This is a genomic window from Nocardia sp. NPDC004278, from assembly GCF_053602975.1.
Genome location: NZ_JBSGEQ010000011.1, coordinates 1 through 108,495, shown reverse-complemented (window position 1 = coordinate 108,495; position 108,495 = coordinate 1). Strand labels below are relative to the sequence as shown.

At 66.2% G+C, this 108,495-nt stretch carries 97 protein-coding genes and 2 pseudogenes; 59 read left to right on the top strand and 40 right to left on the bottom strand.

Features of this window, described 5'->3' with window-relative positions; translation table 11 throughout:
- Window positions 1-597, bottom strand: a pseudogene (locus ACWEO2_RS19070) (hypothetical protein); the annotation flags it as partial.
- Window positions 598-2,175: 1,578 nt separating this feature from the next.
- Here ACWEO2_RS19070 and infA point away from each other — a divergent pair.
- From infA to ACWEO2_RS19020, 10 genes are all read left to right on the top strand, one after another.
- Window positions 2,176-2,397, top strand: coding sequence for a translation initiation factor IF-1 (gene infA, locus ACWEO2_RS19065; protein WP_003418601.1), 222 nt, complete (start codon window positions 2,176-2,178; stop codon window positions 2,395-2,397).
- A gap of 132 nt (window positions 2,398-2,529) precedes the next feature.
- Window positions 2,530-2,643, top strand: a complete 114-nt coding sequence (rpmJ, locus tag ACWEO2_RS19060; RefSeq protein WP_040686659.1) for a 50S ribosomal protein L36 — start codon at window positions 2,530-2,532, stop codon at window positions 2,641-2,643.
- A gap of 219 nt (window positions 2,644-2,862) precedes the next feature.
- Window positions 2,863-3,234, top strand: coding sequence for a 30S ribosomal protein S13 (gene rpsM, locus ACWEO2_RS19055; RefSeq protein ID WP_355185512.1), 372 nt, complete (start codon window positions 2,863-2,865; stop codon window positions 3,232-3,234).
- A 10-nt stretch (window positions 3,235-3,244) separates the two neighbouring features.
- Window positions 3,245-3,658: a 30S ribosomal protein S11 gene (gene rpsK / locus ACWEO2_RS19050; RefSeq protein ID WP_014349147.1), complete on the top strand. Its 414-nt coding sequence runs from the start codon at window positions 3,245-3,247 to the stop codon at window positions 3,656-3,658.
- Window positions 3,659-3,678: 20 nt separating this feature from the next.
- Window positions 3,679-4,284, top strand: a complete 606-nt coding sequence (gene rpsD / locus ACWEO2_RS19045; RefSeq protein WP_063039138.1) for a 30S ribosomal protein S4 — start codon at window positions 3,679-3,681, stop codon at window positions 4,282-4,284.
- A 103-nt stretch (window positions 4,285-4,387) separates the two neighbouring features.
- A complete protein-coding gene (locus ACWEO2_RS19040; protein WP_067785162.1) occupies window positions 4,388-5,446 on the top strand; it encodes a DNA-directed RNA polymerase subunit alpha in 1,059 nt (352 codons plus the stop codon).
- Window positions 5,447-5,495: 49 nt separating this feature from the next.
- Entirely contained in the window at window positions 5,496-6,023 is a 528-nt protein-coding gene (rplQ, locus tag ACWEO2_RS19035; RefSeq protein ID WP_452406515.1) for a 50S ribosomal protein L17, read from the top strand.
- A 252-nt stretch (window positions 6,024-6,275) separates the two neighbouring features.
- Entirely contained in the window at window positions 6,276-7,088 is an 813-nt protein-coding gene (gene truA / locus ACWEO2_RS19030; protein WP_452406611.1) for a tRNA pseudouridine(38-40) synthase TruA, read from the top strand.
- Between the two features lie 543 nt (window positions 7,089-7,631).
- Window positions 7,632-8,507, top strand: coding sequence for a class I SAM-dependent methyltransferase (locus ACWEO2_RS19025; protein ID WP_452406514.1), 876 nt, complete (start codon window positions 7,632-7,634; stop codon window positions 8,505-8,507).
- Window positions 8,480-8,821 (top strand): hypothetical protein, encoded by a 342-nt coding sequence (locus ACWEO2_RS19020; RefSeq protein WP_452406513.1) that lies wholly within the window; start codon window positions 8,480-8,482, stop codon window positions 8,819-8,821. Before ACWEO2_RS19025 ends, ACWEO2_RS19020 begins: the two co-directional genes overlap by 28 nt.
- 278 nt (window positions 8,822-9,099) lie before the next feature.
- Here ACWEO2_RS19020 and ACWEO2_RS19015 read toward each other — a convergent pair whose 3' ends face one another.
- Window positions 9,100-9,543, bottom strand: coding sequence for an Hsp20/alpha crystallin family protein (locus tag ACWEO2_RS19015; protein ID WP_452406512.1), 444 nt, complete (start codon window positions 9,541-9,543; stop codon window positions 9,100-9,102).
- Window positions 9,544-9,727: 184 nt separating this feature from the next.
- Between ACWEO2_RS19015 and ACWEO2_RS19010 the strand changes: the two genes are divergently transcribed.
- From ACWEO2_RS19010 to ACWEO2_RS18990, 5 genes are all read left to right on the top strand, one after another.
- A complete protein-coding gene (locus ACWEO2_RS19010; RefSeq protein ID WP_452406511.1) occupies window positions 9,728-10,558 on the top strand; it encodes an LLM class F420-dependent oxidoreductase in 831 nt (276 codons plus the stop codon).
- 143 nt (window positions 10,559-10,701) lie between these two features.
- Window positions 10,702-12,102 carry an MFS transporter gene (locus ACWEO2_RS19005; protein ID WP_452406510.1) on the top strand — a complete coding sequence of 467 codons (1,401 nt, stop codon included), beginning with the start codon at window positions 10,702-10,704 and terminating at the stop codon, window positions 12,100-12,102.
- Between the two features lie 46 nt (window positions 12,103-12,148).
- Window positions 12,149-12,808 carry a response regulator transcription factor gene (locus ACWEO2_RS19000; RefSeq protein ID WP_354951792.1) on the top strand — a complete coding sequence of 220 codons (660 nt, stop codon included), beginning with the start codon at window positions 12,149-12,151 and terminating at the stop codon, window positions 12,806-12,808.
- 42 nt (window positions 12,809-12,850) lie between these two features.
- Window positions 12,851-14,275, top strand: coding sequence for a sensor histidine kinase (locus ACWEO2_RS18995; RefSeq protein WP_452406509.1), 1,425 nt, complete (start codon window positions 12,851-12,853; stop codon window positions 14,273-14,275).
- Window positions 14,272-15,180, top strand: a complete 909-nt coding sequence (locus ACWEO2_RS18990) for a TAXI family TRAP transporter solute-binding subunit (RefSeq protein WP_452406508.1) — start codon at window positions 14,272-14,274, stop codon at window positions 15,178-15,180. The genes ACWEO2_RS18995 and ACWEO2_RS18990 overlap by 4 nt, the downstream gene beginning before the upstream one ends.
- 7 nt (window positions 15,181-15,187) lie before the next feature.
- Here ACWEO2_RS18990 and ACWEO2_RS18985 read toward each other — a convergent pair whose 3' ends face one another.
- Window positions 15,188-15,505, bottom strand: coding sequence for a metal-sensitive transcriptional regulator (locus tag ACWEO2_RS18985; RefSeq protein WP_354951877.1), 318 nt, complete (start codon window positions 15,503-15,505; stop codon window positions 15,188-15,190).
- Between the two features lie 258 nt (window positions 15,506-15,763).
- Between ACWEO2_RS18985 and ACWEO2_RS18980 the strand changes: the two genes are divergently transcribed.
- Window positions 15,764-16,573, top strand: coding sequence for an S-methyl-5'-thioadenosine phosphorylase (locus tag ACWEO2_RS18980; RefSeq protein ID WP_452406507.1), 810 nt, complete (start codon window positions 15,764-15,766; stop codon window positions 16,571-16,573).
- Window positions 16,574-16,663: 90 nt separating this feature from the next.
- A pseudogene (locus ACWEO2_RS18975) lies at window positions 16,664-17,647 on the top strand (NAD-dependent epimerase/dehydratase family protein); the annotation flags it as partial.
- A gap of 460 nt (window positions 17,648-18,107) precedes the next feature.
- Here ACWEO2_RS18975 and ACWEO2_RS18970 read toward each other — a convergent pair.
- Complete coding sequence (locus tag ACWEO2_RS18970; protein WP_452406506.1) at window positions 18,108-18,950, bottom strand: NmrA family NAD(P)-binding protein; 843 nt, start codon at window positions 18,948-18,950, stop codon at window positions 18,108-18,110.
- A gap of 178 nt (window positions 18,951-19,128) precedes the next feature.
- Between ACWEO2_RS18970 and ACWEO2_RS18965 the strand changes: the two genes are divergently transcribed.
- Window positions 19,129-19,689, top strand: a complete 561-nt coding sequence (locus tag ACWEO2_RS18965; RefSeq protein ID WP_452406505.1) for an NADPH-dependent FMN reductase — start codon at window positions 19,129-19,131, stop codon at window positions 19,687-19,689.
- A gap of 210 nt (window positions 19,690-19,899) precedes the next feature.
- Here the strand turns inward: ACWEO2_RS18965 and eccE are convergent, their stop codons facing one another.
- Window positions 19,900-21,549, bottom strand: a complete 1,650-nt coding sequence (gene eccE, locus ACWEO2_RS18960) for a type VII secretion protein EccE (protein WP_452406504.1) — start codon at window positions 21,547-21,549, stop codon at window positions 19,900-19,902.
- 112 nt (window positions 21,550-21,661) lie between these two features.
- On the opposite strand from eccE, the gene eccB reads away from it, so the two are divergent.
- Window positions 21,662-23,149, top strand: a complete 1,488-nt coding sequence (gene eccB / locus ACWEO2_RS18955; protein ID WP_452406503.1) for a type VII secretion protein EccB — start codon at window positions 21,662-21,664, stop codon at window positions 23,147-23,149.
- A 4-nt stretch (window positions 23,150-23,153) separates the two neighbouring features.
- Here the strand turns inward: eccB and ACWEO2_RS18950 are convergent, their stop codons facing one another.
- From ACWEO2_RS18950 to eccD, 3 genes are read right to left on the bottom strand one after another with little or no spacing between them, the layout of a single operon-like run.
- Window positions 23,154-23,927 carry a potassium channel family protein gene (locus tag ACWEO2_RS18950; RefSeq protein WP_452406502.1) on the bottom strand — a complete coding sequence of 258 codons (774 nt, stop codon included), beginning with the start codon at window positions 23,925-23,927 and terminating at the stop codon, window positions 23,154-23,156.
- Between the two features lie 59 nt (window positions 23,928-23,986).
- Window positions 23,987-25,348: a type VII secretion-associated serine protease mycosin gene (mycP, locus tag ACWEO2_RS18945; protein WP_452406501.1), complete on the bottom strand. Its 1,362-nt coding sequence runs from the start codon at window positions 25,346-25,348 to the stop codon at window positions 23,987-23,989.
- Between the two features lie 41 nt (window positions 25,349-25,389).
- Window positions 25,390-26,856 carry a type VII secretion integral membrane protein EccD gene (gene eccD, locus ACWEO2_RS18940; RefSeq protein WP_452406500.1) on the bottom strand — a complete coding sequence of 489 codons (1,467 nt, stop codon included), beginning with the start codon at window positions 26,854-26,856 and terminating at the stop codon, window positions 25,390-25,392.
- Window positions 26,857-27,030: 174 nt separating this feature from the next.
- On the opposite strand from eccD, the gene eccCa reads away from it, so the two are divergent.
- Together eccCa and ACWEO2_RS18930 are read left to right on the top strand one after the other, a co-directional pair.
- Window positions 27,031-31,071, top strand: a complete 4,041-nt coding sequence (gene eccCa / locus ACWEO2_RS18935) for a type VII secretion protein EccCa (protein ID WP_452406499.1) — start codon at window positions 27,031-27,033, stop codon at window positions 31,069-31,071.
- A gap of 140 nt (window positions 31,072-31,211) precedes the next feature.
- Entirely contained in the window at window positions 31,212-32,525 is a 1,314-nt protein-coding gene (locus ACWEO2_RS18930) for a type VII secretion-associated protein (protein ID WP_452406498.1), read from the top strand.
- Between the two features lie 112 nt (window positions 32,526-32,637).
- Here the strand turns inward: ACWEO2_RS18930 and ACWEO2_RS18925 are convergent, their stop codons facing one another.
- From ACWEO2_RS18925 to ACWEO2_RS18870, 12 genes are all read right to left on the bottom strand, one after another.
- The gene (locus ACWEO2_RS18925; protein ID WP_354951764.1) at window positions 32,638-32,931 is read right to left on the bottom strand and encodes a WXG100 family type VII secretion target; all 294 of its coding nucleotides are present in this window, start codon (window positions 32,929-32,931) and stop codon (window positions 32,638-32,640) included.
- A 33-nt stretch (window positions 32,932-32,964) separates the two neighbouring features.
- Window positions 32,965-33,300: a WXG100 family type VII secretion target gene (locus ACWEO2_RS18920; RefSeq protein WP_354951762.1), complete on the bottom strand. Its 336-nt coding sequence runs from the start codon at window positions 33,298-33,300 to the stop codon at window positions 32,965-32,967.
- 373 nt (window positions 33,301-33,673) lie between these two features.
- On the bottom strand, window positions 33,674-35,275 hold the full coding sequence (locus tag ACWEO2_RS18915) for a serine/threonine-protein kinase (RefSeq protein ID WP_452406497.1): 1,602 nt from the start codon (window positions 35,273-35,275) through the stop codon (window positions 33,674-33,676).
- 98 nt (window positions 35,276-35,373) lie between these two features.
- Window positions 35,374-36,585, bottom strand: coding sequence for a DUF7373 family lipoprotein (locus ACWEO2_RS18910; protein ID WP_452406496.1), 1,212 nt, complete (start codon window positions 36,583-36,585; stop codon window positions 35,374-35,376).
- A gap of 7 nt (window positions 36,586-36,592) precedes the next feature.
- Complete coding sequence (locus tag ACWEO2_RS18905; protein WP_452406495.1) at window positions 36,593-37,780, bottom strand: DUF7373 family lipoprotein; 1,188 nt, start codon at window positions 37,778-37,780, stop codon at window positions 36,593-36,595.
- 2 nt (window positions 37,781-37,782) lie between these two features.
- Window positions 37,783-38,976 (bottom strand): DUF7373 family lipoprotein, encoded by a 1,194-nt coding sequence (locus ACWEO2_RS18900; RefSeq protein ID WP_452406494.1) that lies wholly within the window; start codon window positions 38,974-38,976, stop codon window positions 37,783-37,785.
- 107 nt (window positions 38,977-39,083) lie between these two features.
- The gene (locus ACWEO2_RS18895) at window positions 39,084-40,286 is read right to left on the bottom strand and encodes a DUF7373 family lipoprotein (protein ID WP_452406493.1); all 1,203 of its coding nucleotides are present in this window, start codon (window positions 40,284-40,286) and stop codon (window positions 39,084-39,086) included.
- An 8-nt stretch (window positions 40,287-40,294) separates the two neighbouring features.
- On the bottom strand, window positions 40,295-41,533 hold the full coding sequence (locus ACWEO2_RS18890; RefSeq protein ID WP_452406492.1) for a DUF7373 family lipoprotein: 1,239 nt from the start codon (window positions 41,531-41,533) through the stop codon (window positions 40,295-40,297).
- A gap of 41 nt (window positions 41,534-41,574) precedes the next feature.
- Complete coding sequence (locus ACWEO2_RS18885) at window positions 41,575-42,462, bottom strand: serine/threonine-protein kinase (RefSeq protein WP_452406491.1); 888 nt, start codon at window positions 42,460-42,462, stop codon at window positions 41,575-41,577.
- 12 nt (window positions 42,463-42,474) lie between these two features.
- Complete coding sequence (locus ACWEO2_RS18880; RefSeq protein WP_452406490.1) at window positions 42,475-43,716, bottom strand: DUF7373 family lipoprotein; 1,242 nt, start codon at window positions 43,714-43,716, stop codon at window positions 42,475-42,477.
- Complete coding sequence (locus tag ACWEO2_RS18875) at window positions 43,713-44,912, bottom strand: DUF7373 family lipoprotein (protein ID WP_452406489.1); 1,200 nt, start codon at window positions 44,910-44,912, stop codon at window positions 43,713-43,715. The genes ACWEO2_RS18880 and ACWEO2_RS18875 overlap by 4 nt, the downstream gene beginning before the upstream one ends.
- Before the next feature lie 82 nt (window positions 44,913-44,994).
- Window positions 44,995-46,200 carry a DUF7373 family lipoprotein gene (locus ACWEO2_RS18870; RefSeq protein ID WP_452406488.1) on the bottom strand — a complete coding sequence of 402 codons (1,206 nt, stop codon included), beginning with the start codon at window positions 46,198-46,200 and terminating at the stop codon, window positions 44,995-44,997.
- Window positions 46,201-46,342: 142 nt separating this feature from the next.
- On the opposite strand from ACWEO2_RS18870, the gene ACWEO2_RS18865 reads away from it, so the two are divergent.
- Window positions 46,343-47,623, top strand: a complete 1,281-nt coding sequence (locus ACWEO2_RS18865; protein ID WP_452406487.1) for an FHA domain-containing protein — start codon at window positions 46,343-46,345, stop codon at window positions 47,621-47,623.
- Here ACWEO2_RS18865 and ACWEO2_RS18860 read toward each other — a convergent pair.
- A complete protein-coding gene (locus ACWEO2_RS18860; protein WP_452406486.1) occupies window positions 47,620-49,011 on the bottom strand; it encodes a metallopeptidase in 1,392 nt (463 codons plus the stop codon). The genes ACWEO2_RS18865 and ACWEO2_RS18860 overlap by 4 nt on opposite strands.
- A gap of 161 nt (window positions 49,012-49,172) precedes the next feature.
- Here ACWEO2_RS18860 and ACWEO2_RS18855 point away from each other — a divergent pair, with 161 nt between their 5' ends.
- From ACWEO2_RS18855 to ACWEO2_RS18830, 6 genes are all read left to right on the top strand, one after another.
- The gene (locus ACWEO2_RS18855) at window positions 49,173-51,779 is read left to right on the top strand and encodes an FHA domain-containing protein (RefSeq protein WP_452406485.1); all 2,607 of its coding nucleotides are present in this window, start codon (window positions 49,173-49,175) and stop codon (window positions 51,777-51,779) included.
- A gap of 70 nt (window positions 51,780-51,849) precedes the next feature.
- Window positions 51,850-53,610: a hypothetical protein gene (locus ACWEO2_RS18850; RefSeq protein WP_452406484.1), complete on the top strand. Its 1,761-nt coding sequence runs from the start codon at window positions 51,850-51,852 to the stop codon at window positions 53,608-53,610.
- A 146-nt stretch (window positions 53,611-53,756) separates the two neighbouring features.
- Window positions 53,757-54,200, top strand: a complete 444-nt coding sequence (gene rplM / locus ACWEO2_RS18845; protein WP_354951732.1) for a 50S ribosomal protein L13 — start codon at window positions 53,757-53,759, stop codon at window positions 54,198-54,200.
- A complete protein-coding gene (rpsI, locus tag ACWEO2_RS18840) occupies window positions 54,197-54,712 on the top strand; it encodes a 30S ribosomal protein S9 (protein WP_452406483.1) in 516 nt (171 codons plus the stop codon). Before rplM ends, rpsI begins: the two co-directional genes overlap by 4 nt.
- Before the next feature lie 208 nt (window positions 54,713-54,920).
- The gene (gene glmM / locus ACWEO2_RS18835; protein WP_452406610.1) at window positions 54,921-56,297 is read left to right on the top strand and encodes a phosphoglucosamine mutase; all 1,377 of its coding nucleotides are present in this window, start codon (window positions 54,921-54,923) and stop codon (window positions 56,295-56,297) included.
- A gap of 208 nt (window positions 56,298-56,505) precedes the next feature.
- The gene (locus ACWEO2_RS18830; RefSeq protein ID WP_452406482.1) at window positions 56,506-57,171 is read left to right on the top strand and encodes a hypothetical protein; all 666 of its coding nucleotides are present in this window, start codon (window positions 56,506-56,508) and stop codon (window positions 57,169-57,171) included.
- Here the strand turns inward: ACWEO2_RS18830 and ACWEO2_RS18825 are convergent.
- Window positions 57,168-58,820 carry an ABC-F family ATP-binding cassette domain-containing protein gene (locus tag ACWEO2_RS18825; protein ID WP_452406481.1) on the bottom strand — a complete coding sequence of 551 codons (1,653 nt, stop codon included), beginning with the start codon at window positions 58,818-58,820 and terminating at the stop codon, window positions 57,168-57,170. The two genes, ACWEO2_RS18830 and ACWEO2_RS18825, sit on opposite strands and share 4 nt — an antisense overlap.
- A gap of 184 nt (window positions 58,821-59,004) precedes the next feature.
- Between ACWEO2_RS18825 and ACWEO2_RS18820 the strand changes: the two genes are divergently transcribed.
- The 5 genes from ACWEO2_RS18820 to ACWEO2_RS18800 all read left to right on the top strand — a co-directional run bounded on the left by ACWEO2_RS18820 (window position 59,005) and on the right by ACWEO2_RS18800 (window position 62,517).
- Window positions 59,005-59,202 (top strand): PspC domain-containing protein, encoded by a 198-nt coding sequence (locus tag ACWEO2_RS18820; RefSeq protein WP_354951724.1) that lies wholly within the window; start codon window positions 59,005-59,007, stop codon window positions 59,200-59,202.
- Between the two features lie 114 nt (window positions 59,203-59,316).
- Window positions 59,317-59,625: a DUF6802 family protein gene (locus tag ACWEO2_RS18815; protein ID WP_355185447.1), complete on the top strand. Its 309-nt coding sequence runs from the start codon at window positions 59,317-59,319 to the stop codon at window positions 59,623-59,625.
- A 435-nt stretch (window positions 59,626-60,060) separates the two neighbouring features.
- Window positions 60,061-60,387, top strand: a complete 327-nt coding sequence (locus ACWEO2_RS18810; RefSeq protein WP_452406480.1) for a hypothetical protein — start codon at window positions 60,061-60,063, stop codon at window positions 60,385-60,387.
- Between the two features lie 44 nt (window positions 60,388-60,431).
- Window positions 60,432-62,081 (top strand): hypothetical protein, encoded by a 1,650-nt coding sequence (locus tag ACWEO2_RS18805; RefSeq protein ID WP_452406479.1) that lies wholly within the window; start codon window positions 60,432-60,434, stop codon window positions 62,079-62,081.
- A gap of 52 nt (window positions 62,082-62,133) precedes the next feature.
- On the top strand, window positions 62,134-62,517 hold the full coding sequence (locus tag ACWEO2_RS18800; RefSeq protein WP_452406478.1) for a hypothetical protein: 384 nt from the start codon (window positions 62,134-62,136) through the stop codon (window positions 62,515-62,517).
- A 71-nt stretch (window positions 62,518-62,588) separates the two neighbouring features.
- Here ACWEO2_RS18800 and ACWEO2_RS18795 read toward each other — a convergent pair whose 3' ends face one another.
- Together ACWEO2_RS18795 and ACWEO2_RS18790 are read right to left on the bottom strand one after the other, a co-directional pair.
- Complete coding sequence (locus ACWEO2_RS18795; RefSeq protein ID WP_452406477.1) at window positions 62,589-63,359, bottom strand: ESX secretion-associated protein EspG; 771 nt, start codon at window positions 63,357-63,359, stop codon at window positions 62,589-62,591.
- Window positions 63,360-63,584: 225 nt separating this feature from the next.
- Entirely contained in the window at window positions 63,585-64,751 is a 1,167-nt protein-coding gene (locus tag ACWEO2_RS18790) for a WXG100 family type VII secretion target (RefSeq protein WP_452406476.1), read from the bottom strand.
- A 448-nt stretch (window positions 64,752-65,199) separates the two neighbouring features.
- On the opposite strand from ACWEO2_RS18790, the gene ACWEO2_RS18785 reads away from it, so the two are divergent.
- Together ACWEO2_RS18785 and ACWEO2_RS18780 are read left to right on the top strand one after the other, a co-directional pair.
- Complete coding sequence (locus ACWEO2_RS18785) at window positions 65,200-65,655, top strand: DUF6640 family protein (protein ID WP_452406475.1); 456 nt, start codon at window positions 65,200-65,202, stop codon at window positions 65,653-65,655.
- Window positions 65,656-65,685: 30 nt separating this feature from the next.
- On the top strand, window positions 65,686-66,246 hold the full coding sequence (locus tag ACWEO2_RS18780; protein ID WP_452406474.1) for a TetR/AcrR family transcriptional regulator: 561 nt from the start codon (window positions 65,686-65,688) through the stop codon (window positions 66,244-66,246).
- 11 nt (window positions 66,247-66,257) lie between these two features.
- Here the strand turns inward: ACWEO2_RS18780 and ACWEO2_RS18775 are convergent, their stop codons facing one another.
- The gene (locus tag ACWEO2_RS18775; RefSeq protein ID WP_452406473.1) at window positions 66,258-67,115 is read right to left on the bottom strand and encodes a dienelactone hydrolase family protein; all 858 of its coding nucleotides are present in this window, start codon (window positions 67,113-67,115) and stop codon (window positions 66,258-66,260) included.
- Between the two features lie 36 nt (window positions 67,116-67,151).
- Between ACWEO2_RS18775 and glmS the strand changes: the two genes are divergently transcribed.
- Window positions 67,152-69,032 (top strand): glutamine--fructose-6-phosphate transaminase (isomerizing), encoded by a 1,881-nt coding sequence (glmS, locus tag ACWEO2_RS18770; protein ID WP_452406472.1) that lies wholly within the window; start codon window positions 67,152-67,154, stop codon window positions 69,030-69,032.
- A gap of 244 nt (window positions 69,033-69,276) precedes the next feature.
- On the opposite strand, the gene ACWEO2_RS18765 is transcribed toward glmS, so the two are convergent.
- Window positions 69,277-70,470, bottom strand: coding sequence for an MFS transporter (locus ACWEO2_RS18765; RefSeq protein ID WP_452406609.1), 1,194 nt, complete (start codon window positions 70,468-70,470; stop codon window positions 69,277-69,279).
- Window positions 70,471-70,610: 140 nt separating this feature from the next.
- Between ACWEO2_RS18765 and ACWEO2_RS18760 the strand changes: the two genes are divergently transcribed.
- Window positions 70,611-71,117 carry a MarR family winged helix-turn-helix transcriptional regulator gene (locus ACWEO2_RS18760; protein WP_452406471.1) on the top strand — a complete coding sequence of 169 codons (507 nt, stop codon included), beginning with the start codon at window positions 70,611-70,613 and terminating at the stop codon, window positions 71,115-71,117.
- Here the strand turns inward: ACWEO2_RS18760 and ACWEO2_RS18755 are convergent.
- Entirely contained in the window at window positions 71,104-71,406 is a 303-nt protein-coding gene (locus tag ACWEO2_RS18755) for a cupredoxin domain-containing protein (protein ID WP_452406470.1), read from the bottom strand. The genes ACWEO2_RS18760 and ACWEO2_RS18755 overlap by 14 nt on opposite strands.
- Window positions 71,407-71,659: 253 nt before the next feature.
- Here ACWEO2_RS18755 and ACWEO2_RS18750 point away from each other — a divergent pair, with 253 nt between their 5' ends.
- The 7 genes from ACWEO2_RS18750 (at window position 71,660) to tsaD (ending at window position 78,448) form a co-directional block, all read left to right on the top strand.
- On the top strand, window positions 71,660-73,171 hold the full coding sequence (locus ACWEO2_RS18750; RefSeq protein WP_452406469.1) for an NAD(P)H-hydrate dehydratase: 1,512 nt from the start codon (window positions 71,660-71,662) through the stop codon (window positions 73,169-73,171).
- A 225-nt stretch (window positions 73,172-73,396) separates the two neighbouring features.
- Window positions 73,397-74,539: an alanine racemase gene (gene alr, locus ACWEO2_RS18745; RefSeq protein WP_452406468.1), complete on the top strand. Its 1,143-nt coding sequence runs from the start codon at window positions 73,397-73,399 to the stop codon at window positions 74,537-74,539.
- Window positions 74,536-75,612 (top strand): alpha/beta fold hydrolase, encoded by a 1,077-nt coding sequence (locus ACWEO2_RS18740; protein WP_452406467.1) that lies wholly within the window; start codon window positions 74,536-74,538, stop codon window positions 75,610-75,612. Before alr ends, ACWEO2_RS18740 begins: the two co-directional genes overlap by 4 nt.
- Window positions 75,605-76,057 carry a tRNA (adenosine(37)-N6)-threonylcarbamoyltransferase complex ATPase subunit type 1 TsaE gene (gene tsaE / locus ACWEO2_RS18735; RefSeq protein ID WP_355185416.1) on the top strand — a complete coding sequence of 151 codons (453 nt, stop codon included), beginning with the start codon at window positions 75,605-75,607 and terminating at the stop codon, window positions 76,055-76,057. Before ACWEO2_RS18740 ends, tsaE begins: the two co-directional genes overlap by 8 nt.
- A gap of 89 nt (window positions 76,058-76,146) precedes the next feature.
- Window positions 76,147-76,860, top strand: a complete 714-nt coding sequence (tsaB, locus tag ACWEO2_RS18730; RefSeq protein WP_452406466.1) for a tRNA (adenosine(37)-N6)-threonylcarbamoyltransferase complex dimerization subunit type 1 TsaB — start codon at window positions 76,147-76,149, stop codon at window positions 76,858-76,860.
- A gap of 23 nt (window positions 76,861-76,883) precedes the next feature.
- Window positions 76,884-77,408 (top strand): ribosomal protein S18-alanine N-acetyltransferase, encoded by a 525-nt coding sequence (gene rimI / locus ACWEO2_RS18725; RefSeq protein WP_452406608.1) that lies wholly within the window; start codon window positions 76,884-76,886, stop codon window positions 77,406-77,408.
- Window positions 77,405-78,448, top strand: coding sequence for a tRNA (adenosine(37)-N6)-threonylcarbamoyltransferase complex transferase subunit TsaD (tsaD, locus tag ACWEO2_RS18720; RefSeq protein ID WP_452406465.1), 1,044 nt, complete (start codon window positions 77,405-77,407; stop codon window positions 78,446-78,448). The genes rimI and tsaD overlap by 4 nt, the downstream gene beginning before the upstream one ends.
- A gap of 76 nt (window positions 78,449-78,524) precedes the next feature.
- On the opposite strand, the gene ACWEO2_RS18715 is transcribed toward tsaD, so the two are convergent.
- Complete coding sequence (locus tag ACWEO2_RS18715) at window positions 78,525-80,093, bottom strand: Hsp70 family protein (RefSeq protein WP_452406464.1); 1,569 nt, start codon at window positions 80,091-80,093, stop codon at window positions 78,525-78,527.
- Between the two features lie 745 nt (window positions 80,094-80,838).
- On the opposite strand from ACWEO2_RS18715, the gene groES reads away from it, so the two are divergent.
- Window positions 80,839-81,138 (top strand): co-chaperone GroES, encoded by a 300-nt coding sequence (gene groES, locus ACWEO2_RS18710; RefSeq protein ID WP_040686722.1) that lies wholly within the window; start codon window positions 80,839-80,841, stop codon window positions 81,136-81,138.
- A gap of 88 nt (window positions 81,139-81,226) precedes the next feature.
- On the top strand, window positions 81,227-82,837 hold the full coding sequence (groL, locus tag ACWEO2_RS18705) for a chaperonin GroEL (protein WP_452406463.1): 1,611 nt from the start codon (window positions 81,227-81,229) through the stop codon (window positions 82,835-82,837).
- 155 nt (window positions 82,838-82,992) lie between these two features.
- Here the strand turns inward: groL and ACWEO2_RS18700 are convergent, their stop codons facing one another.
- The 3 genes from ACWEO2_RS18700 to ACWEO2_RS18690 form a co-directional block, all read right to left on the bottom strand.
- Window positions 82,993-83,244 (bottom strand): RskA family anti-sigma factor, encoded by a 252-nt coding sequence (locus ACWEO2_RS18700; protein WP_452406462.1) that lies wholly within the window; start codon window positions 83,242-83,244, stop codon window positions 82,993-82,995.
- 1 nt (window position 83,245) lies between these two features.
- Window positions 83,246-83,821 (bottom strand): sigma-70 family RNA polymerase sigma factor, encoded by a 576-nt coding sequence (locus ACWEO2_RS18695; RefSeq protein ID WP_354951869.1) that lies wholly within the window; start codon window positions 83,819-83,821, stop codon window positions 83,246-83,248.
- A gap of 329 nt (window positions 83,822-84,150) precedes the next feature.
- The gene (locus ACWEO2_RS18690; protein ID WP_014981828.1) at window positions 84,151-84,444 is read right to left on the bottom strand and encodes a WhiB family transcriptional regulator; all 294 of its coding nucleotides are present in this window, start codon (window positions 84,442-84,444) and stop codon (window positions 84,151-84,153) included.
- A gap of 627 nt (window positions 84,445-85,071) precedes the next feature.
- Between ACWEO2_RS18690 and ACWEO2_RS18685 the strand changes: the two genes are divergently transcribed.
- The 3 genes from ACWEO2_RS18685 to ACWEO2_RS18675 all read left to right on the top strand — a co-directional run bounded on the left by ACWEO2_RS18685 (window position 85,072) and on the right by ACWEO2_RS18675 (window position 87,752).
- A complete protein-coding gene (locus tag ACWEO2_RS18685) occupies window positions 85,072-85,947 on the top strand; it encodes a hypothetical protein (protein ID WP_452406461.1) in 876 nt (291 codons plus the stop codon).
- Between the two features lie 127 nt (window positions 85,948-86,074).
- The gene (locus ACWEO2_RS18680) at window positions 86,075-86,653 is read left to right on the top strand and encodes a sigma-70 family RNA polymerase sigma factor (protein WP_354951867.1); all 579 of its coding nucleotides are present in this window, start codon (window positions 86,075-86,077) and stop codon (window positions 86,651-86,653) included.
- A complete protein-coding gene (locus ACWEO2_RS18675; RefSeq protein WP_452406460.1) occupies window positions 86,646-87,752 on the top strand; it encodes an anti-sigma-D factor RsdA in 1,107 nt (368 codons plus the stop codon). The genes ACWEO2_RS18680 and ACWEO2_RS18675 overlap by 8 nt, the downstream gene beginning before the upstream one ends.
- A gap of 216 nt (window positions 87,753-87,968) precedes the next feature.
- Here ACWEO2_RS18675 and ACWEO2_RS18670 read toward each other — a convergent pair whose 3' ends face one another.
- Window positions 87,969-88,382 carry a DUF5319 domain-containing protein gene (locus tag ACWEO2_RS18670; RefSeq protein ID WP_040686729.1) on the bottom strand — a complete coding sequence of 138 codons (414 nt, stop codon included), beginning with the start codon at window positions 88,380-88,382 and terminating at the stop codon, window positions 87,969-87,971.
- Between the two features lie 223 nt (window positions 88,383-88,605).
- Between ACWEO2_RS18670 and guaB the strand changes: the two genes are divergently transcribed.
- Both guaB and ACWEO2_RS18660 read left to right on the top strand, forming a co-directional pair.
- Window positions 88,606-90,150 carry an IMP dehydrogenase gene (guaB, locus tag ACWEO2_RS18665; protein WP_452406459.1) on the top strand — a complete coding sequence of 515 codons (1,545 nt, stop codon included), beginning with the start codon at window positions 88,606-88,608 and terminating at the stop codon, window positions 90,148-90,150.
- A 404-nt stretch (window positions 90,151-90,554) separates the two neighbouring features.
- The gene (locus ACWEO2_RS18660) at window positions 90,555-91,727 is read left to right on the top strand and encodes a GuaB3 family IMP dehydrogenase-related protein (RefSeq protein ID WP_452406458.1); all 1,173 of its coding nucleotides are present in this window, start codon (window positions 90,555-90,557) and stop codon (window positions 91,725-91,727) included.
- A 58-nt stretch (window positions 91,728-91,785) separates the two neighbouring features.
- On the opposite strand, the gene ACWEO2_RS18655 is transcribed toward ACWEO2_RS18660, so the two are convergent.
- On the bottom strand, window positions 91,786-92,586 hold the full coding sequence (locus tag ACWEO2_RS18655) for an alpha/beta fold hydrolase (protein WP_452406457.1): 801 nt from the start codon (window positions 92,584-92,586) through the stop codon (window positions 91,786-91,788).
- A gap of 133 nt (window positions 92,587-92,719) precedes the next feature.
- Here ACWEO2_RS18655 and guaA point away from each other — a divergent pair, with 133 nt between their 5' ends.
- Together guaA and ACWEO2_RS18645 are read left to right on the top strand one after the other, a co-directional pair.
- Window positions 92,720-94,294: a glutamine-hydrolyzing GMP synthase gene (gene guaA, locus ACWEO2_RS18650; RefSeq protein ID WP_452406456.1), complete on the top strand. Its 1,575-nt coding sequence runs from the start codon at window positions 92,720-92,722 to the stop codon at window positions 94,292-94,294.
- 73 nt (window positions 94,295-94,367) lie between these two features.
- Window positions 94,368-94,823 carry a hypothetical protein gene (locus ACWEO2_RS18645; protein ID WP_452406455.1) on the top strand — a complete coding sequence of 152 codons (456 nt, stop codon included), beginning with the start codon at window positions 94,368-94,370 and terminating at the stop codon, window positions 94,821-94,823.
- A 268-nt stretch (window positions 94,824-95,091) separates the two neighbouring features.
- Here ACWEO2_RS18645 and ACWEO2_RS18640 read toward each other — a convergent pair whose 3' ends face one another.
- The 3 genes from ACWEO2_RS18640 to ACWEO2_RS18630 form a co-directional block, all read right to left on the bottom strand.
- Window positions 95,092-95,301, bottom strand: a complete 210-nt coding sequence (locus ACWEO2_RS18640; protein ID WP_354951666.1) for a tetraspanin family protein — start codon at window positions 95,299-95,301, stop codon at window positions 95,092-95,094.
- A complete protein-coding gene (locus ACWEO2_RS18635) occupies window positions 95,294-97,024 on the bottom strand; it encodes a PspC domain-containing protein (protein ID WP_452406454.1) in 1,731 nt (576 codons plus the stop codon). Before ACWEO2_RS18635 ends, ACWEO2_RS18640 begins: the two co-directional genes overlap by 8 nt.
- Window positions 97,025-97,347: 323 nt before the next feature.
- Window positions 97,348-97,992, bottom strand: a complete 645-nt coding sequence (locus ACWEO2_RS18630) for an MspA family porin (RefSeq protein ID WP_452406453.1) — start codon at window positions 97,990-97,992, stop codon at window positions 97,348-97,350.
- 377 nt (window positions 97,993-98,369) lie between these two features.
- On the opposite strand from ACWEO2_RS18630, the gene ACWEO2_RS18625 reads away from it, so the two are divergent.
- The 3 genes from ACWEO2_RS18625 (at window position 98,370) to ACWEO2_RS18615 (ending at window position 101,981) form a co-directional block, all read left to right on the top strand.
- Window positions 98,370-99,518, top strand: a complete 1,149-nt coding sequence (locus ACWEO2_RS18625) for an FG-GAP repeat domain-containing protein (RefSeq protein ID WP_452406452.1) — start codon at window positions 98,370-98,372, stop codon at window positions 99,516-99,518.
- A 245-nt stretch (window positions 99,519-99,763) separates the two neighbouring features.
- Window positions 99,764-101,029: an ATP-binding protein gene (locus tag ACWEO2_RS18620; RefSeq protein ID WP_452406607.1), complete on the top strand. Its 1,266-nt coding sequence runs from the start codon at window positions 99,764-99,766 to the stop codon at window positions 101,027-101,029.
- A gap of 316 nt (window positions 101,030-101,345) precedes the next feature.
- The gene (locus tag ACWEO2_RS18615; RefSeq protein WP_354951859.1) at window positions 101,346-101,981 is read left to right on the top strand and encodes a response regulator transcription factor; all 636 of its coding nucleotides are present in this window, start codon (window positions 101,346-101,348) and stop codon (window positions 101,979-101,981) included.
- A gap of 96 nt (window positions 101,982-102,077) precedes the next feature.
- Here ACWEO2_RS18615 and ACWEO2_RS18610 read toward each other — a convergent pair whose 3' ends face one another.
- From ACWEO2_RS18610 to ACWEO2_RS18600, 3 genes are read right to left on the bottom strand one after another with little or no spacing between them, the layout of a single operon-like run.
- Entirely contained in the window at window positions 102,078-103,196 is a 1,119-nt protein-coding gene (locus ACWEO2_RS18610) for a serine/threonine-protein kinase (RefSeq protein WP_452406451.1), read from the bottom strand.
- Window positions 103,197-103,249: 53 nt separating this feature from the next.
- Window positions 103,250-104,101, bottom strand: a complete 852-nt coding sequence (locus tag ACWEO2_RS18605; protein ID WP_452406450.1) for a phytanoyl-CoA dioxygenase family protein — start codon at window positions 104,099-104,101, stop codon at window positions 103,250-103,252.
- Window positions 104,098-104,700 carry a TetR/AcrR family transcriptional regulator gene (locus tag ACWEO2_RS18600; protein ID WP_452406449.1) on the bottom strand — a complete coding sequence of 201 codons (603 nt, stop codon included), beginning with the start codon at window positions 104,698-104,700 and terminating at the stop codon, window positions 104,098-104,100. The genes ACWEO2_RS18605 and ACWEO2_RS18600 overlap by 4 nt, the downstream gene beginning before the upstream one ends.
- A 293-nt stretch (window positions 104,701-104,993) precedes the next feature.
- Here ACWEO2_RS18600 and ACWEO2_RS18595 point away from each other — a divergent pair, with 293 nt between their 5' ends.
- Window positions 104,994-105,773 carry a hypothetical protein gene (locus ACWEO2_RS18595; RefSeq protein ID WP_452406448.1) on the top strand — a complete coding sequence of 260 codons (780 nt, stop codon included), beginning with the start codon at window positions 104,994-104,996 and terminating at the stop codon, window positions 105,771-105,773.
- A 151-nt stretch (window positions 105,774-105,924) separates the two neighbouring features.
- A complete protein-coding gene (locus tag ACWEO2_RS18590) occupies window positions 105,925-107,505 on the top strand; it encodes a DNA polymerase Y family protein (RefSeq protein ID WP_452406606.1) in 1,581 nt (526 codons plus the stop codon).
- Between the two features lie 15 nt (window positions 107,506-107,520).
- Here ACWEO2_RS18590 and ACWEO2_RS18585 read toward each other — a convergent pair whose 3' ends face one another.
- Window positions 107,521-108,219: a class I SAM-dependent DNA methyltransferase gene (locus ACWEO2_RS18585; protein ID WP_452406447.1), complete on the bottom strand. Its 699-nt coding sequence runs from the start codon at window positions 108,217-108,219 to the stop codon at window positions 107,521-107,523.
- 84 nt (window positions 108,220-108,303) lie between these two features.
- On the opposite strand from ACWEO2_RS18585, the gene ACWEO2_RS18580 reads away from it, so the two are divergent.
- Window positions 108,304-108,495, top strand: a 192-nt coding sequence (locus tag ACWEO2_RS18580; protein ID WP_452406446.1) for a hypothetical protein, incomplete at its 3' end; no start/stop codon positions are given.

Here is a 108,495-nt window from a genome sequence, read left to right as displayed (position 1 = left end):
GGGTCCGCGGAAGGTGTCTGGTCCGCCATGTTGTTCGGGTCCGCGGAAGGTGTCTGGTCCGTTGTGTTGTTCGGGTCCGCGGAAGGTGTCTGGTCCGCCATGTTGTTCGGGTCCGCGGAAGGTGTCTGGTCCGTTGTGTTGTTCGGGTCCGCGGAAGGTGTCTGGTCCGTTGTGTTGTTCGGGTCCGCGGAAGGTGTCTGGTCCGCCATGTTGTTCCGGTCCCCGAAATGCGTCAGGTCCGTGCTGCTGCTCGGGTCCACGGAAGCTGTCCGGTCCGCGCTGTGCGTTCGGCGCGTTGTGCAGTTCGAAACCGGGCCCGGCCAATTCACGTGGCGACGGACTGCGGCGCTGCGGATCGGGCTGATCCTCGGACTGCTCGTCCTTACCCTTGCGTCGGCCGAAGCGGCGCTTGTCCCGGCGTCCGGTCTCGGGCCGCTCGGTTTCGGGGGCGCGCTTGGAACGTCCACGCCGAGAGGGCGCTTCATCGATGAGGTCGTCGTGTGGCAGGTTCTGAACGGGCGCTTCGTAGCCGCCGGTGACATCGCTCTCAGAGAGCCACGGAGGCAGCATGGGGAGGCCGTCATTATTACGGCTCACACGTCCCCCTCTGGATCTGCTCGACCTATACCTGGGCTGTGGTCAGTTTACGCGACGACTCTCGCCCATCATGGGTGGGGAGTGGGCCGAATGGCCGGTTTCTAAACACCCCATCTGCGGGTTCCATTGGCCCCCTGCGCACCTCGTCGGCAACGCCCAATTAGGTAAGTCGCGAAGTCGGCGGAGCTATTCGACGCCACCTCGCCCGGTGTATTGCGGCACAAGGGTTTCGCGGGGATGGTCGCGCTGAGCTCCCACGCCAGCGCACGTCTGGGCCATCCAGTCGGCTCGCTGTTCGCCTCCCGCTGGTAGAGCGCATCGCACACAAAATCTGACGATTGCCACCACGCAGCTCTGTTGGCGGCCTTCGGCCCGATCTTCGGCTGCACCGCCACCGTCCGTCCCCTCTTGATTTCCGGCGGCCTCCGCACCTCTTGCGAGCAACGCAATCGCCGACGCAATGCATATCTATATGCCGGAGCCCACCCGACCTATCTGGCGGAGGTACGTCCCGGCTACACATGCGCGACACCGCGCCGCGCGACTTGGCTCTCCACCGAGGGTGAGTCCCGCCGCGCTCCGCCGAGGGCGAGCGCCGCAGTGTTCTGTGGAGGGGTGAGCGCCGCGGTGTTCCGCCGAGGGTGACCCTCGCCGTGTTCCGCGAAAGGTGAGAACTGCAGTGTTCTGTGGAGGGGTGAGCGCCGCGGTGTTCCGCCGAGGGTGACCCTCGCCGTGTTCCGCGAAAGGTGAGAACTGCAGCGTTCTGTGGAGGGGTAAGTACCGCTGTGTTCTGTGGAGAGGTGAGCGCTGCTGTGTTCTGCGGAAGGTGAGTACTGCGGTGTGCTGTGGAGGGATAGGCCCCGCCGTGCTCCGCTGAGGGTGATCTCTGCCGTACTCCGCGGAAGGTGAGCCTCACCGTGTTCTGCGGAAGGTGAGCTATGCCGGGGGTGAGTACCGCTGTGTTCTGTGGAGGGGGAGCGCTGCTGTGTTCTGCGGAAGGTGAATACCGCGGTGTGCTTTGGAGGCCCCGCCGTGCTCCGGCGAGGATGAGCCCCCGTGCTCTGCGGAAGGTGAGCCCCGCGGTGTTCTGTGGAGGGTGAGTACCGCCGTGCTCCGCCGAGGGTGAGCTCTGCCGTGCTCTGCGGAAGGGGGAGTACCGCTTGTGTTCTCTGGAGAGGTGAGTGCTGCTGTGCTCTGCGGAGGGTGAGTGCCGCTGTGTTCTGTGGAGGGGGCAGCGCTGCTGTGCTCCGCGGAGGGGAGCCCCGCCGTGCGCCGTACGCTGTAGAAGACGACCCCGGCTCCGGCGCCCGAAACGCCGCGTCGGTCACCCTGGTTACGCGGGCCGCGGTCTGAGCCCGCGCACCGACCAGCGCGCATAAAATGCGAAATAATAGGTCCTCGAGACCGTGATGACCAGGGCGAATTGGTCTGCCCGCGAATAAACCGGTAAGCTTGGTCGGCGGTGCACCTACGCGCCGACTGTCTGCATGCCGCCGGTCCGGTCAACTGACCGGTTACATGCAAGCAGATACAAGGCAATCAAACCAGGTTTGAGCGTAAACCGGGATCGCGGAGGACATGGCGAAGAAAGACGGGGCCATCGAGGTCGAGGGTCGAGTTGTCGAGCCGCTGCCCAATGCGATGTTCCGGATCGAGCTCGAGAACGGGCACAAGGTTCTCGCGCACATCAGCGGGAAGATGCGGCAGCACTACATTCGCATCCTCCCCGAGGACCGTGTGGTCGTCGAGCTCTCGCCCTACGACCTGTCGCGCGGCCGCATCGTTTACCGCTACAAGTGATCGCGTGCGGTCCTCGGCTCCGAGGAACGGCGTGACCATCGAGCCGCCAGGCTCGCTACAAGGCTTCCCCAGTCCTCCGACTGGGGAAAAACTGTGTTCACACCTGTGTGAACCGAACAAGATTGGACGGACGTGAAGGTTCAGCCGAGCGTCAAGAAGATCTGCGAGAAGTGCAAGGTGATCCGCCGTCACGGTCGGGTCATGGTGATCTGCGAGAACCTGCGCCACAAGCAGCGCCAGGGCTGATTTTCGCCGCACCAGCCGGGCACCGATCACTGATCGGCTTGGCCAACTGAAAGAAGAACTCCCAGCTCCAGCCGCACACTGCGGAATTCGGGCCGCGCGGTTCCTCGGAATCGCAGAGCCCGAGGTGTGCGAGCCAACCACCGGTACGGAGGCCGGTGCCCCACCAGACGAGGGGACGGACAGGGAGCAGACCTCCGCAACGATTAAGGAACCTGCCACATGGCACGTCTCATGGGCGTTGATCTCCCGCGTGAAAAGCGCATGGAGATCGCGCTGACCTACATCTACGGCATCGGCCGTACCCGCGCCAAGGAGATCCTCGACGCGACGGGCGTCAGCCCCGACCTGCGCTCGAAGGACCTCAGCGACGAGCAGGTCACGCAGCTGCGTGACTACATCGAGGGTTCGGCCCTCAAGGTCGAGGGTGACCTGCGCCGCGAGGTGCAGGCCGACATTCGGCGCAAGATCGAGATCGGCTGCTACCAGGGTCTGCGCCACCGTCGTGGCCTGCCCGTGCGTGGCCAGCGCACCAAGACCAACGCGCGCACCCGCAAGGGCCCGAAGCGCACCGTCGCCGGCAAGAAGAAGTAGGGGATAAAGGATGCCTCCGAAGAGTCGGGCCTCCGGCCCCAAGAAGACCCAGAAGTCGCGTCGTCGGGAAAAGAAGAACGTCCCGCACGGCCACGCGCACATCAAGAGCACGTTCAACAACACCATCGTGTCGATCACCGACCCGTCCGGCAACGTCATCTCGTGGGCGTCCTCGGGTCACGTCGGCTTCAAGGGTTCGCGCAAGTCGACGCCGTTCGCCGCCCAGCTCGCCGCCGAGAACGCGGCCCGCAAGGCGCAGGAGAACGGCGTCAAGAAGGTCGACGTGTTCGTCAAGGGCCCGGGTTCGGGCCGCGAGACCGCGATCCGTTCGCTGCAGGCCGCTGGCCTGGAAGTCGGCACGATCTCCGATGTCACCCCGCAGCCGCACAACGGCTGCCGTCCGCCCAAGCGGCGTCGCGTCTAGCGGGAAAGGAATAACGAAAAATGGCTCGTTACACAGGCCCCATCACCCGCAAGTCGCGCCGTCTGCGGGTCGACCTCGTCGGAGGCGACCAGGCGTTCGAGCGTCGTCCGTACCCGCCCGGCCAGCACGGCCGCGCGCGGATCAAGGAGAGCGAGTACCTGCTCCAGCTGCAGGAGAAGCAGAAGGCGCGCTTCTCCTACGGTGTCATGGAGAAGCAGTTCCGCCGGTACTACGAAGAGGCCAACCGCCTCAAGGGCAAGACCGGTGACAACCTGCTCCGTCTGCTGGAGACCCGGCTCGACAACGTCGTGTACCGCGCCGGTCTGGCGCGTACCCGTCGGCAGGCGCGCCAGCTGGTCAGCCACGGTCACTTCCTGGTGAACAACCGGGCCGTGAACGTCCCCAGCTTCCAGGTGACGCAGTACGACATCATCGATGTCAAGGAGAAGTCGCTCGGCACGCTGCCGTTCCAGGTCGCGCGGGAGACCGTCGGCGACCGCCCGGTTCCGGGCTGGCTGCAGGTGCTCCCCGGCCGGCTGCGGATCCTGGTGCACCAGCTCCCCGAGCGCGCCCAGATCGATGTGCCGCTGCAGGAACAGCTGATCGTCGAGTACTACTCGAAGTAAACAGCTTTCGTGCTGGTGGGTGACCGCCTGAACCAGGCGGTCACCCACAACCCCCAAAACGTGGGCATCAAATAGTGGGTGCCCGTACAGGAGGATGATCCTAATGCTGATTTCACAGCGTCCGACGCTGACCGAAGAGGTCGTCGCCGAGAACCGTTCGAAGTTCACCATCGAACCGCTGGAGCCGGGCTTCGGCTACACCCTCGGCAATTCGCTGCGGCGTACCCTGCTGTCCTCGATTCCGGGGGCCGCGGTCACGAGCATCCGCATCGACGGCGTCCTGCACGAGTTCACCACCGTTCCCGGTGTGAAGGAGGATGTCACCGACATCATCCTGAACCTCAAGGGTCTGGTCGTGTCCTCGGAGGAGGACGAGCCGGTCACGATGTACGTGCGCAAGCAGGGCCCGGGCACCGTCACCGCCGGTGACATCGTGCCGCCCGCCGGAGTTGTCGTGCACAACCCGGATATGCACATCGCCACCCTGAACGACAAGGGCAAGCTGGAGATCGAGCTCGTCGTCGAGCGCGGTCGCGGTTACGTCCCGGCGGTGCAGAACAAGGCGTCCGGCGCGGAAATCGGCCGGATCCCGGTGGATTCGATCTACTCGCCGGTGCTCAAGGTGACCTACAAGGTCGAGGCCACCCGTGTCGAGCAGCGCACCGACTTCGACCGTCTGATCCTGGACGTGGAGACCAAGAACTCCATCAGCGCCAGGGACGCGCTCGCCTCGGCGGGTAAGACCCTGGTCGAGCTCTTCGGCCTGGCCCGTGAGCTCAACGTCGAAGCCGAAGGCATCGAGATCGGCCCGTCCCCGGCCGAGGCGGATCACATCGCCTCGTTCGGTCTGCCGATCGAGGATCTGGACCTCACCGTCCGGTCCTACAACTGCCTCAAGCGCGAGGGTGTGCACACGGTGGGCGAGCTGGTCGCCCGCACCGAGTCGGACCTGCTGGACATCCGCAACTTCGGCCAGAAGTCCATCGACGAGGTCAAGGTCAAGCTGCACGCGCTCGGCCTCTCGCTCAAGGACAGCCCGGCGTCGTTCGATCCCTCGTCCGTGGTGGGTTATGACGCGAGCACCGGAACGTGGAGCGACAGCGGCACGTTCAGTGACACCGATGGCGGCGAGCAGGACTACGCCGAGACCGAACAGCTCTAGGCCGTCGGGGTAGGCACCCCGGCTCGGCCTCACACAAGGAGAACAAACAATGCCCAAGCCCAAGAAGGGTGCCCGCTTCGGCGGGTCGGCGTCGCACCAGAAGGCGATCTTCGCCAATCTGGCCACGGCGCTCTTCGAGCACGGTCGTATCACGACCACCGAGGCCAAGGCCAAGGCGCTGCGCCCCTACGCCGAGAAGCTGGTCACCAAGGCGAAGGGCGGCACCCTGGCCGACCGTCGCGAGGTGCTCAAGGTGATCCGGAACAAGGATGTCGTCCACGAGCTCTTCGCCTCGATCGGGCCGTCGTTCGAGGGCCGCGAGGGTGGCTACACCCGCATCACCAAGACGCTGCCCCGCAAGGGTGACAACGCGCCGATGGCGGTCATCGAGCTGGTCCGGGAGAAGACCGTGACCAACGAGGCCGACCGCGCCCGCCGCGTTGCCGCGTCCAAGAAGGCCGAGGCGCCCGTCGCCGAGACCGTTGTCGAGGAGCAGGCCGAAGAGGCCGTCGCCGAGGCTGTCGAGGCCGAGGCCCCGGCTGCCGACGAGGCCGCTGAGGACAAGAAGGACGCCTGACGTTCGCTCGCAAGTCCGGAATGAGCCCGCCGCCCCCCGTGGGTCGGCGGGCTCATTCGCGTCCGACCGAGATCACCGCGCTGGCATCGGGTTTCGCGTGGTGAGCGGCCGGAGCCACCGGCGTTCGTATCGATTAGGAGATCGCCTGTGACCGAAAAGGAATCGGTGGATTCGACCGCGCAGTCGAGCGCGTTGGGTGCGCCCGCGGCGGATTTGCCGGAAGTGTGGGCCACGGCGGCCGACTCGGTTCGGGTGCGACTCGATATCAGTTACGACGGCACCGATTTCATCGGCTGGGCGCGCCAGCCCGGGCTGCGCACCGTGCAGGGCGTGCTCGAGGAAGCGCTGAGCAAGGTGTTGCGCGCGCCCATCCAATTGACCGTCGCGGGCCGCACCGACGCCGGGGTGCACGCCGAGGGGCAGGTTGCGCATTTCGATACCGGCGCCGAACCGGATGCGGCCAAGCTGCTCCACCGCATGGCGCGGTTTCTTCCGAAAGATGTGCGGATCACCGATATTCGCCTCGCCTCGCCCGAATTCGACGCACGCTTCTCGGCGATCCGCCGCCACTATGTGTACCGGCTGACCACGGCACCCTATGGTGCTGAACCACTGCAGGCCCGCAGCGTCGTCGCCTGTCGCCACGACGTGGATCTCGAAGCCATGCGCGCGGCCTCGCAAAAGCTATTGGGCCTGCACAATTTCGCCGCCTTCTGCCGCCGTCGCGATGGTGCGACCACCGTTCGCGAACTCCAGCGCTTCGACTGGGAGCGCGACGGCGACCTGCTCGCCGCCCATGTCAGCGCGGATGCCTTCTGCTGGTCCATGGTTCGCAGCCTCGTCGGCGCGGTTCTCGCGGTGGGGGAGGGCCGTCGCACTCCCGACTGGGTCGCCGGACTGTTGAATGAGACCGAACGCTCCAGCTCGGTGACCGTGGCCCCCGCACATGGCCTCAGCCTTATCGGCGTCGACTATCCGGACGATTCCGACCTGGCCGCCCGCAACGCCCAAACCCGCGAAATGCGTTCGGTGCCAACCGTGGACGACGGCTGCTGCGGCAGCTGAACCCGATCCGGTCCCCATCCAGATCGCTCTCGCGTACACGGGTCAGCTGCGGCGGCGATCCAGTGCAGCCGTGATCAGAGCGCGGGCCTGGTCACCCACTACCGCCTGCCTCGCGAGCACATCGAACGCTCGCCGTATATCGCGATTTCTCGCGGCTGCGTGATGGTCAGCTCCGTGGATACGCCCTCGACCAAAACCATTCCGTCGTACATGACGAAGTTCGTCGACGGGGCTGGACAGTACGCGTTCAGTGGGACGATGCCGAAGGCCACGCGAGGCAACCCCGTTGCCGCTAGCCGGTCGAGTTTGCCTTTCAGTGGGAACCCAACGCGTTTCGTGATCCGGCGCGCACGAGTGCGTCCGGTTCCCGTCGAACCCGGGCATCGGAACGACGGCTGGTGTCCTGTCTTGCTGATCATGAGGCAGACTGCCGGAATGTTAGGGACGAACGGTGATCGGCGATATGTTCGCGGCCTGCTCCGCGGTCTCCGATCCGGGGCAATTCGGTGGCTGTAGTCCGGCGCGGCAACTAGTTTCCTAGCCATGGCCTATGAACATCCGCTGGCATACGTGCTGGGGTTGGAAGGGATCGCGCTGCTGCGCGCATTCGCCGGGGAGCACAATCGGGAGTTCGTTGACGCGCGCATCGCCGAGATCCGGCGGATGCTGGCTGACCATGCGTTCGAGGGTGTGGACGTCGAACACCTGAGTACCGTCGACGGCTACGGGATTTGGTCCGCGACGTACGACGATCCGGATAACCCGGCGTTCGATTTCGACGAGGGGATCGTTCGCGCGGTCGCGGGCACCCAGCCGCCCGGCGTCGCGCTCGACGCCGCGTGCGGCACCGGTCGGGTCGCGGCAATGCTGGCCGGCTACGGGTACCGGGTCATCGGCGTCGACAGTTCGGCGGATATGCTCGCGCATGCACGAAAGCGCCTGCCGCAAGCCGAGTTTCGACTCGGCGAGCTGCAGCAGCTGCCCGTCGAGACGGACAGTGTCGACCTGGTGGTCTGCTCATTGGCGCTTACCCACGTGCCGGACCTGCCACCCGTCTTCGACGAATTCGCCCGGGTGCTGCGACCTGGTGGCCATCTGGTGATCGCGGACGTCCATCCCGAACAGGTCGCGCGCAGCCGAGTCCCTGCCATCCGCCGCGCCGACGGAACGGCCGGACGGGTGCGGTCGCACCACCACCGAACCGGCGACTACGTGCGAGCCGGTGTAGCTGCGGGCCTTACCATCCGACGCTGTGACGAGCCCGTCACTGCCGCACCCCTCCGCGACCGGACCGCCGACCCGGGCCCATGGGAGGTCTGGCCGTGGTCACTCGACCTCCTCGCACCGGAGGCGGCCCAGGCCGCGAACCGCGGCGTTCCGTCAATGATCCTATGGCACTGGCAGTCACCGGACCATTGATCCGAATAGTTGCCGGCGAAGCCCGCTGTCTGGCAATCGCCACGGTCCATGACCACGCTGCATGCCCGATGATCGCTCAGGTCGTCTGCGACCTCGCCGAAACCGCGACATTCGACGCCGCGGTCGATCACCCTGTCGGCCGCTTGGCAAACATTGTTCGGAGGCTTGATGTGGAGGCGGTGGTCGCGCCGTGCCTGTCGCACTTCGGCGACATGGTTCCGCACGAGCTCCTGCGGGTATCCGAGCTGAACACGGTGAACCCTGAGGCCACCTACACGCGACCGGATGACGTGTTCCACGCCGAAGGCGCGTAGTCCCGAACGTAGCGACGATGCTCGAAGGGAGGTGACGACATGGTGGATGTGTTGGGTCCTGGGCCGGACGGTGCGGCATGCGAAAACTGGAACCAAGCCCTGAACTGCGACGATGACGGCCAGGACGACTGAGTGGCAGCAGGTGCCGCAACACTCTGGTTCGCGAAATGTGCTCGGTGTCAATGACTACCGAGGTGGTCACGGCCGGGGTGGGTGAAGGCGGCGCTCCCGCACCGCGATTCGGCGGGCGCACTGCGGTGCGGAAGCATGACCGCCGGTCAGCCGGACGAGCCCGCCTCGATCGTCCGCGGTTGGCTGGAACCGGAGATTTCGATGCGGCGCGGCTTGGCCTTCTCGGCGATCGGAAGCGTCACCGAGAGCACGCCGTTGTTGTAGGTCGCGCTGATGTTGTCGGCATCGACATTGTCGCCGAGGCTGAGTTGGCGCATATACGTACCGGCGAAGCGCTCGGACGCAATCCATTGCACGCCTTCATCACTGGGCAGGCTGCGCTGCGCGCGCAGGGTGAGGGTGCCGTTGTCGACGCTCACATCCACCGTGCCGGGGTCGACGCCGGGCAGGTCGGCATTGAGTACGTAATGGTCGCCTGCCTTGAACAGATCCATCGGCATGAATCGCGGCGCACGAGATGTCCCGACGGATTCGCCGAGCAGTTGGCGGGCGACGGTGTCGATGTCATGGAATGGATCGAACCGGAGCACAGCAATCACCTCCATTTCACGAGCGGCGGCGCCTGCCACGGCGGCAAGCGCCGGAAGCTGTGCACTACCCAAGTTAGCACTCTCGAATTAAGAGTGCTAATAGGTTAATGGCGATTATCCGCCCGGCGTCGCGTGCGGATCTCGCGTCGGAATAGGAACGGCCGCAGGCTGGTTAGCTCCGGGCATGACTATCGAAGGCCTCGGACGGTTCGGTGTTTGGCGCGGTTATCTGGGGTTCACCCCGCAGGATGCGCGCGAGCTGGAGGAGCTCGGCTACGGCACGCTGTGGCTCGGTTCGTCCCCGCCCGCGGAGCTGCCGGAGATCGAGTCGCTGCTCGACGCGACCGAGTCGATCACGGTGGCGACCAGCATCGTCAACATCTGGACGGCGCCCGCGAAGCAGGTCGCGGAGTCGTTCCACCGCATCGATGCGCGGTTCCCCGGGCGGTTCCTGCTCGGTCTGGGCGCGGGTCATCCCGAGCACACCGGCGAGTACCGCAAGCCCTATGACGCGCTGGTCGAATACTTCGACGAGTTGGATGCGGCCGGAGTGCCCAAGGAGCGTCGCGCACTCGCGGCGCTGGGTCCGCGGGTGCTGAAACTGGCGGCGGAGCGGTCCGCTGGTGCGCTGCCCTACCTGGTCAGCACCGAGCACACCGCACGCGCTCGCGCCGTACTCGGCCCGGATGCGCTGCTGGCGACCGAACACAAGGTGGTCCTGGACGAGGATCCGGTGCGGGCCCGCGCCACCGCCCGCCCGCGCGTCGAGTTCTATCTGGACCTGCAGAACTACGTCGCCAACCTGCGCAGGCTCGGCTTCACCGAAGAGGATGTGACCAAGCCGGGCAGTGACCGCCTGGTCGACGCCCTGGTCGCGCACGGCAGCCCCGAGTCGGTCGTCGACCAACTCACCGCGCATCTGACCGCGGGTGCCGATCATGTGGTGATCCAAGTCCTCGACAACGAGCCCGCCGCCCTGCGCACGCTGGCTCCATTGCTGGCGAAGCATTCCTGAGGCCGTGGAGGCGATCGGCCTAAGTTACTGGCCGATCGCCCTAAGGGAACGTTAGAAACCGGCTCCACCGGTTCCGCCCGCGCTGTGACTGCGCACACACTGGTCTCCGACCGACGCAAGGCCGCGTCGAAGAAGGAGATCTTGTGACTACGACACAGCCCGTGGGCGAGCGCCGGGTGGTCGCCAACGTATTGCGCGGTTCCATCGGCAATCTTGTCGAGTGGTACGACTGGTATGTCTACGCCGCGTTCAGCGTGTACTTCGCGAAATCATTCTTCCCGAAGGGTGATTCCACCGCGCAATTGCTGTCCACCGCAGCGGTTTTCGCGGTCGGCTTCCTTATGCGGCCACTCGGTGGCTGGGCACTCGGACGCTATGCGGACAAGTTCGGACGCCGCTCGGCGCTGACCCTCTCGGTGACCGTGATGGCTGCGGGTTCGCTGCTGATCGCGGTGACGCCCGGATACCAGACCATCGGTATCGCGGCACCGGTGTTGCTGTTGCTCGCCCGCTTGTTGCAGGGCCTTTCGGTCGGCGGCGAATACGCGACCAGCGCAACGTATCTGTCCGAGGTGGCCTCCACAGGTAAGCGTGGGTTCTACTCGAGTTTCCAGTACGTCACGCTGGTCGCCGGTCAGCTGGTCGCGCTCGGTGTGCAGATCATCCTGCAGCAGTTCCTGAACAACGCCCAGATGAACAACTGGGGCTGGCGCATTCCGTTTGTCATCGGCGCGGCGGCCGCGCTCATTGTGATGTGGCTGCGGCGCAGCATGGACGAATCCGAGCACTTCGAGGCCGAGGTCGAGGCCGAGCGGGTGCCGCAGCAGGGGCGTGCAGCTCAGCAGCCCGCGCGCGGTTCGCTGCGGATGCTGTTGCAGTACCCCAGGGAATGCCTGCTGGTGATCGGTCTGACGCTCGGCGGCACCGTGGCGTTCTACACCTACACCACGTACATGCAGAAGTTCATGATCAATACCTCCGGTATTTCCAAGTCGACCGTCTCGTGGATCAACTTCATCGCGCTGCTGGTCTTCGTGATACTGCAGCCGCTGGCCGGGGCGCTGTCCGACCGCGTCGGGCGGCGCAAGCTGCTGATCTTCTTCGGTGTGGCTGGCACCCTGCTGACCGTGCCGATCATGACCGTGCTCGCGCACACCAAGAATCCGATCGCGGCGTGGGCGCTGATGATGGCCGCGCTGGTCATCATCACCGGCTACACCTCGATCAACGCGATCGTGAAGGCCGAACTGTTCCCGACCAAGATCCGCGCACTCGGCGTCGGCCTGCCGTACGCGCTGACCGTGGCGATCTTCGGCGGCACCGCGGAAACCATCGCACTGTCGCTGAAGCAGGCCCATCACGAATCGCTGTACTTCTGGTACGTCGCCGGATGCATCGGAATCTCGCTGCTCACCTACTGGTTCATGCGGGAGACCTCGAGCGGGTCGGCCATCGATGCCGATGCCGCCGCCGATATCTCGCTGACCAAGACGGATGCGCCAGTCGCCGAGCCGGACCGTGACCTCGCAGCCGTGCGGCCCTGATCGCCCATTCGCACACGCCGGTCATCCGCTATGGGAGGATCGGCGGGTGCGGCTTGCGGTGGTCGAAGATGATGACGGCGTTGGCGACGCGCTGGTCGAAGCCCTCAACGCCCGCGGTTATCAGGCCGAACGTAAGCGCCGCGGCGCGGATCTGCTCACCGCCCACCGCGGTTACGACGCGGTCATCCTGGACCTCGGACTGCCCGACGGCGATGGTCTGCATGTGCTGCGCCAACTGCGCGAGGTGAGTTCGGTGCCGGTGCTGATCCTGACCGCGCGCAGCGACGAACGCTCGATTGTGCGCGGGCTGCGCGGCGGTGCCGACGACTATCTGGTGAAGCCGCCGCGGATCGCGGAATTGATGGCCCGGCTGGAGAATGTCGTGCGGCGCGCGGCGGCCGGATCGCAACCGGAGCGGGCCGAGGTGGTCACCGGGGATGTGCGGGTCGATCTCGCGGCCCGGGTGGTCGAGGTCGCCGGTCAGCCGATCGCCTTGACCCAGAAGGAATTCGAGTTGGTCGAGGCATTGGTGGAGCGGCCCGGGGCCGCGGTCAGCCGCCAGCAACTGATGGATCGGATCTGGGGCGACGCATTCGTCGCGGTTTCGCGTTCGCTGGACGTTCATATGACCGGACTGCGTGCGAAATTGGACCGACCTGGGCTGATTACCACCATTCGCGGCTACGGTTACCGCTGGGGTCAGTGATCACATCGACCCGCGAGTCCAGGTAAGAGAAGCGGAGCCAGTATGCGCAGACGATTACTCGTCGCGCTGACGGTATTCGCGGCGATCGCGGTATTCGCCTTCGCGGTACCGCTGTCGCTGACCTTCGCGACCAGCCGGACCCAGGAATTCGTGGCCGATCGCTCCGGCGATGCCGACCGGTTCGCCGCCCTCGCCGATGCCGCGGTGGCCGAGGGGGACAGCCGGGCGCTGGCCGATGAGGTCGGCCGCTATCACGATCTGTATGCGGAGAACGTGCTGGTAGTCGATGCCCGCGGCGCCAGAGCAGTGAATGCGGGGGTGGATGTGGCGTCGGCTCCGGTCCAGGCCGCGGTCGCCGCCGCCCGCCGCAACCAGCGGCCGCAGCCGGTCAATCGACTGACACCGTGGAGTGGGCCGACGGTGCTGATCGCCCGGCCCGTCGGCACCGGGGTGCAGGTCAACGGTGCGGTGGTGATCGAGGCCTCCACCGCGCGCGCCCGCCGCGATATCGCCCGCGCGTGGACGGTGATCGCGGTCGGGGCGGTGCTGATGATGGTGGTGTTCACGATGCTGGCGCTGAGCCTGGGGCGCTGGGTGCTGCGCCCGCTGGCGGCGTTGTCCCAGGCGGTCGCCGAGTTGACCGCGACCCTGCCCAAGCCGCGCGCCCAGGCCGCCGCGCACGTGTCCATCGCCCGGCATCACGGCGGGCCGCCGGAGATGCGCGCGGTTGCGGAATCCTTCGATGCCATGGCGCTCGCCGTCGCCGATTCGGCGGACGCGCAACGCCAGCTGGTCGCCGATACCGCACATGCCATGCGAAATCCGCTCGCCGCCTTGACGATTCGTCTCGACTCCTTGGAATATGCGATCCCGGAGAGCGCGGTGGCGACCTTCCGCAGTGCGGGTGCCGAGGTCGACCGGCTGACCGCGCTGCTCGATGGTCTGCTGAGTCTGGCGGTCGCCGAGACGCCCGCCGCCTTCGAGGCCGCGCGCACCCCCACCGCTACCGACAACCACTGCGACGCGGTACAGCTGGTCGCGGACCGAGTCGACGCCTGGTACTCCGCATACGAGAATGCCGGACAGGAATTGTCCGCGGCGCCCATGGTGCCGGAGGCCGATACGGCGGTCTCCGGCGATGTGCTCGCCCAGATTCTCGATGTGCCGCTGAGCAATTCGTGCAGATACGCCGGATCCGGTGCGCAGACCGTCATGGTGGTCGATACCGAACCGGGCTGGGTCACGGTGACCGTGCGGGACAATGGCGCCGGTGTCGAACCCGTGGAGATCGATAAACTGACCACCCGCTTCTTCCGTGGCTCCGGCGCCGCCTCCGGCGGTTCCGGTCTCGGCCTCCCGATCGCAGCGGCGCTGGCCCAGGCACGCGGCGGCACGCTGAGCGTGCGACCGGTCCAACCGCACGGACTCGCCATCCAGATCCGCCTGCCGCAGGCGGTGCGGACGTGATCACACGGCGGACGTTCTTGGCGCTCACCGCCACTGGTATCGCGGCCGGTGCCGTCGGATGTGGCGGGGATGTGGCAATCGTGCGGCTGGCCTCCGGTGAGGTCGGCGGCTTCTATCACGCATTCGCGCGGCTGCTCGCGGCCGTCGCCGCGGAGGCGGGGACGGTGCGGATCGAGCCGGTGCCGACAACCGGGTCGCAGGAGAATCTGGCAATGCTGACCAGCGGACGGGTGGATGCGGCATTGGCACTCGCCGATTCGGTGCAGGGTGAGCGTCAGCCGGTCGTGGCGCTGGGCCGGGTGTACGAGAACTATCTGCAACTGGCCGTGCGGTCCGAAGGCGCGATCCAGCGGGTCACCGATCTGCGGGGCACCCGGATCAACCTCGGCGCCGCGGGATCCGGCGCCGCGGTCACCGGGGAGCGGCTGCTGTGGGCCGCGGGCGTGAATCCCGGTGTGGACGTGGATATTTCGCATCGACCGTTGCGCGATGCGGTGGCGGGCGTGGAATCCGGTGAGCTGGATGCGTTGCTGTGGGCCGGTGGCGTACCCACCGATGTGCTCGACGTACCGCAACGGCTGCGGCTCATCGAACTCGGTGAGCTGGCGGCGCCGATGCGGGAACGGTTCGGGCATCTGTACGACCTGGTCGAGATTCCCGCCGACGCCTATGACGGCGGCGCGGCGATCCGGACGGTCGGCGTCGCGAATCTGCTGCTCGCCGCCCCGACCATGTCGGACGCCGCGGCGGGAGCGATCGTCGAACTGCTGGTCTCCCGGGCGGATGCGCTGGTACCGGCCGAGGCGGCGGGCACCCAGTTCCTGGATACCCGATCACTCATCGGAACCGATTCCGTCCCGCTGCACCCGGGTGCGGCCGCGGTCTACCGACGACGGCACGGCTGATCCCCGGTCAGGAACGGACCAGGCGGGCGATGGCGTCGGTGGCCTCTTTGATCTTGGCATCGGCCTCCGGGCCGCCGGTGACCGCCGCATCCACCACGCAGTGGCTGATGTGGTCCTCCAGCAGACCCATCGCAACAGCCTGCAGTGCCTTTGTCATCGCGGAGACCTGGGTGAGGATATCGATGCAGTACTTTTCCTCCTCGACCATGCGCTGTAGGCCGCGGGCCTGGCCCTCGATCCGGCGCAGGCGCTTGAGGTAGTCGTCCTTGGCGGTGATGTAGCCGTGCGAGGCATGGTCGTGCGCGGCGTGGTCATGGGTGGTCACGCCCTCGGCCGCGCTGTCCCGGCCCGGCGCGGGCGTGGTGTCATGGTGCGACGGGGTGGGTGTCACCGACTGTCTCCTCGCTGCTCGCCGGATCTCCGGCCGGACCTGGATTAATACCCCCCTAGGGTACAGTGCCGTGGGGGAATTGTCAGGTCGGCACCGAGCGCACGTGGCGCAGGCCATCATGGACGAAGGTCCAGTTAGTCGGATCCGGACCCGGTCTGGTCGAGCGACGGGGGCTGGCGAGAGAATCGGTGCATGAGTTTGGATCTTCGGCCCGCGCTCGCCGTGATCGGCGGTAGTGGCTTCTATGATTTCTTCGATAACGAGGCGACCGCCGTCGAGGTCGATACGCCCTACGGCAAGCCGAGTGCGCCCATCGCGGTCGGTGAGGTGGAGGGTCGCCCGGTGGCCTTCCTGCCCCGGCACGGCAAGCAGCACGAATTCGCGCCGCATACGCTGCCGTACCAGGCCAATATGTGGGCGCTGCGCTCGATCGGGGTGCGGCGGATCTTCGCGCCGTGCGCGGTCGGCAGCCTGCGCGCGGACTGGGGGCCGGGCACCGTAGCGGTGCCGGATCAGCTGGTCGACCGGACCTCCGGCCGTCCGCAGACCTACTTCGACGGCGGTGGTGTGCACGTCTCCTTCGCCGATCCGTATTGCGACGAACTGCGTTCCGCGGCAACGAAATCCGCGACCGACGCGCTGCCGGTAAAAGCCTCGGGGACCATGGTCGTGGTGCAGGGCCCGCGCTTCTCCACCCGGGCCGAGAGCCGCTGGTTCGCCGCACAGGGCTGGGAACTGGTCAATATGACCGGGCATCCAGAGGCGGTGCTCGCCCGTGAGCTCGAAATGTGCTATGCCGCAGTCGCGTTGGTGACCGACCTGGATGCCGGTCTGGAGGAGGGCGACGGCGTGCACGCGGTCGACGTCTTCGCCGAATTCAAGAAGAACCTCGGCCCGTTCAAGGAGTTGATCCGGCGTTCGGTTTCGGCGGTCACCGGAACCGACACCTGCGACCGCTGCCGGGTGCACGCGGGAGTATCGCTGCCGTTCGAACTGCCGTGAGAAATGATGCTGGCTGTACCGAGTGACCGACAGGTACGGAAATACCCTTAGTCAGATTGGGTTCGGAGCCGAACGCGGGGTGTGGATGCGATGAGAGTGCTGGTCACCGGGGCAGCCGGGTTCATCGGGGCGCGATTGCGGCGAGCGTTGGCCGCGGCCGGGCACGAGGTGGTCGCGATCGATGTGCTGTACGAAGCGGTGCACGGGCCGGATGCGCAAGTGCCCGAAGGCGTTTCGCGGGTAGATGTGCGCGATGCCGATGCGCTCGAACCGTTGCTGCGCGGTATCGATACCGTATGCCATCTCGCGGCGGTCACCTCCGCGCCCGAATCGGCGGTGTTCGCCGCGCACAATGATGTGGGCACCGCGGTACTGCTCGACGTGATGGGACGGGCGAAGGTTCGTCATCTGGTGCTCGCCTCGTCCATCGTGGTGTACGGCGAGGGGCGCTATCGCGGAATGAACAGCGGGCCGTTCTATCCGGGGCTGCGGCGGCGGGCCGATCTGGATCGCGGCATGTTCGACCACCTGTCCCCGCGCACCGGAGAACTGCTCACCTGGGAGCCGCTCAACGAGGATGCGCCGCTGCGCCCGCGCGGATTCTACGGGGCGAGCAAGATGGCGCAGGAAAACTATGCGCTCGCTTGGGGTTTGGCGACCGGTGCGGCCGTTACGGCGCTGCGATACCACAATGGCTACGGCGCGGGTACCCGCTCCGGATTCATCGGAAAGTTCCTCGCCGCACTCGATCAGGGAAGACCGCCCCTGGTGGACGAGGACGGCGGACAGGTCCGCGACATCGTGCACGTAGACGACATGGTGACCGCCACCGTAGCCGCCGTCGACCGACGCCTCCCCGGCTTCGTACCCTTGAACATCGCCTCCGGCCACCCGATCACCATGTGGGAGGTCGCTTCGATCATGGCCAAATCCCGTGGCGGCCCCGACCCGGTGGTAACCGGCCGCTACCTGTTGGCCGATGCCCGCCACATCGTCGCCGACCCCGAACGAGCCAGGCGCGCACTGGGTTTCACCGCCCAAATCCGACCCACCCAGGGCCTGGCCGAACTCGCCGCCCCCGCAGTGGAAACCACCACACCCCGCCCGGAATCCGCGCCACTACATGTGCGGGTCGCGCAGGACACGCCTGGGCCGCAACGCCCCGAGTCGCACCCCGCCGCACCGATCACGAAGGCCGCGGACCTTCGCCAGGACCCACCCGTCACGAATGCGAATGTTGCGGTCTCGCGTCCGAATGCGCCCGTCACGAATGCAAACGTCGCGGTCTCGCGCCCCAACGCGCCTGCGCTGGATGCGAATGCCGCAGTCTCGCGCCCGAGCGAGCCCGCCCCGAACGTGAAAACCGTTGCGCCCACTCCGGAGTCAGCGACACCTGAGGTCGCCTCACCGAACATGAATGCTGTCGCCCCAACTCCCCAATCGGCTGCCCCGAGACCTGAGACCGGCATGTCGCAGCCGAGTGAGTCGGCGCTCCCTGGTCGAACGCCCGCACCGAAGCCAGAGGCTGGTTCGGCTACTGTGCCGGAGAAGTGAAGGCGTCGGCATGGGTGCGCGCCCATTGTTCGAAGGTGCGCGGTTCTCGGCCGGTTACCTCTCGCACCGTGGGGTGTATCTGGGATTCGTTCAAGGTGCCGTCGACGAAGAAGCTCCAGAATGCATCGACGTACTTCTGTGGCATGGTCGCTTCGAGTTCGGCGCGCGTCTGCTCGTTGGTCAAACCCGTGCAGACCAGCGGTCGGTCGAGCACCTGGGCGAGCACGGCGACCTGGTCGGCGGGCACCAGGGCTCGGGCACCGGTCAGCTCGAGGATTCGGCCCGCCAGTTCGCCGCCGGTCAGGGCGACCGCCGCGACGGCCGCGATATCGGCGGGATCGATGGCGGCGACGGGTACGTCGGGGAACTGGGCGCGGATCACATCACCCTGTGCGAGCTGCGGCAACCAGCGCAGCGCATTCGACATGAACGAGCGTGGGCGCAGGAACGTCCAGGCCAGACCGGATTCGCGCACGTCCCGCTCGGCCTGTGTCATATACGCGGAGACGGCGTTGTTCATATCCGCCAGCGCCGCCGAACCGCCGGAGAGCAGCACAATGTGCTGTACCCCTGCCTTTTTCGCGCGCGCGAGCAGGTCCGGAGTGTCCGCATAGCCCGGCAGCAGGAACATCCCGGTGACCGCGTCCAGGGCCTCGGTCAGGCTCTCCGGCCGATTCAGATCGCCCGTCACCGCCTCGACACCGGCGGGCAGCTGCGCGCGAGCGGGATCGCGGACCAGCGCCCGCACGGCATTGCCCGAATTGCTCAGCGTTGCAACTAGTTCCGTGCCGATATTGCCCGTCGCGCCGGTTACCAGGATCATGTTCGCTCCTCCGTGTCGCACTGAGTTCGGTCGACGAATCTACTCGTCCCATCATGCGAAATCGCCGTGTCGGCGTCTCCCCATCCCAGGTAAATATGCCGTCGGCCGAAGTCGACCGAATCGAGATCGCCGCGCCCGCTTCGACCGTACCGGCGGCCCGCGGCGTTAGGCTCGCGCAGTGGAAACTCCGCTACGGCTAGAGGTCATTGTGGCCAGCACGCGCCCGGAGCGATTCGCTCCCGTGGTCGCCGACTGGTTCCTGCGCACGGTCCGGGCGAGCCCCGAATTCGATACCGGCGTTATCGATCTCATGACCACCCCGCTACCGACGGATCTGGTCTCGACCGCCGAGGTGACGGCCTACCGCCAGCGCTTGGCCGCGGCCGACGCCTTCGTCGCGATCACCTCCGAGTACAACCACGGCTATCCGGCCTCCCTGAAAACCGCCTTCGACAACGCGAAACACGAATGGCGCGCCAAGCCCATCGGATTCGTCTCCTACGGCGGCCTCTCCGGCGGCCTGCGCGCGGTCGAACAACTGCGCCAGGTGGTCGCCGAAATCCACATGGTCTCGATCCGCGAAACCGTCAGCTTCCACCAGGCCAAGAAGCAATTCGACCGAGCAGGCAACACCCAGGACGGCGCCGCCATAGACGCCGCCCAACGCCTCATCCGCCAACTGGCCTGGTGGGCAAGAACTCTCCGCGAAGCCCGCACCACCAACCCCTACCCCGGCTGATACCTCTCAGCAGTTCAGCCTTGCACACTTCATGCGGGATATGGGGCCGCGGAAAGGGAATGCGCCCCCTTTGCCGGCCCCGCACCGCAAACTCGGCGGCCGGGCCGCTCGACTTCGCGCGGACGGACACCGGCAGGTGCACACCCTTACCTGCTCGGACCTCTGTGTCGAGCCGCCTTCGGTAGCTGTCCCGTCCGGCAACCGCGATGTCTACTGCGGGCTACCCGCCATTGCACGGCGGCCACGGGGGTGGCCGATGTAGGTGGCCTCGCGTGGAATGGAGACCAGCGTCAGGTCGACCTGGGCAGTGCCGGTGCGCAGCACGACATGGTTGCCGATGGCGCCGGGCTGGTGGATCGACAGGTCCGGGCGGGTGGCGGGCCAGCCCATCGGGTCGCCGGTTACGTAGATCGTGGTGACACCGGCGTGCGGCGCGGGAGCCAGCACACCATCGACCACGGTCGCGGTGAATCCGGCATCGGACTGATGTGTTTCGACCGCGATCTGCAGCCGTTCGGGATTCCCGATGGTGGTCACCAGGTTCTCCCAGGCGTGCGCCCGATCGGTGCGGATCAGGATGCGCTCGCCGACGGCCAGCGCGCGGAACACCAACTGCTGAGCCAGATACAGCTCACCGGCCAGGTAGACCGTCGAGATACCGGTACCGACGATGCGGACCGCGACGCCCTGCCCCTCATCATCGGAGCCGATGAGCTGACCGCAGCCCGAGGACGGCAGGTGCAGCGCACCGATCACATCGATCGGATACTCGGTCACCGGAACGGCATCGTCGAGATCCGGAATGGCCAGCGGCAGATGCGCGAGCAGTCCGTCGCGCTGCCGCCCGTTCATCGAGATCAGACCCCTGAGCTTGGTGCGCTCCGGCAGCTCCCGCGCGGTCAACCGCCAGGCCGCCCCGATGCTCACCGATTCGGCCGAACTACCGGGACGCAGCCGCACCGCGACCGTCGTGCCGCGCGACGGCGCGACCCACAGCTGCGAGAGCAGATCCGAGCCGAGCCGCTTCGGGTCGACGGCGCCGCCGATATTCACGCTGTTGCCGACCTCGGCATAGCGCCAGCGGTGGGTGAGCGTGCGCGGGTCGAAGCCCTGCGTGACCTGCAGGACCGCCTTGCGGATCTCCGGTGCGGTCAGAATGCGGGCGCTGCAGTCGGCGTCCTCGAGGGTGCGCATAATGCGTTGTGTCGCAATGGTTACCGCACGCGAGGCGCCCTCGGCGCCACCGCCGCGCCGGGCCGCGGCCTCCGGGCAGGCGATCGCGTCGAAGCTGATCGCGAGCCAGACATTGCGGTGCGCGGTGGCGGGCAGCGGGCCGAGCAGTGATTCGTAGATCTTGCCCGCCGGTGTACCGGAGCGGCTGCGGTGACCGTGGCTGATGATATCGATGCCGCTGAGCAGAATGTCGTGCTGGTTCAGGCATTTGGCCAGTTCGGGCAGCGGCAACAGATGCGAGGCGTGCACGGTGGTGCGGGCGATCCGGGTCAGCCCGCCCTTGGGGGCCAGCACCTCGACCACCGTGACGACCCGGGTACCGTCCCAGTACAACCCGAGCGAGCGTCCGTCGGGGCCGCGGAAGTCGACGGTGTCGCCCATCTGGTAGTCGCGGTGGGTCAGATAGCGCCACCAGGTCGCGATCCAGTCCAGGATGGTGCGCTTCGCGATCGGGATCAGCGGTAGCCCTCCCACAGCCACCGCGACGCCCAACGCGGGCCAGCCGCCCAGTCCGGCGAACAAGGCGAGCAATCCGGCCGCGAGTCCGATCACCTGCGCCAGCAGCAGGTTCCGCAGCGAGATGCGCCCGAGCAGCGGGCGTGGTCCCGCCCCGGCTTGTTCGGCCATCGTCATCCCCCAAGTACCCGGTATCGGCCGTTTCGGATCGGCCGAACTGAACAATAGTCCTCGGGAACTGTACTGTGTTCCGCGAACGCGAGCATTGTTCGGGGAGGGAAACATGCCTTCAAAACCCACTACACGCTGGCAGGTGAGCGGCTACCGCTTCCTGGTCCGCCGGATGGAACACGCACTGGTCCGCCGGGACGTGCGAATGTTGCACGATCCGATGCGCTCCCAGTCCCGCGCCTACGCGGCCGGACTGATCATGGCGATTGTGGTGCTGGCCGGTTGCGGCGTGCTCGCACTGCTGCGCCCGCAGGACAAGATCGGCAGCAGCAAGATTCTGATCGGCAAGGAATCCGGCGCGGTTTATGTGGTGATCAATGATGTGGTGCATCCGACGCTGAACCTCGCATCGGCCCGGCTGGCCGCGGGTTCGCCGGAAAAGGCCGTCATCGTCAAGGAATCCGAGATCGGCAAGAAGGCGCGCGGACAGCTGATCGGCATCCCGGGCGCCCCCTCCTCGCTGCGCTTCGACAAGGACGGCAAGGGCCGAATCTGGACCGTGTGCGACCAGCTGAAGGTCGACGGCAGTAAGGATTTCACCACCTCGGTGCTGGCCGGTGAGCTCTCGCTCGGCGAGAAGGCCTCGGTCATGGGCAGGGACCGGGCGCTGCTGGTGCAGGGCAAGGACGCGACGTACCTGGTGTACGACAACAAGCGCGCCCGCGTGGACCTCAAGGACCGCGCCGTCACCGACGCGCTGAAGATCACCGGCGCAACGGCCCGGCCGATCGGTGAGGGCCTGCTCAACACCATTCCCGAAGTGCTGGCGATCACGCCGCCCAAGATCGACAACCCGGGCGGTTCGGTCAGCTACTCGGTCGGCAACCACCGGATCGGCGATGTGGTGCACGTGCCAGCACAACCCAATACGGAATACGTTGTGCTGCAGGACGGTCTGCAGCCGATCTCGGCGGTGACCGCCGAGATCATCCGTAACCGGTATCGCTCGACATCGAGCAATGACGTCGTCGACCAGATCGACAAGACCTATGCCGACGTGTCGAGCGCACTGCAGGTGAGTACGTATCCGCAGATCGTGCCATCTATCGTCGACTACAAGGACCAGCCGGTCAGCTGCCTGTCCTGGAAGCCGTTGTCCGCGGCCGCGGACAGCAAGGACGGTGGCAATCGTGCCGAGCTGACGGTGCTGACCGGTGTGGCACTGCCGATTCCGGATAAGGCCAAACTGGTGCCGCTGGCTCAAGCGGACGGTTCCGGCGCCAATGCCGACTCGGTCTACGTTCCGCCGGGCACCGGCGCATTCGTCCAGACCACCGGTATCGAACCGGACAGCCGCCGCAAGGACAGCAAGTTCTATATCGCCGACACCGGTGTCCGCTACGGCGTCAAGGATGCCGATGCCGAGAAGGCACTCGGCATGGATACCGATTCGGGCACGAAGGCCGAGCCGGCACCGTGGCCGATCGTCGGACTGCTCGCGGCCGGTCCGAGCCTGGCCCGCGCCAATGCCATGGTCGCCCATGACGGTATCGCCGCGGACCCGTCACCCTCGAAATCGCCTGTCGCCTCGGCGAATTGAGCGACTAGTCGGAACTGTCCCGCATCGCAGTTGCACGCAATTCGGCGACTTCGGCTCGCAGCGAGCGGATTTCGTCGATCAGCACGGTGATCTCCCGGTCGGTGCGGTCGGCGGTCACCTCGACGTTCCGCAGCTGCTCCATTACCCAGCTGGTCGTGGTGCCGATGGCGAAGCTGATCAGGCCGATGCCGAGGGTCATCAGGATCAGCGCGATCAGGCGGCCGTGCACGGTCACCGGATACACATCGCCGTAGCCGACGGTGGTCACCGACACCATCGACCACCACAGCGCGTCACCGAAGTTGTGAATCTTGCTGTCGGGCGCGCCGTATTCGGCATCGAAGAACGCCAGACTGCACAGCACCAGCGTCAATGCCGAACTGGTGCCGACGAATATCGCCAGCCGAGCGCGGGTCACCCGATTGCGGTTGAGCGTATCGAGCACCAGCAGGGCGGCCCGCAGCAGCCGCACCGGCCGGAACGGCGGCAACAATACGATCAGCAGTTCCAGCGGGTGGGTGCGCACGAACCGCCAGCGATCGGTCGACAGCCATATCCGGATGCCGAAGTCCGCGGCGAAAACCGCCCAGATCAGGATGTCGACCCGTTCGAGCCAGGCATCCAATTGCGGTGAGGCACCGGTATCCAGCACATGCCAGGCGTAGACGCCGATGAACAGCACGGCCAGCACCACCATCGGGATACCGGTCGCGTGTTCCCAGACTTGTCTACGGCTCGGTTGTCCGTCGTCGTGTTCTGCTGCGCGCGTCAGGACCATGGGAACTACCTGTATCGATCGGGTGCGACACCTATGTGCCGCCGTTTGCCACGACGACGCTACATATCGTCGGACTTGACCCCGAACCGGCGTCGGATCGGGAACGAGGCGAGGTAGCCGAGAACCAGTGCGGCGCCGATGATCCCGGTACCGATCAGCGCGACATTGCGGGCCCGGTTGTCCGCTGGCGGCGCCGGTGCGGGCACCGCGAGCTGGGCGCTTCTGGCCGGGCTCGGCCGTTTGGGCGGCAGCGGCGCACTGCTCACCTCATCGGTCAGCGCCGCGACCGGATCGACCGCGCCATAGCCGATGTGCGGACTCCACCCCTCCGCGGGCGCGTGCGCGGTGGCCTGCATCCGCTTGATCACGTCCAGCGCACTCAGCTCCGGAAAGCGGGCACGCACGAGCGCGACCACACCGGACACCAGTGGCGTCGCGAAGCTGGTGCCGCTCATCGCCTGTTGCTGCCCTTGCTGATTCACCGTGCCGGTTGCGGTGCCGGTCCCGCGCGGGTCGAGCGAGACCATATTCTCGCCCGGCGCGGCCACACTCACCCACGGGCCGGGCACGGTGAACTTCGACGGCGCGCCATTGGCATCGATCGAGCCGACGGAGAGCACATAGTCGTCCCAGCGCGCCGGGCTCACATTGACCTTGACATTGCTCCACGGATCTGCGGACGGATTGAGCGGATCGATGATCTGCTGTTCGGTCTTGCAGGATCCGTCCTGGTTGCCGGCGGCGACGACCACGACCACGTTCTTCTCCAGCGTCGCGTATCGCACTGCCGCACCGATGGATCCGTCGACGTCATTGGACGAGCCGCACCACACCTCGGAAATATTGATGACGCTGACGTTCGCATCGGCCGCGCGCCGGATCGCCGAGGCCATGGTGGCCAGATTGCCGTAGCCCTCGGGCAGGTCGTCGGGATTGCGCTCCCTGGACCGGCCCTCCTTCTGATACATCTTGCTGGTCTGCCGGATCGTCATGATGCGCGCTTCCGGCGCGACACCCGAGAACCCCTGACCGTCCACCTTCGACGCGGCGATCAGGCCCGCGACGAAAGTGCCGTGCCCGTCGCAATCCTCGGTGCCATCGCCCGAATTCGCCACGAAGTCGCCACCGGCGATGAGTCCGGGCAATCGGGGATGGCGGGCCACACCGGTGTCGATGACCGCGATGGTCTGGCCCTCGCCCTTGGAGAACCGCCACGCGCTGTCCAGATCGAGTGAGCGCTGCGCGGTGGGGATCGTCGCGCCCTCACCGCCGGATACGGTGTTCGAACAATCGGAATTCGCTGGCCGCTCGGTCTTTTCGGGCGGCGCCGCCGGATCACCGGCGGGCAGCAGACCCGGGTTCACCGTGGGCGGGTGATCGGCGGACGCGGCGCCGGCGCCGAGCCCCAGCGACGCGCTCATGCCCAACGCCGCGACCGCAGCCGCGACGCGCAAATGCCGGTTCACAGCCCGCGAACGAGTGAGTAGAGCGAGGCCACCCAGAAAACCAGCGGCAGCACGGCGGCCACGAACGCGTACTCGAGCAGTTCCACGCCACGGCGCATCGGCGGTGTCGCGGACTGGTTCGGAATGATGATGCCGAGAATCAGCGCGGCGATCAGCACGACCATCGCCGCCCCGAAGACGGCCAGTGGCTGCTCCATACCGATGGCCACGCCGACCATCATGATCAGCACGATCGATGCGCCGCCCGCGATCAGCACCACCGCCTGCTCCGCGCCCGCGTAGGTGCGGCTGCGGAACATCAGCACCACCGCGGTCACCAGCGCAAGTGCGATACCGGGCCAATACGGATCGTCCGCACCGGGATCGGTGGCTGCCAGCGCACCCGCCACCGAGAGCAGCGTGGTAGCCGCGACCAGTCCGGCCAGGTACATCCGGGCCCGCTCCGATTTCGTCCGCAGCACATCCATGGTCGGCAGCGCGCGGTGATCGTCCGGATCGTCTTCGGTCGGATCGATCGGGGTGCCCGGGGACGGCACCGGCGGCAGCGGCAGGCTTGCCAGCAGCATCGAAACCCGTGGTGCGAGTGAAAGACCCGCGAGGCCGAGCGCGGCGACGGCCGCGCCGATGGCCTTCTCCGGCTGGTCGGTCAGCACGCCGACCAACGCGGACGGTACGGCGTACACCGCGAGCGTGGCAGCGCCGATGAACAGCGCGAGCCCGACTCCGGTGACCCGCCACGCGAGAATCGCGGTGGCACCGACCAATACCGAGCCGAGCAGCAGATGCGCCCAGCCGTAATCGTCTGGCACATAGAGCATTCCGGCGGTGAACGCGGCGGGCAGCGCACAGCCGCCGAGCACCAGCGCGGTCGAGGTTTCGCCGTACATTCTGCTGAGCACCATGCCCGCGACCACGAGCAGAATCGCCACGGTCAGCGCGAGCGAACCGCTCACCCAGCCCGGCAGCGCATCCTTGGACAGCAGCAGACCGAGGCAGCCCACGATCATGGTGAGCGCGGCGAGCACCGAACCGGTGATCCGCGCGACCTTCGGTGTCCAGCTGCGATAGTGATCGGCATCGGCGATCGCGACGTTGTACATGATGTCGTCGAACAGCGGCGTCGGCGCGGTGTGCGAAGCGCTTTCCAGCATCAGCAATTCGCCGTCGCGCACACCGTGCTCGCCCAGACTCAGCGAATTGGAGAACGGGGGATGGCCGATTCGGGCGAGCACCCATTCCGCGGGCTCGAAGCGCTCGCCCTCATTGTCGAAGTCATTGGTGCGGCTGTGTTGAGCGACCATATCGACGACACTCGGAATCACCAGCGCGACCGGCACATCGACCGGAATCGCCATATCCACCTGGGTGTGCTTCGCGAGAATCGTGACCCGCGCGAGGTCGGGTGCACGGACGATGCCGCGCGAGGATTCTTCGTCGATGTGGTCAAGTCGCGCGTGCGTCAAGCTTCCCCCAACTCGGTCTCTACCTCGTATTTCCGCGTCCCGTGAGCGAGGGGGCCGAGCTTGCGAACCCACCGTTCGGGCAGCAGAATGCTGGTCGAACTGTACGACATGTCAGCTGTGGCCTCTACACTGAGGCCGAAAAAGTGCAGCTTGCGAAGAGGGGGATCTCGTTCGATGAGTACCGTCCGGTTCCAGCGGCGTGCGCGTCGCGAGATGCCGCGCTCGCCCGGTGGCGAGGTCACGCTGCAGCCGCCGCCCGAAATCCCAAGGGTGACACCGGGCAGTCTGGTTTCGAAGCTGATGCCGGTCGTCATGGTCGTCGGCATGGTCGGCATGATGGCGCTGCTGTTCACTCAGGGCGGCAGCATCGCATCGAATCCGATGAGCATGATGTTCCCGATGATGATGGTCGTCTCCATGGTCGGCATGTTCGCCGGTCAGGGCGGCGGCAAGGGACAGAAGGCAGCCGAGGCGAACGAGGACCGCAAGGACTATCTGCGCTATCTCGACCAGGTCCGCAAGGATGTCGACCAGACCGCCGCCCAGCAGCGCGCCTCGGTCGAGTGGAGTCACCCGGAACCGGCCCTGATCTGGATGCTGGCGGGGACTTCCCGCATGTGGGAACGTCGGGCCGGGGACAAGGACTTCTGCCACGCCCGCATCGGCATCGGCGGACAGCGCCTGGCCACCCGTCTGGTCGCGCCGGAGACCGGTCCGGTCGAGGAATTGGAGCCGATCGCGGCGGTTTCGTTGCGCCGCTTCGTGCGCGCGCACTCCACGGTTCCAGATCTGCCGACCGCGATCGCGGTCAAGGGCTTCGCGACCATCGCACTCGACGGTGACCGCGCCGAGGCCCGCGATATGACCCGCGCAATGCTGTTGCAGCTGTGCATGTTCCAGGCGCCGGACCAGGTGCTCATCGCCGTCGTCTGCGGCCCGGACACCGCCCGCGAATGGGCGTGGACCAAGTGGCTGCCGCACACCCAGCATCCGGACGCGCAGGACGGTATCGGCACCCAGCGCATGTTCTACGGCTCGATCCGCGAGGCCACCGCCGGCCTGCATCCGTTGCTGGCCAACCGCGTTCGCTACTCCCGCAACCAGCCCGCCAATGCCAACCTGGTGCATATCGTCATTGTCGTCGATGGCGGCCTGCTGGAGGCCGAAGAAGACCAACTTCGCGAATCCGGCTACGAGGGCGTCACCATTATCGACTTGTGCGGTTACGCACCGCGTTTGGCGGTTTCCCGCGGCATCAAGATGGTCGTCGAGAACGGTGAATGCGTCGGTCGCGGCGCCACCGGCAATCAGGAGCGGTTCGCGCTCATCGACCGGATCAGCCCGCAGCAGGCCCAGCAGGTCGCGCGCCGCCTCGCCCCGTATCGCGCCGCGACCCAGCGCAGCAGCGATGTCGAACACGATGACGCCGAAGTGATCTCGACCTGGACCCAGCTGATGAAGCTCGGCGATATCGGTACGTTCAATCCCGAACACGCCTGGCGCCCGCGCTACGGCCGTGAGCGGCTGCGCGTGCCCTTCGGTGTCGGCGCGGACGGTGCGCCCATCGAACTCGATATCAAGGAAGCCGCCGAGAGCGGTATGGGCCCGCACGGATTGTGCATCGGCGCAACCGGTTCCGGTAAGTCGGAATTTCTCCGCACCCTGGTGCTCAGCCTCTTGGCCACGCACTCACCGGACCAGCTGAACCTGGTGCTCGTCGACTTCAAGGGTGGTGCGACCTTCCTCGGTCTGGATGGTGTGCCGCACGTCGCGGCCGTCATCACCAACCTCGAAGAGGAAGCCGACCTCGTCGACCGTATGCGTGACGCGCTGGCCGGTGAAATGAACCGCCGCCAGGAGGTACTGCGCCAGGCGGGCAACTTCGCCAATGTCTCCGAATACGAGAAGGCCCGCGCCGCCGGTGCCGACCTCGACCCGCTGCCCGCACTGTTCGTGGTGCTCGACGAGTTCTCCGAATTGCTCACCCAGCATCCGGATTTCGCCGAACTGTTCGTCATGATCGGCCGCCTCGGTCGCTCGCTGCACGTGCACCTGCTGCTCGCCTCGCAGCGCCTCGAAGAGGGAAAGCTGAAGGGCCTGGAGAGCCACCTCTCCTATCGCATCGGTCTGAAGACCTTCTCTGCCAATGAATCCCGCCAGGTCCTCGGCGTCCCCGACGCCTACAACCTGCCCGGCATCCCCGGCGGTGGCTATCTCAAGTCCGACTCCGGCGAGATCCAGCGCTTCCAGGCCGCCTACGTCTCCGGCCCCTACGTCGGCGGCGGCTCCCAGCGCGAGGTCACCCAGGCCGGTGTTGCTGGCGGTGAAATCGACATCAAGGCACGCCCTTTCACCGCCACCCATGTCGACTTCCGCGCCATCGACCGCGTCCCGCTGCCGTCCGAGCCGACGCACGATCCGGAACCGCAGTCCGAAGACGGCGAACAGATCTCCAACCTCAATATGCTGGCCTCCCGCATCCGCGGCCACGGCCGCCCGGCCCACGAGATCTGGCTCCCGCCCCTGGACGAGGCGCCCACCCTCGACCAGCTCATCCCGCGCAGCGTGTTGACCGGCGAATACTCCGCCGTCGCCACCCTGCGCGCCCCCATGGGCATTGTCGACCGCCCCTACGATCAGCGCCGCGACCCCTTCGTCGTCGACCTGTCGGGTTCGCGAGGCAATGTCGCCGTCGTCGGCGGTCCGCAGTCGGGTAAGTCGACCGCCCTGCGCACCATGATCATGGCGCTTTCCCTCACCCACACCGCCGAGCAGGTGCAGTTCTACTGCCTCGATTTCGGTGGTGGCACCCTGGCCAGCCTGGAAGGGCTGCCGCATGTCGGTTCGGTGGCCAGCCGCTTGGACGAGGACAAGGTCCGTCGCACCATCGCCGAAATGACCACCATCGTCCGCCAGCGCGAGGCCCGCTTCCGCCAACTCGGCATCGAATCGATGACCGAATTCCGCCGTCTGCGTGCCATGGACCCGGCCAGCAGCCCCGGCGCCACTGGCGCACACGAGGATCCGTTCGGCGACGTCTTCCTGGTGATCGACGGCTTCGGCTCCATCCGCCAGGACTTCGACCCCCTCGAACAGCCCATCATGAACCTCGCGGTCCAGGGCCTGTCCTACGGCGTGCACGTCGTCATCGCCCTGGCCCGCTGGGCCGAAGCCCGCCCCGCCCTCAAAGACCAGATCGGCACCCGCATCGAACTACGCCTCGGCGACCCGATGGACTCCGACCTGGGCCGCAAGTTCGCATCGCTGGTCCCGCAGGGCCGCCCCGGTCGCGGTATGACGCCGGAGTGCCTGCACATGTTGACGGGTCTGCCGCGCATCGATGGCAGTGCCGCCCAAGAGAATCTCGGCCAGGCCGTCGCGGACGCGGTGTCGACCATCGCTCGACTGACGCCGGGCCGTCCCGCGCCCGCGGCGAGGATGCTGCCGGAGATGTTGCCACGGGAACAGTTGCTGCAGTTGGCCGGCAATTGGCCCGCGCAGGTCAACCCGGAAGCCAAGTGCATGCGAATTCCACTCGGCATCAACGAATCCGAGCTGGCGCCGGTATACCTCGACTTCACCGAGAGCCCGCACTTCATCGTCATCGGTGACACCGAGAGCGGTAAGACCACCTTGCTGCGCTCGATCATCGAGGGCATCGCCGCCTCGAACACACCCGACCAGGCACGCTTCATCCTGGGCGACTACCGGCGCACCATGCTGGGATTGGTACCGGACGGATATCTGGCCGGATACGGTTCCACCGCACCGCAATTCACCCAGAACATGGCCGATCTCGCCGCCTACGTGGCCCAGCGAACGCCGGGTACCGATGTCACCCCGCAGCAGCTGCGCGATCGCTCCTGGTGGCGCGGTCCGGAGCTGTACGTCATCGTCGACGACTACGACCTGGTCGCCTCCTCCAGCGGTAACCCGGTATCGGCGCTGTTGGAGCACCTTCCGCACGCCCGAGATCTCGGTTTCCATGTGATCATCGCGCGACGCTCCGGTGGTGCGAGTCGCGCACTGTACGAAGCGACGGTCGCGCGTATGAAGGATCTCGGTTCGGCCGCTCTGGTCATGAGCTGCAATAAGGACGAGGGCGTGTTGTTCGGTAACACCCGCCCGGGTATCAAACCGCCCGGGCGCGGTACCTACGTCACGCGCAATAGCGAGGGCCTGATTCAGCTGGCGTGGATGCCTCCGGCGGAATGATGCCAAGTGTCGATCTGGTGGTGACGGACACCCGCGTTTGGGCGCGTGGCCCGGCCACACATTGGGATGCGCCGCCGTCGGTCGTGCTCGGTAGCAATGGGGATCTCGTTGTCGGAGAGCCTCTTACACCGCCAACACAGGTGAGTTCCGCGGTCCAGTACGTCGGCGCGGACCGGATAGCCCTGCTGCCGCGTATTCCGGCCATCGGCGAAGCGATGACCGCGGTGGTCGGCACGGTGCTGCAGAACCTCGGTGTTCCGATTCCGTGCGAACAGGTCACCGTCGTATGCCCGACCGAATGGGGCGTGCGACGACGCGCGGTCATCGACGATGCCCTGCGTCGCTTCGCCACCGATATCCTGTTCGAGGACATGGCAATACGTGCCGTGGTCGCCGATGCGGGTGCCGCGCGCAGCAGGCGCACGGTCGTGTTGGAGTTCGGGCCGCTCTCGATCACCGCCACCGCCGTTGTGCGGAGCCATCAAGGCATTCACATCGAATCATGTGAACATGAACCGAATCTCGCGATATCCGATATTGCACCGGAAAGCAGTGGGTTCGACGAGCTGTCCGCACTCTTCGATCGTCTGCTCGGCGGTCAGCCCGCCGAGATGGTTCAGGCGGTAGGTGTTTCGGATCCGACAAAACTCGACCTCATCAGGTCGGTGGCGCAGCAGTTCTGCGGACCGAGCGTGGAATTGCGCACGATCGGGGGAGCTGATCTGGTGCGCGGATCGCGACCGGAGCCGGAATACCAACCCGAGATCACGCCATTGCCGACGACGGAATGGATGCAGCCGCTGCGGCAGCGGGCCGCGGCCATGCAGCCCTCCGGTCGCAATACCAAAATGTATGTGCTGGTTGCCGTTGCCGCGGCCGCGGTGGTTGCCGCGGCCGCCATCGGCGCCGTGTTCGCATTCGGTGGCTCGGAAGACAAACCCACCGCGTCCGGACCGAGCGCATCTGTGCCTGCGGGTCCGACGTCGCAGTCGACCGGTGTGCGGCCAGCACCGACGACCACACCGAAGCCGGCATCGGAAACCGTTGGGCGCGTGGGCTTCCAGATACCGGCCGGGTGGCGATTCGCGCAGGCACCTGACCCGAGCAAGCCTCGGGTCGATCTCGTCCCCTCGGACGGAACTCGGATGCGCATCACCGTGATCCAGACCCCAGTCGCCGCGGGCACCGGATACGAGCAGGTCGCGGCGAATCTCGACGCCCAGATGAAGCAGCGCCCGGGCGGCTTGGTCAGCGAGCTGAAGCGCGACGTCGTATTCGGCGGCAAATCCGGCCTGGCCTACACCGAACAGCCCGGCGATGGCTCAACCGTGAACTGGCATGTGTTGGTGGAGCACGGACTTCAGGTCAGCACGGGATGTCAGTACATCGGCGACTGGCAGTCGCTCGCCCAGACCTGCGAGCAGTTCGCGGCATCCATCCAGACGACGCCGTAATTCTCTTCTCTCGGTGGGACATCGTGCCGCGTCCATACCTGTTCCGGTGTCCCACACAAACATTCGTGCCCCCGGCAGTTCGCCGGGGGCACGAATGATCTGAGGGCGTATCTCAGAAGAGGCCAGCGAGGGCGGTGTCCGTGCCCTGAAGCTCGGAATTACCCTTGTCGACGAGCTGGGCGGCGCCCTGCAGCGTCGTGTTCAGCTGAACGACGTGCTGGTTCCAGGTCGTCTGGTACTGGTCGAAGGCGTCCTTGGCCGCACCGCCCTGGGTGTCGAAGAAGGCCTTGACCTTCTTCTCGAACGCCTCGAGCTCGTTCCGGATGTTCTCGGCACGGTTGATGATCTGCCGGGCGCCGTCCGCAACGCCGTCGAAATTAGCGGAGATAGGCTTGCCGCTGCTCATTATTCAAGCTCCTATGCTGCGTAGTTCTGGAATTTAGACCGCAGGCAGGTCGAGGCTGGAAACCTGCGCCTGCACCTTGGAGGCGAAATCATCGGTCTGATCGGAGAACGAGTTGCTCATCTTGAGCAGCTTCTCGGAGGTCTCCATCAGCTGGTCGTTCATCTTGTCGGCCTGGAAGTAGTAGCGCTCCATGAAGGCGTTGAACGCGTCGCGGGCCGCACCCTGCCAGTTGGCGCCGTTCGTCACGTTGTCTTCATCGGTCTTCAACTGCCTGATGGCGAGCATCAGGCTGTTGTGCTGCTCCTGGAACTCCTTCGCCTTCGCATTGATACCCTCGGTATCCGCAGCGAAATTCCCTGGTGAAGTCATCGCTTCTGCTCCTGGTTCTGGTTCTGGTCAACGTCCCAAGTGCTGGTTGACCTCTTCATATGGTTGGACGCGTCCTGGGCCCGTTCGGTTCCATCCAGTTCGAAAGAATCTGGTAGATCCACCGCGTCGCACGGGCGCTGTAGCGTTGTCGACCGGCCACATCACGGTCGGAGGGCCTCAGAGATCCCCCCGGATGTCTCGGACCGCAATGTCGTCGTTTCGGTCGCCACCAGCACACCGATCCCCTCCTTCCCCCTTCGCGGCCACCTGAACTGGCGAGTGGGCTGGCTGCGAACACCCTACCGAACAGCGCAGTGTCGCGTCTATAAGACGGATCCCAGTTCGACAGGAGCCACGAGGCACGTCCGATGCGCTACTTGACGACCTTGGCGATCGTCGGAACCATCTTGTCTACCAACGTGTCCTGGGATTGCCCGGTCCACACCTGAAAGGCCTGCACGGTCGACGGATCATCGACCACAACGATTTTCGCGTTGCTGGACAGAATGCCGCCCGGCAATCCGCGCAGGCCACCGTTTCCGGCTTGACTGTCGGTCCGCAGCACGATCACGACCTCGGAATCGACGTCGGTCGAATAACTAGAGGCCGACAGCGCACGCGGTGACTTCTCATCGCCGACGGCCTTGTATTTGGGGCTGTAGACAAAGCCGACATTCTGCAGGAACTTGGATTGCTCGCTGGGATTGAGCACCACCGAGAGGGTGGAGTTGCCAAAATTGAACGCGGTGACCGTCTTCCCCGCGAATTGCGGATTGGCGTTGCGGGCTTCGGCCACCTTGTCGCCGCCACCGCCGGGATCCGATCCGCCCTTGGTCAATAGGAAGGTTCCGGCCGCGATGGCGGCGACCACCACCACGGCGAGTGCACCGGGTACCAGGAGGCGACGGGCGCGCGACCGTTCGGTGTGATTCCGCTTGGTCGCGATCAGGCTCTGGTCCGTATTCTCCCGCGGCATGAATCCGGTAGTGGGAGTGTGGGTTCGGGTGTTGTATCCGGCGCCGGAACGATATGGATCCCCGACGGGCGGCATTGGCATCGATGGATTCGAATAGCCCGCGACGGACATGCGGGCATCGGTCGCGTACCCGGCCTCCGGCGCGCGGAACTGCGTGCCATAGAGCGCTGCCTCTGCCGCTTGGGTGAACTCGCGGCAGGTCCCGTAGCGCTGCTCCGGGTCCTTGGCCATGACCTTTTCGATCACGGCGTCCAGTGCCGGCGGCAGACCGGGCCGGACCGCGCTCAGCTTCGGCGGCGGCTCGTGCAGATGCCCCATCATGACCACGGCGGGCATGGTCGACGGATACGGATTCTGACCGGTCAGCAGTTTGAAGAACGCGCAGCCGAGGCTGTAGATATCGGCGCGGTGATCCAGGCTGGTTCCGACCAGCTGCTCGGGCGGGGCATAGGCGACGGTGGCCATGAAATTGCCTGTCGCCGTGAGATCTTGACCGTCCTCCGCGGACTTGGCCACACCGAAGTCGGTGAGCAGTACCCGCTCCTCGTCTCCTTCCTCGGCGGCGGAGAGCAAGAAATTGGCTGGCTTCACGTCACGGTGCAGCAGCCCGCGCCGGTGCGCGTAGTCGAGTCCCTTGCCGACCTCGGACACGATGCGCAGTGCGCGCTGCGGCGTCATTACCGAGGGGCCCTTCTTGGCCTCGTCCGCGGCATCGACGCCGTCGATGTACTGCATGGCGATCCAGAGCTGGCCGTTCTCCTCGCCGCGGTTGTAGACGGCGACGATATTCGGGTGGTCCAGTCCGGCAGCCAGATTCGCTTCGCGCTCGAACCGGGCGCGGAACTCGTCATCGGTGGACAGATCGGCGCTGAGTACTTTCAGTGCGTCGCGGCGGGGCAGGATCGGGTTCTGGGCCAGATACACCGTGCCCATGCCGCCGCTGCCGAGAACCTGAAGTACCCGGTAGCCCCCGATGATTGCGCCGGGCCGCAACGCCATTCGGTCCTCCTCAATGATGTCGAATGCCCGGATACGCGAGCCTCCGCCAGAAATCTAGCAAGTCGTCGGTGGGTATTCGAGTCGCATCCGCACCGTTCTCAGCGACTCTGGAGCAGGGCATACTGTGCGGAGATCTTCTGGTGCAGATCCTGCAGCTGCTGGCCGAAGGCCTGCACGACGTACCGATCGACCTGGAACAGGCACCGATTTATCGCTCCCTTCGGATTCTGATCGGTCACTCCATCCGCGAAGCATTGGACATGGTCACCGAGCCCAGCGGGCGCGGCCGACGATTTCTGGTCGGACTTCGTCGGCTGCCATTTCATCCACAGCCCCAGCGCATCCTGGAGCGTCTTGGTCCGGAAGACGACGGCATCCCCGAAGGACACCAGATCGACGCCGTGCTGCTCCAACTCCGGCAGCGTCTCCGGGCTGGCATTCATCAACGACACCGTGCCGCGACCACTGAAGAAACCATCGGGTTCCGCACGAATCGGCCGCTCCGGATTGCTGGGGATGGTGCGACCGAGCAAACCCTGTGGGTCGAGCGGAATATGCGAGAGCTCGCCCGCCGGAGTCGGCTGAAATTTGTCGAGCAATGGAAGCTGCACATCGAGCATCTTCTCGACCTGCGATGTCAACGCGGGCAGGTTTGGTGCGGAGGTATCGTCCACGACTTTGATGTAGATGACATACCGGTCGTGCACGGTCCACGAGCCGACGGAGGAGATATCCGGCCGCCAATGCGCGTAGGTATCCGGCTTGGCGATCGACACCGGCTGGTTGTCGTGGTTATAGGTGAAGTCGTCGTGCTCCAGGGTCGGTCCGACGGTGGATGCGGTCTGCGCGTCCGGGAACATCAGCACCGCGATATTCAGAGTCCGCCGTTTGTCTTCCGGCGCGCCGCCGGTCTGCCATGCATTCACCCAGCCCGCCACGAGGTCTTTGGCGACTTCATCGAAGGTGTCGTTGATGACGAGACGACCGAGGGTCTTGCGGTTGAGCACGGTATGCGGCGCGGTACTCCACGCATCTTCGACGTAGGAAGGATCGGCTTCGTAAGGCAGCGCAACGTAATCGGCCAGCCGTTGTGCCTCGCGCGTCCGAGCTTGCTTATCGCTCTTGGCATTACCCACTTGGCGCGGCTTGGTCTGGTAGTTGCCGACATCGAGCTTCGATACGTCGGGTTGTACGCGGACCGGCTGGCCGGTCACCTGGGCGCCGCACCCCGACAACGCGGTCGTCAGCGCCGCGGCCGCGCACAGCGCCGCCACCCATCGAACGGCCGTCGGCTTCGTCGCGAGCTTCATGCCTCCCCTAACGCCCGTAAGCAAGTAACTTGTATTGCGCGGCGGCCTTTTGGTAAGCCTCCTGCACATTGGTTCCCTGGACCCGCGCAACGTATCTGTCGTATGCGAGATAGCACACGGGCGGATACGTAAGCGAAGAGCTCTTCTTATCCTTGACATCGAAACACTTGACGTCGGGCATATTCGGGGGTGCGTCGACCGGACGATATCCTTCGGCCCTCTGATCGATCATGGCAGCAATCAGACGGACGGTGCTGCTCGAATCCCGTGTGCGATAGACCTTCTCACCGGCGTATGCAACCAGATCGACGCCCGCATCGTCGTAAGCGGCCTTGGCCAGTGCTGGGAAGTTCTCCGAATGCAGCGCGACATGTCCGGGCATCAGCACGGTGCGATCGATTCCGGATACGCTCCTCTGCCGCTCTTCGAGCGGTAGGGTCCGGCCGAGTAGTCCGTCGACATCCATTGGGAGGGAGGGGAGTCGATCGATCGGTGTCGGCGAGTAGTCCTTCAGCATTTCGATCTGTTCGGTGAAGGCCGCCTGGGTGAAAGCGATCAGTGGTGTGGTGTCGACCGGTTCGCTGACCGGATCGTCGATATAGACGTACACCAGCACCGCGTCGTGCACGAGAAATGAGTCGAGAGTTCGTTTGCTGGGCGACCATTTCGCACGAGCAGTCGGATGCCCGGGGATCGTTACGGTTTCGCCGGGCAGTACCTCGGCCTGGCGGTCCGCAAGGCGATGAGCCGCGGTTTCCGCCTTGCCCTTGTCGGTGAACCGGAGCGTGTCCATGATCACCGAGCGGCCGAGCCAGAACGGGCTCCGGCGCTCACCCGTCGTCTCCCATCCGGCGACGAGTCCTTGGGCGAGATCGGGGAATTCCTTGTTATCGATCGACGAGATGGTCGCCGGGGATGTCAGGGTGGTGCGCCCATCGATGTTCGCCAGGCGTTGGAAAGCGAATTTCCCGTCTATATCGAAAGGTAGCGGTACGGAGTTTCCGAGCCGTACCGACTCCAGATAGCCCCCTGAGTCGGCATTGCGCGTTGTTTCCATATCGCGCGGTGTTGTCGGATAATTGCCGGAATCCAGTTTGGCAATGTCGATGGTCGGCGTGGTCGTGCCCTGGCTGTCGCCGCAGGCGGTGGTCGCCGCGATGGCCACAGCGAAAATGGCGTACAGACTGTGTCGCAAGCTCACTCACTCTTCGCCAGAATCGCGTACTGAGCGGCGGCACGCTGGTACAGCACCGGATCCACCGCCCCGGTGAACGTGCTCCCGACGACGACTGCCGCGTACCGCCCGTAGACCACAACGCAGTACTGGTCGAAACTTCGAGTGCCGTCCCGTTTATCCAGCTTGACGCACCGGATGTCGGACAGGCCCGGTGGCGACGCCAAGACCTCGTCGTTCTTACCGGTCTTGGCCAGCACGGATTGCAGGTGGAAGGCCCCGCGCAGATCGCGCGCACGGTAGATGACCGCGCCCCGGCGGCCGACCAGATCGACGCCGCTCTCGTCGAACGCCTTCTGCATTTCGATCGGATTGCGTTCGTAGTGCAGTTCTCCGGCCGGTTGGAAATAGCCGAAGTCGTCCTTGCCGATGAACGGGTCGGTGTGGTCCGGAGCCTCGGGCAGGGCTCGTCGCATGATGCTGTCCGGATCGGTCGGCAGGTCGAGCAGGTCGTCCATCGGTATCGGCTGCTGCTGATCCAATCGGGCGATCTGCAGGTCGATGACCTTTTCGATATTTTCCGCGACAGCGGCCTGGTTCGGTTGGGGCAGGGCGGTATTCACCAGGATGACGTACGGGCCGTGCGTTATGAACGAGGTGATGGTCTTGTCGTCGGTGGAAGAGGCTTTGGCATCCGGATGCCCAGGGATGGTCACCGGATGGCGGCCCCTATCGCTGATGGTGAGTTGATCGAACTGGTCGGCCGCGGCTCGGCCCGCTATGTCAGTCGGAAAGCGCAGCACCGCGATGATCAGCTTCTTGCGACTGCGGAGATTGTTGTTGGTGCCCGAAACATATACTCCGGCAAGGAGATTGTTGTCGGTCGCGACGGGACGATATTTCTCGGGCAGATAATTCTCGCCGACCATGGAATCGGCGTCGGACATGAGCCGTTGATTCCCGGTGTCGTAGATTTCGCTATCGATTTCGTATGGATGGACCAGGTAGTTGAGCATCCGACGCGCTTCGATCAGGCGCATCGCGGGAATGGTGCTGATGCCCGGGTCGTATGCCGTGGGCTCGGGGGTGTACGCCCCCATCTTCAACGTCGCCAGGTCCACCGGCGTCAGCCCCGGCCCCGGATGCCCCGTCACACTCCCAGCGCACCCCGCACTCACCACGGCCAGCAGCGCGACGAATCCGCCTCTGAACCTCATACCTCCCCCGTTCCCTCTCCCCGTTCGCATACTTCCCGCGGGATCCTACTCGACGCAAGCCGCCGGCACCGGGGGCTGGATTCGGGGCGGGGCCAGGGCATTGGCGATTACTTGCCGAACGCCAGCAGTTCATATTGTGCCGCGAGCTTTTGGTCGAGGTCTTGGCGCTGGTTGGCGGTGATGGCGGCGACGTAGCGGTCATACGTTAGGTAGCAGATGAATTCGACGAGGTTGCGGGATTTGGTCGCGTCGTTGTCGAGCTTTTTCGAGCATTTTGCGGTGGGGAGGCCGGGTGGGCTGTCGGTGGGTTCGAAGAGGCCGGTGAGTTGGTCGAGGAAGCTTGCGGTGAGTCTGCTTGCGGCGGCGGGGTCGGCGGTGCGGTAGATCGAGGAGTCGCTGTGGGCGATCAGGTCGACCTTGGCGTCGTCGAATGCGCGCTTGCTGATATCGGGGCGTTCCTCGAGATGCAGGGCGGCGTGGGGGGTGTAGGCGCCGGTGATGTCGGCGTACCCGTCGGTGGGCTGGTTCGGCAGCGTTCGGGCGACCAAGCCATCGATATCGGCGGGTTCCTGTGCGACCTTGTCCGACGGTGTCGGGGTGTACCCCTTCAGCAGTTCGAATTGTTTGTCGAGCAGCTTCTTGGTGAAGTCGATCAGCGGGGCCGGATCCGGCGGGGTCGCGAGGCCATTGCCGACGTAGGTGTAGAGCAGGTAGTCGTCGCTCGCGATCCAGGTGTGGACGGCATCATATTGGCTCAGTGCGGATTTGGCGTTCGGATAGCCCGGAATCGAGAGCGGCCCTTTTCGGGGGTAGGTGTCGTTCTTCGCGTCGGAGAACACGTCCATGGCGGTCTTCGCCTGCGCATTGTCAGAGAACCGCAGCAGGGTGAGGTCGATGTTCAGCCCGAGCGAATTGTCCTTCCTGCGATGCCCCGAAGTGGTCCAGCCCGCGACGAGACCGGGGGCCGCCGCGGCGAAATCATCGACGGATCCGCCCAGCCAGCCATCTTGCGGCGGATTCTGCGGGGTGAACGGATGCAGGTAGAACGGGCGCTGGTTGTAGACCAGGCGACTGTCCAGATCCATCATCAGCGGCACGAATTCGGCCAGCCGGATGGACTCCTGTACCGCACCGGTTTCCGCCGTTCGCTGCTTGTCGATATCGCGCGGCGTCGTCGGATAGTTTCCGGGCGCCAGCTTCGACACATCGACCGCGGGGGCGGGGTCGTCGGACCCGCCGCAGGCCGCGGTCATCGCGAGAACGGCCGCAATTGCGAGGCAGAGCAGGCCGTTTCGGTATCGATGGTGCATCGGTGCGCTCACTGGGTCTTGGCCAGGATCGAATACTGTGCGGCGGTCGCCTGGTACAGCGCCGGGTCGAAGTTCCCGAGACCCTGTCCCCGGGAACCGAGCACCGCGACGTAGCGGTCGTACACGAGGATGCACAGATATTTGCTGATGAAGATCGGCTCCAACTCGTCCAGCTTCAGGCAGCGCGCATCGGGCAGACCCGGCGGGCTGCTTATCGCTTCGTCATCGGTGCCCAAGTGCGCCAACGCGTTCTGGAGCCGAAATGCTGCCGCGAGGTCACGGGTTCGGTAAAGGGTCGACTGGTTCTGTGCGACGAGATCGGTACCGGCTTCCTGCAGCGTCCGCTTCAGATCGGGGCCGTTGCGCTCGAAGTGCAATTGCCCGATGCCGTCATAGATGCCGACGTAGTGGTCCCGCGAGTACTCCCGTGTCTCCTTGGTCGGCGGCAGTGTGCGCCGCATGATTCCGTCGGGGTTCAGCGGCAGGTCGAGGATATCGTCCACCGGTGTCGGTACGAGTCTGTCCAGCTCGGGAATTTGCAGGTCCAGCATTTTCTTGAATTGCGTCCCAAGGGCTTTCGGATCCGATTCCGGCATGGTGATCATGCTGAGCAGCACGAACGGACCACGTGCGAGGAAGATGTAGCCCTTCTTATCGTTGTCCGAGGAGGCCCGGATATCCGGATAGCCGTCGATCGCTACCGGGTGCCGCCCCGGTTTGAATTCATCGGTCGCCCGGTCGAATTCGGCGGCCGCGGTGCGTGCCGCCGCGTCGGACGGGAAGCGAAGTAGCGCGATGGCCAGATTCTTGATGCTGCGCAGACTGTCGTTGGACCGCTGCGTGTACACCCCGGCGATGAGGTTATTGCGCTCGACGACCGGCAGGTACTGACCGGGCAGTACACCGACGAACCCGTCGTCGAAGATCGTGGACGTCGCCTCCACCAGACGGGTATCGACGAGGTGGCCGATATCGCTGTCGACGTCATATGGCAGCACCAAATAGCCCAGCATACGCCGGGATTCGATGCGGAAGACATCGTCCTTCCCGAAACCGTCGGTGGTGTAGTCCCGCGGCGCGGACGGATAGGGCCCGACATTGAGGCTCTTCGGATCCACCGCGGTCATGCCGGGTCCGGCGTGACCGGGAACCTCGGTGGCGCAGCTCGCGACAACGCCGACGACGAGCATCGCCACCGTCGCGGCGATCGCCGCTGTTCGAAGTTTCGATATCGCGGCGAATCTCACATCCCACCCGTCCGTTCTCGTTCCTCCGGGCGGATCCTACTTCACCTGGGCCTCGAGCACCGGTACCAGTTTTTCCAGCAGAACTGCTTCTGAATCCGTTGTCCAGTCGCGGATGGCGCGCACGGTTCGGGGGTGCCGAACCGGTCTGCCGGATTCTTGGCCATGGCGATCGCGAGCACATCGTCGATGGCGGGCGGCAGGCCCGGTCGCGTATCGGTCGCGCGCGGCGGCGGCTGTTGCAGATGGCCCATCATCGCCACGGTCGGCTGATCGGACGGGAACGGATTCCGGCCGGTGAGCAGCTTATAGAACGAGCACGCCAGACTGTAGATATCCGAGCGCGGACCGAGGTGGTGGCCGGATAGCTGTTCGGGGGAGGCGTAGGCGATGGTGGCGACGAAGGTGCCGGCCTGGGTGAGTTCGCTTGCGTCGTCGGCGGATTTGGCGACGCCGAAGTCGGCAAGCAGAACCCGCTCCTCATCGGTGTCATCGGTGGTCAGCAGGAAGTTCGCCGGTTTGATATCGCGGTGCAGCAGCCCTTTGCGGTGCGCGTAGTCCAGGCCCTTGCCGACGTCGGTGATGATCCGCAGTGCGCGCAGCGGATGCATGCCGTGCGGGTCGCGGGCGATTTCGGCGGCCGCATCGATGCCGGGCACGTACTGCATGGCGATCCACAGCTGACCGTATTCCTCACCGCGGTTGTAGACCGCGACGATATTCGGATGGTCGAGTCCCGCGGCGACATTGGCCTCGCGTTCGAACCGGGTCCGGAACTCGTGGTCGGCCGTGTGCTGGGCGCCGAGCACTTTGATGGCATCCTTGCGCGGCAGGCTGGGGTGCCGAGCCAGGTAGACCGTCCCCATACCGCCTGCGCCGATCTGCTTTTCGATGCGATAGCCGCCGATAATGGTGCCGGGGCTCAGTGCCATGGCTGATCTCCTCTAACGGTTGTTCGCGAACAACGCGTACTGTGCGGCGGCCTGCTGCTGGGCGTCGCCGAGTTGATTCGCGCTGACGAAACCCACGTATCGGTGATAAGCGACGATGCAGGTGAATCGTTTGCTCTTGGTACCGGATTCCTGGTTTTCCACACACGCCGAATCGGGCAGGCCGGGCGGTGCGGCGGCGTCGCGGGCGACCGCGGTCATAGTGACCCGATCCCGCACGACGGCGCGGGCGGCGGCGTCATCGGCCAACTGGATCACCGGGGTGCGTCCGAGCGCGGCGAACCGGCCGATGTTCCGCGCACCGAAACGGGTATCGGCGAGTTCGCGGTCCTTGGCGAAATGCAGCATGCCGTGACTGCCGCTGACGAATCCGTCGTCATCGTCGTATCCCGGTTTCAGCTGCTTGCTGTCGGGATCGAGCACCCGGTCGAGTAGCCGATCCGGATCCCATGGCAGGTCGATCGTCTGGGCCGCGGTCAGCGCGGGTAGCTGGTCGAGCTGGGCGAGTTGCAGGTCGTAGGCCCGGTCGGCGAGTGTGGTGAGCGCGTTCAGATCGGTTTCGGGTGTGCTGACAAGGAAGGCGACCACATAGGACCCGTGCGCAAGGACGGTCCGCAGCACCGGCGCGTCCGGCCACCAATGTGATTGTGCCGCAGGATGTTTCGGTAACGACACGCGCTGATTGCTGTCCTTGGAGGTCGCGAAGTCGGCCTCGTGGAACTCGGTCGCGGCGGTTGTGGCCCGATCCGCATCGGGGAACTGCATGACCATGGTCGCCGCGTACCTGGATTTCGCCGGGGACGGAACCGGCCAGCCCGGGAAGGCCAGCGAGGTCGACGCGTTATCGGATCCCTGGGATTCGAAACCGAACAGCATCTTGTTGCGCTTGATGATCTGCTCGACCGCGGACCAGTCGCCGAGTTCGTCGGGTCGTCCGGGAATGGTGCCCGAGTGCATGCCGTACTTCATGGTCTTGTCGATCTCATATGCGGAGACGACATGGTCGGACAGCCGCATGGCGGCGACCTTGCCCATCTCGTAGAAGTTCGGGACGTAGGCGTCATCGTGTGCGTTGCGCGGCTCGGTCGGATATTTGCCGACATTGAGCTTGCGAACGTCGATTTCGGCGGGCAGTGCGGTCGGCGATACGGTCGTCCCGCACGCTCCGAGCAATATGGCGAGCGCGAGTGCGGCCGTGACCGCGAGGTAGCCGCGCAGCTTGCGAGTCGTGCTCATTTGGCGTTCACCAGCAATGCGTATTGGGCCGAAATCCGTTGCTGCACATCATTGAGCTGGTCGGACCAGGTGTATCCGGTGTAGCGGTCGAAGGCCACCGCGCAGTAGAAGCGGATCACCGACTTGTCCCGCCCGAGGTATTCCTGGCATCGGGCCTGCGGCAGATTCTTCGGCGCGGGCGCGGACCGGAACTTGCGGCTGGGGCCGACGAGCTCATCGCGCAATTGTCGGGCCCCAGCGGCATCGGCCGTGCGATATACCTCGGCGCTGTCGACGGCGAACCGGTCCACGCCGACGGCCTGGAATTTCGGAACGTCCTGCGCCGGTGCGGAACTGAAGTGTTCGGCGCCGCGAGCGCGGTAGGCACCGGGCGGATTCAGATTGAAATCCGCATCGAGTCGGGGCAGGGTGCGCCCCAGCATGCCGTCCAGGTCGAGCTGCGCGCTCATGAGCTGGGCGGGCGGGGTCGGGGCGAATTCGCCGAGCGCCGGAACCGCCTTGTCCAGGCTCTGTGTCACAAGGGCGACGAGCGCGGGCAGGTCCTGTTCGTCGAGGAAGATCTTGCGGTAGTCGTAGACCCAGGTGTAGACGACCATCTTGCCGGTGGCAAAGAACGATCCGATGGACTGCTGGGTCGGGCGCCAATGTGCCTTGGCGGCAGGATATCTCGGAATAGTGACCGGCTGGTTCGCGGCGGCGGCCGCCTCGAAGTCGGAGCGTTCCAACGCGATCGCCGCGTCTATGGCCTTCTGCTCGTCCGGGAACTCCATGACCACATTCATCAGATCGGTGCCGCGATTGTCCTCCGCAGACGAACCGAAGCTGACGAAGCCGGTGATGAAATCCGGTGCCACCGTCTCGAATTCGTCGAGCTTGATGGCCCAGTGCAGATCCGAGGTCTTCGGGTCGAAGAAGATCTTCGAGCTGAAGTGCGGCGCGTACGCGAACCGTGGGTCGATCTCCCGCGGTGTCGGCACGAAATTCGCCAGCCGTTCGGCCTCGACGATCCGAGCCTGGTCGAGGTTCTTGGCCGCGCCGTAGTCACGCGGTTCGGTCGGGTAGTTGCCGACCTCGAGTGTGTTCAGGTCTGCCGCGGGCTCCGCGGTCGTGGTCGCCGCACTCTCGGATCCACATCCACCGAGCGCCAATCCGACTGCGATCAGTGCGCAGGCAGCACGAACAGAATTCGGTCTCAAAGCGGTTTTCCCCCCCCGGGTCACAGTCTGACCGAATGCTACAACGGGGGGCCCGCCGATGCGTACCGCTGGGTCCGAGGACTCAGAGGCTGTTGGCGAACAGCGCGTACTGCGCGGTCACCTTCTGCCGCACATCCGGTTCCTTATCGCTGGTGACCACACCGACATACCGCTTGTACCCGACGTAGCAGCGGTACTTGTACTGCCGCTCGGGATCGCCTTTGCTATTGAGCTGCAAGCATTTCGCGCCCGGTACATCCTTGGGGGCGTCGATGGGGTCGAAGGTGTCGCGCACCTCGGCCATCAGGCCATCGATGAACTTCTGCCCGGCCGAATAGTCGCGGACGCGGGTGACCGAGCCGTTGTCGACGATGGCGAATTTCTCGACCCCGACCTCGTCCACCAGCTGCTGGGTCTTGGTCTCGTCTTCGGCCGATTGGACGAAGTAGCTGGGTCCGTAGACCGCGAAGTTATCGGCATTCGGGGTGTGGCCGCGCCGGTCGGCGACCACGGCGCGGGCGAGCATGCCCTCCGGATCGACCTTCAGGTTGTTGAACTGGTCCTTGGGTGTGGCCTGGAATGTGTCCAGCGTGCGAACCTGGGCGTCGAGCGTCTTCTCCACCCAGCTCAGCAGGTCCGGGCCGTCCGCGCGGGGGCGTCCGACGAACAGCGAGATGACGAATTCCTTGTGCGCCATGAAGGTTCCGATATTGGGAATACCAGGGCGCCAATGAATATAGGCATCCGGGTATTTGTTCGACGGCAGTTTGCGGTTGTCGGGGGAGATATTGATATCGGCGTCTTCGAGTTCGCGGGCGGCGATTTTCGCGGTGGACTCGTCCGGGAACCGGAAGACCACAGTGGTGATCGCGGTGGTGTCGGCCGAGGGCCGGGTCTGCCCGGGTGGATCGGGCTTATCCGATCCGCTGGTGGCATATCCGGTGAGGTAGTTGCGGTTCACCAGTACCGGCTTCGATGCCGAGGCGACGTGTTCGACGGCATCGTCGATGCTGCTCAGCACCTTGCCTTCACGGCCATAGGTGAGCGACGGGTCGATCTTCGTGGACGCGACAACGGCCTCCGACATCCGCATGCCCTCCAGCAGCGCCCCGTGCGAGCCCGCGTCCTGGTCGTACCTGTGCCGGTCGACCGGATACGCGCCTACCTCCAGTTTGCGTACGTCCTGTTCCGCCGCCAGCGGCGTGCCCTGGACGCCACTGCATCCGGCCAGCACCCCGGCCAGCGCGGTACAAGCTACGGCAAACGCGATTCGCGAAGTCCTGACCATGGCAGACCCCTTTGTTCCTCCCGTTGTGCATCTGAAGTTACCGGACGGACGCCGGGGAGGGGGGCCTATGAGGGGTCGGTTGCAATACCCTTGGGTGTGTGGCGAGAACCCTGCGATGCCTATACATAGGAGGCCGATACCGTTGAAGGATCGGCAGGTTGAGGTTGTCGCCGGAAATCACGCCGTCGCCCGGGTCGCGGGTGCGGTGGTGCTCGTCGCACATCGTGGGCATGCCCGACCGACATCGGACGCAACCGCCGTCATCGCACTGGAGTCACTGGCCGAACTCGTCCGCGAGGCGGCCGAACAGCATCCCGACGGCCCCGGCGCATTGGTCGCGCGCGCGGCAACCCGCTGGCTCATGAAATATGCCGAACAGATCAGTCCCGGTGCGCCAATCGATTTCGGCATCCTGTCCGCGGCCGAGACCGGCGGCGTGGCGGTCTTCCTGCACGGCGCGATCACGGCGGTGCTGGCCGGTGACGGGACAGTCGAGCGCTACCGCGGCAGCGACGCCGCCTTCACGGTGGATCGGGTCGCGATGGTGCCCGCGCAGGCAGTCGCGTTATTCGTCGACGACCCCAAGGGCCGCATTCCCGAACTGCCCGCCGAGCGCGGGATCGGCTGGCTGGTGGAGGGAATCGCACAGGCGGGCGGCGCGATCGTCTGGTCCGACGCGGTGCGCGGCAGGTCCGCATCGGTGCCATCCGAGGCCGCCCATCCACCACCGACCGCGCGCATCGATTCCGGCCCGACCCAAAGGCCGCACCCTGAACTACAGCTGACCGAAACCAGGGCCTCGACCGCGATGCTCGATTCGGTCCAGGACCAGCAACCGGTCGACCCGCATCACGCGCCGACCCAAATGGGCGGCACCAATCCGGCCCCGCGTCCGGATCCGGATCTGCAGCGCCGACTGGAGGCCACCGCCAAGTCCACCGCGCTCACGGTCAAGGTGATGGGATTCAAGTGCGCGCGAGCCCATCCCAGCGATCCGCGCTCGGCCTTCTGCACGGTCTGCGGGATGCCGGTGGATCAGACGCAGCAGCTGATCGAGGTGGTGCGTCCGCCGCTCGGCATGCTGGTCCTCGACGACGGCATGACCTACATGCTGGCCGCGGACGCGGTGCTCGGTCGCGATCCGGAGCATTCCGAACAGGCGCGCCGCGGCATGGTGCCATTGAAGGTCGAGGACTCCTCGGGCGGCATGTCCCGCGCGCACGCCGAGGTGCTGCTGGTGAATTGGGATGTGTCCCTGGTGGATCGGGGATCGACCAATGGCACTCGCACCCGACTGCCCGGCTACCGCGACTGGATCCGCCTGACACCGCATCAGCCGATGGTGCTGGTGCCGGGCACCGAAGTCATGATCGGCAACCGAGTGCTGCGCTACGAACCCGCCGCCCCGCCGCCGTTCGGCTAGGAATACCGCGACGTGCAGGTGTGCTCGCCATTGAGCACCCCGGCGCGGAACGCGTCCACTCGGGAAAACCCGCTCGGTACGGTCCTACCCTCGACATCGCTGGCCGCCAGCCCATCGGCCAGCAGTCCGGAGACCGCCTCGTCGAGATCGCCTGCGGCCAAGACGATATCGCCCTGCGTCTGGGTCCGCCCCGGTTGCGCGAGCTTGCCGGTGACCACACCCGACAGACAGGCCGCGCGCAGTCCGGCCTTGGCGCCCACGAGATCCTGGCCGTTGCTCTGCTGCACCGCGAGGGTATAGCGCGAGATGAAGACTATATAGCCGTTGTAGTCGCCGGTGACCTTGATCGGCAACGGATCCTTATCGTCGGCATTCGAGGTGCCGCGCTGGGCGAGCGCGGGCACATCGGTCGCGATGGTGTTCTTGGCGGGACAGTAGGAGACCGGCGGTGTCGTGACACCGTTCTTGCAGTCGATCTTGGCGCCGGAGTACTCATAGGTCGGCTCCGGCTTCAGCGGCAGGATCGTGGCGAGGGCCTTGCTGAGTTCGATCAGACTGTCCTTGTCGATCGGATTCTCACCGCGGCCCGGATCGTCCTTGAAGCTCTGCGGCAAATTGCCACGGCGGCGGGCGATCTCGTTCATATCAATGGCCTTGCAGGCCTTCGGACCGTCGGTGAAGCCGATCTGCACGGCCGTGACCCGCTCGAACGCCGAACCGTGCACGCTCTCGGGGTCATCGGGATTGGAATCGCGAATCGCGACCGTCGCGGCCAGCACCGAGTTCAGGCCATCGGAGGTGTTGATGGTGAAGTGCTTCGATTTGCCTTCGGCCACATGGCGAATGAACGCACCCGAGAAACAGTCCGCCTGCTGTTCCTTGACGATCACCGGATCCTTGGTCTGCACGATTTTGGCCAGCATCTGGATGGCGTGCCCATATTCATGGGCGAGCACCATGATGACCGCCATCTTGCCGAAGGTGTCCTCGATCGTCGGCAACAGCACCGAGCGGTCCCAGCCGATGGAGTTGTCCAATCGGCAGTAGGCGGCGTTCACCAGGTGATAGGTGGATTCCTTACAGAATTCCAGCGCCTGACTGCGCGGTGCCTTCGAGCTCCAGGAGATCAGCTTGTCGACCGGCTTGAACTCACCGTCGAAGTCCTTGCTGTATTCGGCGCGCCAATAGGTCTGAATATCCTCGATCGCGTTGAGTGCCAGCGCATCCACCTCACCGCTGTCGCCGTTGATCGCGGTGAGCGAGGTATCGGGGACGTTGGGGCGCGGTCCGTTCGGACCGCTCGTGGTGGGCAGTCCGGCGACCTTGAACGGATCGTCGTAGACCGAGACCGCACGACCGCTCACCGCACGAGTACAGCCCGCCAACATTGCGATTACGCAAAGCGCTGCGGTCAGGACTGCGGTCGCTCGGAGTTTCGGCAAGGCTCCCCCTAGTCGGCCGGTAGCGCGTTCATAACGGTCGCCGGATCGGGGTAAGAGGCGCATCGGGGGCACCGCCGAAGTCCGGGTGATGGAATAGTATCCGCTGCATGTCTTTACCGGGGGCGCAGACCATCACCGTGCGCCATGATGGAACCGAACGGGTCTTCGATTCGAATCAACAGGTCACGATGGGTCGCGCACCGGAAGTGACGCTCTTCGTGGACAGCCCGCTGGTCTCGCGAGTGCATGCGACGCTCGCCTGGCAGGGGAGCAGCTGGGTACTTACCGACAATGGCAGCACCAATGGCGTTTTCGTGGATGCGCGCCGGTTGAGTCAACCGGTCCCGATCACCCGGCCCACGCAGGTGCGCCTCGGTGATGCGATCAGTGGTCCGCTTTTGCATCTGCTGCCCGTGGCGCAGTCGTCGCGGCCGCGCGCTCCGATGGCCCAGCCGTCCGCACAGCCGCCCGCGGCACCGCAGCGGTCGTCGGTGCCGCCGGGTTATCAGCATCCGCGACGGACACCACCGGCGCAGCAGCGTCCGGAACAGCAACCCGCACAGCAGCAATCTCCGTACCCGTCTTCGCAGCCGCAGCCCCAACAGCAGCACCCGCAGCCGCCTTCGCAGCCGCAACCTCAGCAGGCACTGCCCGCCCAGTCGCAGCAGCCGAATGTCAATATGACCTTCAAGGCCGATAGCTCGATGCTGCCGCCGGTCCGCTCGCGCCCGTCGACCGCGCCGACCGCCCGGGCCGACCGGCTGCCGCCCGGCGGGCTCAATATCGGTCGTACCTCCGATAATCAGATCGTCGTCAACGATCCGCTGGCCTCGCGCAAGCACGCCCGCCTGGTCGCGGGCTCCGAGGGGCTGACCATCGAGGACCTCGGTTCAGCCAACGGCACCTTCGTCAATGGTCATCGCGAGCAGCGCACGGTGCTGCGCGAGCGCGACACCATCACCATCGGCAATATCGACTTCGTCGTCCAGCAGGGCACTTTGGTGCTTCGGCAGAAGCCGGTCGCCGAACAGGGCCTGCACGTGCACGGCGTCGGCTTCACCGTCGAGGGCAATAAGCAGCTGCTCATCGATGTCAATATGCAGGCGGGGCGTGGCACACTCACCGCGCTCATCGGTCCGTCGGGTGCGGGCAAGTCGACGCTGTCGAAATTGATCGCTGGCACCACCCATCCCTCCGGGGGTGTGGTCACCTTCGAGGGCCGCAACCTGCACGCCGAATACGAGGCGCTGCGCTCCCGCATCGGCATGGTGCCGCAGGACGATGTGCTGCACCGCCAGCTGACCGTGCGCCAGGCCCTCGGCTACGCCGCCGAACTGCGACTGCCGCCGGACAACTCGAAGGCGGACCGCCAACAGGTGATCGACGGTGTGCTGAAAGAACTTTCGCTCACCGAACACGCCGACACCAGGGTCGACCGGCTCTCCGGCGGTCAGCGCAAGCGCGCGTCGGTGGCGCTGGAGCTGCTCACCGGTCCGTCGCTGCTGATCCTGGACGAGCCGACCTCGGGCCTGGACCCGGCGCTGGATCGTCAGGTGATGGTGATGCTGCGCGAGCTGGCCGATGCCGGGCGCACGGTCATCGTGGTGACCCACTCGGTGGCCTGCCTCGACATGTGCGATCAGGTGCTGCTGCTCGCCCCCGGCGGCAAGACCGCCTTCTGCGGACATCCGGCCAGCGTCGGCGCGGCCATGGGCACCAGTGACTGGGCGGAGATCTTCGGGCGGGTGGCCGCGAACCCGGATCAGGCGTTCGCCGCGTACCGCTCCAGATTGGCGTTCGCGCCACCACCGCCACCGCCCGCGCCGCCGCGGCAGGGTTCGGCGGGCAGTCCACCGCAATCCGGGCGCGCCAAGCAGTTCTCCACGCTGGCCCGGCGGCAGGTGCGATTGATCTTCGCGGATCGGGGCTATCTCGCGTTCCTGGTGATTCTGCCGTTCATTCTCGGCGCGCTGTCGCTGGTGGTGCCGGGCAGTAACGGTTTCCAGTCGGGTCCGCTGGAGCAGGTGCAGAGCGGCAACGAGACACTTTTCGTCCCCTCCGGCGGCAGTGAGACCCAGCAATTGCTGGTGGTGTTGATTCTCGGCGCCTGCTTCATGGGGTCCACGCTCACCGTGCGCGATCTGGTCGGTGAGCGCACCATCTTCTATCGCGAGCGCGCGGTCGGGCTGCTGCCATCGGCCTATCTGCTCGCCAAGATCGCCATATTCAGCATTACCGCATTCCTGCAGTCCGCGGTGCTGGTCGGGATCACGCTGGTCGGCAAGAAGCCGCCGCTGGAGGGTTCGGTGATCCCGAACGGACCGGCCGAGCTGTATCTCGATATCGCACTGACCGCGGTCTGCTGCGTGGTCTTCGGTCTGCTGCTGTCCAGTCTGGCGAAGTCGAACGAGCAGGTGATGCCGATGCTCGTGGTGATGATCATGGTCCAGTTGGTGATGGCCGGCGGCCTGATCCCGGTGACCAACCGGGTCGTACTCGAGCAGGTCTCGTGGCTGTTCCCGTCGCGCTGGGGCTACGCGGCCGGGGCGTCGACGGTGGATATTCGGACACTGTTCGCCAACGCGCAAACCGATGAGTTGTGGAAGCACGAGGCGAATATCTGGTACCTCGATATCGCCCTGCTCGTCGCGATCACCGCGGTGCTCGCGATCATCACCTGGCGTCGCCTGCGGTTGCGAAAGTCGACCGCGTGAGCAGCCGGTCATCCGGGGTCTACCCGGATGCGGTGAGCATGTCGGTCGCGCAGCAGGCACACTTATGCCTGTGACGGTGCGAGTTGGGGCAGTACATCTCGGGTGGGATGTGGTGTCCGTTGCCGCAGGCGGCGGTGGGACACCGATCCGCCCGGTGCAGGTAGAAGGAACGTATACGCCGCCCGCATATTTGCTGGCGGATTCGTCGGGTCGGCTGCATACCGCTGGTGTGGAGCGGCAGCGGCCGGATCTGGGGATGGCGATCGCCGACGTGCGTGACATCCTCGGCCATCCGCAGATCGTGGTCGCCGGTGCGACGTGGCCCGCCGAACTGGTGTTCCGAGCCCGTATGTACAACCCGCTCGCGGCCATCGGCAAATATCTGCGCGGTAAACCGGACCTGGTGGCCCTGCCGTTCCCGGACGGCTGGCCCGATGCGAAGGTCGATGTGTACGTCGATCTGGTCGAGCGGCTCGACGTGACGGTGGAGCCGTTGCCGGAGAGTGTCGCGCTATCCGGATATGTACGCGCGCTCGGTCTGGTGCGCTCGCCGGATGAGCGCAATCCGCACGGCATCGGCGCGACCGGGGTGTACTCCGATGGGCGGACCATGCTGGTGGTCGCGGTGCACGGCGACGATGAGCAGCCGACCGAATCGGTCGATGTGCCGGTGACCGCCGAGGCCATGCGCGATGCGCGTTCGGCCGACAATGTGGTGATCGAGGTGATGGCCGCGGCGCGCTCGATCGGCGCAGACACCTCGACGGTGCTGCTGTCGGGCAATGTTTGCTTCAACGACGCGTTGCGGCTGGCCTTCCAGAACCACCTGGGGCACCGGTTGCATGTGGCCGATCATCCGATGCATGCGCTGGTGCTCGGTGCCTCGCATCTGCTGGTGACCGATAACGAGAACGGCGAGCCCGAGTCGGCGGGGCGGCATGCCGAGCCGACGCCGTCGCCGGTGTCGCGGGAGCGGCAGGCGGAGTCGGTGCAACAGGTCGAATCGGCCCAGCAGCAGGCACTTTCGGCGCAGCGGCAGGTCGAGGCCGCGCAGGCGCTATCGGCGCAGCGGCAGGCGGAGGTGTTGCAGGGGCGGCCGGATCTGCCGTCGCGGCCGGAGCAGCTGCCGGTTCGTCCGGAACCGTGGTCCGGGTATCCAGAGCCAGCGCAACCGCATGCGCCGGTGGTTCAGTACGGGCCCGGGTATCCGACCGTGCCGCCCGCCGAACCCACGGGTGAGGAGCCGACCACGCGGGTCGGCCGGGAATCCCTACCGCCGAACCTCGCCGAGTTGGGAAGTCGATTCACCCGGCCGCCCGGGCAGTACCCCGACGCCGCGATGGGGCGTCCGCAAGGAGCCGCACCCCAGAGCCCGCCGCCACAACCGCCGGCGCCTCCGCTCGGACCGCACGGTCCCTATCAACCGCAGCAACATCCTGGTGCCGAGGGCCAGTGGGGCGAGCGGCCACCCGAATCGGATGACGAGGACAAGCCGCGCAAGGGCAAGCGGTGGGGCAAGTTGTTCGGCGCCCAAGCGGTGGCCGGTGCCGCCGCCTTGGCCGCCATGGGCATGCCGTCCGGCGGTGACCGGGTCGAATTGGCCGCCTCGATCGCGCCGGTCTCCTGTCCATTGACCCCGTATGTCACCAATGAGCAGCGTGCGGGCATCGCCGCAGCGCGCGGATTCGACCAGGGCTTGGTCTTGGTACTGGAAGACTCCGGCTACGACGCGACCGGAGCCGAATGCGCGCAACCGAGCATCGACGTACCCCGCTATGTGGTGCCCGGGCCGCCCGGCGCCATCGATCACGGTCCGCCGATCGAGATCTGACCGGTTTCATACCGCTCGGGCATGGCTGGTATCGTTGCCCGTTGGCGTGTGGAAGGTACGTCGAGCCCCGGGTCTCCACCAGCCGCCGGGACCTCGCTCGACCGCGCGCCGTGGCTGGCAACACCGACTACAGACAGGGAACCACTGTGCCTACGTACAGCCCCAAGGCGGGTGACGTGACCCGGAAGTGGTACGTCATCGACGCCACTGACGTAGTGCTCGGCCGTCTCGCCGTCCAGGCAGCGAATCTGCTGCGCGGCAAGACCAAGCCGACCTACGCGCCGAACTTCGATGGCGGCGACTTCGTCATCATCATCAACGCCGACAAGGTTGCCATCTCCGGCAACAAGAAGTCGGACAAGCTGATCCACCACCACAGCGGACACCCGGGCGGCCTCAAGTCGCGCACTGTCGGTCAGGTGTTGGAGTCGCGCCCCGATCGTCTGGTGGAGAAGGCCGTCAAGGGCATGATCCCGAAGAACAAGCTCGGCAACGCCATCGCGGGCAAGCTGAAGGTCTACGCGGGCCCGACGCATCCGCACGCCGCCCAGCAGCCCATTCCGTTCGAGATCAAGCAGGTGGCCCAGTGACCGCTCCCGAGGAATACAACGAGGACTACGCCGACGACTCGGTCGTCGATGACGCCAACGTCGAGGTCGTCGAGGAGGAGTACGGCTACGAGGCCGAGCCCACCACCTTCGCCCCGATCGTGATCGACCGCCCGGTGCAGACCGTTGGTCGTCGCAAGGAGGCCGTCGTCCGCGTGCGCCTGCTGCCGGGTACCGGCAACTTCGTGCTGAACGGCCGCACCATCGAGGACTACTTCCCGAACAAGGTACACCAGCAGCTGGTCAAGTCCCCGCTGGTGACCGTCGAGCGGACCGAGTCCTTCGACATCCACGCGCGTCTCGTCGGCGGTGGCCCCTCGGGCCAGGCCGGTGCGCTGCGTCTGGCCATCGCCCGTGCGCTCATCGAGGTCACCCCGGATGACCGTCCCGCCCTGAAGCGGGCCGGATTCCTCACCCGTGACCCGCGCGCCACCGAGCGTAAGAAGTACGGCCTCAAGAAGGCCCGCAAGGCGCCTCAGTACTCGAAGCGCTGATTTTGGCTGCGTCGGCCGCCGTCTTCGGTCACCCTGGAGGTGTTGGAGACGGTACGGTCGGCGGGGCACCTGCCCGAGAGCAGGCTCCCAGTATCGCTGGGCGCCTGCTCTCGTGCTGTATGAACTCGAGGCATTCGCGGGGTACTTCCCGGTCGTACAGATCGCTGCCTTCGGGCACGCCGCGGATCCACCGATGATGGGCGAGGGTATGGGACGTTTGTTCGGCACCGACGGAGTCCGCGGGCTTGCCAACGGATCACTGAGTCCGGAACTGGCGCTGCAGGTTTCCGGAGCGGCGGCGCAGATTCTGAGCCGCGGCAAGAAGCGCGCGCTCGCCGTGGTCGGTCGCGATCCGCGCGCCAGCGGCGAAATGCTCGAGGCCGCGGTGACCGCCGGTCTGACCGCCGCGGGTGTGAATGTGCTTTCGGTAGGGGTACTTCCGACACCCGCCGTCGCATATCTGACCGGTCTGTACGACGCCTGCCTCGGCGTCATGATTTCGGCCTCACACAATCCCATGCCGGACAACGGGATCAAGATCTTCGCGGCGGGCGGGCGCAAACTCGATGACGCGATCGAGGACCGGATCGAGGCGCTGATCGCCGAGGGCGCGCCGCTGCGTCCGGTCGGCGCCGCCATCGGTCGGGTGGTGAACGCATCCGGTGCCCGGGACCACGGACTGGTCATACCCGACCAGTACAGCGTGGCAGGAACGCACGAGCGCTACGTCGAGCATCTGGTCGAGGCGACCGGGCAGGATCTGTCCGGGCTCACCGTCGTGGTCGACTGCGCACACGGCGCGGCCGCCGAGGTCGGTCCCGCCGCGTACCGCGAGGCCGGAGCCACGGTGTTCGCGATCAATGCCGAACCGGACGGCCTGAACATCAACGACGGTTGTGGCTCGACCCATCTCGACCAGATCCAGCGCGCGGTGCGTGAGCACGGCGCGGACCTGGGCATCGCACACGACGGCGATGCCGACCGCACCCTGGCCGTGGACGCCAATGGCGCGATCGTCGACGGCGACGCGATCCTGGCCATCCTCGCGCTGGCCATGAAAGAAACCGGCTCGCTCGCCCAGAACACCTTGGTCGCCACCGTAATGAGCAACCTCGGCCTGCACATCGCGATGCGCGAAGCCGGAATCACCTTGCGCACCACCGCCGTTGGCGACCGGTACGTCCTCGAGGAACTGCGCCGCGGCGGTTACAACCTCGGCGGCGAACAATCCGGCCACGTGGTGTTCCCCGACTACGGCACCACCGGCGACGGCATCCTCACCGGACTCAAACTCATGGCCCGCATGGCACAAACCCGCCGCACACTGGCCGATTTGGCATCGGTACTCCAGACCGTCCCCCAGGTCCTGGTGAACGTTCCGGTCACCGACAAGGCCGCGGTCGCCGCCGCCCCCGAAATCCAGGAGGCGGTGCAGGAAGCCGAACGAGCTCTCGGCGACTCGGGCCGAATCCTGCTGCGTCCCAGCGGAACCGAACAACTGGTCCGAGTAATGGTCGAGGCCACCGACCCGGTTCAGGCCCAACAACTGGCCGACGACCTGGCCAAGCGCGTCGCCGCGGTGTAGGCCGTTCCGGCGGCCGCCCCAGCACCGCACCCGTTGTGCGAGCTTCAATGTCCGGATGTGAAGCTGTCACGATGTGTGGACCGGTCCTCGCCGTTGTCGGGCGATCCCGAAGCGGCGAGTTGTCCACAGGAAACGGGTTATCCACAGACTTTCTGTTTGCGCTGGTCGGCGCACCGAGGACGAGGCGCCGTTCGCCGATAGTTGGCACATGCGACCAGGTCTGGAAGAAGTGCGCGATAAGCAATTCGGAGTGTTCACCTCATGGCAGGTGCTATGCGAATACACCCGCGCAGAGATGCGCGCACTCCTCGACCGAGGCGAATGGGTCCGGGTCTTCCGCGGCGTCTTCCGCGAGGCCACTACCGCACCCTCGGCCCACTTGCGCGTAGAGGCGGCCCGCCTATCGATGGGCGTGCCTTCCCTCGCCGCTGCCTACAACACTGCCGCCGAACTCCACGGCTTCGCGGTCCAGCACAACCACCCCACCCACGTCCTTGGTCAACAGGATTCCCGCATCGGCCGCCTCATCATCCACCGCGACCATGTGGACAGAGCCGAACTCGAACTGATCCGCGGCACCGTCAGCACCAACGCTGCCCGAACCGCAATCGACGTAGCACGAACCGTCAGCCGACCGGATGCCCTGGCGACCCTGAACGCCGCTCTGCGCCGGGGTGTCCCGCGTGCCGCGCTGACCCTCGAACTGCAACGCCACCACAGACGCCGTGGCCACACCCAAGCGGCCGAACTCTTGGAACTTGCCCGCGCACGCCCCAAGCCATCCTGTGCACCCGCCCGCACTGCCCCAACGCAGGTTTCCCAAGTTCCGTCAGGGTGGCCGGCTCGGGGTGATGAATGCGCAGGGGCCAGCTAGCTTTCGGTGAGGTGGCCGTTGTTCATGTGCCAGCGGCGGGTTGCGGTGACCGAGTCGAGCATGCGGCGGTCGTGGGTTACCAGAAGCATTGTGCCCTCGAAGGATTCGATGGCCTGCTCGAGTTGTTCGATGGCGGGCAGGTCGAGGTGGTTGGTCGGCTCGTCGAGGACGAGCAGGTTTACGCCGCGGGCTTGGAGGAGGGCGAGGGCGGCGCGGGTGCGTTCGCCAGGGGACAGGGTTTCGCACGGGCGCAGGACATGGGGGCCGCGCAGGCCGAATTTGGCCAGCAGGGTGCGGACATCGGCGTCGGGCCAGTCGGGCATTTCGGTGCTGAAAGTGTCCGCGAGGGCCGCACTTCCGCGGAACAGGCCGCGGGCCTGGTCGACCTCGCCGATTTCGACGCCGGAGCCGAGTGCGGCAGTTCCATTGTCCGGCTGGATCTTTCCGAGCAGCAGCGCGAGCAGCGTGGACTTCCCCGAACCATTGACTCCGGTAAGCACGATATGGTCGGCCCAGTCGACCTGGGTGGTGATCGGGCCGAGGACGAATTCTCCTCGGGTGACGGTGGCATTGGACAGGGTGGCGACCACCGAACCGCTGCGCGGGGCGGCGGCGATGCTCATGCGCAGCTCCCATTCCTTGCGCGGCTCGTCGACCACCTCCAGGCGTTCGATGCGTCGCTGTGTCTGACGGGCCTTGGCGGCCTGCTTCTCGGTGGATTCCGCGCGCATCTTGCGACCCGCCTTATCGGAATCGATCTTCTTGGGGTCGCGCGCCTTTCGGCGGGCATTGCGAACCCCGTGCTCGAGCCAGTTGCGTTGCATCTGGGCACGGGCTTCGAGTCCGGCCTTGGTGTCGGCGTACTCCGCATAGGCCTCGCGGGCATGCTCGCGGGCGATCTCGCGCTCCATCAGGTACGACTCGTAGCCGCCGTCATAGATCCCCACCTGCTGTTGCGCGAGATCGAGTTCGACGATGCGGTTTACCGTGCGCGCCAGGAACTCTCGGTCATGACTGATCACCATCAGCGGTACCCGAACGCCGGTCACGAACTGTTCGAGCCGGGCGAGGCCGTCGAGATCGAGGTCATTGGTCGGCTCATCGAGCAGCAGAATGTCGAAGCGGGACAACAGCACCGATGCGAGTCCGGCCCGTGCCGCCTGACCGCCGGAGAGTCCGATCATCGGCGTATCGAGGCCGTTCGGAAGGCCCTCCGTGAGCCCGAGATCCGCCGCGACCTCCTGGGCCCGCTGGTCCAGATCGGCACCGCCGAGTGCGAGCCAGCGCTCGAGGGCTGGCGAATATTCGTCCTCGCCGCCATCTGCCAAACGCTCTGCCGCGGCGTCCATGATCCGCTGCGCGTCGGCGACACCCGTGCGGCGGCCGAGGAATTCGAGCACCGTCTCCCCGGGGACCCGCTCGGGCTCCTGTGCCAGGTATCCGACGGTGGCGTCGGGTGGTGACAATGTGATGCTGCCGGTAGGCGTGGATCGGTTCGCGAGCATACGCAGCAGCGTCGACTTGCCCGCGCCGTTCATGCCGACCAGGCCGATCACATCACCCGCGGCAAGGGTGAAGTCCAGGTCGTCGAACAGGCTTCGTTCGCCGTGGCCCGCGGACAGTCCGCGGGCGTGCAGAGTGGTGCTCACCCGCACGAGTCTGCCGTGTTCGCCCGGCGCGTCCGCAGCGGGCCGGGTCATCGTGGGCTCGGGGTCGCACCCTGAGTTCCGACCTGCGGAAATCAGGGTCGGGATAGGTCATGCGACCGATGTCGGGCGCGGCTTTCCTCGGCAGAGTTGATGTCGTACCGAACATCACCAGAGAGGGAACGCCATGACCGCCCCCGCCCCCACCCGCCGCCTGAGCCGCTCCAACAACGACAAGTGGATCGCCGGTGTCTGCGGTGGCATCGCCGAATACTTCGGCTGGAACGCCAACGTTGTTCGCCTGCTCTTCGTCCTGTCCTGCCTGCTCCCCGGCCCGCAGTTCATCGTGTATCTGGTGCTGTGGCTGATCATTCCGAAAAAGTGATCGTCCCCAACAAATAGGGCAGCGGCTGCGCCCGGGACTCGCGGATGACACTATGGACCGGTACCCACCGATCGACCGCCGTGTCGCCCACGCGAGTCCCGACCAGGAGGAGTCATGATCACCTCAGGTGAATTCCCGGGCATGGATCTACCCGGCATCGACGCATCCTCTGCCCTGGACGGCCTCGGCGAAGTCGAACTGCACCACCCCACTCAGGACATCGACGGCGACGGCACCCTCGACACCATCACCACCACCGGCCCCGAGGCCATGCAGGTGTGGACCGACTGGGATCACGACGGCATCGCCGACCAGGTGACCGTGGTGGAGAAGGACGGCGACTACTCCGCATGGGAGTTCCACCGGCATCCCGATGGGTCGTCGGAGTGGGTGCGGACCGATAAGGGGAAGATCGGCAACTGACCGCGGATCTGGTCCGCGCATCAAACTGCTTGCAGCACTGGGGATCGCTACGTTCCCAGTGCTGCGACTGCCCGGGTGGACCCGTCGTCGGTCTATGTCTCGACGACGCTACCGCCCCCAATTACACTGTCCGACAACGGCCCCCACACCTCCGACCCTTCGTGGGTACCGTCGGCCGCAGGCTGCACTGATCCGCGCGACAGACGTGCGGATCAGTGGAACCTGCGGATCTGATCGACGCGGTGAGACCCGCTCGCTGGGCTGATGGTCGGTTGTAGCCGATAGACCCACCCAGTAGATTCCTGCTGATACGACCTGGGCAATCAATCCGATGGAACCGAATGCGAGTCGCATGCGTCGAAGGAAGTAGGGCGGCGTCAGTGTTTCGAGCTGAGGTCGATTGGTCGGCGACTCGGAGATGGAGGGGACTGGACAGTGAGTGATTCGAGCATGCTCGGTGTCAAGACAGGGGAGCTCGGGCGATTCGCGAATGACCTCGGGGGTTCGGGGCAGGCGGTGCGAAATCGTGCCAAGGATGTGGCCGATAATTTGTTCGGACCTGCCGATGCCGGTGAAAACTACCGCGACCGCGGAAAGAAGATCCAGGACGGACTGGAGAAGATCTACACCTGGTTGGGGAACTGGTCTGAGGCAACGTTGGCGACCTCGGATGTGATCGGGGCGTCTGTCGTCAAGTATTCGAATACCGACGACGAGAATTCTCGCGACATCGCAAAGATCGGCAATGACAAGAAATCATAGCTGTCGCTCGAGCAGTCGAGAAAAAACCCAAGGGGGTCGCTATCGTGACATTTGAGGTACCTGCGAACGGGTCGGTAAAACAATATCTCGATATTGGAAGCCGTAGTCTGCTCTACTTCGAATACTTCCAGCCGCGCTATAAGCGTGCATTTGGGGGCAACATGCCAGCGGGTCTTCCTGACTATACGCAACTCCATAAACGCTATTACGAGCAGAACGGGTTGAACGAAGACAAGCTGCTGAACACCTCGACTAAACTGCAGGTGGTGCTGCAGGAGTGTGACACCCAGTTGAATGCGCAGCGAGGGTATGTGCAGACACTGCGGTCGATCTGGTCTGGGGATGCGGCGAATGCCGCACTCGACATGTTGAACAAGCAGACAACGCAAGCGGATGCGAATTGGAAGTCGGCGGAGGATGCGCGGAAATCCATCGCGGGTTCGTTCGATGGTCTGCGGGCGGCGGCGAAGATCAAGGCCGAGGCGGTTCGGTATATCCTCGAGAACGGCGATGGTATTCGAATTGCAGAGAAGACGCCGGAAGATATCGACGACATCATCTCCGGCGCAAGTATTGCGGTGAGTAATGGTTGGCAGAGCAATAGTTTGCTGAGTAAACTGCGTAGAATCTTTCCTGACCTGCAAGGCGGATCCGATGCGTGGACAGCAGACAATATTGTCGGCATTTTGCCCGGATCTGATTACCAGCAGCATATTCAGGCGCGCTGCAGTCATTGGCTCGAGAATGTGTTCAAACCGGACTATGCAGCGAAGATCAAGATCTTCACCGATGCGTGCGACTCGGCTGATCGCGGCGTCAAACAGGTATACGACAAGATAATCCAGGATCTGGACAAGGTCTCGGACGCCCGGTATGACCGCCCGGCGGGCGTGCCGACCGAGACTCCGAGCACGCCGGGTACTCCCGGTACGCCGGGTACTCCCGGTACGCCGGGGACCCCTGGCACTCCGGGTACGCCGGGGACCCCTGGCACTCCCGGGACTCCTGGCACTCCCGGGACTCCGGGCACGCCTGGTACTCCAGGTACGACAACGAATCCGACGTCGACAAACACCACAGCAAGCAGCCTGCTGTCTGGCCTGTCTTCCCTGACCTCGGCTACGTCACAGTTGACCTCGCTCGGTGAATCCGTCACTTCAGGACTCACCTCGCTCGGCACCTCGATCAAGGACAGCGTCGACAATGCCATCGAGCAGCTGACAAAGACTTTCGAGACGAAGCAGACCGAGGACAAGGACGGCGACGGCAAGCCGGATGGCGATAAGGACAAGACTGCGGCCGAGTTCGATCTGGGTGGTAAGCACGTCAAGGTCGAGATCGGCGCGGATGGGCAGCCGAAACTTGTGATGACCGATGCGGACGGTAGTACGCACGAATACGGTGTGAAGCTGGATGAGAAGGGCATGCCGATCATCTCGATAGACGAGTCGAAGGAGGACGGGGCCACATCCGGCGACAAGCGAATGAAGGAGGGCGATCCCGAGAAGTCGACCGCGGGCACTCCGTCGACCGAGGAGGATTCGGCAGGCAGCCCGGGCGCCATTCCAGGAACTCCCACCGGCAAACGGGAAGAGGATGGCGAGCACACTCCGCAGCCGATGCCGAACGCGAATCCACAACCGGAGGAGCCTGCCGACAGTGGTGCCAAACTGGCCGAGGCAGGCCCATTGTGAGCTGGTCCTTATGGGCCAACGTGATCGGCAACCGTCGAGGAGGGGTGTCATCGTGAACTACTCGGACGATATGGAGAACATCGTCGACGAGATACGCCGACGTTCGACGATGCTGTTGGACGAGTTCGAGGAGATCAACAAGCGGACTGCGGACAAGGATCGCGAACTTGCCGAACAGTCCGCCATAGAAATGCGCCAGTTCTGGGAGGACCATGCCGAAGAGATAGCGAAGGCAAAGGCCGCGGCGGAGGAGAAGGAGCGGCTCGAGGTCGAGGCGCGGGCAGAGCAAGAGCGCGTGGCGGCGGAGGCGCGTGAGCAGCGGGAGGCGATTGCGCGGTCGATCGCGGCTCGAAAGGCGCAGGATGTTGTGATGCCGATCGATGACGAGGGCGATGAGGAGTCGGAGTACTACCGTCGCAAGAGTTGGTTGGTCTGAAGGCGGGCGATTGTTGCGGTTTACCCGAAGACGTGGTGCCGCAATAGATCCGGCCCGTCTAACCGCCCGGGTTACCAGCGGTCATCTTCCGCTTCTCGGAGGCGTTGGATTGTTTGGTCGATCCAATTGGTGAAGTGGGTGGTCAGGGCGGTGGGGGTGGTGGGGCGGATGGTTATGTGGGGGCCGCGGAGTTCGGTGTAGCGGCCGTCGTTGGCTATGTCGTGCCATTGGACGGTGGTGCGGGGGGTGGTGAGTTTATTGACGGAGCCGGTGTGTAGGAAGGCGGAGCCACCGCCGTCGGCCGGGCGGTTCAGCAGGCGTTGATAGCGCTCGCGAGGGGAGTTGCGGGTGATGCTTTCGAGGTGGCCGTTGGGTCGGCCGTAGATGTCGTCGGGGTGGAAAGTTGCGGCTGGGTGGGTGCCGGGTGTGCAGGGTGGGAGGGAAGTGGTCAGTTGGGCGGGGAGATGGTCCACCGGGAACAGGCGGCAGCGGATGGGGCCGTTGGTATCGCCGAAGGTGGCTTGGGCCAATGACATTGCGTGGTGGTCGGTGCGTGCGCCGACTATGCGGTAGACGCGGACGCCCCCGTTGGGGTTCTTGTGTTGAGTGGTGCCGCCGAGGATTTGGATGTGGATCGTCGAGGTGGACAGGGTGTGCAGGGCGAGCTCGATCTTTTCGAGTTCGTCGGGGGAGTAGCGCTCGCGCATGGTGACCCGGTGGGCGTCGAAGTCGTCGCGGTAGGCGAAGCGGCTGGTGAAGCGAAGTGGATTGGGGAAGCGGTCGTTCGCGGGGCTGAACCACAGTGCGGTGAAATCGTCCGGTTCCCAAGTCCATTCAGCCATCTAGAGGATCCAATCGATCGTGCGGTGTAGGTGTCCGGTCGGAATACGTATTCCTGTTGCTGCCAGTAGGTTTGTCGGCGATGCGGCGGAGGAGTCCGCGGGCGCTGCCCGAGTTCGAGCCGGAGTAGCCGCGGCCGGTGGCTGCCCCGAGTTGCGTGGGCCCGATGGCGCGCCGATACTCCGGCCGCACGATGTCGCGCGCAGCCGGAGCGGATGTCAGCCCGATCAGGGGCGTACTGGCGGAGGTGATTCGGGGTTCTCGCCGATCACACCACCTTCGACAGTCCTTGCGATTTCGCCGAGCAGTTCCTCGGTGTTGGCGGCGTTGATGAGGTAGTCCGGTATCTGGTGGGTGCTGTCTTCGTCGGACTTTCCTCGGCCGGCACCGGCACCCATACCGCCCATTCCCATTCCGCTACGTCCGGTCGTCGAGGTGGATGTAGTGGCCGCGGCCGCAGCGGGATTGGTGGTGGTCGTGCGTGGGGTGCCGGATACGGTGCGGCCAGGGCTCGGCGACGTCGAAGTGGAACTACCCGGGGAGCCCGGCGAGCCCGTGGTGATCGGAGTCGAGCTCGGGGTTGTTGCGGTGCTCGGCGTTGTTGTGGTCGGGATAGTGGGTGTTGTCGTTGTCGGTGTGGTCGACGTCGTGCTGCTCGGGTTGGTCGAGCTCGTGGTGGTATCGGTCGGGTTGGTGTCCGTGGAAGACGGCTCTTCGGTGGTCTTGCCGCCATCGGTCTTCTCGGGACTTTCGCCGCCCGGGCTGGACGGACCGCCGGTTGTACCGGGGCCTCCCGTTCCGCCGGGGCCGGACGAACCCGGCTCGTTCCCACCGGATTTGGTCGGTCCGGAGATATCGAGTGGATTGGTCGGGTCGAGCGCGGTGGGCAGCACCGGGACTCGGCCGTCGAATTCGGCGAATTTGTTCACGTAGTTCGTGAGCATGGCATTGCGGGCGCCAGCGGTGGCCTCGTTCTTGGTGGTCTCTTCCTCATGGGCGCGGGGCGGCCAGACATTTGCGGTCCAAGAGTGGTGGTTGGCTTCCGGAATTCCATTGGCGACCGCGCGGACTCCCTCGGCGGCGGACTGCATGTCGTTGGACATCTGCGTGATCAGTGGAGTCAGTTGGTGGGCGTCGGTGACGTATCGGTTGATCGCATCCTTGGCCTTGTCGGCGGCCGAACCTTCCCATGCCTCGGCGATGGAGCCCTGGACGGAACGGGCGAAAGTCTCTAGGCCCTGGTCCCATTGGGTGGCGACGTTGGAGTAGGTCATGGCCGCGTCGTGGGATGGTTTGGGATCCAGCGGTTTGAACGCGTCCTCGATTTCGCCACGCTCCCAATGGAATACGTTCTCCCCCTTCGGGGGGATCTGGGTGGATTCATTGCCGGACAACGGATCGCCCCTTTCTTACAGACCTGGCCGGGAGAAGATTTCCGGCGTGGCCGGATTCTGCTGAGGCAGGTTCGTTTCCAGGCTCTTCAAGACCCACACCCCGACAACACAGCGGCACCAACCGTGAACGCGGCACCAACCACGAGCTTCCCCCTGCTGACCATCTGGTCCTCCCCGTCGCCGGATGTCGATGACATCGAACAGGGCTGGACCGGCTCCCCGCCCCCTTTTTCAGCTGGATCGACCGTACCGAGCGGCCGATCACCGTGCAAGCGGTCCGCGAGCGAGTCCGTACAGGTCGTTCACGGTCGACAAATGCCGTCCCCGACCCGGACAACCGAGCGAACAACCGCGAAACCCACACGGCCCGTTGACAGTCCGCAGCCACCGACTTACGGTTAAAGCGGAATCGGATTCCGGTTCATCACTCCCGACCGATAGGCCACCCATGACCACCCACTGGACCCTCCCGCGCATCCTCGTCGGCGCCGTCCTCCTCAACACCCTCATCGGCCCCCTCCTCGCCGACCTGGTCATCCCCGATATCGCCGACCTCCACCTGCACAACCCGGCCTGGCCCCCACACGCCAAATTCCATGACGCCCAATACATCGGCATGGGCGTACTGATCGGCGCGATCGGCCTGGTCGTCCTGTGGCAGCGCACCGGAAACCTCCGCAACCAGTTCTTCCTGTCCGCCGCACTCGGATCCGCCACCTGGCTCGCCATGTACGGCGCGCTGCTCTTCCCGGGCACCGCCGCGCAAGATCCCGAGCATGCGGCCGACGCGACCAAGGTCATCGGAATGGATCCGCAACTGTTCATCGCCTTGGTGATGCTCATCTTCTTGACGGTCGCGATCGTGGTCGAACGCACCCGCGCACCGATCCCGAGCCCGGTCTAACCTACGACCGGCCAGCAGACAGGGAGATCGATGACCGACCGGAACATCCGCAAGCTCCGCACCGATGCTGCCCGCAACCGCGACCACGTGCTCGCAACCGCGACGGCGCTGTTCACCGAACGCGGTGACGAGGTGCAGATGGCCGATGTGGCGCGCGCCGCCGGGGTCGGGGTCGGCACCGTCTACCGCCATTTCCCGACCCGTCGTGCCTTGATCGAGGCGGCCGCGGAACAGCGCTTCGCCGGAATTCTCGAGTACGTGCGACGGACCTGCCTCCCGAATCCGGATACCAGGCAGGCGATGGCGGCCTTCCTCGGCCATGTCGCCGAAGTGCACGAGCAGGGGCGTGCGCTGTCGGGCACCATCGAATCGGTGCTAGGTAATACCGAACCGCGCGGTACGGTGCGCGACGATCTGGCCGAACTCGGTGCGGAACTACTGGCCAGAGGCCGGGCCGACGGCAGCATTCGCGCGGATGCCACCGTCGCCGACCTCTATATGCTCGTCGGCGCGGTCGCCACGATCAGCCGCGACGGGTTCGGCGATTGGCGGCGGTTCATCGAACTCGCGCTCGATGGACTACGTCCCTGACCACCAGCGCGCTATTTGCGCAATAGCTGCGCGATTTGCAGGACCGAGAGCTTCGGCTTCTCCTGCTCGGGCGGCGCTTCCGGATCGACCACCGTGGTGTGCGGGATGAGTGCCTCGGGATCGGAGAACGCCGCATATGTCTTGTCGCGCAACAGTTTGTGCAGCAGATAGCCGGTCAGGATGGCCCGGGTAGTCCGGGTGGTCTTGGCTTCATGCTTTCCGGCACCCAATGCCGCGAGCGCCCGACGCCCTTCGACAATGCCGTTGTGCGACGCCCCGTCGACCTCCCGCAACACCACCGATCCGGCCCACGCCGCGGCCAATGGAATCGCATTCGAGCTGACCGATTCGATATCGGTGGACCCCGCCAGCACCAATGCGGGCGCATCGATATCGGGCGCAATGGTCTCGGCGGACGGCGCGGTCGGCGCCGGGTAGAGGGCGGCGACCGCGGCGACGCGGCGTTGTCCGGCGGCGATGACCGCCGCACCCGCGCCCATCCCGTGACCGGCTAGGGCCAGGCGTTCCGGATGCACGCTGATCGCACCGTCACCCAACCGGACGCCGGTGCAGATATCCAGGGTGGTGAGCAGATCGGTGGCCAGCCCGAGATGTGACGGAATCGGTCCGCGCTCGGTATCGGGGGCCGCGACCACAAAACCCCAGGACGCCAGGTGTTCGAGGGTGGTGCGATAGTTGGCGGTGCCGGTCAGCCAGCCGTGGCCGAACGCGACCGCGGGCAGGCTCAGTCCGGACTCCGGGGTGAACACCACGCCGGGCTGACCGGCGATGGCGAGATTGCCGCGCAGTACGCGGTGGGGCCCCCGGCTGGTCAGGGTGCTCAGAAGTGATTTCACAGACGCCGACACGACGTGAACGTTATCCGATAAGTACTCTGGTGAGCCATGTGCGGAATCGTGGGGTACGTCGGGTACCGGGACGCCCTCGGCGTTGTCGTTGACGCTTTGCGCCGCATGGAATATCGCGGGTACGACTCCGCGGGCGTTGCGATCCTGGATGGCGCGGGCGTGTTGGCCGTGGAACGCAAGGCGGGCAAACTGGCCAATCTCGAGGCCGAACTCGCCGAAGTCGGGACCGACCACTTCGCGGGCACCACCGGGATGGGACATACCCGCTGGGCTACCCACGGCGCGCCGACCGACCGCAACGCCCATCCGCACCGCGACACCACCAACAAGGTGGCCGTGGTGCACAACGGCATCATCGAGAACTTCGCCCCGCTGCGCCGGGAACTCGAGGACGCCGGGGTGGAGCTGGGCAGCGATACCGATACCGAGGTCGCCGTGCACCTGGTGGCGCGCGCGTATGCCGAGGGCCCGACCGCCGGTGATTTCACCGCGAGCGCGCTGGCCGTGCTGTGTCGGCTCGAAGGCGCTTTCACCCTGGTCTTCACCCATGCCGACCACCCGGATGTCATTGTCGCCGCGCGCCGTTCGACGCCGTTGGTCGTCGGTGTCGGCAAGGGCGAGATGTTCATCGCCTCCGATGTCACCGCATTCATCGAGCACACCCGCGAGGCCGTCGAACTCGGCCAGGACCAGGCGGTCGTGATCACCGCCGACAGCTATACGGTCACCGATTTCGCGGGCAACGACGCGCTGGCGCGGACCCGTCCGTTCACCATCGACTGGGATCTGGCCGCCGCCGAGAAGGGCGGCCACGACTTCTTCATGCTGAAGGAGATCGAGGAGCAGCCAGCCGGTGTCGCCGACACGCTGATCGGGCACTTCACCCACGACGCGGCCGGTGGCCGGATCGTGCTGGACGAGCAGCGCCTCGCCGATCAGGAACTGCGCGACTTCGACAAGGTGTTCGTCGTCGCCTGCGGCAGCTCGTATCACGCCGGACTGCTGGCCAAGTACGCGATCGAGCACTGGACCCGGCTGCCCGTCGAGGTGGAGCTGGCCAGCGAATTCCGTTACCGCGATCCGGTGCTGGACCGTTCGACGCTGGTCGTGGCCATCTCGCAGTCGGGCGAGACCGCGGACACACTCGAGGCGGTGCGACACGCGAAGGAGCAGAAGGCGCGCGTGCTCGCCATCTGCAATACCAATGGCGCGCAGATTCCGCGCGAGTCCGATGCGGTGCTCTACACCAGGACCGGACCGGAGATCGGCGTCGCGTCAACCAAGGCGTTCCTCGCGCAGGTGGCGGCGAACTATCTGGTCGGACTGGCCTTGGCGCAGGCCCGCGGCACCAAGTATCCGGACGAGGTGGCGCGCGAATTCGCCGAACTCGAGGCGATGCCGCAGCTGGTGCAGCAGGTGCTGGAGACCGCACCGCAGGTGCGTGCCATCGCCCGCGAACTGGCGCACGTGCCGACCGTGCTGTTCCTGGGCCGCCACGTCGGCTACCCGGTGGCCTTGGAAGGTGCGCTCAAGCTCAAGGAGCTCGCCTACATGCACGCCGAGGGATTCGCGGCGGGTGAGCTCAAGCACGGTCCGATCGCGCTGATCGAGGAGGGGCTGCCGGTCATTGTGGTCATGCCCTCGCCCAAGGGGCGGGCGGTGCTGCACTCCAAGCTGCTGAGCAATATCCGCGAGATCCAGGCCCGCGGCGCCCGCACCATCGTGATCGCCGAGGAGGGCGATGACACGGTGCGTCCATTCGCCGACGACCTCATCGAAATCCCTTCGGCGCCAACGCTGTTCCAGCCGCTGCTGTCCACCGTGCCGCTGCAGATCTTCGCGGCGGAAGTGGCGCAGGCTCGCGGCTATGACATCGATAAGCCGCGCAACCTGGCCAAATCCGTCACGGTCGAATAGTGGTTCGCTGCTCAGCGCTGAAGACCACAGGCCTAACCAGAGCTCGACCCGAAGCAGCAACGGCTGCGGCCGCCGAATCGCGCCCTGAACGACGCGGCTGACCGACGTGTCGCGAGTGATTCGACCTGGACCGGGCGCGGATCAAGCGCGGCCCGATCGGGTCTCGTCGGACGCACCCGTAGCTGTGCGAAGGAAGCCGTCCCGCGCGGCTGAATTCCGATCGCCGCCAGTCGGTTCGGGGCGCTCAGAAGTGTGCGGCAACCAGCGGTTCGGTGGTTTCGCTCGCCCGTTCGGCGGTCCGGTGCTCCAGGATGCCGGACAGCACCGCGAGTCCGAGGGCGCTGACGACCAAGCCGACGCCGACCCAGTTCGGTGCGGTGTACCCGTACCCCGCGGCGATCACCACACCGCCGAGCCACGCGGAGACCGCATTGCCGAGGTTGAACGCGCCGATATTCAGCGCCGAGGCCAGCGTGGGTGCCGATCCCGCCTGGTCGAGAACGCGCTTCTGCAGCGGTGGGACGGTCGCGAAGCCCAGTGCGCCGATCAGTACGACGGTGATCGCGGCCGCGATTTTGTTGTGCGCCGTCAGTGTGAACAGTGCGAGCACCAGCGCTAGGCCGCCGAGTGTCGTGTAGAGCATCGGCATCAGGTGCTGGTCGGCGAATTTGCCGCCGATCAGATTGCCGAGGAAGAAGCCCATGCCGAACAGGACGAGCACCCAGGTGACCGAACTCTCCGCATAGCCGGTGACCTCGGTCATCATCGGCGCGAGGTAGGTGATCGCCGCGAAGACGCCGCCGAAGCCGAGCACCGTCATCGCCATGGCCAGCAGCACCTGCGGGTTGGTGAGTACGGCGAGTTCATGCCGCAGGCGGGCGTCGTGTGGTGCGGGCTGGTCGGGGACCAGCGCGGCGATGCCGAACAGCCCGGCCACGCCGACCAGCGCGACGAGCCCGAAGGTGAGCCGCCAGCCGAACTGCTGGCCGAGCAGGGTGCCGAGCGGTACGCCGACGATGGTCGCGACGGTGAGGCCGGTGAACATGATGGCGATCGCACCGGCCTTGCGATCCGGGCGCACCAGATTTCCGGCGACCACCGAGCCGATGCCGAAGAAGGCGCCGTGGGCCAGCGAGGCGACGATGCGCCCGGCCAGCATGAGGCCAAAAGTCGGTGCGAGCGCGGACAATACGTTGCCCGCGATCAACAGCAGCAGGCTGATCAGCAACATGCGCTTGCGTGATACCCGGGTGCCGAGTCCGGTCATGATCGGCGCCCCGACCAGTACGCCGAGCGCATACCCGGTGACCAGCAGACCCGCGGTGGGGATCGACACCGTGTAGGTGTCGGCGATGTCGGGGAGCAGTCCGACGACGACGAATTCGGTGGTGCCGATTCCGAAGGCCCCGAGTGTCAGGGCGAGTAGTGCGAGCGGCATGAGCATGAGCCTCCACGTGATGTTGCGCCTGAGCTTTACAGGCGACAACAATAATTGCAGACGCTTGATACTTGCAAGCGCGGGCTATTGCGGCAACCATCTATCCTGGAGGGGAAGAGCCCCGAAGCAGAAGGAATGCCATGACCGCGGATGCCGCCCTGACCGGCCTGGCCGATGGTTGGTACGCACTGTCACTGCTGCACGATCGGATCGAGGCGCATATCGAACGCGCCCTGCAATCCGGTCACGAACTGAGCGTGCGGGAGTACTCACTGCTGGTCGTGCTCAGTCGCCAGCACGACGGACCCGGCGGACATCTGCGCATGAACCAGGTCGCCGAAGCCGTCGTGCTGAGTCAGAGCGCGACGACCCGACTGGTCACCCGCCTCGAAGACCGCGGCCTACTGCAGCGTTATCTATGCCCGGACGACCGCCGCGGCATCTACACCGATGTCACCCCCGCGGGCCTGGAACTGTTGGCCCGAGCACGCCCCACCCACGACGAGGCCCTGTCGAGCGCCCTCGGCCAAGCCGCCGCCGACCCCGAATTGGCCCCATTGGTCGCGGCAGTGGAGGCGATGAACTCCAACACGGCACGCGGCGTGGGAGTCCCGCACGCTGCGGCCGGTGGGCCTATTCGACGGTGACGGTGCCGCGCATCTGAGGATGCAGCGAGCAGAGATAGCGATAGGTGCCGGGCGCGGTGAAGGTGTAGCTCCATTGGCCCCTATCGAAGATCGGGCTGTTGATGCCCATCGCCTTATCGCCGATGCCCTGCACGGTGTGCGGCACGCTGTCCTTGAACTTCCAGGTCACGGTTTCGCCGACTTTCACGGTGACGTCGGCGGGGGAGAACTTCATATCGGCGACGTCGACGGTGACGGCGGCGGTCTTCGTATCGTTGGCTTTGGCAGTGGGTGCCTGACTGCTCGACATCGCCGCGGTGGTCGGGGCGGGTGACTTCGTTTCACTAGAGCCGCAGCCCGATAGCAAGAGCGTCGTCGCCAGGACGAACCCGGCTGCGACCCGGGTGGATATCGCACGGCGCACCATCGGCATGCTGGCCAAGCGTAGTCTGCTGACCGTGCGGGTCTGCGCGGCGCCATGGCGGTGCCGGTTCGACCGCGATGGCGATGCCCCGCACCAGCGGAATCGCAGTGCCCGACCAATGCAGTGGAGGCGAGCGTTCATGTCCAGCCAGCGGGGCTATTTCACCGCCGATGAAGTGCGTACGGCCGAGGCCGAGCTGTTCGCTCGCGTCCCCGAGGGCATGCCGATGCACCGGGCGGCCTACGGATTGGCGACGGTGGTCGCGGGTGAATTGCGTGCGCGAACCAGCGGTATCGCGGGCCGGTCGGTGCTGCTGCTCGTCGGCTCGGGCGATAACGGCGGTGACGTGCTCTGGGCGGGTTCGATGCTGCGCCGCCGCGGCGTTGCCGTGACCGCGGTACTGCTGAATCCGGAACGTGCCCACCCGAAAGGCCTTGCCGCACTGCGTAAGGCGGGCGGTCGGATCCGAACCGCATCGGACGTGATACGCGATGGTGCGGCCGCGGGATCGAGGCGCGGTGCGGCAATTCTGGCCGAAACCGATTCGGCAGCACCTGATCTGGTGATCGATGGCATCGTCGGCATTTCCGGCCGTGGTCCACTGCGCCCCACGGCGGCGGAACTCGTTGCCGCTCTGAATGTTCCGATCATCGCGGCGGATCTGCCCAGCGGAGTGGATCCGGATACCGGTGCGGTCACCGGCCCCGCCGTTCGCGCCGCTGTCACCGTCACATTCGGCGCCTACAAGCCGGTGCATGCCCTGGCCGCGCCCTATTGTGGACGAATCGAGTTGGTGCCCATCGGTTTACGACTACCGGAACCGAATCTCGCGGCCCTGGCGCCAGCGGAGATCGGTGCGGGATGGCCGACCCCGGGCCCGACCGACGATAAGTACACCCAGGGAGTGACCGGTATCTGCGCTGGCAGTGACACCTACCCCGGAGCCGCGGTGCTTTGCACGGGTGCCGCCGTCGCGGCCACCTCGGGCATGGTCCGCTATGCCGGAACCGGTGCGGCCGCGGTGCTCGACCACTTCCCCGAAGTCATCGCCGCCCCGACCATCTCGTCCACCGGCCGAGTCCAGTCCTGGGTTTTCGGTCCCGGCGCTGGCACCGATGCCGACGCCAGCAAACGGCTCGCCGAAATCCTGTCCACCGACCTTCCCGTCGTCGTCGACGCCGACGGCCTCACCCTGGTCGCCGCCGATCCCGACCTGGTCCGCGGCCGCACCGCCCCCACCGTCCTCACCCCGCACGCCGGTGAATTCGCCCGCCTGACCGGACATGAGGTCGGCCATGACCGGGTATCCGCCGTGCGCGACCTCGCCGAATCCTGGCAACTCACCGTCCTGCTCAAAGGCCGCGCAACCCTGGTGGCCACCCCGGGCCGACCGGTACTCGTCAACGAGGCGGGCGGCTCCTGGGCCGCCACGGCGGGCGCGGGTGACGTCCTGTCCGGCATTATCGGCGCCCTCCTCGCCGCGGGCCGCGATCCGGCCTGGTCCGCGGCCGCCGCCGCTCGCGCCCACGCCCTGGCCGCCAACCTCGCCGCCCACGAAAACCACCCGTCAGCGGCCCCCACCTCCGCAACGCCCCTGCTCGACCACCTGCGCCCCGCCATCCGCATCCTGCGTGCTCTCGCCGCGCACTGACCAGCGCTGGCTTCCGCCCGCCCGTCCGGCTGCGCCGGGTGCCGGTGACCGTTCGCGACCCTCACTGGAATACTTCCGCACATCAAGACCATCTCTGCGCCGCCCCGACCTCGGTGCCGCCCCTGCTCGATCACCCCCGCCCCCGCCATTCTGCGTGCAGTTGCAGCCAGCTGACCCGGGGGTATGCCCGCGGTGACCGGCGCCCTCGCGCGAGCGTTACGGCGAATGGCAGGATCAGTAGCCGTGGAGGCGCAAGTGGAGACGGTTGTCGATCTGGATGCCATTGCCCACAACGTGCGGATTCTGCGGGAATACGCCGGTGATGCGGCGGTGATGGCGGTGGTCAAGGCCGACGGCTACAACCACGGCGCTGTCGAGGTCGGCCGGGCCGCACTGGCGGCCGGAGCCGTTGAACTCGGGGTCACCACGGTCGCCGAGGCGGTGCAATTGCGCGAGGCGGGCATTACCGCGCCGATTCTGTGCTGGCTGAACAATTCCGATGCCGACTTCGGCGCCGCGATCGAACACGATATCGAGATCGGCGTCTCATCCCTGGCCCATCTGCGGGCCATCGAGGCGGCGGCACGCGGCACCGGCCGGACCGCCATCGTCTCGCTCAAGGTCGACACCGGCCTCAATCGCAACGGCATCGCGACGCTCGAGTACCCGGCGGTGCTCGCGGCGCTGCGCGCGCTGGTGGACGAGCAGGTGGTGCGGTTGCGCGCGATCTTCTCCCATCTCGCACACGCCGACGAGCCGGAACACCCTTACCTCGACGTCCAGCGCGACCGGTTCGTCGATGCCATCGCCGCCGCCAAGGAATACGGTCTCGAACCGGAGCTGGTCCACCTCGCCAACTCGGCCGCCACCGTGACCCGCCCGGATCTCGCCTTCGATATGGTCCGCCCCGGCATTGCGATGTACGGACTCTCCCCCATACCCGAACTCGGCGACTTCGGCCTGCGGCCCGCGATGACCTTCCAGGCCCGCGTCGCATTGGTGAAGCCGGTCGCCGCCGGAGAAGGCGTCTCATACGGCCACCAGTGGATCGCACCGCGCGACACCACCGTCGCCCTCATTCCGGCCGGATACGCCGACGGCGTGTTCCGCCCGTTGAGCAACCGATTCTCGGTGTGGCTCGGCGGTGCGCTGCACCCCGGTGTCGGTCGCATCTGCATGGACCAATTCGTCGTCGACCTGGGCGATAATGCGGCGGGCGTCACCGAGGGCGACACCGCGATCCTGTTCGGCGCGGACCGACCGCGGGCCCAGGACTGGGCGGATCTGCTCGGCACCATCCACTATGAGGTCGTGTGCGCACCACACGGCCGAGTGGTCCGGCGCCATGTAGGAGGGGGAACCGGATGAGAAACCGCACCGTCGTCGGTGGAGTGGCCACCGCCGGTGTGGTCGGCGCGCTGGCGGGCGCACACACCTTGCGGCGCATCGGCGCCCGGGTGCTCTGGCCCGCCCGTGTCGATGAATACCGCGACGAGAACTTCAACCTGCTCGAGGAGGACCGCTCCGGCGCGGTGCTCACCGAAGACGGTGTGCGCCTGGCCACCAGGGAATGCGGTCCGCCCGACGCCCCGGTCACCGTGATCTTCGTACACGGCTTCTGCAACACCATGGAGACCTTCCACTTCCAGCGCCGCGATCTGGAAAAGCATTGGGGCCCAAGGGTTCGCCTGGTCTTCTTCGATCTGCGCGGGCACGGCCGCTCCGGCACGCCGACCACCAGGAGCTGTACCGTCGCCCAACTCGGCCGCGATCTGGCCGCCGTCATCGAGGCGACCGCGCCGACCGGTCCGGTCGCCCTGGTCGGTCATTCGCTCGGCGGTATGGCGGTGCTGGCCGCGGCCGCGCAGTTCCCGGAGTTGTTCGCGGCGCGGGTGATCGGGATCGGTCTACTCTCGACTGCGGCGGCCGAGGTCACTTCGGCGGGCATTACCCAGCTCTTGCGCAACCCCGCGATCGATGGGTTCCGTTTGGCCGTGCACACCGCGCCCACCCTGGTGCAGGCCGGGCGCAGCACCGTTCGGCATGTGATCACGCCGATACTGCATGTCAGCTCGTATCACGGGCCGGTGAGCCCCACCCTGTCGCGCTTCTCCACGCTGATGATCGATCGCACGCCCGTCGAGACGATCGTGAAATTTCTCAGGATCTTCGAACTGCACGACGAATCGGCGGCGCTGCCAACACTCGCGCATCTGCCGGTGCTGGTGCTCGGCGGCGCGCACGATGTCGTCATTCCGTTCCGCAATTCGCGGGCGCTGGCGCGCGAGTTGCCGCAAAGCGAACTCATCCGCCTCGATGACGCCGCGCATATGGCGCACCTGCAATTCCCGGATATCGTCAACGCCGCGCTCGACCGGCTACTGGTGCGCGCCGGTGGCATCGAACATATCCCGTCAACCTCGGAGGTCGCCGGTGGCTGAACGGCAGCAGCGGATCCTGCCCACGGTCGCCGACACCGAGGCCTTCGGTCGCGAACTCGCCGCCGGACTCGTCGCGGGTGACCTGGTGGTGCTCGACGGTCCCCTCGGCGCGGGCAAGACCGCGCTGACTCGCGGCATCGCCGAGGGACTCGGCGTGCAGGGCCGGGTCAGCTCACCGACATTCATCATCGCCCGCCAGCACCGCGCCGGCGCGCGCGTCGGCGCTGAGCCGGTGCCGCTGGTGCATGTGGACGCCTACCGACTCGGCGGCGACCTGGACGAGCTGGACGCGCTGGATCTCGATACCGATCTGCATCAGGCGGTCGTGGTGGTGGAGTGGGGCAAGGGTGTTGTGGAACACCTCGCCGAGCGCCATCTGTACGTGTTGCTCTCGCGCGAGCCGAATTCCGATGTCCGCACCGCGATCTGGGAATGGGTCGGGTAGCCCGCGATCGTCGCTGATCGTCGCGGTGGTGTAGCCACCGAGTAGCTCCGCACCGCGCGCAGGTACCACCCGGTATCGTTGGGTCAATCATGCTTGTACTAGCCGTCGACACCGCGACACCCGCCGTTACCGCGGGATTGGTGGAACTGGAGCAGGCCGCATCCGGCACCGGTGCCCCGGCGCGAGTGCGCACAGTCGCCTCGCGCGTCCGGGTCGACGCCCGCGCCCATGCCGAGGTGCTCACCCCGCAAATCCTCGAATGCCTCTCGGAGGCAGGTCGTTCCAGGGCCGATATCGATGCCGTCGTGGTCGGCATCGGGCCCGGTCCGTTCACCGGACTCCGGGTCGGCATGGCGACCGCCGCCGCCTTCGGTGACGCGCTCGGCCTGCCGGTCTATGGGGTCTGCAGCCTCGACGCGATCGCCTCCGACGCCGTGCTCGAACCCACGGTGGTGCCGGACATCACAGCCGAGAGCGAGCTCCTGGTGGTCACCGATGCGCGCCGTCGCGAGGTGTACTGGGCGCGCTACCGTGACGGACGTCGCATCGAGGGCCCGGATGTGAACAAGCCCGGTGATCTGGATCCCGTGCACGCCAGCATGATCGCCGGATCCGCCTCGCACGTCGATCTGTTCGACCTGCCCGTGCTTCCGGCCGAGACGCCATCGCCCGCCGGGCTGGTGCGCGTCGCGGCCGCCGAACTACTGGCGCGCACCGTCCCGGAACCGTTGGTCCCGCTGTACCTGCGCAGGCCGGACGCGGTCGAACGCAGTTACCACACGCTCGATCGGACGGGGGCGTGACGGCAGTGGAGACCGGTAGATCCATGATTCGCATCGAGCCCATGGCCGGCGCGGATATCGAACGCTGCGTCGAACTCGAACAACTGCTGTTCCCGGAGGACGATCCGTGGCAGGCGGTGTCCTTCCGCTCCGAACTGGCCGGGCCGCACAACCGCTATATCGTCGCCCGCGACGACGCCGGGCGGATGGTCGGCTATGCGGGCATCGCACTGCTCGGCGATGCCGAACACCCCGAGGCCGAGGTGCACACCATCGGCGTCGATCCCGGCTGCCACCGCTGCGGCATCGGCACCATGTTGCTGGAGGCGCTGCTCACGGAGGCGGGCAAGCGCGGCGGACCGGTCTTCCTCGAGGTGCGTACCGACAATGCCCCGGCCATCGCGATGTACGCCAAACACGGCTTCCACATCATCGGCCTGCGCAAGAACTACTACCACCCGAGCGGTGCCGACGCCTACACCATGCGCAGGCCCGAGCTGACCACCGCGAACCAGGCCTGGGGCCCGCAGCCGAGCGAAACGGCACAACCGAACGAGGTGCTCTCGTGATCGTCATGGGTATCGAAAGTTCCTGCGACGAAACCGGAGTCGGTATCGTGCGCCGCCACGCCGACGGAACCTGCGAACTGCTCGCCGACGAGGTCGCCTCCAGCGTCGAACAGCACGCCCGCTTCGGCGGTGTGGTGCCGGAGATCGCCTCGCGCGCACATCTCGAGGCCATCGTGCCCGCGATGCGCCGGGCGCTGGCGGCGGCGGGCATCAGCAAGCCCGACGCGCTCGCGGTGACCATCGGCCCCGGACTGGCCGGTGCGCTGCTGGTCGGTGTCGCGGCCGCGAAAGCCTATGCGGCAGCGTGGGATGTGCCCTTCTACGCCCTGAACCATCTCGGCGGACATGTCGCCGTCGATACCCTCGAGCACGGTCCGATGCCGTCGTGCGTTGCGCTGCTGGTCTCCGGCGGGCATACGCATCTGCTGCACGTCACCGATCTGTCCGAGCCGATCGTCGAACTGGGCAGCACCGTCGACGATGCCGCGGGCGAGGCCTTCGACAAGGTGGCCAGGCTGCTCGGCCTCGGCTTCCCGGGCGGGCCCGCGCTGGATGCCGCTGCCGCGCACGGCGATCCGAAGGCGATCGCCTTTCCGCGCGGTATGACCGGACCGCGCGATCCGCGCTACGACTTCTCCTTCTCCGGTCTGAAGACCGCCGTCGCCCGCTACGTCGAGGCGGCCCAGCGCAATGGCTTCACCGCCGAGGAGCTGCCGATTCCGGATATCGCGGCGTCCTTCCAGGAATCGGTCGCCGATGTGCTCACCATGAAGGCGGTGCGCGCGGCCCAGGACGTCGGGGTCGACACCCTGGTGCTCGGTGGTGGCGCCACCGCCAATTCCCGAATCCGCTCCATGGCCGAAGAACGTTGTGCGGCGGCCGGATTGCGCCTGCGTGTCCCCAAACCCCGCCTGTGCACCGACAATGGCGTAATGATCGCGGCCCTTGGCGCCCACGTGATCGCGGGCGGCGCAACACCATCGCCCTTGACGGTCGCCACCGACCCCGGCCTCCCGGTCTCGGTCAGTCGAGTCGGCTGACTCCCCATAGGGTTCGGATCGCGACCGAGCGCGCGGCTGCCCAGGGCAGCGCTGTCCGGCACCGAGCGCGCACTGGTCAGCCGTTCGGCCCAACCCTCACCACGGCTCCCGACTGCCCGGAAGATGATCCCGAATTCGCCCTGGGCGGAAGGGGAATTCGCGATTGCGCGGGCGCCTGCGTCGTACCGATCGGCGGCACCGTCGACGAGCCCTGGGCCGGAGTGTGTTCCGGCCCAGATGAGCCCACACCCGGCGCATTCGAATTGCCGAACAGCGGACCGAGCAACTCCGGGAAAGGAATCGGCGGCAGATTCGGATCCGGACGCAGCGTCGGCGCGTTCGGAATGGTGGTCGCGGCCGGTGTCGAGGTGGTCGAGGTCGGCGGCTGACTCCGATCCGGGGTGAGCGAGGGGATATTTGCGCCGGAGGGCCGGTTCGGGCTCTCCCGGTTCGGGCCGGTGGTCGAGGTACCCGCGCCGGTCGCCGGCACCGCCGACACCGGCGGCGTCGGTAGTTGCGCGCTGCTGGTAGTGCCCGCAGGAGAGATCTCATCGTCGCCGGTCGGTGCGAATGTCTTCACGCCGTAGCCGACGACCAGCCCGACCACCACGATCGCACCCGCCAGCGTGCCGACGACCTTGGTGAAGGTGCCGACCGGTGCGTCGGCCGCGCCGAGCGCGACCACCGGGAATACCGACGGCTGCATCGAATCCGCCACCAGTGCCGCGCCTTTGGCGATCACCGCCTCCGGATCGTCGACGGTGTGCACCGGCAGATTCAGCTCACGGGCGAGGGTGGAGATCACCGCGGGGATATTGGCGCCGCCGCCGATCACGATCACGGCCTGCGGGAACTTCGGCGACCGCGCGAATGCCGCGGCGGCGAAGACGGCCGTATTGCGCAGCAGATCCGAGATCAGTTCCTCGAAGTCGGCCCGGGTCAGCTTCAGCGGCTGCCCGGCGACATGGTCGATGGTCACCGCGGGCGCGATCGACAGATGTTCCTTGGCGGCGCGACCGCGGTTGGTCAACATGCCCCGGTTGGGTCGGGTGCCGCGGCGGGCGTAGTGCAGATCGACGAGGTGGTGATAGATCAGCTCATCGATGGCGTTGCCGCTGATAGCACCGGTGCGTTCGGTGCGAAGGATGTTGGCGTCCGCCTGGTCGGCGACGGTGATGCTGAGGCCGGTCGCACCGAGATCGACAATGGCGACGGTGTCGTAGCGGTCGACCAGTCCGGTGTGGCGCAGATAGGTGAGCGCCGCGGTGCCTTCCGGAACCAGCCGCAGATCGCGCTGTTTGCCAGTGGCCGAACGGATTACCTGCGCCTGCTCCTTGCTGCGGTAGGCCACGGCGACAGTGGTCGGTGGGCGACCGGCGGCGGAGTCGACACCGATCGGTTTGCCGCCCGCGAAGCGCGCGCCGACCGGCTGCGCGGGGAAGGCCACGTCATAGGAGAGCTGCGTAGTCGGGAGCTGGGTCGTCATCAACTCGATCGAGGACGCGACGAGATCGCCGAGATCGGAGTGGGCCGCGTCCGCAGAGACCACCCGATAGTCGAAACTCTGCGCGCCATTGGGCGCGGTTGCGACCAGCGCCGAGCACACGACCTCGTTACCGGCCGATATGCCGAGGGATGTTCGCATGTCACCTCCCTTCGAGCGGATGGTCATGGTGGTGCCGACCATCTCGAATGGACAGCCGAAACGCCCGCGTGGATGGCGAACGATTCGGACGCGGGACCCGGCCGACCCGTTGTCCGGATGGGTCGCTGGGACGGCCATGGATCACGTGTGGTCTTGCCCTCTGGTGAAGCTTCTTCTGAAGAATGTTTGTACTGTGACGTTGGTTCGGACTGGTGCTGACGCTGACATTGCTCTGGCGAAACAGGGTATTGCTGTATGCCGCAGGGTATTTCCTGACGTTCTGTGCTCCCCCCACAACGCCGGTTCATGACGAACACGGCAAGCGAAGCACGATCGTCGTCAATACTGTCACAATCCGTTATCCGAACGTTACAGATTTGACGAAGTCTTGGGAAGCCCTCAGACCCCTGGGCGTGGCGTGGTCTGTGACACGCGCGGCGCGGTCGACGACACGGCCACGGCGCTGTCGGCGACGCCGACACGGCGCGACCAACGGTTTGGCACAGTCCAACCTTGAGCGCTGGCACTCTCATGTATAGAGTGCTAGTCGGCACTGTGTGATGTGCGTGTGCCAGTTCGACTACTGAGCAGGGTCCCGGCACCCGCGACGACGGGGCTGATGCGCAGGGTCGAGTCCGGGTGGCCAGTGGTGACTGTTGCGGGCCGCTCGAAACAACACCGATACCGATGGTCCGGGACAACAGTTCCGGACGACCGCAAATCCCCTGAAAGTGGAGGGCTCAACGTGGCGAGCGTGAACATCAAGCCGCTCGAGGACAAGATCCTCGTCCAGGCCAACGAGGCCGAGACGACGACGGCCTCCGGCCTGGTCATCCCCGACACGGCAAAGGAGAAGCCGCAGGAGGGCACCGTCATCGCCGTCGGCGAGGGCCGCGTCACCGACAAGGGTGACCGCATCCCGGTCGACGTCAAGGAAGGCGACGTCGTCATCTACAGCAAGTACGGCGGCACCGAGATCAAGTACCAGGGCGAGGAGTACCTCATCCTGTCGGCGCGCGACATCCTGGCCGTCGTCACCAAGTAGCCGATAAGGCACATGCGTTCCGCCCCGGTGTCTTTCGCGACCCGGGGCGGAGTGCGTTCGGCCCAGAACACACAGGAGCTGACAACACATGGCAAAGCAGATCGAGTTCGACGAGAAGGCTCGTCGTGCTCTCGAGCGCGGCGTCGACAAGCTCGCCGACGCGGTGAAGGTCACCCTCGGGCCGCGTGGTCGCCACGTCGTGCTCGCGAAGGCCTTCGGTGGCCCCACCGTCACCAATGACGGTGTCACCATCGCGCGCGATATCGACCTCGACGACCCCTTCGAGAACCTCGGCGCCCAGCTCGTCAAGAGCGTCGCCACCAAGACCAACGACGTTGCGGGTGACGGCACCACCACCGCCACCGTGCTGGCCCAGGCGCTGGTGCGCACCGGCCTGAAGAACGTTGCCGCCGGCGCGAACCCGATCTCGGTCGGTTCGGGCATCGCCAAGGCCGCGGACCTGGTGTCCGAGGCGCTGTTGGCGCAGGCCACCCCGGTCTCCGGCGAGCAGGCCATCGCGCAGGTCGCCACCGTCTCCTCGCGCGATGAGGAGATCGGCGAGATGGTCGGCAAGGCGCTGACCACCGTCGGCAAGGACGGCGTTGTCACCGTCGAGGAGTCCTCGACGCTGCAGACCGAACTCGTCGTCACCGAGGGCGTGCAGTTCGACAAGGGCTACCTCTCGCCCTACTTCGTCACCGATGCCGACAGCCAGCAGGCCGTCCTCGAGGACGCCTACATCCTGCTGAACCGGGAGAAGATCAGCTCGCTGCCCGATCTGCTCCCGCTGCTGGAGAAGATCGCCGAATCCGGTAAGCCGGTGCTGATCATCGCCGAGGACGTCGAGGGTGAGGCGCTGTCCACCCTGGTCGTCAACTCGATCCGCAAGACCCTCAAGGCCGTTGCGGTGAAGGCCCCGTTCTTCGGTGACCGTCGCAAGGCGTTCCTCGACGATCTGGCCGTCGTCACCGCGGGCACCGTGGTCAACCCGGATCTGGGTATCTCGCTGCGCGAGGCGGGCATCGAGGTGCTCGGCAAGGCGCGTCGCATCGTCGTCACCAAGGACGACACCACGATCATCGACGGTGCCGGCACCGCCGAGGACATCGCGGCCCGTGGCGCGCAGCTGCGTCGCGAGATCGAGGCGACCGATTCGGATTGGGATCGGGAGAAGCTCGAGGAGCGACTGGCCAAGCTGGCCGGTGGCGTCGCGGTGATCAAGGTCGGCGCGGCCACCGAGACCGCCCTCAAGGAGCGCAAGTACCGGGTCGAGGACGCGGTGAGCGCGGCCAAGGCCGCCGTTGACGAGGGCATCGTGCCCGGTGGTGGTACCGCCCTGGTGCAGGCCGCCGCCAAGCTCGTCGAACTGCGCGACTCGCTGTCCGGCGATGAGGCCGTCGGTGTCGAGGTGGTGCGCACCGCACTGCGGGCGCCGCTGTTCTGGATCGCCACCAATGCGGGTGTCGACGGCTCCGTGGTGGTCAGCAAGGTCGCCGACGGTAAGGAAGGCTTCAATGCCGCCACCCTCACCTACGGTGATCTGCTCACCGACGGTGTGGTGGACCCGGTGAAGGTGACCCGCTCGGCCGTCGTCAACGCGGCGTCGGTGGCTCGGATGATCCTGACCACCGAAAGCGCCGTGGTCGACAAGCCCGAGGAACAGGAGCACGACCACAGCCACCACGGCCACGCGCACTGAGTTCACCCCTCAGCTGACGGCCCAGTGGCAAAGGCCCCCGGGACCATCCGGTCCCGGGGGCCTTCGTTCTGAACAATATGAACGCAACTACCGCACAACAAGTCGAAAAATATCAATCGCGGTAACGGGTTTCGCCTCGACGAGGCGGCGCTGACTCAGGATGCGACGGGCGGTTGTTCCGCGGCGATGGCGGCGAGCAACCGGCCACGCAGGGCGGCGGGCGGCTGGGCCGCCGTCGCCACTGCGAGGGCGGAGAGGGCTTCCTTGGTCTGCTGCACTTCGGTCATGAATTCCGTGCGTAGCGCTGGGTCCTCACCGTCGAGCACTTCCTGTATCGCATTGTGGTCTTCGTCGTCGATCGATCCGAGCGCGACGGCGTGCGCGAGATCGATCTGCGCTTCGTTCATCTCACGGCACCCCCAAACTTTTCTTCAGTCGTGTCAATCCGTCCCGTATGCGGGACTTAACGGTCGGTAACCCTACGCCGAGGTGGGTCGCGACTTCCGCGTAGGTTCGCCCGCCGTAGTAGGCGAGCGATATGGCCTCCCGTTGGGTGTCTGTCAATGTCCCTAGACCTTCCAGGACGGCCTGCTGTTCGAGTCGTCGCTCCACTTCTTCGGTGACCTCATCGAATTCGTTGCCGAGAACCCTTATCCCGTAAGCAACTTCACGCAGGGTATGGGCCTGTTCGGCGCGGACCCGGTCGACGGCTCGTCGGTGGGCGAGAGTCATCAACCACGTCACCGCGGATCCTTTGGCGGCGTCGAAACTTGCCGCGGTCCGCCAGATCTGCAGAAAGACCTCCTGTGTGGTCTCCTCCGCGTATCCGGGGTCGTGCAGTACGCGTAGCACCAGACCGAAGACGCGCGCGCACGTTCGGTCGTACAGCTCAGCGAATGCCTCCTGGTCGGACCGGCCGCAGCGTTCGAGAAGTGCGGCGAGCTCAATACTTTCGGCGGCGCGTGCCGTAACCGCAGAATCCACCCGGATGCCGGGTGGGATGGCTTCTCTTCGGAACGAGTCGCCCTCTGCGGCCGGCGGCCGCGTTGTCACAACGCTCCATTCTGTGTCATCGGTCACTACCGTAGCGGGTCGCTATGGCACCCGATTCGGTGGGGTGCAGGCAAACCGCCTGTTGCCTGGCAACTTTCTGGAAAACTTCAACACGCCAGGTGTTTCCAGAAGGGACACGCCGTGACGCGCCGATAGTTATCGCGAAACGCCGGATGTGCAACCGACTTCAGCTTGTGGCCATCGCCGGTTGTTTGCTAGGGATTCGGCGCGCCGCGCCGCACGGATGGGAAGAAGTTCGTTTATACGGCCATACGACGGCGGTTGCGCCGGGCGTGCATCTCGCGCTCGGTTTCGGACATACCGCCCCAGATGCCATACGGCTCGCTGACTTTGAGGGCGTGGCTGCGGCACTGCATGAGCACCGGGCAGGCCCGGCAGATCTCCTTGGCGCGCATCTCACGTGCGGTGCGGGCGCGACCGCGTTCACCGTCCGGGTGGAAAAACACCGCGGAGTCCTGGCCTCGGCAGGATCCTCGCATCTGCCAATCCCAGACGTCCGCGTTCGGTCCGGGGAGGTGGGTAGGCATGGGCATGGTGAACTCCTCGTGGTGCGAGCTCGTCAGCGTTGTCGAGCAGTTGTTCTGCAACAGTTGTGGCCACGGCGCTGGATCGGCGCGGCGTGCCCTGGGCTCGCCTATTGCGGTCGCTGCAATTTCGCGCGGCGCCGACCATGGCGATGAGCTACGTTAGGTCCAGCCGCGAAATTCCGTCAATAGTTCGATGCAGCAGTTTTCGAAATCTTTAGCTGCGAAATTTAACCTCCGAGCTGTTTACTTTTAACGCCTTTCCAGTAATACTGATCGGTTGACCAGTGACGGGGATCTCTTGGCATGATGTCAGTATTCCGCATTCCCGCAGGTGGGAAAGGGTTTGGTGGTTGCGTCCCGATGATCGGGCGGTCCTCGTAGACGTGGGTCCTGTCACAGTGTCGGTCGGCGGCTCCGGCGTACGGTCGATCGGAGATGGCAGAAACGGGACGCTGAGGTTAATTGCGCGAAACGCATGTGAATTCCAGTCACACGCGCTACGGGATTGCCGGGACACTTTTACTTGATGGAAACACGACATCGGCGACAGAAATGCTGAATAGTAGCCGGATCGACCCCGCTGGCGGCTTCTCGGCGCGCCGCTGGTCGCGCCGGGCGCGATAGAGTTCGGCCGTGCTCGCGTCAGCTTCCCCTATATATATCGAGTCCGCCATGCTTGCCGATGCGGCCTTCGGCACCTGCCCCGAACGTGCCGCTACCGAGTTGCCAGCTGCCGCGCACCCCCTCGATTCCTGGTATCGGGCGGTGATTCTGGGGGGCCAGGGTCGCTACGCCGCGGCACGCGAGGAGTTGCGCTCGTTATCGGCCAGCACCACCGATCCGGTATTGCTCTCGCTGGCCGCGAGCACCGCGGGTTCGCTGCTGCGCCAGCTCGGCTGGCATGCCCGCGCCGCGACCTTGGACGGTCGTGCGGCCGCGTTGAGCCTGCCGACCGGATCCGCCGATCGCGACGAGTTCGGGCCGAATCGCGTCGACGCGATATGCGATGCGCTGACCGGTCTCGCGGCCGATGCGCTCGGCACCGGCCGTCTCGCGCTGGCCACCCGGCTACTGCGGCGCAGTCATGACGAACTGACCCGTGCGGGGTCGTCGGCGGGCTGGCGGGCGCTGATCCGCTGGCATTGGGTCTGTGCGGAGACCGCACTCGCCTCCGGGGCCGCCGATACCGCGGCGCCGCACGCCGCGACGGCCCTCGCGCTCGCCGAGCAGGGACCCTCGGTTCGGCACCGCGTGAAATCCAGCCTTCTGGTCGCCGCGACCGCGGCTGCCTCCGGCGACAGTGAGCGCGCGCGCGTGCTCGCCGATGAGGTCGCCGAACAGTGCCGCGAGCACGAATTGCTGCCATTGCGTTGGGCCAGTTCGATGTTGCGCGCCGGGGTGTCCGCCGGGACGCGCGCGAGTGCGGCCGAGGCCGACGCGCGGCGGTGCGCCGAGACCATCGGCCGTCGTGGCGGGCGCTTTCGTCCCATGAGTGATTCCCGAGTCTGATCTAGAGACGACCGTGTTGCCCGTACCCGCGGGTTGTATCGCTATTGTTAGATCCGTTCCGCCCCTTCGGCGGAAGCACTGTTCATCACCGACGGTGCCACTTGTAACGCCAGGAAATTCTCTGACGATGACGAACACGGGCGAAGAGTTGGACCTCGCCGTCGCTGCCGCTGCGCAGGGCGACAGATCCGCTTTAGCCCAGGTACTCGAAATGGTCCGCCCGTTGGTGGTGCGCTATTGCCGCGCGCGGATCGGCGCTGCGGAGCGTGGACAGCTCTCCGCGGACGACGTCGCGCAGGAGGTATGTCTGGCTGTGATGACAGCCTTGCCCCGGTATCAGGACCAGGGCAGGCCCTTCATGGCCTTTGTATACGGAATCGCTTCGCACAAGGTCGCCGACGCACATCGCAACGCCGCCCGTAACAAGGCGGAGGCAATGGCCGAAGTACCAGATGTCATATCCACCGACCAAGGTCCGGAACAGCGAGCACTGGAATCCGAAACGAGCAGGCAGATGAACAGCCTGCTCGCGACGCTTCCGGAGAAGCATCGCGAGATTCTGATCCTGCGTTTGGTCATGGGTTTGTCAGCAGAAGAAACCGCAGTCGCCGTGGGCAGTACGGCGGGTGCGATACGCGTCGCTCAACACCGGGCGCTCGCGAAACTGAAGTCACAAGTGGCGAGGGCAGGTGAAATGTATGGCTAGGGATGGCGAGCGCGGTCGGGGCGACTGGAAGGCGCGACGTGGATCGCGGAACAGCGGTCCCTACGCCGGGAGCGGTGACACCGGACCGGTGGACATCGCGGCGGTGCGCCGAGACGATGCGCTGATCGATGCCATTGCTAGCAACGGGCCGGTGCAGACCGACTCCGCGGAGGAGTATCAGCTCGCGACACTGCTGGCGGACTGGCGGGCGGAGCTGATTTCCCCACCGCTACCCAGCGAACCGAGTCTCGATGAGATCGTTGCTGCGGTCAACCAGGAGATCGGTGCCCGGCAGGTTCGCATCGGTGCGCAGTCGGGTACGCGATTACGGCTTGTTCGTCCGATCCTCGGGACAGCGGCCGCGCTGGCTCTGGTCATCGGCGGACTTTCGGCGTTTTCCTATGGTGCCGCCCCGGGTGATCCGCTGTGGCGGGTCAAGGAAGTCGTGTTCAGCGAGCAGGCGCAGAGCACCGTGGTGCAACGTGCCGACAATGATCTGGCGAACGCGAAAGTGCTGCTCGATCAGGGCAATCCGGATATGGCCAGGCAAAAGCTGGAGGGCGCCAAGGCAAATGCGGAGCTGATCGACGATCCGGCCAAGCGCGACAAGCGGATCAGTGAATTCGATGCATTGCTCGCGCAGTTGAGCAAGATCGCCCCGGAGATCGCGAGGTCGCTCGCGCCGAGTACGTCCTCGACGACGCCGAGTTCGGTGACCGATGGCAGCACCATCACCGCACCGACCACCAAGCCGTCCGGCGATGGTGGGTCGACTTCCGCGGTGGTGCCACCGGTCGATACGAAGACGCCGACGACGGCCGAGCCGACGGTGCCGGGTACAACGGGTACGCCTGGTAAGCCGACTGTGCCGACGACGCCGGTGACCACTGAACCGCCGACGCAGCCACAGCAGCCGAGTCAGACGCACCCGCCCCAGGGACCGCCGTCCACCGTCGTGGGAACTCAGCCCCCGCCGGTCCAGCCGACTGTGGACACGGGCGTGCCCGCGCAGCCGCCGACCGTTGGTGGCAACACCTTTGTGATTCCCAGTGGTTTTCCTACTCTGCCCGGCTTGCCCGGATCGAGACCCGCCACATAATCGGAGTTGGTACTCCGCAAGCGCTTTGGCTTCTAGGAAAGCGCTGAACCCGCAGCCGCGCTGGGGCGTACGCATATTCGGACGCCCCAGCGTGTGCGTGGCTCGATCTCCGAATTGCTGTGCATGAACCGATTGCCGACCGGCGGTCGGCTTTTGTCTGTTAGCTATTTCACATCGCGCCCGCGTGTCGCCGCGCCTGTTACTCAGCGCGCGATATCAGCTGTCGAACCCGTCGAACCCATCGCCGTGGAAGGCCTCGTTCATCGAGGCGTCTGCGTATCCCCGGCAGTAGTCCCAGGTGACATACGCCTCCGGCATCGGATCGTAGGCGGGCTCGTGCGGGCGCACCGTGCCGTCGACCAGCAGCTGAAGCAGGTTGGCGCGCAGCATGTCCCAGTCGTGGTAGTGGTCTTGTCTGCAGTCCTCGCAGCTGACCACAAGTCCGCGGATGCCACGATGCGCTAGTAGCGCCTCATACACCGCAAGGTCGGCGAGATCCTCCTCGACCGCAAGGCGCTCGTGGGGATCCAGCGGCTCGCCGGGCTCGATTGCGTCGAGCGCGGCGGACGGGTCGGAGGGGTCTCCGGCGAACGGATCCGGCGGCAAGCCAGGTGGTAGATGGTCACGCACACCCCCACGGTACGCAGAACAGGGTGCTCTTCGCCAGCTATGCGGCGCGCCAGTTTCGGCGGTGGGCTCAGTTCATCGGTGTGTTTGCGGGGCAGATACCATGGTTTGCAGGCCCGGCCGGCACCCGACATTGCTGGCGGAGCCGCCACCGTCCATTCCACCAGTCCACGACGCCGGTCATCCGGCGTTCGTTGCTTTCGACGTCCAGGAGGGGTCGATCCGAATGAGTAATCCCGTATCGGGCGAACGAATCGCGGTCCGCCCTCCTACGGGTGGTGACGATCCGAACAAGATCGCCATGCTCGGCCTTACGTTCGACGATGTGCTGTTGCTGCCGGCCGCTTCGGATCTCATCCCCAGCTCGGTGGAGACCTCCAGCCAGCTGACCCGTGAGATCCGGCTGCGCACCCCGCTGTGCAGTTCCGCGATGGACACCGTGACCGAGGCGCGGATGGCCATCTCCATGGCGCGCGCCGGTGGTATGGGTGTGCTGCACCGCAATCTGGCCGTCGCCGATCAGGCCGCGCAGGTCGAGACCGTCAAGCGGTCCGAGGCGGGCATGGTCACCGATCCGGTGACCTGTCGTCCCACCGACACCCTGGCCGAGGTCGACGCCATGTGTGCGCGCTTCCGCATCTCCGGTCTGCCGGTGGTGGACGAGACCGGAGCGCTTGTGGGCATTATCACCAACCGCGATATGCGCTTCGAAGTGGATCAGAACCGCCGGGTCGCCGATGTGATGACCAGGGCGCCGCTGATCACCGCGCAGGAGGGCGTCACCGCCGAGGCCGCGCTCGGCCTGCTGCGCCGCCACAAGATCGAGAAGCTGCCGATCGTCGACGGCAACGGCCGCCTGCGCGGACTCATCACCGTCAAGGACTTCGTCAAGACCGATCAGTACCCGAACGCCACCAAGGACCGCGACGGTCGCCTGCTCGTCGGCGCCGCGATCGGCGTCGGTGAGGACTCCTGGTCGCGCGCGATGACCCTGTCCGACGCCGGGGTGGACGTGCTCATCGTCGATACCGCGCACGGCCACCAGGCCGGTGTGCTGCAGATGGTGACCAAGGTCAAGGCCGAGGTCGGCGATCGCATCCAGATCGTCGGCGGCAATGTGGCCACCCGGGCCGGTGCGGCCGCACTGGTCGAGGCGGGCGCGGACGCGGTGAAGGTCGGTGTCGGCCCCGGCTCCATCTGCACCACCCGCGTGGTCGCCGGTGTCGGCGCGCCGCAGATCACCGCGATCCTCGAGGCCGTCGCCGCATGCAAGCCGCACGGCGTTCCGGTGATCGCCGACGGCGGCATCCAGTTCTCCGGTGATATCGCCAAGGCCATCGCGGCGGGCGCGTCCACGGTAATGCTCGGCTCGCTGCTGGCCGGTACCGCCGAATCGCCGGGTGAGCTGATCCTGGTGGGCGGCAAGCAGTTCAAGAGCTACCGCGGTATGGGCTCGCTGGGCGCGATGCAGGGCCGCGGCCAGGCCAAGTCCTACTCCAAGGACCGCTACTTCCAGGACGATGTGCTCGCCGAGGACAAGCTGGTGCCCGAGGGCATCGAGGGCCGGGTGCCGTTCCGCGGACCGGTCAACCAGGTGATCCACCAGCTCGTCGGCGGGCTGCGGGCGGCCATGGGCTACACCGGATCGCAGTCCATCGCCGATCTGCAAGAGGCGCAGTTCGTGCAGATCACGGCGGCGGGGCTCAAGGAGAGCCACCCGCACGACATCACGATGACCGTCGAGGCGCCCAACTACACTGGTCGCGGCTAGCCTGCTCGACGGGTTGTGTACTGGACGGAATGGTCGGTGCATGATTGACCGTGTTCGCGGTAATTAGAGGTACATAGCCAACGGCCTCACAAGGCGAAGGGGCAGGATCACGAGTCCTGACCTGCCGCCCCGGACGTAGTCGCCTGTTCACGATGGACGGCTCCACATGGACCGCGACGGAGCGAGTCTTACGAGCGACGTTCGCGGCCCGTCTCGCGTCCGAGCCGAAGGCTCGGCCATCGAACTCAGCCGAGTCGTCGAAGCGCATGCGACGAAGTCGCGAGTCTCGACGGCTCGGACGCGAGACATCAGGGGGCCGCGGACACACAGCGCCGCAGGCGCTGCATATCCAACAGAGCCGTGAACACGCCGCGCCTGCGCGGCCGAAATGAAGGAGAAGACGCGTGCGCGACATGGTCGAGATCGGCATGGGCCGGACCGCCCGGCGTACCTATGAACTGGACGATGTCGATATCGTCCCGTCGCGGCGGACCCGTTCGTCGAAGCAGGTATCGCTGGCGTGGCAGCTGGACGCCTACCGGTTCGAGATCCCGTTCCTGGCGCACCCGACCGACGCGCTGGTTTCGCCGGAATTCGCCATCGAACTGGGCAGGCTCGGCGGACTCGGTGTCATCAATGGTGAGGGGCTGTGGGCCCGGCACGCCGATGTCGCCGCGAAGATCGATCAGCTGCTCGAGCTCGTCGCCAAGGGCGGGTACGAGCGTGCGGTCGGGCTGTTGCAGGAGCTGCACGCCGCACCGATGCAGCCGGATCTGCTGGCCGCCGCGGTCGCGCAGGTGCGCGCCGCCGGTGTGACGGTCGCGGTGCGGGTCAGCCCGCAGAACGCGCGCGCGCTGACCCCCGCGCTGGTGCAGGCCGGTATCGACCTGCTTGTGGTGCACGGCACCATCATCTCCGCCGAACATGTCGGCGACGGTGAGCCGTTGAACCTCAAGACCTTCATCGCCGAACTCGATGTGCCGGTGGTCGCCGGTGGTGTCAGCGATCACAAGACCGCGCTGCATCTGATGCGCACCGGCGCCGCGGGCGTGATCGTGGGCTACGGCTCCTACCCGGGCGCCACCACCACCGGCGAGGTGCTCGGCATCGGGGTTCCGATGGCGACCGCGATCGCCGACGCCGCCGCCGCGCGCCGCGACTACCTGGATGAGACCGGTGGACGCTATGTGCACGTGATCGCCGACGGTGATATCGCGACCTCGGGTCAGCTGGCCAAGGCCATTGCCTGCGGTGCCGATGCGGCCATGCTCGGCGTGCCGCTGGCCCTGGCCGCCGAGGCGCCCGGTCGCGGCTGGTACTGGCCGTCCTCGGCCGCGCACCCCTCGGTGCCGCGCGGTTCGCTGCTGCACGTGGAGGATCCATGGGATCTGGGCGGCGAACTGTCCGGCGATACCGGTGAAACCGTGCGCCCGAGTCTGGAACGAGTGCTGTTCGGGCCCTCCGACGATCCGTTCGGCTCGCTGAATCTCGTTGGCGGCCTACGCCGTTCGATGGCCAAGGCGGGCTACTGCGACCTCAAGGAATTCCAGCGGGTCGGGCTGAGCGTGCGCGCCTGACCACACCGTTTTCGCGCAGCACGGTATTCGGTGAGCCGAGCCGATGCCGGGGCGGCGTTCAGCGAACGCGGGTCGGCACGGTGTGTTCGCGCAGGAACTGCTGGATGACGGCGTTGACGGGTTCGGGGTGCGTCATCGTGACGGCCAGGCGCGCGCCCGCGATCTCGACGTAGGTGGATACGGTCAGCCCCCTGGCCAGTTGTTTGGCGCGGTCGCGGGTGATGCCGCTGTCGGTGGCGTGAATCACCAAGGCGGGGCAGGTGATTTCGGATAAGCGGTCCAGCACCGAGTCGCGGCCGAGCAGACAGCCCGCGGCGACCTCGATACCGCGGCGGTCGCGGGCCAGCCAGCGTTTGGTCCAGATCGAGCGGTACCACTCGTCATCGCCGATCAGCCAGTACGCGAGTTGTTCGACGGCCTCCTGCCGGGAGCAGTCGTCGTACCACTCATCCAGGAATTTCTGGGTCGCGGTGGACTGTTCGGGTGTCGGGCCGTGTGCCTCGGTGCTGATCAAGATCAGCGCGGAAACCCGCTCGGGTGCGATGAGCGCGGTGCGCAGCGCGGTGAACCCCCCTTGCGCGGTACCGCCGAACACCGCGCGTTCGGCGCCGAGATGGTCCAGCACGGTGAGGGCGTCGCGCGCAGCGGTCCAATAGGTGAACGGCAGCCCCTCGTCCCTGGTGCGGCCATGTCCACGCGCATCCCAGGACACAATGCGGAATTCCGGTGCGAGCGCGGCCATCTGGGATGCGAACATCGTTCGGTCCATGAAGAATTCGTGTGCGAGCAAGACCACCGGACCGTCGCCGCCGCTGTCCTCGTAGTGGATGTTGGCATCTATCGCGCGGGCGAAGGGCACGGCATGAGGATAACGAGCGGTGCGGGGGTGCGCGGGATGATTCAGCCGCTGACATCTACGCCTCGCTGGCACTCGGCTGCGATGCTGCTGTGCCGATGGTTCGCTCGCGACGCACCCTCACTAAACTGAATGGGTGGCAGAAACCCAGAGACCGGTCCTCGTCGTCGACTTCGGCGCCCAGTACGCCCAGCTGATCGCCCGTCGGGTCCGTGAATCGAGTGTGTTCTCGGAGGTGATCCCGCATAGCACCACGGTGGACGAGATCGCCGAGAAGCAGCCGCTCGCGGTGATTCTGTCCGGCGGACCGTCCAGCGTGTATGCCGAGGGCGCGCCGCAATTGGATGCGCGGCTGTTCGATCTGGGCATTCCGGTATTCGGCATCTGCTACGGCTTCCAGGCCATGGCGCAGGCGCTCGGCGGCACCGTCGCGCACACCGGCACCCGCGAATACGGCCGCACCGAGCTCAGTATCGACGGCGGTGTGCTGCACGGTGGCCTGCCGACCAAACAGCCGGTGTGGATGAGCCACGGCGACGCGGTCACCGATGCGCCCGAGGGCTTCGAGGTCACCGGTACCAGCGCGGGTGCACCGGTCGCCGCGTTCGAGGATCGGGCCCGCAAGCTGGCCGGCGTGCAGTACCACCCCGAGGTGCTGCACTCGCCGCACGGCCAGCAGGTGCTCAGCCGCTTCCTGCACGACCTCGCCGGAATCCCGGCCACCTGGACCCCGGCCAATATCGCCGATTCGCTGATCGCCACGGTGCGCGAGCAGATCGGCGATGGTCATGCGATCTGCGGGTTGTCGGGCGGTGTGGACAGCGCGGTCGCCGCCGCGCTGGTGCAGCGTGCCATCGGGGACCGGTTGACCTGTGTGTTCGTCGATCACGGCCTGTTGCGCGCCGGGGAGCGCGAGCAGGTGCAGCAGGACTTCGTCGCCGCGACCGGCGCCAAACTGGTGACTGTCGACGCGGTGGACAAATTCCTTGGTGAGCTGAAGGGCGTCACCGATCCGGAGGAGAAGCGCAAGATCATCGGGCGGGAGTTCATCCGGTCGTTCGAGGATGCGGTCTCCGAGGTCGCCGCCGCCGACGGCGCGGCATCGGATTCGGGTCCGGCCGTCGAGTTCCTCGTACAGGGCACCCTGTACCCGGATGTCGTCGAGTCCGGCGGCGGCTCGGGTACTGCGAATATCAAGAGCCACCACAATGTCGGCGGTCTGCCCGACGATCTGGAGTTCGAACTCGTCGAGCCGCTGCGGCTGTTGTTCAAGGACGAGGTGCGCGCGGTCGGTCGCGAGCTCGGGCTGCCCGAGGAAATCGTTGCCCGCCAGCCGTTCCCGGGCCCCGGCCTGGCCATCCGCATTGTCGGCGAGGTCACCGCGGACCGGCTGGACACGCTGCGGCAGGCCGATGCCATCGCGCGCGAGGAACTGACCGCCGCCGGTCTGGACCGTCAGATCTGGCAGTGCCCGGTGGTGTTGCTCGCGGAGGTGCGCAGCGTCGGCGTGCAGGGTGACGGCCGCACTTACGGTCATCCGATCGTGCTGCGGCCGGTCTCCAGCGAGGACGCCATGACCGCGGACTGGACCCGTCTGCCCTACGACGTGCTCGAGCGGATCTCCACCCGCATCACCAATGAGGTGGCGGAGGTCAACCGGGTGGTCCTGGACGTGACGAGCAAGCCGCCGGGCACCATCGAATGGGAGTGACCCGCGATCGGGGCTGATCGAGGGGATTTCGGGAGTACCGTCAGCCGGGTAGACCAGTTTTCAGGGGGTCCGGATGGCAGCGAAGAAGCCGCTCTGCACACTCAACGCGGTCGTCGAGGCCCCGTGCGGGGTGGTGGCCGCGCTGCTCACCTCGGTCAGCGCGGGTCCGGTCGGTCCGGACAACGCCTTCTTCCTCGCCGACGGTCCGGATCCCGAGATGCGGCTGCGCGGCGGCCCGAACGAATTCCGGGCCGCGATCGCGGGTGATCCCAATGGGATTCGGGTCGAGGTGGATCGGGCACAGGCCATGCTCGCGGTCGAGGGGCAGTGGTGGTTTCGCGCCGAATGCCGAGTGTTGCCGCATCCGAAGGGATCTCGGATGATCCAGCAGGTGTTCAATGTCGCCACCACTGGGCGATGGATGGTGCCGATGATCGCGCGCGGTGTCGAGGGGAAGCAGCGGCTGAGTATGCAGCGGTTGCTGGATCGGATCAGCGAACATCTGGGCTGCTCGGCCTATTTGGAGTAGGCGCGTCGCTGGCGTCGCGCCACGCAGCGCTGTTCGGTCCCGGTCGGCTGGCGGTGCCGCCGAGGATGAACTGCCCGAGTAGCAAACCGCCGCCGAGGTAACTGCGGCTCGGTGTCAGTGGCATGAACCGGCCCAGCGGAATTCCGAGAAGATCGGTCGGTTGATCGTCGATGTCGAACTGTTCCATGGGCATTGGTGTGCTCCTGCGCCGGAAAGAAAATGGCCCGTCGGGAGACGGGCCATTTGTGTCGGTTCATTCGGTTGTCGATCAGCGCGGTTTGCGTGGGGAGATGACCAGCAGGATGCCGACCACGATGGCGGAGATCACGACGACCCAGCCGAGCGAGACGACGCCGCTGGCGGTCGTGGTCGGGCCGGTGAAGGCCCAGATGCTGACGCCGAGCGCGAGCAGGCCGACGATCAGCAGCGAGACCGACGGCCCACGCTTGGTCGTGTTGTTATCGGTCGGGTCAGCCACGGTGCACCTCCGCATTGCCGGTCCGGACATGGACTTTCAGGTCGAGCACCGGTGTGCCGTCGGCGTGCGGGCCGGTGATCCCGGTCGGGCAGTGGACATCTCCCAGATTGACGGTGCAGTCGGTGCGCACCGCCATACCCTCGGGCAGCAGGATCTTGGCATCGCCGAGCTGGACCGCGACCTCGACGGCGCGGTTCTCGGTCAGCTTCAGCGATCGCAGATCCAAAACGCCTGTCCCCACGGTCAACTCGTACCTCGGGGCCAGGTCGGTCATCGAGGTCGGCGTCCAGGTGCGATCGCCGACGGTGGCGCTGTCGAATTCGATCGGGCCGATCATCGAGGCCAGCACCACGAATCCGGCGAGCGGCGCGGTCAGTACCAGCAGGCCGTAACCGCGGCGCAGGAAGGCGCCGACCACCAGACCGAGGCCGATCACCGCCAGCGCCACCGCGCCGATGCGCCCCGGTGTCATCCAGTCCGCACCCGAGGCGGCCAGTGCGCCCGCACCTGCGGCGGCCAGGATGGCCAGGCCGAGCACCACCGCGGTCAGTCGGGAGCGGGGGCGCTTGGGCGGGGGTGCGACGACGGTGGTGGTCGGGGTGGGTTCGGGGAGGTCCCAGGCGAGTGGGGCGACGCCGAGCGGATCCCAGGAGGGCGGGGTTACGGCGGTCGTTGTCGGCTTCGCGACAGCCGCGAGCGGGGGCCGGGGTGCGCTTGTGCCGGAAGCGGATTCGGATTGCGACGAGCCGCCGCCGGTACTCATGGTGGGGGTGTCGGTATTGCTCGCGCTCGGCGTGGCGGCGGCCTTATCGAGAGGCAGGCTGCCTCCTGGCGCGTTGGACGTCGTGCCCGGCGCTGCGGAGGCGGCGGTTCCGATCGGTGTTGTGCCGTTGTCGGGCCGAGTGGTCTCGATGTCGCCCCGGGACGTGGTTTCCGTGTCGCCGCTATCGAATAACACCGCGTCTTTGCTCAGCAACACGGTCTCGGCATCAGCTGGCGCAGCGCCAGCATCGGTCGGCGTACTGCCCTTTTCGATCAGTTCGGTTACGGCATCATCTTCATCGGCGTCGTGCAATAGGACCGTGTCCGGATCTGCCTGCTGCGGTGGTGCCTCCTGGACCGGATGGTCCGGAACATAGGCGTCCGGCAACTTCGTGTACGGCGTGTACATGCTGGTCGGCGGGACATCGGGCGAGTAGAAGTCGCCGGGCCCCGTGCGCTGCGGGAATACGGCCCCGGGATAACCGGTCGCGGTTAGACCGCCATCGAAGGCGCCGAGCGAACTGGTGCCGGGCGGTGGCTGCGGATTGCGCATATGCAGCATCCACCAACCGGCCAGCATCAGCGCCATGCTGATCAGGCCCGAGCCCGCGAGTCCGACGCCGACCGGTCCCATGGTGCTGACCGCGATGGCGAGCGCCACGATCAAGACGATGGTCTTGGTCTGCGACTGGGAGCTGTGCCCCTTGCCGAACAGCGATTCGGCCGCGGACGACTGATCACCCGCCTCGCTCAGCAGCAGCCAGGCGAGCAGGTACAACACGATGCCCGCACCGCCGAAGATCGTCGACACCACCAGCGCGACCCGGATGAGCACCGGATCGATGCCGTACCGCTGCCCGAATCCGGCCGCGACGCCTGCGATCGGACCTTGCCGCGGCAACCGGACGGGCCGCGTCTGCCACATCTGGTGAAGCTGATCGCCGAAGGTCGTTTTCGTCATGGTTCCCATGGTGGGCGTGACCAGCGCTTCGGCGCATCGGGGGGAACCCTGAGAAAAACTCTGATCTCTTTGTACCAAGCGGTCTGTTGTTCAGTTGCAGGGTGGGCGATAGGGGAGTTGGGGGAGGTGCCTGCGCCAGACGTCGGGGGTCATCAGACCATGGGGGGCGCGGCAGATACGGTCGGCCGCAGGTGGCGGCCATGACGTTGGAGAGCAACGGGAGGGCGCCGGGATCGTAGCTCTGTCTGGTCGCGTGGTCACCGAGACCGCAAAGCTCGGTGAGCGGCGATGCGAAACCGCATCGCCGCTCGAGTCTTGCCGGGTTACAGGAAGATTCGGTCTCCTGTCACCGCGTCGGCGGCGGTGACGTCGGGCGATACTCCTGTCAGGGTCACGTAGGACTGGATGGTGAGCGGTCCGCCGCAGTTCTTCACGATCAGGTGGTAGTCGTGGCTGACCAGATAGCCGGTGCCACCGAGGGGCAGTTCCTTCGTGCCCACTTCAAACGGCTTGATCTCGCCGGGCGCGATCGACATGTCGAGGCTGACCCCGGCGTAGATCTTCGGGCCGATGCTGGCATCGAAATTCGGTGACATCGAGTCTCCGCTACCGCTGACACCGATGCTGAACCCGGCGTCGAAGCCGATTCCGGCCTTGATGCCGATGGTGAGATCGACATTCACGGCGCAGGCGACGAGGTAGCCCACCTTCATGGTGCCCGTCGCATTCGCGGGAATCGTGCCGTAGAAGGTGTTGTCCAGGAACACCTCTCGGTTGGTCGGCATGCCGTTGAGCGGGGGTACCGGGCGGAATTGCTCGTCCATGTGGCCGACGGTCATCTCGAATCCCGCTGGGCCCGAATAGTTCTTCTCATGCGGTGCCATGCCCTGGGCATTGGCGATCGGTGCACCCGCCAAGGCGATCCCGACCAAGGTGGCTGCGGTGACCAGTACCGACTTGATGTTCATGGTTCCTCCCCCGAATCTGTGCTCCGACCCCTGCGGAGCGAGTGCCGCCGTCTCCGGCCGCGGTGTTGAGTGGGACGTTTTCCGGCCCGGAAGAAACGTATGGCGCTGGGCTGTGCGCTGCCGCGGCCATTGATCGGTGGGCGAACCCAAAAGCGCTGGTAGACATGCCTGGTGGCAATTCTCCGGTCCGGCGGTGCATGGGTCGGCGGCGGATCCGTCGGGTTGTCGGCCCAGCGCGTCGCAAGATGCCTGAGCTCTACATAAGAACGGCAGTTCAGCGTGGCTTTCCTGTCCGGACCGGACAGGAATCGGGCGGCCTCACCACGTCTGAGAACGCCGTAGCGTTCTGCTGACATCGAACAAATCGGGAGAAACAAGTGTCACGCACCAGGTTCGTCCTCAGCGCTTGCGTCACCACGGCATTGGCGAGTACCGCCTTCACCAGCACTTCGGCATCCGCTGATGTGCTGCCCAACCTGGCCGGCCCCGCGGTTCCAGCGATTGCCGACCTCAACGGCGACGGCTACACCGATGTCGTATTCAGCGATTTCGTGCTCGGGTTCGGAGTGTCTGTTTTCCTGGGAAGGCCCGGCGGAGGCTTCGAGCCCGCCGTCCGCTACGCCACCGGCGGTCAGGCGGACTACGTCGCCATCGCGGACTTCGACCACGACGGCAAGCTCGATATGGCCGTCACCAACTTCACCACCAGCGACGTGTCCATACTGATGGGCAATGGCGACGGCACTTTCGCCAAGGCCGTCAACTATGCGACGGACCTGGCTCCCGGGGCGGTCGTCGTCGGCGACTTCGACCACGACGGCAACCCGGACTTGGCCACCTCCAACCAGGCCCCGTCATGGTCGGTGCTCATGGGCAATGGCGATGGCACTTTCCGTGCGGCATACACCCTCTCCAGCAACCTGGGCGTCGGCTCCGGGTCCGCCGACGTCGCGGACTTCGATGGGGATGGCAACCTCGACCTGCTGCGCGGCAACTACGTCAACAGCACCATCCAGATCTACCGCGGCCGCGGTGACGGCACCTTCGCCGCCCCGACCACGTTCAGCGAGGGTGCCCTGACCGCCTGGTACGGCATGACGCGCGACATCAACGCCGACGGCAAGCCCGACATCCTTTTCTCCAACCTGGTCTCAGGCACCGTATCCACGCTGTTCAACAATGGTGACGGCACCTTCGGCGCGCCCACGGCATATCAAACCGGCGGTCTGCTCCCGCAGTGCTTCGACCTCGCCGACCTCAACGGCGACGGCATGCTCGACATGGTGGTTGCCAACGGCGGCACCTCCAGCATCAGCGTGCTGCTCGGGACCGGCAACGGCACCTTCGGTCCGCCGCACACGTACCCCTCCGGCGGGCTGGTGCCCCTGTCCACCCCGATCCTCGCCGACTTCAACGGCGACGGAAAGATCGACACGGTCATCGGCAACACCGGCACGGGCAACATCACCCTGCGCTACGGCAACGGCGACGGCACTTTCGGCCCCGCTATCGACTACTCGGCCTGATCGACCGCTACGGTCCACCGATAGATCAGGGTGATTCCTGATGGTCGGGTGTCGGTGGCCGTGCCAGTATCGAAGACATGTACCCGTCCATGCCCGCGTTCGATGCTGCCCGAGGGGATGACCCCCGCAGTGCCGCGTGGGGCGGTGGGCCGGGTTCGGGCGTCGCGCCCGGGTTTGCCCCGGGGCCCGGGCGCGGCTTCGGCCCCGCGCCGGTGCTGTTGTACACCGAGCCGCCGTATCCCAGGATGGTGCGGCGCTCGGGTGGCCGGATCGTCGGCGGTGTGGCCGGTGGTATCGCCGATCACCTCGGGCTCGACGTCTTCAAGGTGCGGATAGCGTTCGTCTTGCTGTCCGCGCTGGCGGGGGCCGGGATCGTCGGCTACGGGATGCTGTGGATCTTCACCCCGGGCGGCCACGATGCGGTGAAGCCGACCGGTCGGGAGCGCCGGCAGGCGATCGGGCTGGCCCTGCTCGGCATCGGGCTCGCGGTCGGGGTGTCGTGGTTGCTGAGCGGAACCGCGGCGAAGGTGATCGTGCCGATCGTCGTGGTTGCGGTCGGTGCGGCGCTGGTGTGGCGCGAGTACGACACCGACGGCCCGCGGTCGCTGCTCGGGCTGCCCGCGCGTCCCTCGGTGGTGACCTGGTCGCGCATCGTCGCCGGTATCACGATGATCGTGCTCGGCCTCGGTGTGGTCGTGCTGGCCAGGATCGATCTGAGCGCACTCGGTTCCGCGCTGCTCGCGGTGGCGGTCACCTTGATCGGTGCCGGTCTGTTGACGGTGCCGCTGTGGCTGCGCATGATGCGGGCGCTGAACGCCGAGCGCTCCGCCCGCATCCGCAATGAGGAACGCGAGGAAATCGCGTCCCACCTGCATGATTCGGTATTGCAGACGCTGGCGCTGATCCAGCGTCAGGCCGACGACCCGCAAGAGGTGGCCCGGCTGGCGCGCAGTCAGGAGCGGGAACTGCGCCGCTGGCTCTTCGAGGATTCCGGTCCGGCACAGTCGAGTCTGGCCGCCGCGCTGCGCACGATCGCGGGCGAGGTGGAGGACCAACACGGCGTGAAGGTGACCCCGGTGACCGTCGGTGATGTCACGATGGACGGTGACGACAGCGGATCCGGTCTACCGAAGGAGCATTTCACCGCACTGCTCGGCGCGAGCCGGGAGGCGCTGGTGAATGCCGCCAAACACGCCGGCGTTCCGGAGATCGATCTGTTCGCCGAGGCGGAACCGCATCAGGTGAGCGTCTTCGTGCGCGATCGCGGGGCCGGATTCGATATCGCGGCAGTGCCGCAGGATCGGCAGGGCGTCGCAAAATCCATCCGCGCGAGGATAGAGCGCCGCGGCGGTTCGGTGGAAATTCTTTCCACGCCGGGCCGGGGCACCGAGGTGCGGATCATCATGCCGCGCACCGATTCCGGTGATCAGGATCGGATCGACGATGCGCAGGAGCCGGTCGGCGACGAACAGCGTGACGGGGCACGACAGACGGTTCGCAACGGTCGATGATCGTGGCTGTCGAACGGCGCTGCGTACTGACGGCGTTCGGGTGCTGCGCGGGTTTCAGATCTGTTGTGAGCCGATGATGTCGCATCGGCGGAACTCGGGACCGGTGGCGATTCGGATATTCGGGTGCCGCCACAGCGCGTCCGGTCCGGTTGGCGGGCAGCGCATTCGAGGCATTGCATGCGGGCGCTGGGGTGGTAGTGGCCCGGATGGCGACAGATGTGACGGCAGTTGTGGTACCGATGAAGTGCGGACGGCCTGCGGGCGGTCCGCGCGTCAGGGTGGTCGATCCACCGAGGATGAGGAGAAGTAGGTGGCCGTGCGGGTCTTTCTCGTCGATGATCACGCCGTATTCCGCTCGGGTGTGCGGGCGGAGCTGAGCCGGGAAACCGATATGGAGGTGGTCGGGGAGGCCGGTGGTGTGGCCGAGGCGGTCGCCGGGATCAATGCGGCGCGGCCGGATGTGGTGCTGCTCGATGTGCACATGCCCGACGGTGGTGGGGTCGCGGTGCTGTCCGGTATCGATGACGGTCCGGTGTGCTTGGCATTGAGTGTCTCCGACGCCGCCGAGGATGTGATCGCGGTGATCCGGGCGGGCGCGCGCGGCTATGTCACCAAGACCATCTCGGGATCCGAACTGGCCGATGGCATTCGGCGGGTTGCGGGTGGCGATGCCGTCTTCAGCCCGCGGCTGGCCGGATTCGTGCTGGACTCGTTCACCGGAAAGTCACCGGTGCCGGAGCCGCCGCTGGATCCCGAATTGGATTCGCTCACCCCACGCGAGCTGGAGGTGCTGCGCCTGCTGGCCCGCGGCTACACCTACCGGGAAATCGCCGAAAACCTCTACATCTCGGTGAAAACCGTGGAAACCCACGCCTCAAACGTCCTGCGCAAAACCCAGCAGTCCAACCGCAACGCCCTGACCCGCTGGGCCCACCGCCGCCGCATCGACTGACCAGCCCTGCTTCTCGGACAAGCGACACCATGCGCTCACCCCGGTGACATCTGCACCAGCGCATTCTCAGCCGCGTCACGCACGGGGCGGGGGCGGTTACATCAGGGCGATGATGACGGCGATGATGAGGACCAAGCCGATCAGGAGGCCGATGGCGATGGCCAGAGGGGCGTTGCTCGGCTCTTTTGGTTTGGCGCGCTGGGGGGTGGGCGCGGTGGGGGCGGCGGTGTTGCGGTGGGGGCGGGGGAGGGGGGTCGAGTGGGGGCTGCGGAGGCCCGAGGCCGAATTGCGGGCGGCCCAGGCCGGGATGGTGCCGTCCTCGGTGCGTACGGGGGCGCCGAGGATATAGGGGCCGGTGCCGGGACCGAATGCGGCGGTGAGGATTTCGTCGCGCGCCTCGGCCATTGTCGGCCTGCGCTGCGGTGCGGGTTCCATCATGTGCAGCAGCGCATTGGTGAGCATGCCACTGCGGCTGGGCGGGATGATCTGGGCCATGGCCGCGCGGTAGACCACGGCATCGGTGTCATCGTCCATACCGAATGGCGGTTGCCCCTCGATCGCGGTGTACAGCGTCGCGCCGAGGGAGAACACATCGCTCGCCGTGGTCGGCTGCGCCCCGCGCGCCACCTCGGGAGGCAGGTAGGCGGGTGTGCCGGTGATCATGCCGTCCGGTTCATCGGAGTTGTCGGTCGCACCGCGGGAGATGCCGAAGTCGCTGAGCTTGGCCAAGCCGACGCCGGGGCCGCGGTCGGCGACGAGAATATTGCCCGGTTTGATATCGCGGTGCACGATGCCCGCGGCGTGCGCGGCCGCCAACGCATCGGCGACCTGCGCCCCGATCTGTGCGACCTCGACCGGCGGCAGGGTGCCCGCCAGCGCCAATGCCCTTGCGACACTTCGTGATGGCAGATGTTCCATCACCAGCCACGGCTCGCCCGCCTCCAGCACCACGTCGTACACCGCGATGGCGTGCTCATGTGAGAGCTTGGCCGCGACCCGGCCCTCGTGCATGATCCGATTGCGGATCTCGGTGGCCTCGGCCTCGGGGAGTTCGGCGGTGGAGAGCACCTGTTTGATCGCGACGTCCCGGTTGAGCAGGCGATCGTGTGCGAGCCAGACCGCACCCATGCCGCCGCCACCCAGCTTCGACTGCAGACGGTAGCGGCCAGCGACAAGATATTCGGGGCCGACTATGGGACGAGCGCGTTCGGTCACGGGTGCAGGGTATCGGAAAATGGGGTTAACTGGCCTGATTCGAGACCGACACCCTATTGCGCCAGCAGCCGATCCGGGTGCATGCCGTCCACCATGCCGATGAAGGGTGGGTGGATGCTGTAGCCGAGCATGCGCCGGATTTCCGGGGATACCGCGCGCACCGTATCGCGACTCGTCGAGAGGGTGAACGCCTCCTGCGTGCGCAACCACGGCTCGCAGTACTGCGCGGTGGCGGCCAGGCGCGAGCGCGCCGAGCGGTTCGCGCCACCGCCGTGCCAGAGGGTGCCGAGGAAGAAGACGCACGATCCGGCGGGCATGACGCCGGGCACGCGCAGGTCGTCCTGCTGCGGTGTCCGACCGTCCGGCCAGCGGTGGCTGCCCGGGATCAGCATGGTCGCGCCGTTCTCGGCGGTGAATTCATCGATCGCCCAGATGGTGGCCGCCGACAATGCCTTTCGCGGTCGCGGCACCGGGTAGAAGCCGTCGTCGGGATGCAGGAGTTGGGCATTCTCGCCGGGGGCGATATTGATGATTTGCAACTGCGACAGCAGGTAATTGGGCAGTAGGAGTCGATCCAGCAGCGCCAGTACGCGGGGATGGTCGACCAGCCGATCGATCATGCGCGTCTTGCCGAGCACGCTGTAGAGCCGCTGAGTGTGGTGTCCCTCGAACGCATTTCGCCCGTTCGGGCCCAGGAGGGGCAGCAGTTCGGTCCGCAGGGCGGCACATTGCGCCGGGTCGAGCAGTCCCTCGAGGATGACGTAGCCGTCACGGTCGAGGGCGGCGAGATCGGCGTCCACCTGTGCGGCGGGGATATCGCGCGGCGCATGCACCGCGCGATGGGTTCGGGATAGGTCGCCGGTCAGATCCTCGAGTCGTTCGACCTCGGGCTGGATATTGCTCATTGCTGTTCTTCCCTTCCTGCGCCGGTTGCTCCGGCCACGAATTCCCAGACTTGATCGGCGACGACGGCACGGTCCGGTCGCGGGCTGCGGGTGAGCGCCACCGCCACGGCCATGTGCACGCCGCCGAGAACGGCCGCGACGAGCAACTCCGGGTCGCGATCCGCGGGCGCCGCGCCCTGGCGCTGGCCCTGAGCCATATTCCGGATGCCGACCTCGATCGCCTGCTGCAGTCGCTGGCGTTCCACACCCGCCGCTTCGGCATCGCCGAAGCGGCCGAGTGCTACGGGGGCGAGCGGATCGTCATAGAGGAAGTTCACCCAGGCCACGACGCGCGCGTGTTCGCGTTCGCGCCAATCCTTTCCGGCGAACTCCGCATAGGTGACGTGCGCGCCGAGGCGGTCGTAGAAGTCGGTGATAACGGCGGTGAGCAGGCCGCTGCGTGAGCCGAAGTATCGGTAGGGCAGCCCGACGCTGACTCCGGCGCGGCGGGCGACGGCCGCCACCTCGAGTTCCCCGGTTTCGCTCAGCTCTGCATGCGCCGCCTCCAGCAGTCGTCTGCGCGCGGTCGCCCCCCGTCGCGACAATTCTTGGTCGGTCATGACTCCGCCTCGCTGGCGTTCGGCTCCGTCATGACCGACATGTCGGCTGTATTGATGGTCGCTCGCTCATATCCCCGATAGTAAGTTGAGTTCAACTCAAAAACAACGGCATCGTTGCGAACCGGCCGGGGTCGGTGCGCGGACTTGACGGAATTCGGGGGTGGGTTTCTACTGAGCGGGTATCGAACGTATATTCGATACCGATCGATAGCTGGATCGGTGCTGACTCCTTGATCGTGAAGGTTCGCTCCGTGTGCTTCGCCTCGGGTCCATCGTGGAAGTAGGTGGTTGTGATGGGTTCGGATGAGGATTCAGGGGCGGGGAGACGGCGGGACGGTATGCCGCCGAGGGATAGACCGACATTGGATGAGCTGCGCCGACGGATGGCGGCGATACCCGGGCGCGGGGAAGCGGCGGCCGAGCGGATGCCTCGTGCCGTCGAATTGCGCCGGGAAGCGCTGGCCGTGCCGCCCGCCCTTGCCGAGCTGTTGCCCGAAGGCGGTCTGGTCAAGGGTTCGGTCGTGGCCTACTCGGGTGCGAATTCACTGTTGGTGGGGCTGCTGGCCGCGGTGACCGAGGGCGGCGGACATGCTGCGGTGGTCGGGGTGCCCCGGCTCGGGCTGCTCGCCGCGGTCGAGATGGGCGCGCAGCTGCAACGCCTCGCCGTCGTCGCCGATCCCGGCCCGGATCCGGTGGAGGTGGCCGCGGTATTGCTCGACGGTCTCGATCTGGTGGTGCTCGGTCTCGGCGGCGCCGCCGTGGCCCCATCGCGCACCCGCGTCATCGCCGCCCGCGCCCGCAGCAAGGGCGCCACCCTGGTGGTCACCGACGGGCGCTGGCCCAACCCGTCCCTGCGCCTGGACACCCGCGTCGCCGGATACGGCGGCCTCGGCGCCGGTCGCGGTCGGCTCCGCTCGGTGCGCCTGGAGGTCGCGGTCCGCGGCAAGGCGGGACCGCCATGCCATGGCCGAATCGAACTGCGGCCCAACGCGAGTCGCGTGGAGTGGGTGTCGCTGGAAACGGTCGCATCGGTGCGCGAAGAAGCGGTCGATGCGTGCGGTGCGGCGTCATGAACGAGGTGACATCCGATGCGTGCGGTGCGGCGTCATGAACGAGGTGACATCCGATGCGTGCGGTGCGGCACCGTGATTCGGATGGCTGCGCGATATCGATCGGTATCGGCGCGGTGCTCGCGGGAGTAGGGCGGTGATTCAGCCGAGTCGGATGCGCGGTGGTGCGCGGGTGCTGGCGCTGTGGTGCCAGGACTGGGGGGCGGTTACGGCGGCGGCGGTGGCGCGGGTGCCCGCGACGCGGCCGGTGGCGGTGCTGTTCGGCAATAAGGTCGTGGAGTGTTCGGCCATTGCCAGGGCCGAGGGGGTGCGGTGCGGGCTGACCAGACGGGAGGCGCAGTCGCGGTGTCCGAATGTATATGTCGCGCAGGCGGACCCGGATCGGGATGCGCGGCTGTTCGAGCCGGTGGTCGCGGCCATCGATGCGACGGTGCCGGGGGTGGAGGTGCTGCGTCCGGGGCTGCTCGTGCTCGGGGCGCGGGGTGCGGCCCGATATTTCGGGTCCGAGGAGGCGGCGGCCGAGCGGCTCGTCGACGCGGCGGCCGCGGTGGGGGTGGAGGCGCAGATCGGCATTGCCGATGAGTTGTCGACGGCGGTGATCGCGGCGCGGTTCGCCGTGATCGTGCCGACCGGCGCGGGTGCGCGGTTCCTGGCGCCACTGCCGGTGCGGGAACTCGCGCTCGAACCCAGCCTGGCCGCACCGGAGCGCAGTGATCTGGTGGATCTGCTGCACCGCTTGGGATTGCGGCGCATCGGTGATTTCGCGGCGCTGACCTCGACCGAGGTCACCTCGCGCTTCGGCGCGGATGCCGTGCTGGCGCACCGCTGTGCCAGGGCCGTGCCGGAGCGCCCGCCGTCCGCGCGGCGTCCGCCGCCGGAGCTGGCGGTGCAGTACCGCTGTGATCCGCCGATCGATCGGGTCGATGCCGCCGCCTTCGCGGGCCGCCTGCTCGCCACCCAATTGCACGAGGCGCTGTCGCGTGCCTCGATGGCCTGCACTCGGTTATCGGTATCCGCGGAAACCGAGGCGGGTGAACAACTTTCGCGCATCTGGCGGTGCGCGGAACCGCTGACCCCGGAGGGTACCGCGGATCGGGTGCGCTGGCAGCTGGACGGCTGGCTGACCCGCCGCGACCGCCCCACCGCACCGATCACCCTGCTGCGGCTGGAACCCGTCGAAGTCGTTGCGGCGGGTGCACTTCAGCTCGGTCTGTGGGGCGGTGTCGGTGCGGAGGACGAGCGGGCCCGCCGCGCCCTGATCCGGGTGCAGGGCCTGCTCGGCGGCGAGGCGGTCCGGGTCGGCGTGCTCAGCGGCGGGCGCGGACCCGTCGAACGCATCACCATGGTCGCACTCGGCGACGAGCCGGTTCCGGCCGCCGATCCGGCCCTGCCCTGGCCCGGCCGCCTGCCCCGCCCCGCGCCCACGGTGATCCTGGTGAACCGCCCGGTGGTGTATCTGGAGGCCGCCGATGGAGCCCCGGTGCAGGTCACCGAACGCGGCCTGTTCACCGCCGACCCGGCCCTGCTGCGCTGGGGCAGCAAACAATGGCGACTCGCGGGCTGGGCGGGTCCGTGGCCGGTGGACGAACACTGGTGGACGCCGGAATCCGATACCCTCTGCGCCGGAATCGCCGCCCGCATCCAGGTGCAGCTCGCCGGTGAACCGGCCGATGTCCGCGTACTACTGCTCATCTACAACGACCAGACCTGGCGCGCGGAGGGGCTCTACGACTGACGGCGCTGCCCGCTGTTACGGGCGTGACCACACCAGCGCCAGCGTGAACGGATGTCCGCGCAGCTCGGCCCATTTCGGCTTGGCCGCGATCCACGCGTCATCCACCAGCGCCTCGGCCATCTCGGTGAGCACCCACCCGGCCGCCGATGCCGCCGATATCTGCTCGCTGATCAAGTGCAGATGTGTGCTGATCGCCACCGGTTCCCCCGCATCGGGCGTGTAGTGCGTCGGCATACCGGTCACCATCATGAATTGCGGGTGATAGCTGACTGTCACGCACATGCCGCCCGGCGCGGTCAGCCGCCAGGCCTCGGCGTAATAGGGCGCGAGGTCGTCCAGGTGCTCATCGATCAGCGAGGAGATCACCAAATCGTATGCGCCACCGGCCAATCCGGTATCGCGCACATCCGCCTCGGTGAGCGTGGTGTGCACCCCGCGCGCGCGGGCCCGCGCGAGCATCCCCGCACTCACGTCGACGCCATCGATCCGCTGAATTCCCCGCTCCCGCAACCAAGCCCCGGTGCGCCCGGTCCCGCAGCCGAGATCGGCGGCGCGCCGCACTCCGCTCCAGTCCGGGTGGTGCAGCCGATCCAGCAGTGCGAGATCCATCTCGTCCATGACGGTCTGCTCATACGTCGGGGCCCACCCGTCATATCCCGCGGCGACATCAACGGTGCGATAGTTGCGGCGATCGAAGTCCGCGAAGGAGGGCATGTTCGCAGTATTGCCGCGCTCCCCGACATCCACCAGACAATTTCCGGCACCACCCCGTCGTTGGCTTCGAATGCCGTGTAACAGGTGCTGCACGACCCACCCTCAGGCGAGCACGACGGAGCGAGTCTTACGAGCGACCGTTCGCGGCCCGTCTCGCGTCCGAGTCGTCGAAGCGCATGCGCCGCAGGCGCGAGTCTCGGCGGCTCGGACCGCGAGGTGCTTGTCAGCGCGATCGGCGCGGTGCTCGAGCTCGACAGCGAGATCACCGAGATCACC

Coding starts and splice junctions, on each gene's coding strand:
- infA (WP_003418601.1), top strand. CDS start 2,176: ATGGCGAAGAAAGACGGGGCCATCGAGGTCGAGGGTCGAGTTGTCGAG.
- rpsM (WP_355185512.1), top strand. CDS start 2,863: ATGGCACGTCTCATGGGCGTTGATCTCCCGCGTGAAAAGCGCATGGAG.
- rpsK (WP_014349147.1), top strand. CDS start 3,245: ATGCCTCCGAAGAGTCGGGCCTCCGGCCCCAAGAAGACCCAGAAGTCG.
- rpsD (WP_063039138.1), top strand. CDS start 3,679: ATGGCTCGTTACACAGGCCCCATCACCCGCAAGTCGCGCCGTCTGCGG.
- ACWEO2_RS19040 (WP_067785162.1), top strand. CDS start 4,388: ATGCTGATTTCACAGCGTCCGACGCTGACCGAAGAGGTCGTCGCCGAG.
- rplQ (WP_452406515.1), top strand. CDS start 5,496: ATGCCCAAGCCCAAGAAGGGTGCCCGCTTCGGCGGGTCGGCGTCGCAC.
- ACWEO2_RS19025 (WP_452406514.1), top strand. CDS start 7,632: ATGGCCTATGAACATCCGCTGGCATACGTGCTGGGGTTGGAAGGGATC.
- ACWEO2_RS19020 (WP_452406513.1), top strand. CDS start 8,480: ATGGCACTGGCAGTCACCGGACCATTGATCCGAATAGTTGCCGGCGAA.
- ACWEO2_RS19010 (WP_452406511.1), top strand. CDS start 9,728: ATGACTATCGAAGGCCTCGGACGGTTCGGTGTTTGGCGCGGTTATCTG.
- ACWEO2_RS18995 (WP_452406509.1), top strand. CDS start 12,851: ATGCGCAGACGATTACTCGTCGCGCTGACGGTATTCGCGGCGATCGCG.
- ACWEO2_RS18980 (WP_452406507.1), top strand. CDS start 15,764: ATGAGTTTGGATCTTCGGCCCGCGCTCGCCGTGATCGGCGGTAGTGGC.
- ACWEO2_RS18970 (WP_452406506.1), bottom strand. CDS start 18,950: ATGATCCTGGTAACCGGCGCGACGGGCAATATCGGCACGGAACTAGTT.
- eccE (WP_452406504.1), bottom strand. CDS start 21,549: ATGGCCGAACAAGCCGGGGCGGGACCACGCCCGCTGCTCGGGCGCATC.
- eccB (WP_452406503.1), top strand. CDS start 21,662: ATGCCTTCAAAACCCACTACACGCTGGCAGGTGAGCGGCTACCGCTTC.
- ACWEO2_RS18950 (WP_452406502.1), bottom strand. CDS start 23,927: ATGGTCCTGACGCGCGCAGCAGAACACGACGACGGACAACCGAGCCGT.
- mycP (WP_452406501.1), bottom strand. CDS start 25,348: ATGAGCGCGTCGCTGGGGCTCGGCGCCGGCGCCGCGTCCGCCGATCAC.
- eccCa (WP_452406499.1), top strand. CDS start 27,031: ATGAGTACCGTCCGGTTCCAGCGGCGTGCGCGTCGCGAGATGCCGCGC.
- ACWEO2_RS18925 (WP_354951764.1), bottom strand. CDS start 32,931: ATGAGCAGCGGCAAGCCTATCTCCGCTAATTTCGACGGCGTTGCGGAC.
- ACWEO2_RS18920 (WP_354951762.1), bottom strand. CDS start 33,300: ATGACTTCACCAGGGAATTTCGCTGCGGATACCGAGGGTATCAATGCG.
- ACWEO2_RS18915 (WP_452406497.1), bottom strand. CDS start 35,275: ATGGCGTTGCGGCCCGGCGCAATCATCGGGGGCTACCGGGTACTTCAG.
- ACWEO2_RS18910 (WP_452406496.1), bottom strand. CDS start 36,585: ATGAAGCTCGCGACGAAGCCGACGGCCGTTCGATGGGTGGCGGCGCTG.
- ACWEO2_RS18900 (WP_452406494.1), bottom strand. CDS start 38,976: ATGAGGTTCAGAGGCGGATTCGTCGCGCTGCTGGCCGTGGTGAGTGCG.
- ACWEO2_RS18895 (WP_452406493.1), bottom strand. CDS start 40,286: ATGCACCATCGATACCGAAACGGCCTGCTCTGCCTCGCAATTGCGGCC.
- ACWEO2_RS18885 (WP_452406491.1), bottom strand. CDS start 42,462: ATGGCACTGAGCCCCGGCACCATTATCGGCGGCTATCGCATCGAAAAG.
- ACWEO2_RS18880 (WP_452406490.1), bottom strand. CDS start 43,716: ATGAGCACGACTCGCAAGCTGCGCGGCTACCTCGCGGTCACGGCCGCA.
- ACWEO2_RS18870 (WP_452406488.1), bottom strand. CDS start 46,200: ATGGTCAGGACTTCGCGAATCGCGTTTGCCGTAGCTTGTACCGCGCTG.
- ACWEO2_RS18860 (WP_452406486.1), bottom strand. CDS start 49,011: ATGTTGGCGGGCTGTACTCGTGCGGTGAGCGGTCGTGCGGTCTCGGTC.
- ACWEO2_RS18855 (WP_452406485.1), top strand. CDS start 49,173: ATGTCTTTACCGGGGGCGCAGACCATCACCGTGCGCCATGATGGAACC.
- glmM (WP_452406610.1), top strand. CDS start 54,921: ATGGGACGTTTGTTCGGCACCGACGGAGTCCGCGGGCTTGCCAACGGA.
- ACWEO2_RS18830 (WP_452406482.1), top strand. CDS start 56,506: ATGCGACCAGGTCTGGAAGAAGTGCGCGATAAGCAATTCGGAGTGTTC.
- ACWEO2_RS18820 (WP_354951724.1), top strand. CDS start 59,005: ATGACCGCCCCCGCCCCCACCCGCCGCCTGAGCCGCTCCAACAACGAC.
- ACWEO2_RS18815 (WP_355185447.1), top strand. CDS start 59,317: ATGATCACCTCAGGTGAATTCCCGGGCATGGATCTACCCGGCATCGAC.
- ACWEO2_RS18795 (WP_452406477.1), bottom strand. CDS start 63,359: ATGGCTGAATGGACTTGGGAACCGGACGATTTCACCGCACTGTGGTTC.
- ACWEO2_RS18785 (WP_452406475.1), top strand. CDS start 65,200: ATGACCACCCACTGGACCCTCCCGCGCATCCTCGTCGGCGCCGTCCTC.
- ACWEO2_RS18780 (WP_452406474.1), top strand. CDS start 65,686: ATGACCGACCGGAACATCCGCAAGCTCCGCACCGATGCTGCCCGCAAC.
- glmS (WP_452406472.1), top strand. CDS start 67,152: ATGTGCGGAATCGTGGGGTACGTCGGGTACCGGGACGCCCTCGGCGTT.
- ACWEO2_RS18765 (WP_452406609.1), bottom strand. CDS start 70,470: ATGCCGCTCGCACTACTCGCCCTGACACTCGGGGCCTTCGGAATCGGC.
- ACWEO2_RS18760 (WP_452406471.1), top strand. CDS start 70,611: ATGACCGCGGATGCCGCCCTGACCGGCCTGGCCGATGGTTGGTACGCA.
- ACWEO2_RS18755 (WP_452406470.1), bottom strand. CDS start 71,406: ATGTCGAGCAGTCAGGCACCCACTGCCAAAGCCAACGATACGAAGACC.
- ACWEO2_RS18750 (WP_452406469.1), top strand. CDS start 71,660: ATGTCCAGCCAGCGGGGCTATTTCACCGCCGATGAAGTGCGTACGGCC.
- alr (WP_452406468.1), top strand. CDS start 73,397: ATGGCAGGATCAGTAGCCGTGGAGGCGCAAGTGGAGACGGTTGTCGAT.
- ACWEO2_RS18740 (WP_452406467.1), top strand. CDS start 74,536: ATGAGAAACCGCACCGTCGTCGGTGGAGTGGCCACCGCCGGTGTGGTC.
- tsaB (WP_452406466.1), top strand. CDS start 76,147: ATGCTTGTACTAGCCGTCGACACCGCGACACCCGCCGTTACCGCGGGA.
- rimI (WP_452406608.1), top strand. CDS start 76,884: ATGATTCGCATCGAGCCCATGGCCGGCGCGGATATCGAACGCTGCGTC.
- ACWEO2_RS18715 (WP_452406464.1), bottom strand. CDS start 80,093: ATGCGAACATCCCTCGGCATATCGGCCGGTAACGAGGTCGTGTGCTCG.
- groL (WP_452406463.1), top strand. CDS start 81,227: ATGGCAAAGCAGATCGAGTTCGACGAGAAGGCTCGTCGTGCTCTCGAG.
- ACWEO2_RS18700 (WP_452406462.1), bottom strand. CDS start 83,244: ATGAACGAAGCGCAGATCGATCTCGCGCACGCCGTCGCGCTCGGATCG.
- ACWEO2_RS18690 (WP_014981828.1), bottom strand. CDS start 84,444: ATGCCCATGCCTACCCACCTCCCCGGACCGAACGCGGACGTCTGGGAT.
- ACWEO2_RS18680 (WP_354951867.1), top strand. CDS start 86,075: ATGACGAACACGGGCGAAGAGTTGGACCTCGCCGTCGCTGCCGCTGCG.
- ACWEO2_RS18675 (WP_452406460.1), top strand. CDS start 86,646: ATGGCTAGGGATGGCGAGCGCGGTCGGGGCGACTGGAAGGCGCGACGT.
- guaB (WP_452406459.1), top strand. CDS start 88,606: ATGAGTAATCCCGTATCGGGCGAACGAATCGCGGTCCGCCCTCCTACG.
- ACWEO2_RS18645 (WP_452406455.1), top strand. CDS start 94,368: ATGGCAGCGAAGAAGCCGCTCTGCACACTCAACGCGGTCGTCGAGGCC.
- ACWEO2_RS18635 (WP_452406454.1), bottom strand. CDS start 97,024: ATGACGAAAACGACCTTCGGCGATCAGCTTCACCAGATGTGGCAGACG.
- ACWEO2_RS18630 (WP_452406453.1), bottom strand. CDS start 97,992: ATGAACATCAAGTCGGTACTGGTCACCGCAGCCACCTTGGTCGGGATC.
- ACWEO2_RS18620 (WP_452406607.1), top strand. CDS start 99,764: ATGGTGCGGCGCTCGGGTGGCCGGATCGTCGGCGGTGTGGCCGGTGGT.
- ACWEO2_RS18605 (WP_452406450.1), bottom strand. CDS start 104,101: ATGAGCAATATCCAGCCCGAGGTCGAACGACTCGAGGATCTGACCGGC.
- ACWEO2_RS18600 (WP_452406449.1), bottom strand. CDS start 104,700: ATGACCGACCAAGAATTGTCGCGACGGGGGGCGACCGCGCGCAGACGA.
- ACWEO2_RS18595 (WP_452406448.1), top strand. CDS start 104,994: ATGGGTTCGGATGAGGATTCAGGGGCGGGGAGACGGCGGGACGGTATG.
- ACWEO2_RS18590 (WP_452406606.1), top strand. CDS start 105,925: ATGCGCGGTGGTGCGCGGGTGCTGGCGCTGTGGTGCCAGGACTGGGGG.
- ACWEO2_RS18585 (WP_452406447.1), bottom strand. CDS start 108,219: ATGCCCTCCTTCGCGGACTTCGATCGCCGCAACTATCGCACCGTTGAT.